Here is a 113380-nt window from a genome sequence, read left to right as displayed (position 1 = left end):
CGATTTCATCCATCTGCATGGTGAATGACGTAGAGAGTGAAATGGGAGCTTCGGGGCTCCTCTTTTTCGGTATTTATTTTACAGAACCCGGTCCGAAAACGGGCGCTAGCTTTGAAGCAGACAGTTGCTCGCTAAGGCCGAAATATTCGCAGAAATTCATAATCATCGGATTCCATTTTGAAGGATCGATATAATTGGAGTTTGCGTCCATTAGAAGATCTTCTTCGATATGAACTTTTTCGATGCGTACTTCAATAGCGACAAGGGAGCTTGGTTCTTCGAACGGATGCAGCTTCACCAACTGGGCTTCCAGATGGACGGGGCATTCTTTGACGCGCGGCGCTTGAACAAGCTGTGCCGGAAGCGGGGTCAGCCCGGCAATACCGAATTTATCCGCTTCATGCTGATAGCCCCTCATGGCTTTGGATTCGGGTACCGGATTTCGACCCGTTAACAAGGTCAGCCGATCAATCGCGGGAATCAAGTCAATGGACGGGAGATTCAGTACACACTCGCGTTCGCGGATCAAATTCTGAACGGTCTGAGACTTGCTGCTTAAACCGAGCATACACGATTGATTGAGCCACCAGGCAGAGGACATAGGAGCCAAATTGGGCGTGCCGTCTTCGTTGATCGTACTTATAAGCACGACAGAGGTGCCAAAGTAAAGAATTTTGGGTTCGATTACCGTATGCATAATGTATCCGCATCTCCTTTTTTGATCAATTTTTTATGAATATATCACAAGTTTTTTGCGGGAGATACGGATATGGAGTAAAACAGCAAGATGTCAAAAGTTCCTCCATATGGTGAGGCTGCGGAAAAGAAGATTAACGTTTCGCAGTTGGATGGCATTGAAAAGATGTTCATCCCGTACGAGGATCAAGCAAGGCTCTTTCTGCAGTTTTTCTCCAAAGCCGTGCTGGATCGCAATTTGCAGGAAGTCGTATCCAAGAGCTATATGGCTGATCTTCATGGCATTGCCAAGATTTTTGATTACGGCAACATGAAGGGGCAAATGTCTGTAGAAGATTCCCGAAGCGCCGCTTATGGGCTGTTAGCGATGGTCGTAGGTCTAAGCTTTTTTAGAGTAGCGAACATTCCGCCAGCCAATGGCGAAGATAACCGGTTCATTTGCGAAGATTACGTGAGAAGGTTTACCGGCGGATGAGGAACGTGAGGAAAACGGGTGTCACACGAACGGCATAGTTATGCGGAGTATCCGATGGTGACAATTCCCGCAGGTGGAGTTGAATAAGGGACGATCGAATAAAAGTGGCCTGGACGGCCCAAGTGGATTCTTTCTTGCTTGCACCGGTTCCTGTAATGTGGCGGAAAAGCAAGAGGCGGCGCGGATCATTGAGATTCACTGATAAGGGCTGCGTTCAGAGTGTTGAAAAAGTGGTTTAAACAAAAAGTAGAGATACATACGGAGGTGGGGGATCTACTGGAGGAGCGATAGCGTTCGCCTTTGTCTGCGGGAAATGTCCGCTGTCAAGCGGCTTCCAATAAAAATTTCCTGCAGACAAGAGCGACCGGAAGTAGATACCCCACCCCTCGTACGCCACTATTATCTTCAGTAACCACTTTCTCAACAAGCTCAACGCAGCCGATATGGGCTGCGTTTTTTGTATGGGCGAAGATCGGATCTGCCAAGTTTCATTGGATCGTTTTGAGCTGGCTTGTTATTGTGCCAAGGTGAATGGCTTCATGAATGAGCGCAAAGTTGAATAATTCGCCGGCAGTATTGAATTGAAACGGCCCCATCACAAACGGTGCTTCAAGCGCATTATCCAGCATTTCGGGCGTCAGCTCTGAGAAGCGGGAAAGCTGCGCTGTTAACCCTTGGATCAGTTCATCCTTAGATGGAGGTGTCATGGTCCAATCCGAAGGCTTGGTTCCCGAGCCAAACAGCGTCTCGTAATGTCCAGGAATAGCGGACGGTGAGCCGAAGCTGAGGGTAGAGTACTTATCCATCCAATAGATCATGTGACCAACATTCCAGCGGATGGTGTTATTGAAGCCTACCGGTTGGACGTCGAATTGCGCCTCCGAAATTCCTTGAACCTGCCCGATGACGACTTGACGCAGAACTTGACTTGTGTGAATAATCGATTGAGTCATGATTTAAGTGCCTCCTCAATGTATGGTTGATGTGGTTCGCTTTCATAATCCAAGTGTAGCTTTTCATCGATGATGCAACAATCACGTAATTCCGATGAAAATGATCACTATAACTAATGACCGGCCTGGACGATGTTTTTGATGCGCAAACGATGATTTTTACGAAGGAGTTGCGGAAGAATGGAATTCAGACAGCTTCAATACTTTGCCGCCATATGTAAGGAGATGCATTTCTCCAAAGCAGCCGAGTCTCTCTGCACCACGCAGTCAAATCTTAGCCAGCAGATCAAGTTTTTGGAGAACGAGCTGGGGCTTCCTCTATTCGACCGCATCGGAAAACGGATCGCGTTAACCGAAGCAGGCCAAATCCTTTTGGAGCAAAGTCAGCTGATCTTTGAACGGATGGATTATATTCAGAGGGCGATCTCGGATCTGAAAAAGATGGAAGGCGGCAGGCTGGATATCGGGATACTTCCCGGCGATGGGGATTTGCTGTTTGATGCGTTACTGGTCGATTTCCATCGCTCCTACCCCAAACTTTCACTTACCGTGACGGAATCGACGGAAGTGTATAAGGAGGTTGTCGCAGGCACGCGGGATCTTGGCGTTACGACGGTACCTGAGAACCCCGACGAGCGTATTGTCATCGAACCGCTTTTTCACGAGGAATTTGCCTTGGCCATCCGATCGGATCACCCTCTGGCGAAGTCGAAGGCGATCCCGTTCGAACAAATTCAGCAATTGAAGCTGGTCATGTTCGGTCCCGAACACCAGATTACAAAATTAATTCAATATCATTGCCAGGAGAAAGGGGTAGTGCTGGACAATCCGATCGTGACCTCGACGTTATCGTCGCTGCTGTTGCTGGTAGAGCAAGGGATTGGGGCCTGTATTTTACCACGAATGCTATTGGATTATTTAAATCGTGAGAACATCACCGCCGTTACCCTGCAGCATCCTACCCCGAGTCAAGACATTTGTATCATTTATCGCAAGGACAAATTTTTGGGACAGGCGGCAAGATTGTTCATGGAAGTCCTGCAATCTTTTATTCAAAGTGTAGAGGATCGTACCAGCCGCTCGTTAGGGTGAAGGAGTTTAGAAGCCAGTTCCGCTGTGTCGGGGCTGGCTTCTGTAAGTTATCCCCCATGAGGCGGTATTTGCTACCAGAAGCTAGTGCAAGTTTCTCCAATGTATTACTAGAAAAAAGTTATAAAAATTCTTAAATTATGTAAGATCATAGCGGAAAGACGTATACTGTTAAAATGAGTTAGTTTCATGGTTAAAGCGTCGATAGACTTTATTTCGGGAGAGTGAATCATGTCCAATTTTGATTTTCATGCATTACTAGAACCACTTGAATTTGAAGGGCTTGTTTGCGATATCGTTCAACTCAGGGAAGGTATTTTTTTAGAAACATACAAAGAAGGTCGCGATTCGGGAATTGACGGCTTATATATTGACAGCAATGGTAGAAAAACCATAGTTCAAGCAAAACGCTACAAAAATTTTAATAAGCTATGTCGTGACTTGGAACGTTTAGAATTGCCCAAGGTTCGGAACTTAAATCCTGACCGATACATCTTAGGGGTTTCATTTGAATTTGGGCTAGGAGAGAAAGAGAAAATTAAGGAGTTGTTCGACGGATATATATCCAGCGAAGGTGATATTTTAGGCAAAAAGGATATGAACCGTTTACTAAGAGACCCTAAATACGAGTGGATAGTGCAAGCTTATCCTAAACTTTGGATGCCAAGCATTACTATATTTAAGAAAATATTAAATGAATCTGTACACCGGGCAGCCTATAAAGAGTCGGCAGAGGAGCTAAAAGAGGCGCTTAACACATCAAAAGTTTTTGTTCCAACCAGAATTTATCGAGAAGCGTTGCATAAGTGGTCACAAAACCATGTAATTATTCTCTCCGGAGAGCCTGGTGTAGGTAAAACATCGATGGCCTATCTTTTGGCTCTAGCCTATTTACAGCCTAATGATTTGGATGGATTTGTATGGGCTAACTCAATTGATGATGTATATAAAATGCTTGAAGATGAAAAGAAACAAGTTTTTATTTTGGATGATTTCTGGGGTAGCATTTTCCATGAAGAACATAGGCGCAGAAACGACGAGAATCGACTGAATAAACTAATTAAACGTATTATTGAGTCAAAAGTGACGAAGCGTTTAATCCTGACGACTAGAGAGTATGTACTGCAACAAGGCTTACAAAAACATCCTGAATTAAGAGATACGCTAGATAAATACTCATTAATTTGTACAATGGAAGAATACGGGTATGGCGAAAAAACCAGTATTTTGTTTCGTCATCTTTACGTATCAAAGCTTGAATATGAATATGTAAATTACTTATTTGGTAAGTATAGTGAAATAATATATCATCCAAATTATAATCCGCGGGTGTTGGCAATCTTTCTGAATAAAGAACTGGACATAGACTGTTCGCCTGAAGAATACTACAACGAATTATGGGACTATTTCGATAATCCAGGTGCATTCTGGGAATCTATCTTTAAAGAACTTTCGCCAGAAGCAAAAATGGTCGCTTTGCTTCTGTTAATTTCGTCTACCCCTATGCGATTGAGTGACATGAATACTTGCTATGTGAAATATATACATCATTTCAGCGATCGTACAAATATATTGAATTTAGGCGAATGCATAGCGGAACTTGAAAAAACAATGATTAAATCATTCTACAGCAAGGAAGAAGAAGAAATTCTATTAAAGTTCAACATGCCGGCAGTACAGGATTTTCTATATTCGTATATTAAAGAAAACAGCGAACACTGTATCCCGCTGATTTTAAGATGCTGCGCTTTCTTCAATCAACTTCAATTTCTACTAGAGCATCAAGCAATACATTGTAGTGATATAGTTTTAAAGTTAATAGAAGAACAATGCATCTTGCACTATCACGACTATACTGATAGCTATATGGAATACGATGGGAGTTGGAACTGGAATATAGATACAGATTTTTTCAAACAAAGAGAAGAACTACATAGGTTCTTTCATTTACTTCGTTGTTGCAAGCCTACAAAGCATCCTAAGCTCTACCACTTTTTAGAAATCGAAATACGAGACTATTGCTTAACAATGGATAGGGGGAATTTAGAAGCACGGTATTCAGACTTGCACAATTTACCGGATATAATAGTACGTTGCATAAAAAAAAGGAATGACTTTTAATGGAAAAAACATACTTGAAAAATATTATGAAGTAGCATTCAGTGTATATCATTATTCAGCAATGAAAGAATTTCAAGAAGTATTTCCAGAAGAATACAGTTTATTCTACAGCACTTACTTTCATAAAATTAAAAAAGGGCTAAAGAATAGTATACTTTCTGAACTAGAAATGCTTGATGAAATGTGCATGGATATTGAATTAGATGTTTTGATCGATAATATTCCAGAACTTCTCGAGGAATTCGGTTTACGCTATACCAAGCAATTTGGACAGAAAATATATTCTTTATGTGGAAGAGAACCAATAACTGCATCTCAAAAAAAGGTGTCATCTAAAAAGCCAACTCGCGATTACATAGATCGGGAAGAGCAAGCTCACCAAGTCGTAAAAGAAGATGCTGAAAATTGGCTTTTGGGACCGCAAGAAGAAGATTTAAGCGAAATGCAGATTAAGGAATTTATTTCAAAAAGCAGCCTTACACCAACTTTGAAAACAAAAATGATACAAGTGCTTAATTCTGGATCACCGCATCATATTTTCATGTTCTTTCAAACTAAAGAATCCATTGAGTTGCTATTTGCCGCGTTATCCGAATCCGATTATGAAATAACTGATCAAGAGAGCATGCTTAGTATAATTATACTGTCTCACATTGGTCAGAATAATCGAGATTTGATGAAAAAGCTTATTGGTTTTTGTGCTGAGAGCTTTAATATTATCATGTATCAGGAAGAACCTGTCTTGCGATTAAATCAATTTTTATCCAGCGAGGTTTACAACTACTATTTAAAAAATGATGATTCATTTCAAGAGATTGTCTTTAATCATTTGATCATACGTGATGAACAATGGGTGCGTTTTCTTCATATACCACTATTCATTTTTTGTTATGCTTCTATATGGTGTATAGATGGTGATGAGTTAGAAGAACACTACCATAACCTTTGGGGGAATAATTTTGATAAAATTAAGCGCATAACGACTTATGATTTCAAACCTGAAGCCAGTATATACTATGCTGAGTATGGTACTTACTACTTCAAATGCTATGAATGGGAGCGCTGTATGTATAAAATGTTTGAAGAACTAAATCCTTTTCATTTTAACAAATCCTACGTGGAACCCATGATTAAAAACTACCTGGCCAAATTAGGGAACGGAGATGATGAGAGCAGAGTCTTAAATCATTTATCTTATTGCAGAATAGAATTTGAATATGATAAATCTGGGGCTCAACGTTATTCTAGTTGTCATCTTAGTGATGAACTCAGTTTGATTGAGCATCTGGAAATTGCATATGTCCTGGATGCAGAACCGAGACTAATGACGAAAAACAAATTAAAAGAACTGCAAAAAAACGAAACAATCTGTGAAAAAGATGATGATATATGGAGAATATTATTTTATAAAATAGAAGACATCAAATTGCTGAAGGAACTTGGCATCTATGATGAATTATTAAGTTTTGTGAAGAAAGTGGAATTTGTACATAAAACATTTACGAATGGTAATTATGCACGAATAAATATTTCTAACACTCCTTTCCCTTCGATCACCTAGCCGTGATTTGACTTCCTTTAAGAAAATGTTTATACTTTGTATAAACTTTTATGGAGGCGATTCCATGTTCCAGGTTCAAAAATGGGGTAACAGCTTGGGCATTCGTATCCCGAAGTCCCTCGCCTTAAAGGTAGGACTGGAGGAAGGTTCCGAGGTCGATCTCGACGTGGAGGATGGTCACCTCGTCATTAAGCCAAAGTCGACAACATTGGAAGAGCTCCTTGTCAAGATTACGCCAGATAATCTTCATAAAGAGGTATCCACTGGCGAGCCGCAAGGACGGGAGTCATGGTAACGAATCCGTATGTGCCGGATCGCGGAGACTTGGTGTGGTTACAATTCAACCCACAAGCAGGTCATGAGCAAGCTGGGAAGCGCCCCGCCTTAGTTATTTCACCTGCAGCGTATAACGGAAAGGTTGGGCTATCCCTACTTTGTCCAGTAACCTCCAAGATCAAGGGCTATCCATTTGAGGTCATCATCCCGCAGGATTTGCCCATTGAAGGAGTAATCCTCTCGGATCAGGTGAAAAGTCTCGACTGGCAGTCACGACAGGCCGCTTTCATCTGTAAAGTACCGGGGGAAATACTGTCAGAGGTAATCTCAAAAATGGAATTATTAATTCGCTAACAGATGTTTTGCCTTCCGAGGGTTCTTCGGAAGGCATTTTGGCTTGATCAGCTTTTAACCATCTCAATGAACTTCCGGTGAGCTTTTGACAACCATTTGTTTTTATGGTAGATGATTTGTGCGTAAAACATTAGATTCTCACATGCGGATTCTATCACTTTCATTTTTTTGTCGCGCAGCAGCGTTTCCACACTGATGGAAGGCATTAAGCTAATCCCTAACCCGCTTACAACACACTCTTTCATCGTTTCCATGCTGTTAAATTCCAAGTAATTACACGTATCTATTCTTTTCTGAATCAAGTATTCCTCAAAAAATCGCCTTAACGCACAATTTTTCTCACTAAAAATGATACACTCGCCACTTGATTCTTCGATAGTCTTTATGGAATGATTACTTTCTCCTACAAAGACTAACGGTTCTTCCGAGTAAATTTCGGTGATGAGCTGCGGATCGCATACCTGCGGTTCTAAGGTGATGGCAACGTCTAGCTCTCCGGAGTGGAGTCTCTGTCGTAAGGCGGAACAATGATCGTTGATAAGAGAGATGGTAACCTCAGGGTAATTCTTTTTATACTTGGATAGCACGGGCCCTAGTTTGTATGCGGTTAAGGTTGCTGATGCGCCAATGCGGAGTTGGCCTTTGACCGTAGAGTCATCGGATGAAATTTGTTTTATTTTGGAATACGCGGTTAGCAATTCTACTACATAATGATATAGTTCCTGCCCAACCATGGTGAGTTTAATTTGTTTTCCTAATCGGTCAAACAAAGGAACCCCGATTTCATGCTCGATTTGCTGAATATGAGAAGTAATCGTGGCCTGTGAGTACTGAAGAGCATGAGCTGCTTTGGTAAAGCTACTCAATTCCGCAACGGCTTTAAAGGATTGAAACTGACGGATGTCGATTTTTATTCCCCCCAAAGATGTGTATGTTATCAGAAATTCTAAATATAAAGATTAGTTATTTCAATTTTACTAATGATTCATTGTATCATATGATTCTTACAAAAGGAGATGAATCATATGAAAAAAGTATGTTTACTTTTACCGAATGGCTTTGAAGCCGTGGAAGCAAGCGTGTTTACAGATGTGATCGGATGGAATAAAGACGAGGGGGATGGTTCAACGCAGCTTGTTACCGTCGGAACTCGAAACGAATTAAAATGTACCTGGAATTTTACCGTCATCCCCGAAAAGGTCATCTCGGAGGTAACCGTCCAGGAATTCGATGCGCTGGCCTTGCCTGGCGGTTTTGAAGAGGCTGGATTTTACGAGGATGCCTTTCGTCCCGATGTCCTTGAATTTATACGTGAATTCGACCGGCAGGGAAAAATCATTGCCTCGATTTGTGTCGGGGCATTACCGCTTGGCAAAAGCGGCATTCTGCAAGGCAGACAGGCGACGACCTACAATCTGAACAACCGCAAGCGGCAGCTGCAGCTGGAAGCCATGGGCGCTCACGTCATTCCGGACCAGCCCGTTGTAAGAGACGGAAATGTCATTACTTCTTTTAATCCATCGACCGCATTCGCTGTAGCCTTCGACCTTCTTGAATCTCTTACTTCGACGGAAAATACCAACAACGTGAAAAGGCTCATGGGATTCCTCGCCTAACTTCAGATCGTATGCCGCAAGAAAAGACCCCGAGCTTAGCTAAAGCTCGGGGTTGTGATATTTTTATTTAATGGACGCTTCGTAAATGGCCTGAACGGATTTGGACAGTACCGCGTTGAATTCCTCGTCGGTTTGTCCGGCGGTGAGGTCCTGAGACAAAGCTCGCGAGAAGCTCGCGATCAATCCGTGATTTTGTGCCAGCTTTTCGTTGGCTTCCGCTTGCGAGTAGCCGCCGGACAACGCCACGATCCGTACGACGTGCGGGTCCTTCATCAGATCGCTGTAGAAGTTGTTTTCCGTCGGTATGGAAAGCTTAAGCATGATCTTCGCGTCTTTGTCGAGGGCAGATAACTGAGCGGAAATTTCGTCTTTCAACAGTTTTTCCGATGCTGCTTTATCCGCGCTGTAAATATCCACTTCCGGCTCGATGATCGGAACCAGTCCCATGTCAACGATTTGCTTCCCGATGGCAAACTGCTGCTCGACGACTTTTTTGATTCCGGCCGGGTTGGCTTCTTTAATCAGCGAGCGCATTTTCGTCCCGAAAATGTTTCGTTCCACCGCCCGTTTCAGCAGGTCGTTTAAATCCGGCATCGGTTTCATGAGCTGAACCCCGTCTTCCAGATCGGCGAGTCCTTTGTCGACTTTCAGAAAAGGCACGATTCCTTTCTTCTCCCACAGATAATCGGCCGTCAATTGGCCGTCAATGGAGCGGTCCATCGTGTTCTCAAATAAGATCGCGCCCAAAATGTAACGGGAATCAAACGCAGGGCTTTTAATAATGCGCGTTCTCATTTCATGAACCAGTGCATACATCTCTTCTTCGTTGGAATAGCTCGATTCTTGAACGCCGTACTGGGCCAGCGCTTTAGGGGTGCTGCCGCCGCTTTGGTCCAAGGCCGCGATAAAGCCTTTTCCGGTATGGATTCTCTCCAATTGTTTTGTATTCATGAATGCTTCTCCTTCCTTATTGTGGAACTGAATAACATCTTGAATTCTTTTATTATAGCACTTTTAGTTGCAAACATACATTGATGAAGATCACCGGGATTGTAAAGGGAGGCAAAAGGGAAATACAGTGAAACTGTCGAACATAATATGAAACGTAAGCGCCGCCATTGACTTCGTAGAAACGGTGATAATGATGTCTATCCCAATTGTGTCCACCAAGCTGTACATCCCTCCTCCCCGGGCAAAAGCTGTCTCCCGTCCCCGCCTGATTGAGCGTCTGGATCAGGGGATGCACCGCAAGTTGACCCTCATCTCCGCTTCGGCTGGGTGTGGTAAAACCACGCTTGTTAGCGAATGGCTCGCCGGTTGCCTGCAGCCGGCCGCGTGGCTGTCACTGGAAGAGGCGGATCGCGATCCGGCGCGTTTTCTGACTTACCTCTTCGCGGCTTTGCAGACGATCGGGATTCGTAGTGGAGAGGGCGTGATGGGTATGCTCCAAGCCCCTGGCCCTCTGCCGATGGAGACGATTTTGACAGCGGTACTCAATAAAATCACCGCCATTCCGGACCGTTTCATTCTCGTCCTTGACGATTACCATGTGATAGATTCCAGACTGATTGACGATGCCATCGGCTTTCTGCTTGAGCGCATGCCGGCACAAATGCATCTGGTCATCATCACCCGTGAGGACCCCGATCTGTCCTTGGCCCGTCTGCGCGTGCGGGACCAATTGACCGAATTGCGTACCGCTGACTTGCGGTTTACATCCTCCGAAGCGGCGGAATTTCTGGGCCAAGTGATGGGTCTCCGCCTTTCACAGGAAGACGTCGCCGTGCTTGAATCCCGTACGGAAGGCTGGATTGCCGGTCTGCAATTAGCCGCGCTTTCCATGCAGGGACACCCTAAAGACGCAGCCAGCATGATCCGATCCTTTACCGGCAGCCATCATTTCGTGCTGGACTATCTGGTGGAAGAAGTGCTGCAGCAGCAATCCGCAAGCATGCAGGCTTTTTTGCTGCGTACGTCCATTCTCGACCGGTTGTGCGGCCCGCTGTGCGATGCCGTTCTCCGCGGGGGAACCGACGAGCTTCTCTCCGGACAAGAAACCTTGCAATATCTCGAACGCGCCAACCTGTTCATCGTTCCCTTGGACAATGAGAGGCGCTGGTACCGTTATCACCATCTGTTTGCGGATTTGCTGCGTCAGCGGTTGTACCAAACTACCGGCGGTTCGTCCAAAGGGGAAGCGAAGCGGGACGTGGAGGAGCTGCATCTGCGTGCCAGCGAGTGGTACGAAGACCATGGCCTGGAGCTTGAAGCTTTTCACCATGCGGCGGCCGCCCATGATGTTGAACGCGCCGTACGTCTGATCGAGGGGGAAGGGATGCCTTTGCTCTTCCGCGGCGCGATAGCTCCTGTCCTGAATTGGCTGGATTCGATGCCGAAGGAGGAGCTGGACGCGAGGCCCGTGTTAAGCGTCATGCATGCCTCTGCCTTGCTCATGGCCGGTCAACCGGCCGACGTTGAACGGAAGCTGCAGGCTGCTGAAAAAGGGCTTCAAGGTGCCGCGCAGGACGACAATAAGACCCGGGATCTAAAAGGGCATATCGCCGCTATACGTGCCACGCTTGCTGTCAACACGCACCAGGCCGACGCTATCATTGCCGAGTCGCGGCGCGCCTTGGAATATTTGCACCCGGACAACCTGCCTGTCCGTACAGCAACGACATGGACGCTGGGATATGCTTACCAGCTCCAGGGGGATCGTGCGGCGGCAAGCCAAGCCTATACCGAAGCTTTGTCGATCAGCCGGACGATCGGTCATTATATGATCACGATGATGGCTACACTCGGCCTGGGGAGCATCCAGGAAATGGACAATCGGCTGTATGTGGCGGCTGAGACGTATCGGCACGCTTTGCACTTGGCCGGCGATCCGCCTCTCCCGGTTGTATGCGAAGCGCATCTGGGCCTGGCCCGTATTTTTTACGAATGGAACGATCTGGAGACCGCGATGCACCACGGGCAGCAAGCTGTCCGACTGACGCAGCAGCTGCAGCAGACGGACAGAGTCGTTGCAGGCGAGGTAGTTCTCGCCCGACTGAAGCTTGCACGGGGAGAGGTGACCGAAGCGGCCGCTTGTTTAGCGAAGGCCGAGCATATCGCCCGCCGGCAAAATTTCGTGAAGCAGACGCCTCATATCGTTGCCGCGCAGGTGCTTGTTTTGCTTCATCAGGGCCTGGTGGCTGCTGCTGCCCATCTGGCGCAGAAGCACGAGCTTCCCCTCAGCCAGGCGCGGGTTCATCTGGCACAGGGAGAGGCGTCCGCGGCACTGGCGCTGCTGCAGCCGCTGCGAGAGCAGGCAGAGGCTAAGGGATGGGAGGATGAGCGGCTCAAAATCACGGTTCTGCAAGCCGTCGTTCTGCATGCGCAAGGCGAAAAGCGCAAAGCCGTGCAAGCGCTTGTTGAAGCCCTGACCATAGCCCAGTCCGGTGGTTGTATTCGGACCTTTGTCGACGAAGGCATTCCGATGAGAAGGCTGCTGAGTGAAGCCGTTACTCTTGAGACGATACCGGATTATGCGGGTAAGCTGCTGGATGAATTTGAAGCGGAGCGATTGAACGGTGAAAGCAAACCCGCTCCGCGCCAGGTCCGGCCAGACAAGTCCCTGATCGAGCCCTTGAGCGTGCGGGAGTTGGAAATTTTGCAGCTCGTCGCCCAAGGACTCTCGAATCATGAGATTAGCGAGCGGCTTTTCCTCGCGTTAAGTACGGTGAAAGGGTATAACCGGAACATCTTCGACAAGCTGCAGGTCAAGCGGCGTACCGAAGCGGTGGCGCGCGCCCGCGAGCTGGGGCTGTTGTAGGTCAGCGTGAAGCAATGCCCGAATCCATACTTTAGTAGCTATATATCCAAACCGTGTTCGAAGACGGATTGCTGGCCTTGAAGCCGGACAATGTGACTTATGAGGAAGCGGCTGCCGTTTCTTTTGGGGGAACTACGGCATTGCATTTTCTGAGAAAAGGAAAGATTCAGAGTGCACGGAAAGTTCTTGTCTATGGAGCTTCGGGGGCGGTAGGCACCGCTGCGGTACAGCTTGCAAACTATTTTGGTGCTGAGGTCACCGGGGTATACAGTACCGCCAATTTGGAACTGGTAAAATCTCTCGGAGCCGACAAGGTCGTCGATTACACGAAAGAGGATTTTGCGAAAAGAGGAGAGCTTTACGACATTATCTTCGATGCAATAGGGAAACATTCGAAATCGAATTGCAAGAATGCGATGGCTCCGAACGGGCAATATGTCTCTGTCGCAGGGCAGGGAGTAGCAAAGGTCCGGACGGAAGATTTATTGCTCCTCAAAGAGCTGATGGAAAAGGGAGTGCTAAAGCCGGTCATAGATCGGCTCTACTCGTTCGAACAAATGGCCGACGCTCACAGGTATGTCGAAACAGGGCATAAAAAGGGGTGCGTAGCCATCATGGTGGGGCATGATCGTGAATTGTGATGAAGCCATATAAAAGGAGAGTGACAAACGATGGCCGAAAACGAACTTCTGACACGGCAGCATGAGCTGCAGATCGAAGCGAGCGCTGTGGCGAAGGAATTGAAAATCGACGAATTGCTATCTTCGGCGGGCCAGCCGGTGCGAGTCGGCAGTGCTGCTCTCGGGCTGATGGTCTGGAGAGATTTGGATATTACCGTGGTGTGCTCCAAGCTTAACATCAATGTAGTAACTCGGATCGCTTCCGAACTGATGGTCAGTAAGGGGGTACGAGAGGTCCGGTTCCTGAATGACTCCGGCGTCTGGAATACGGATCCCGGCTATCCGGACGGGCTATACCTTGGATTAAAGTATAAAGCGCTGAGCGGGATGGATTGGAAGCTCGATATCTGGTTCGTCGACGAACCGGATAACCAACCGGATCTTAGGCATATCCGGACCATGCCCGACCGGCTCACCCCGGAGCTGCGGGAATCGATTCTGACCATCAAAAATAGCTGGGCCACGCGAGCTGAATACGGGAAAGAAGTGAAAAGCTATGACATTTATACGGCCGTATTGGACGATAACGTGCGGACAACGCTTCAATTTCAGGAATGGTTAAACAACAAAAATGAAATACGGTGAACTTTCGTTATAATCGATTTTGCAATTGCTATCAAGGCCGGATTTCTTTTATAATGGCGGATGAATGGAGGCGGTTGAAATGGCAAAGTATTTTGCCGGAACAAGAAGCAGCTCATGCAAAGCCTAACATTAGGGCGATACTTTGCATGGGCCGGACGGTTATTTCGTTAACCTTGTCGCCCGAGAAAGCTTGGATCGTTTCTAATCATGGGCTTTGCACCTATTTTTGTTTTCATCAAAAATAAGGGGCTGAAAGCTAATGGTCAAACCATTCCCATTCATTAGAAACCATCAATATAATTTCATCAAAAAGCAGATCGATCTGCTGGAGCGTGCCTGCCATTCCGTTACCGATCCGAAAGTGGTGGAATCGGTAAGATATAGCGTTCACTTCAATATTATGGAGGCATTCCCGGATGCCACCGAGCTTCAAAGGCAAGTGTTGGAAAACATTTCCTCTTTGCGTGCGGAGGTAGAGTTCCGGGATTACTTGCATTCGTTGGATCCTTATTTGGTGCAGTTTCCGGAAGTGACGGGAAAACAGCTTGCCAAGCTGTTCCCCAAAAACAAAAAGCTGAAGCTTCCCGATTTAACCGCGATCGATTACCGCTATGTCACTTATCTTGGCTGGGTGGACATCGCGACAAATAAATTGTTCATCGTGTACCGTCTGGACGGGCAGCTCGTCGGCATCGAAGGAAGATATATCCCGACGAATAAAAGCGTATGCTTTTTGTGCAACCGGCATGCGGAAGTTGCGTTGTTTACGGCGGTCACCAGATCGAAGCCGGCGAACGCTTCGCCCGATTACTATAAGGCGATCGGCAATTACTTGTGTGTGGACAGCAAGGTTTGCAACAAGAACATTACGGATGTCACCGTGCTTGAAAAGTTCGTTCGAGAGGTGGTGGGAACCCATGAATCGTAATTGGGTTCTCGTATCCATTCTCATCGTCATGTTCTTGAGCGCGATGGAAGCGACGATCGTCACTACGGCGATGAAATCCATCGTCGACGATTTGAAGGGCATGGAACTGATGAACATGACGTACTCCGTTTACCTGCTCATCACGGCCGTCACCACGCCGATTTACGGCAAGCTCGCCGATCTGTACGGCCGCAAGCGTATTCTCATGATCGGCATCGCCGTATTTTTGCTCGGCTCCGTCCTCTGCGGGGTGGCGGCGACGATGCTGCAGCTTGTCATCTTCCGGGCCGTGCAGGCGCTGGGCGCCGGGGCGATCTTTCCGGTCACGATGACCATCATCGGCGACATCTATACGCCGGAGGAACAGACCCGGCTGCAGGGGATTTTTAGCAGCGTCTGGGCGTTGTCCAGCATCGTCGGCCCACTGATCGGAGGGTTGATCGTCCAATTCGCCGATTGGCGATGGATTTTCTTCCTCAACCTGCCGCTCGGTCTGGCGTCGCTGCTGCTGCTGTCGTTTGCGTTCAAGGAAATGTTCCGGCCGGTGGGCAGATCCATCGATTGGACCGGGGCAATCTCGTTCCTGACGAGCATCTCGTCGCTGCTCATCGTGCTGCTGTTCAGGGGAGAGAGCGGCTTCCTTTCGCCGGTCAATCTGCTATTCGCAGCTTCGTTCGTACTGTTTGGCATCATTTTTGTGGCGGTCGAGCGGCGCGTATCCGAGCCGTTCATACCGCTGGAGCTGTTTCGGAACAGGGCTATCCTCATTCCGAACCTGTTCAGCTTTCTTGCGTACGCCTTTCCTATTGCGACAACGGTCTATTTCCCGCTCTGGCTGCAATCGCTCAAGCATCAGTCGCCGATCGTATCGGGCTTCGCGGTTGCCATCGCGACGGTCGGATGGCCGCTCGGCGCCACAGCCGCGGGCAAGCTCATACGACGGTTTCCGCCCAAGCGGGTTGCCGTCCTCGGAGCAGGCCTGCTCGTCTTCAGTGGTCTGATGCTGGCAGCGATCGCGACGGCAACACCGGTGCCGATGTTCTTCGTCATCATGCTTCTGGCGGGTTTCGGCCTCGGTGTTAGCCGAACCGTGCTCATGGTTCTGATGCAGAACGCGGTCGAGAACCGACAGCGCGGCATCGCGATGTCGACGAGCGCACTCATGAATATGCTTGGTCAGACGGTGTTTATCGCGATTTTCGGCGTCGTGTTCAATGCATTCGTGTCCACTGGCGAAACCGCGGATCTGGCGCACGGCATCCACATCGTCTTCGTCTGCGTCTCCGCTGTTATGGTGCTGGCTTTTCTGGTCTCGCTGGGGCTTCCGGGCATTTCCAACCGGGAGCTGTTCGGCAACGGAAAAGGCGCTGCGGTGCAAAAGAAGACGTAAGCAGATAAAAAAAGGCAGTTTCCGGGGCGTTCTCATCCCTGAGCTGCCTTTTTTGCTTTTGATCAAATTAACCATTTTGCGGATTGACATCGGCGGGGTTGGAAAATATAATGGTCATAGCAACTATAATCATGTCGACTATGATGGAGGCTGCCATTGGAATTAGAAAAGTATATCGGCGTTATCGTACATCGCGCGGATTTGAAGCTTAACAATTATTATCAAAAGGTCGTTAACCCTTTCGATATTACTGTGGATCAATGGGAGATATTGGTCATTCTCTGGGAAAAGGAGGGGATCACCCAAAAAGAGCTTGCGGAAAGGCTGTATAAAGATCAGACGAACATTGCCCGGATGCTGTTCAAGCTGGAAAAGAAGGGCTTCGTTCATCGCGTAACCCATGAGACGGACCGCAGATCGCTGCGGGTATATTTAACGCCGAAAGGCAGAGAAATCAAAGAGGAGATACTCGCTCCGTCGATCGAAGCTTATAAGAAAACGGTCGAAGGTTTGTCCGAGGAGGAAGTCGAGACCTTTAGAAGAATACTTGCCGTTATGTATAATAACGTGAAGGATTTATAGAGATTTGCCCGTTTTCCTGTTTTGCGTTTTTTTTAATCATATAGTTGCTATAGCAACTATAGACAAGACTATTTTCGGTTTCTTCAATGCAGCCCAGGCGTTAACAGTTATATTTTTTTTATATCTTATACTTGCTAAAGCAACTAATGTTCTAGCAAGTAAATAGGGGATGAGAGAATGGAAACAGGTGAGAGCAAGGCAACTATTTTTGACTCGCGTTATCGGGCGTTGACCATCGGTATCATTTTGGCTGTGACTACCGTAGCGTTCGAAGGCCTGGCGATTACGACCATTGCGCCGGATTTGGCGCAGCATTTGAACGGCATTTCGTTATACGGCTGGATCTTCAGCGCATTTCTGTTGACGCAAATCTTGGGCACGATGGTCATCGGCCAGCAAATCGGCAAAATCGGCGTGTATCGCTCATTTTCTTTGTCTATCGTTATTTTTGTAGCCGGTATTTTGGTTGCCGCCACCTCCGTGAATATGCCGATGTTAATCGCGGGGAGAGCGTTTCAAGGCTTTGGCGCAGGCGCTATTGTCACATGCGTTTACTACAGCATTACTTTAAGCTATCCCGATGCGCTCCGGACGAAAATTTTGGCCGCATTTTCCAGCGCCTATATTTTACCAGCGTTGATCGGTCCGTATATTGCCGGACTGCTGGCCGAATATGTCTCATGGCGATTCGTGTTCTGGCTAGTATTGCCCTTGATCGCATTGGCCGTATTGCTGACGCTTCCTTCCTTTCGCAAGCTTCAAACGGCTAGCGCTCCGGTTCAGAGAAGCGGCCGCAAGGAAGGATACGCTGTATTGCTGACGGTAGGCACAGGGCTGCTGCTGAGCGGGCTGGGCTTTGTCTCCGATTGGAAGGGTATTGCGCTTGCGCTTATCGGGTTGATCGTCATGGTCCGCCCTCTGCAGAAACTGCTCCCCGCGGGCACGTTCTCCGTCAAAAAAGGGCTGCCTGCCACCATTGTTTCAAGAGGGCTGTATGTTGCGTGCTATGTTGCTACCGAGAGCTATGTCGTCTTGGCGCTGACGGAGGTTAAAGGCTTGCCCGCAGACCTTGCCGGACTAATCGTCGCCGCAGGGGCGTTAAGCTGGTCCACCGCAGCTTGGCTGCAATCCAAACTGGATGAAAAGGATAGCGGACGCGGCAGAAAAAAACGGATTATAACGGGTATTGGCTTAATGATCGTCGGCGTATCGCTGGTCATCACGGCTGTAGGACTGGAGAGCGGGGGAATTGGCTTTGCTGTCATCTCGCAAATTTTTACCGGCTTCGGCATTGGGTTAGCCAATCCGACGACAGGTGCTATTGCGCTGCAGCATGCCCGCTCAGGCGAGGAAGGCGAGATTTCTTCGTATCTTCAATTCGTCGACGCTTTTTGCCCGGGAGTGAGCATCGGAATCGGCGGGGCGTTAATCGCGGTAAGCGAGCATTTTAGCCAAGGCATCTTTATGGGGATCATGCTGGCCTTAGTGACTCAGCTGCTCTTCATCGTCCTGAGCTTTCTCATATCTTTCCGGATTGCCAAGAGAGCCGGTTAACCTTCCACAAACAGCTTCTTGGTCAGCATGGAGGCTAAATGATCGACAGACATCGCTTGAATGCCAATCAGAGGCGCGATCTGGCTCCAAATCGAAGAGCCGTGGTTCGATAAAATAACAAGCCCCATCTCTTTTTCGCGGTTAAAAGTGATAAAGGAACTCGATCCATACGTTCCTCCGTTGTGCCAATGCGTAGTCGTGCCGTCCTTTTCTTTGTACCTCATCCAACCGAAACCGATTCCGATCCCTCGGCCCGGCATTATGGCATAATGCTCCTCCAAGCATTCCGCAATCGCCGGGCCGAGGGGAGCATCGAAATGGCTTAAATGCGCATCCAAATAGTTAAGCATATCGGTTATCGTCGAACGGACCGCTCCGGCGCCCCCCAGCGTATCAAGGAAGTCCCAATGCTGCATGGGCTTGCCTTTGGAATTGAACACGGGAAGAAGCTGTCCGGCCGGCTGCCGGCTCATGCCTGTTCCGGAATCCGTCATGCCAAGAGGATTAAATATATGTCCGGCCAGCGCTTCATTCAAGCTCATGCCCAACCGTCTGGAAAGCAGCCAGCCAAGTAAGCCGAAGCCGTAATTGGAATAGCGGTGCTTGCTGTTCCTCCTGGGACTCTCCGACAAAACAGCCTCGATTAAGCGGGCATCGTCATAATTCGCGTAAGGATTTAACCGATCGGTGATGGCGGCTCTAAAATTCCCGGGTACGTCAGGCAGGCCGGCGGTGTGCGTAACAAGGTCCAACAGCGTGGTTTGATTGGCAAATGAGCTGGAAGACCATTCCGGAACGAAAGCCGAGAGCCGATCGGAACGGCTCCACATCCCCTTCTGTTCTCCTATTGCGAGTAATAGACCGATCAAGGTTTTGGTAATCGAGCCGATCTCATAAATCGACTTTGTGCAGTCAACTTCCTCGGATTGTTGCCCAGCCCATATCGTTCGTGCGGATTTCCGGATGAAACCGACCGCTAAACGATGTGTCGGGAGGTTCGCCCATCGGTGAATGCGTTTCTGAGACATGATATTTGCCATAACGTTATCCAATCCAACTCACCTCGATTTGCGATTTTTATATATGATATTATTATGATATCATTATTAGAAGTAATTTACAATTAACGCATAAAAAATAAACGTCATCCTTTCCGGGCGGCGTTTTTTGAATTTTTTCCATCCTTTCGATATACTGAAATTCTGTAAAGAAGAGGAAACGATTGGAAGGATCGATGTCTGTGAACGACAAGGAGAATTCATATGATAAATAAAGTGATAGCGAGATCCATAGGGAGCGCAATCCTCGCCCTCGTCATGCTTTCGATGATCGGATGCGGCGCTAATATTCCATCTTCGGCGTTAAACGATAACGTTCAGCATGCGCCTTCGGGAAATAAGCCTGAAGAAGTGAAACCGGCCACAGCTTCTTCACCATTGGAATCGTGGGTCGGGGAGTACGAATTTTCGGAATACGCCCCTCCGGATCAAAATAGGTTTTATCAAATTAAGATATTTAAAGAGGATAAAAGCTACTACGCGACAATAGACATCGATGGCTTTCAAACGATGGAACGACTTCAGGCGAAAGTGGAGGGAGACGGCAAAGCGATAAAAATCATTTTTGACAAGTATTTGCCCGATAACTTATGGGAGCCCTATAGTCCCGGAGACGTCTTATTGCGTCTGGAAAAAACGGATTCGGCTTTGAACACATTTTGGGAGAAAATCCAACCCATGCTCAAGGATGACGGCGAATCCGGCAAGACTTACTTTGAGGCGGCGGCTCGCTCAAGCTGAACACGGGGCGGCAATAAAACCATGGCCGGGTGACACTTGTCTATTGCGCCGCATCCTCCCCGGATTGGCGAATAATTCGTACGAGATTTGCAGCAGCGGCGGACAAAGGCTCGTTTTTGCGGGTACAGATGGCAATTGTATTTTGCAGCCGGACACCCTCAACGTAAACCCGGCATAGCTCGCCGCGCTGCACATATTCCCGCACGACCAGCGAAGAAACGAAATTGGCGCCATAGCCGGCAATAACGGCCATGATCGCTTCATGCAATCCGTTGAATTGCAGCGTGATTCGGGGTTTAGATACGCTGTAGGTCCGGCATAAAGCCAGCAGCCTTTCCCGTGTCGAGCTTCCTTCCTCCCGCATAACGAAAGGCTCCTTCATCATTTCGCCCAGCGAAACTTGCCGATTCGCATATTTGTGATTCGGCGCTACCACGAACCACAGCTCGTCGCGAAACAGCTCTTCCGTTTGAATCGCATCGGGGTATTCTTCCGCCAGTCCTCCATAAACCGCAAGATCCACTTCCATCTGTAAAAGCTGCTTGAGCGCATCGCTCGAATTGGTCGTTGTAATCGTCATTTCTACTTGTTCGTACTGCTGTTTAAACTTCGCGATCCAGGCGGGGATCAAAAACTGGGCCGGCAAATAAGTCGCAGCCAATCGAATATGTCCGTTCGTGCCGTTGAGGTATTCGTGACAAAACTGATCGATTTGCTGTTCCACCGCAAACAGCCTTTTTGCGAGCAGCGCCATTTTTTCACCGGCATCCGTCAGGGCAATTCCTCTCCCACTAGGCTTGAATAAAGGAATGGAAAGCTCCTTCTCAAATTTTTTGATCTGAGCCGTAATGGCCGGTTGGCTAATATTCAACAGTTCGGAGGCACGGGTTACATTTCCGGTGGAAGCGATCGTATGAAATAGTCGCAGGGCATGAAGATTCATGGCAAGTCTCCTTAGTTCTATATACAAAATATATGGAATCTTCAAAACAATATATTATATTTATGATTTTGAATCAATTAAAATCAAGGTGGAAGTCAAAATCAAAACAAGGAGCTGGGATAACATGAATGCATTGGACATGTGGAGCCGGGTCGACCAGTATATAACGGAGAAGCTCATACCTCACGACACCGTGCTGGAGCAGGCTTTGTCCGCAAACCGGCAAGCGGGCCTACCGCCGTATGACGTATCTGCAGCCCAAGGAAAGCTGCTGCAATTATTTGTCCGGATGCAAAACGCCAAGCGTATTCTTGAAATCGGGACGTTGGGAGGCTACAGCACCATTTGGATGGCAAGGGCGCTGCCGGCTGACGGACGTCTCGTTACCCTGGAGCTCGATCCGCGGCATGCGGAGGTAGCGCAGGCGAATGTATCCCTTGCTCAGGTGGCGGGCGTTGTGGAAATCCGGGTAGGGGACGCGCTTGAGCAGTTGGCCAAGCTGGAAGAGGAAGGAGCCGCGCCTTTTGATCTCGTATTCATTGATGCGGATAAGCCGAATAACCCCGGATATTTGAAATGGGCGCTTCGCTTTTCCCGCCCCGGGACAATCATTATTGGGGACAATGTCATCCGCGGCGGCGAGATTATGAACGAAGCCAGCACAGATCCCCGTGTCAATGGAGTCAGGGAATTTTATGATCTGCTGGCGCAAGAAGCCCGGATATCCGCTACGGCGATTCAGACCGTAGGCAGTAAGGGATACGATGGGTTCGTCTTAGGCGTCGTGAACGGATAATTCGGCGAAAGCCATGCGCGAGGCAGAACAGCAATCCGCAAGAAACCGCATCCCCTTTTGTATGCTAAGATGGAGCTGTAAGGTCAGGCGAGAGGACATTCATTCCAATCGAGTGCAAAAGGAGCGATTTCGTTGCAAAAAATTACCCCTTTCTTGTGGTTTGACGGCAAAGCCGAAGAAGCGATGAATTTTTATACTTCCATTTTTGCAGATTCGAAAATTGAGAGCGTCACCCGCTACGGAGAAGGCGGACGTGGTCCGAAGGGAACGGTCATGTCAGGAACGTTCCAGCTTAACGGGCAATCGTTTATGGCCTTAAACGGCGGACCGCAGTTTAGCTTTTCCCCGGCCGTCTCGTTCTTCGTGAACTGCGAGACGCAGGAGGAAATCGACGAGCTGTGGGAGAAGCTCTCCGAAGGCGGGGAGCCAGGAAGATGCGGCTGGCTCACGGACAAGTTTGGGCTTTCGTGGCAGATCGTTCCCATGATTTTGGGCGAGCTGCTGCAGGACAAGGATGCCGAGAAATCGGCGAGGGTGATGCAGGCCATGCTTCGGATGGATAAACTGGACATCGAAGCTTTAAAGCGGGCTTATGAAGGAACGCCCGACTAACGCGCCATTCCGGGCCGTACTCTCTTGAGAAGAGGGGTACGGCCTTCTTTTTATTTTTATCGTCAGGCGGGCTTGACCGAAATCTTCCTCCCCCTCGTGAAGTTGACCAAGGCAGCCGCCAGTCCGATCACCAAGATGAAGCTTGCGGCCCAAGGGTTATACTGGAGGGTGGAAGCGGCGTTGATCATAAATCCCCCTGTCCCGGCTCCTGCCGCCAATCCCAAATGCACGATCGATGTATTCAGGCTAAGAACGAGATTCGACGACTCGGGCGCTTGTTGAATGAAATAGCTTTGGATTGCCGGGCCGTTCGCGAACATGGAAAAGATGATGACGGCCAGCAGCGCCAACCCGATCCCGGGCACATCCGAAACGAAAGGCAGCACAGCCAGCGCTGCGATATGAACGGCAATGCTGAACGTAATGACCCGGGCCGCTCCCCATCGATCGACGCCGTAACCGCCCAGACGGGAGCCGATAGCGCCGATGATGCCGAAAGCCAGCATAATGATGCTAATGTTCGAGGCTTGGACATGAAGGATGCCTTGAAGATACGGCGTCAAATAAGTAAACACAATCGAATTTCCCGACTCCCGGAAAAACGTGAGCAGCAGCCCGCTTATGACAACGACGCTTCCCAGCACTTTGAACTGCTGCCGGAATGAAACCGGTTCATCCCCTTCGATATCCGGGAGAAGACGCCAGATGACGATGGTAATTCCTAAGCTGAACAAGCCCAGAATCAGGAAGATGGATTGCCAATTCAGCCAATTCGTTATGGCGATGCCGATTGGGACGCCCAGGATCATGGCGCTGCTAAAGCCTAGAATGATGGTGCCGATGGCGCTGCCCAATTTCTCACGGGGAACCAGTTTGGCGGCCATGCCCAGCGCTACGACAAGATAGACGCCTGCGCTTACTCCTAATATGACGCGGGAGGCCATCAGGATGACGATGTTCGAGCTCCCGAACGATATCAAGCAGCCCACAATAAAAAGCGCCAGCGAGCCTAGCAATACTTTTCTGCGTCCCAAGCGGGCAGTGACGGATACGACAACCGGGGTGCCAATGGCGAAGGCAAGGGAGTAAGCGGTAATCAATTGCCCGGCAAGGGCAAGGGAAATGTTTAAATTATCGGCAATGACATTAAGAATGCCGGATACGACCAGCTCGGAGGTTGCCGTTAAAAAGACGCCAAGCGCAAGGGCGTAAATAGAAATGCGATGCATTTTCGAATCATTCCTTTCCGCTGTCCGGGACAGCAGCCGAAATCGGATCATGGCCGGTCACATGCCGATTCGACAGTTGGATTGCGAGATCTCTTGGTTGTATTATAATAAGGGTACGTATTTTACGTAAGAAGGCAAAGTATTTGGACATTATCCAACTGTTTTGACTAACTAAATAAAAGTAAGTAGGTGGAGAGCATGGAGCCTGCAAAGGAAGAGGAGAAAGGGTTCTCGAATATCTGCTCGGTGCTGCAAATTTTGGGGGCGAAATGGGCTTTTCTGGTCATTGCCGAGCTGTCCAAGGGGCCCAAACGGTTCAAGCAGCTTCACCGGGATGTAGCGGTCGTCAGAACGCAATCTTTAACGGATGTGCTGCGGCATTTGGAGAACAGCGGGATTGTCCGCCGCGAAGTTTTTCCTACGGTGCCCGTAACCGTACAATATTCGTTGACGGAAAAAGGATTGGATTTTCAAGCTGCGCTCAAGGAAATGGAGAAGTGGGCCGCCAAGTGGGGGAATATATGAAAAAATATGTTATTGGTTTTATAGCCGGTATCTTAGTTGCTTCGGTATCGACTTCTTATGCTGCCTTTGAAGAGAAAACGGAAGCCATCATCTCCAAGCTGATGAAGGTCAAAATCAATGGTTACACCGCAGAACTTGAAGAGCCTCCTCTTATTGTGAACGGTAATTCGTATTTGCCTTTGAGGGCGACAGCAGACTTGCTTGGCTATCATGTTAATTATAATGATGAAGAAAAAACCGTGTATCTTGACAATAAGAATCGGGAATATTACGGGGACAAGCAAGTCTATTATTCATTGGATGAAATAAACGATCAGAAAGGAAATCTGGTTGTATTCATTCGCAATCAAGTCTCCGAAATTTTTTATAATGGCGAAAAATATCCGTTCGATCCGATTTTTGATTATTATTTTGACAATATAAGTGAAAAAAATTATTTTTCAGAACAGGCTTTATCCCGCTTAACGCCCAAGATTTATCTTGAAAATTTAAAAAAATATAGAGTTAATCGCGCAGAAAACTTTATTTCCCGCTATTGATTTGAAGGAGTAAAATCTTTCTGTCTTATTTGCCCACATGCTAAGAACCGCGACCCGTTCATCGGGATTCGCGGTTCTTGCACGTTGCGGAAACGCGCAGCTTTTAAGGTTTTGCAAACAAATCCCGTGCGGTTTGGATAAACAGCTTGACAGCGATGGAAGCTTCTTGCAGGGAAGGTACCGCCAGATTAATTTCTCTGTAAGGGTAAGGCGTTAGAGCATGCATTCGAACGTTGGGAGGCAAGGTTGACAGGGCAACCGAGATGTTCGACATGATCGCCACACCGAGCCCTTCTTGGATCATATTCAACGAGGTGTTCACGTTATGGACGATATATTTTACCTGGAGACGGGCCCCGGCTTCCCGGAATCGCTCAAAGATCGGGATTTCATAGCCCCCGTTGCAGATGATCATCGCCTCGGCGCTCAATTCTTGTAAATGAATGGTCGAACGATCTGCCAGAGGATGGTCGTCCCGGATGAACAGAAACATCTCTTCTTTTAGCAAGGGGGTAACTTCAAATTCATCATGCGGCGGAATGAGAAAGGCGACATCGATCATTCTGGAGGCCAGCCGTTCTCTGAGGTCGTCGATGGTGCCTTCGTACAGATCGAATTGAATCCGGGGATATTTCTCCCCGATGACTCTGAAAATTTTGGGAAGAAAATAAGCGGAAGCCGAGGGAAAGGAGCCGATCCGAATGGTCCCGACTTCGAAGCCTTTTTCGGCCATCACTTCCTGCTCCACCTTCTCGAAGCCCTGCAAAATATCCCGGAACACAACCAAGAGGCGTTCGCCGATGTCCGTCAAAATAATCCCGTTTCTGCGGTCGCGGATCAGGAGGGTCACGCCCAATTCGGCTTCCAGCGTGGAGACGGCGCGGCTGACGGCAGGCTGTGTCATATTCAGTTCGTGACCGGCTTTGGTAAAGCTCCCGGTTTCGGCGATTTTGACGAACAGCTGAATTTGGGAATGGGTCATAACACTTATGATATGCTCCTTATAATAAACATTCATTTTATTTATTTCGATAGTTATTGTATCATGAGAAAACATTGACAACAAGGAGTGTTCATCGTGTTGCAGCTCTCACGCTCGCGGGCGGCTTTGTATCTCGTTTTTCTCGTTATCGTCTGGGGAATCAACTGGCCGCTGTCCAAATATACGCTTTCCTTTTCGCCGCCTTTATTATTTGCAGGCTTGAGGACGTGCATCGGGGGATTGATTCTCATCTGCGTCGCCCTGCCTGGCTACAAGAAGCTCAATTGGAAGCAGACGTGGCCCGTTTATGTGATTTCGTCCGTGCTGAATATCATTCTCTTTTACGGCCTTCAGACGATCGGACTGAACTATTTGCCGGCCGGTCTCTTTTCGGCCATCGTTTTCCTGCAGCCCGTGCTGCTGGGGATTTTATCCTGGCTGTGGCTGGGGGAAGAGATGTTCGGCTTGAAATGGATCGGGCTTGTGCTCGGGTTCCTCGGTGTATTCGAGATCAGCGCAAGCAGTCTGGCCGGACATCTGTCCATTACCGGAATCGTGCTCGCTCTCGGCTGCGCGGTGAGCTGGGCCTTGGGCACGCTGTATACGAAGAAAATGTCGGCGCGGGTCGATATGGTCTGGGCCGTGGCGCTTCAACTGATGATCGGCGGCATTTTGCTGTTAGGCTCGGGTTCTGTCCTGGAAAAATGGACGGATATCGTCTGGAACGTTCCGTTCGTATCGAGTCTGCTGTTTATTTCGGTATTCGTTATTGCGCTGGGCTGGCTCGCTTACTTCAAGCTTGTCGGCTCCGGCGAAGCCGGCAAAGTCGGGGCGTTTACGTTTCTGATTCCGCTCATTGCGATTACTTGCAGCGTCCTGTTTCTGGGCGAGCGAATATCGATAAATTTGGTGGCGGGACTCGTGCTCATCGTCGGCAGCATTCTGCTGGTCAATGCAAGGTCGATATTCCTGGTGAAAAAGCCGACAGGATTGCAGAGGTAAAATTCAATCGAAAGATGACCCCCAACGCTTATGTTTGGCCGGAAGGGCTGGCGCGAGCGCGAGGGGTTGTTTTGCGTTCTAAAATGTGCTAAATTAAGCACATTAAAAGCTGTAGCCGGAGGAGGCTGTTCAGGGCAGCATGGCACAAATCAGGCGGTTCGGCTTCGGGCTCCAAGCCTTAATCGTATTGGCTTTAACTTCGGAGCAGCGTTCCAGTGCCGAAATCGCGGAAGAGATCCGCTGCGAGCCGACAGCGCTCCGCAAAATTTTAGCTCAGCTGGCGGAAGCCGGCATCGTGGAAGTGAAGCAGGGCAGAGCCGGGGGCTATCAGTTGACCCGAAAGCCCGGGGAGATTACGCTGTCCGAGATTTACAACGCTTTGCACGAGGAAGAGCCCTTATGGAACCAAATGCTGGATACGACAGGAAATCATCTGTTTGGAAAAAAGGTCAACGAATCGTTTCAGAAAATCATGACCGACATCATTGTGCAGGTTGATCATGTGCTGGGCACCTATACGATTGCCGACCTACTGGAGTGACCTCTTTTTTTACTCTAATCTGTGCATAAAAATGCACATATTATTCAAAATAAAGATAGAAAGATAGGGGAGGTAGAGAGAATGGATAAACGACCGGTCCGCTTCCCCGGGATCGCGTACTCTCTGATTGCGGCTGTCATCGGCGGCATCGCGTTCAAGCTGCTGCATCTGCCGATCCCTTGGCTGCTCGGTCCAATGTTCGCCGTACTGATCGGATCGAATGTGTTCAAGGGACGTTTCGCATGGCCCGGGCAGTTCAGAAACGCGGGCATGATCATTGTCGGATACACGATCGGGCTGGCCATGACGGCGGCGGCGCTGAAAGAGATGTCGTACCAACTGCCGTGGATGCTGCTCATGACGCTGCTTCTGCTGCTTTGGTGCGCGGGCATCGCCTATCCCGTCTCCAGGCTGGCGGAGATCGATTACAAATCCTCGCTGCTGGGAAGCATACCCGGAGGGCTGACACAGGTTCTTGTGTTGGCGGAGGAAACCGACGGGGTCAATCTCACGGTCGTTACCGTCACGCAGGTGATCCGGCTGATCCTGATCATCACGTGCGTGCCCTTGCTGGTAACGAGCCCGCTCTTCGGGCAAGCGCACGAGGGTTTGGAGGCCGTCGCTCCGTTGTCCGCCGTTTTGGCGGGCTGGGACAGCGGGATGATTCCGAACCTGCTCGTTTATGCGCTGGTCAGCGTGGGATGCGCCATTTTGGGGAACAAGAGCAAATTTCCGACCGCTTTTTTGCTGGGTCCGGCTATCGGAACGGCGGTTCTTCAATGGACCGGCTTCCCGGGACCGCCGCTTCCGTCCTTTGTCCTGAACGCGGCGCAGCTCTTGATTGGCGTTCACGTCGGGCTGATGCTGAAGCCGGGCCGGTTGACGCATAAGGTGCGGACGATCTCGCTGGCGGTTGGCAGCGGACTGCTGCTGATGCTGGGGGCCTTGGGCTTGAGCGTGCTGCTGACCAAGCTCCAGCCCGTATCCGCCTCTACCGGGCTGTTAAGCCTCGCTCCCGGGGGGATGGATCAAATGGGCATCATCGCCCATGAGATTCATGCAGATTTGTCGATGGTGGCCGGCTATCAGCTGTTTCGCACCTTTTTTATCTTTTTCGCGGTACCGCCTTTGTTGAAGGCGATGTTCCGATATCACAGCAAATTAACCAAACGGAGGGAAACTCAATGACGCCATTAGACGTAAATTTTCAAAAAACGGCTTTGGTCCTTATCGATCTGCAGAAGGGAATCGTCGCCACCGCGAACGGGCAAGAGATTGTTGAGAAGGCTGTCCGGCTTGTCCGGCTGTTTCGTGAGAAGGGCGGATTTATCGCGTTCGTGAATGTCGATTTCCACGACGGGCAGGACAGATTAAAGCCGGTAACGGATCAGCCGGTTCCGACCGTTCAGCCTCCTGAAGGCTGGGCCGAGTTCGTCCCGGAGTTGGGCGTTCGCCCGGACGATTACGTAGTTACGAAGCGGCAGTGGGGCGCTTTTTTCGGTACGGATCTGGATCTTCAGCTTCGCCGGAGAGGGATCGATACGATCGTCTTGTGCGGAATCGCCACCAATATCGGGGTGGAAAGCACGGCGAGGGAAGCATTTCAGTTCGGCTACCGCCAAATCTTCATCACGGATGCGATGAAGACCTTCAGCAAGGAGGAGCATGAAGCTTCCTGCAACTACATTTTCCCGCGAATCGGCAAGGTCAGAAGCGCCGAGCAATTTCTGGCGGAAGCGGGCGGCGCAGAATAGGTTTGACAAATCGATCGGGTTACCCTATAATAGCCAATAATTCCATATTCAAATGTGAGGATTAGAAATAGTAGAATTGCAATGACCTTTCAGAGAGCCGTTGGTTGGTGCGAAACGGTAACGTCGTTCATTTCGAACTCGTCTATGAACAGCTGCCTGACATGTAGGGTAAGCCGGAGTTCCACCGTTACAGGGATAGATGGTGATGGCCATCGAATTGAGCTCATTTCTCAGGAAATGAATTAGAGTGGTACCGCGGGTTCAACCTCGTCTCTATACGTAGAGACGGGGTTTTTTTGTTGGTTAAATTCCGGGTTTAATCAACACCGCTTCACATATAAATATAAAGAAATGCGATTTTGGGAGGAATAAGGATGAAACGTAAAATTATGGTGTTCGATACTACGCTGCGCGACGGCGAACAAGTTCCGGGCGCAAAATTGAATCTTCATCAAAAAATAGAGATTGCCCAGCAGTTAAAACGGCTTAATGTAGATATTATCGAAGCAGGCTTCCCTGCCTCGTCCGCAGGGGATTTTCAAGCGGTCCAAGAAATTGCCCGCAGCGTAGGCAACAGCGTCTCGATCACGGCCTTGGCCCGGGCGGTCAAAAGCGATATCGACGCGGTCTATGAAAGCATTAAGCTGGCGCAGAATCCGCTTATTCATATTGTGCTCGGCACCTCGAACATCCACGTGGAGAAGAAGTTCAACCGCTCCAAAGATGCCGTCCTGCAAATGGGCGTTGACGCGGTCAAGTATGCCAAGACGCTGCTTCCGCAAGTGCAGTATTCCACGGAAGACGCATCGCGGTCGGATTTCGAATACTTGTGGAAGACGATCGAGGCCGTCGTGAAAGCGGGAGCGACCATGATTAACGTGCCGGATACGGTAGGCTATGCCGTTCCGGAGGAATTCGGCGAGCTGATCCGCAAAATCAACGAACGGCTCAAAAATTTGGACGACCGCGTCATTCTTAGCGTGCACTGTCACAACGACCTTGGTCTGGCAACGGCCAATACGCTGAGCGCGATCAAGAACGGGGCGGAAAAGGTCGAATGCACCATCAACGGCCTAGGCGAGCGGGCAGGCAACGCTTCGCTGGAGGAAGTCGTGATGGGGCTTAAGGTCAGGGAGAACTACTTCAACGGCTACACCGATATCAATACGACGGAGCTGCACCGAACCTCCAGACTGGTCAGCCATTTGACGGGGCTCGATGTACAGGTCAACAAAGCGATTACCGGCGAGAACGCCTTCGCGCATTCCTCGGGTATTCATCAGGACGGGCTGTTGAAAGACAAGCGGGTATATGAGATCATGTCGCCCGAAGAGGTCGGTGCGGACAGCATGGAGCTGATCCTGACCGCCCGTTCCGGACGGCATGCCTTCAAGAATACCGTCGAGAGAATGGGCTTCGATACGAGCGATGCCGAAGATTTCGAGCAGCTGTTCGCGAAGTTCCTGACCTTGGCCGATGCAAAGAAAGAAGTGTACGATCACGACGTATTCTATCTCGTCACGAATCACCGGACCGTCGAGCAAAGCAGCAAGCAATTATACGAGCTGGAGTCATTCCAAGTGGTGAGCAACGATCAGTGCCCGACGGCTGCTGTCAAATTGAACAAGGGCTCGGAGTCGATGAAAGGCAGCGCCGTGGGCGACGGTCCGATCGATGCCTTGTACAGCGCGATTAAAACGTTGGTCGGTCTGGAAATTGAGCTGAAGGATTATAAGATCAACAGCTTGTCCCGAGGCAAGGAGGCTGTCGGCCGGGTCAACATCCGTATTGAGCATCAAGGCAAAATCTACTCCGGACGGGCGATGGACACGGACATTATCAAGGCCAGCGCGAACGCTTTCCTGAACGGGATAAACGGCATCCTGCTGGATCTTGTGAAAGATGAAAAATAGGCCGATCGACAATACCGGACCTATCGGAGGGAAACGTTTTGAGCAGTCAGTTAAAGGAAAGCTCGCAGCGGGTGCAGGATAAATTAACGGAGTGGGGATATCCGAACCGGGTTGTGGAGCTGCCGGACAGCGCGCGAACCGCCCAGGAGGCGGCGGACGCCATAGGCTGTGAGGTGGCGCAAATCGCAAAATCGATCATTTTCCGGCTCAAGCCTTCCAATAAGCCGCTTCTGGTTGTCGCGAGCGGAGTGAACCGGGTGGATGAGAAGCTCATCTCCAGTCGCATTGACGATAAGCTTGTCAAGGCCGATGCGGATTTCGTGCGGGAGCATACGGGCTTTGTCATCGGGGGCGTTGCGCCGATCGGACATCCGGAGCCGATTCTGACGATGATCGACGAAGATCTGTTTCTATACCCGACCTTATGGGCGGCGGCGGGACATCCGAAAGCCGTATTCGAGCTGACGCCCGATGAGCTGGCCGCCATGACGCACGGGCAAGTAACGTCCGTCAAAAAGGAATAAAACGCAAGACGCTTGGGCTTCCAAGCGTTTTTTCTTTTGGGTTGACATTAAAAAGGAGGAATGTTATAAAAAATAAAGAATGGCACTCGAAGATGGAGAGTGCTAACAACGTGGGCGTTTACAACCATTGTCACCCTTTATTGTCCAAAAAGGAGAGAATTCGAATGGAAAAGAAGCAGTTTCAAGCCGAATCCAAGCGATTATTGGAAATGATGATCAATTCGATTTATACGCAAAAAGAAATCTTTCTTCGCGAATTGATATCGAATGCCAGCGATGCCATCGACAAGATTTACTACAAGGCGTTAACTGACGATACGTTGGTTTTCGACAAAGACAGCTACTATATTAAAGTGATTCCGGACAAGGACAGCAGAACGTTGACGATCCTCGATACCGGGATCGGGATGACCAAGGAAGAGTTGGAGACGAACCTCGGCGTGATCGCCAAGAGCGGCTCGCTCGCATTCAAGAAGGAAAACGAACTCAAGGACGGCCACGATATCATCGGCCAATTCGGCGTCGGCTTTTATTCGGCCTTTATGGTTGCTGACGTGGTAACGGTGATCAGCAAAGCCTTGGGCAGCGACAGCGCGTACAAGTGGGAATCGGCGGGTGCAGAAGGCTACACAATCGAGCCATGCGATAAAGAAACGGTCGGCACGGAAATTATTTTGAAGATCAAGGAAAACACCGAGGACGAGAGCTACGAGGAGTTTTTGGAGGTATATCGTCTGAAGGGAATCATTAAGAAATATTCGGATTTCATCCGCTATCCGATTAAGATGGACGTTACCTCCAAGCGCCTGAAGGAAGGCAGCGACAACGAATTTGAGGATTATACGGAAGAGCAGCGCATCAACAGCATGGTCCCGATCTGGAGAAAAAACAAAAGCGAGCTGACGGCTGAGGATTACGAGAAGTTCTACGCGGAGAAGCATTACGGCTTCGACAAGCCGATCAAGCATATTCATATCAGCGCCGACGGGGCTGTGGTTTATCAGGCGATCCTGTTTATCCCGGAAAATATTCCTTTCGACTACTACACGAAGGAATACGAGAAGGGGCTGGAGCTGTATTCCAACGGCGTGCTGATCATGAACAAATGCTCCGATCTGCTGCCGGACTATTTCAGCTTCGTCAAAGGGATGGTCGATTCGGAGAGCCTGTCGCTCAACATTTCCAGAGAAATGCTGCAGCACGACCGCCAATTGAAGCTAATCGCCAAAAATATCGAAAGCAAAATCAAAAGCCAGCTCCTGAGCCTGCTTAAGGATGAAAGAGAGAAGTACGAGCAGTTCTACAAATCGTTCGGCAGACAGCTGAAATTCGGGGTATACAGCGATTACGGCAGCCACAAAGAGGTGCTGCAGGATCTGGTTATGTTCTACTCCTCCAAGGAGAAGAAGCTGGTCACGCTGGAGGAATACGTATCGAGAATGACGGAGGAGCAAAAATATATTTACTATGCTTCCGGGCCGTCGAACGAACGAATCGAGAAGCTCCCGCAGACCGAGCTCGTTGCCGAGAAGGGCTACGAAATCTTGTACTTCACCGACGATATCGACGAGTTCGCCGTCAAGATGCTGATGAAATACAAGGACAAAGAATTCAAGTCCGTCTCCAGCGGCGATCTGGGCTTTGAAGCGGAAGACAACAAGGACAACGACGATGCCGACAAAAACGATCACAAAGAGCTGTTCGACTACATGAAAGGTCTGCTGGAAGGCAAAGTAACCAGCGTCAGAGCCTCGAAGCGGTTGAAGTCTCACCCCGTATGTCTGACTACGGAGGGTGACGTCAGTATCGAGATGGAGAAAATATTGAACGCCATGCCGAATAATCCGAGTGTCAAAGCGGAAAAGGTGCTGGAAATCAACATCCATCACGAGGTATTCCAATCGCTGCAGACGTCGTACGAGCAGGATAAAGAGAAGCTGAACCTGTATACGGCACTCTTGTACAACCAAGCGCTGTTGATCGAAGGGCTGCCGATTGAAGATCCGGTCGAATTTACGAATGATATTTGTAAAATTATGGTGTAATACAGGCTCACGCACATAAAAACCGGCCCTGGAAGGGGGCGGTGAGCTTGGTGAGAAACCCGCTTCGCGTATAAAATTCTCTGCATAAGCAGTGGGGTATATCCCTCCTGCCGCTCTTGAAACCCGTGAACTTGATTAGAATTAGCGGTATTTTCACGGGCTTCAAAGGCGGACGTAAACTCTTACGGGATATACCCCACCTCTATTTCTCTGAGATTTTTCTACTTCTAGGGCTTCTCAACACTCTCGCCGACCCTGGTAAGGGTCGGTTTTTTGTCGTTCGTCCTGATGGATGGGGGAGTAGCTAAAAAACTCTTTTAAATATTCCTTGATTAGAATATTCCTTTTTGGGTATATTTAGATTATGAATTCGACCTTTCGTACTCTTGCCGAGCCGAATCGGCTGCGCATGGTTGAGCTCTTGCGGGAAGGCCCTTTGACCGTGGGGGAAATTGCGAATCGGCTTGGACTCAGTCAGCCGCAAGCTTCCAAGCATCTTCGTGCGCTAAGCGCCGCAGGGCTTGTCGAGGTGCAGGCGATCGCCAACCGGCGAATCTGCAAGCTTAGGCCCCAGCCGCTGCTGGAGCTGGGGGCGTGGCTGGAATCTTTTCGCCACAGCTGGGATGAGAAGCTCGACCGCTTGGGTCATTACATGCAGGAGCTGTAAAGGAAGGGAAGGGAGTGAGCGGTGGCGATCTGCAGTCGTCCTGCCAAGGAACTGTAAACAACAATATGATATGGAGGAATGAAATCATGACACAAAACAATTCAACAAGCAGCACCGTGACGTCCGTCGAAGGCCGGGAGCTTACGGTTAAACGAGTCTTTCGGGCATCCCGCGAGCTGGTGTACAAGACATGGACGGACCCTGTACATTTGCCGCAATGGTGGGGACCGAAAGGGTTTACGATTACGGTTCAAGAAATCGACGTACGACCGGGCGGTGTATGGCGCTATATCATGCACGGTCCCGACGGCACCGATTATGACAACCAGATTCGTTATATCGAAGTGGCAAGCCCGGAACGGCTCGTATACGCCCATGGCGGAGACGGAGAAGACGATTTTCACGTGACCGTTACGTTTGTAGAGCGGGATGGCGTTACCGAATTGACCATGAGAATGCTCTTCAAGTCGGCAGCGGAGCTGGAGCGGGTGGTCAAGGAGTACGGCGCGATCGAAGCCGCAAAATCGACACTCAACCGTCTCGAAGAGCAGTTGGCGAAGCTTAAGTAAATGAGGATGAGAATAACACAAAATGAAGGAAGAGGGATGAGTATGAAGAAGATCGTAACTGTTTACTGGATTTTTACAGGGCTGCTGGCGGCATTGATGGCTTTCGGTTCGATTCCGGATATTTTGTCGGTTCCCGAAGCTGTGGCATTATTCGATCATCTGGGCTATCCCGCTTATCTCCTTCCGTTTATCGGCACGGCGAAATTATTAGGGGTTATCGCGCTCCTGGTTCCGGGTTTTCCCAGATTGAAGGAATGGGCTTATGCAGGTTTTACGATTGATTTGGCAGGGGCGATGTATTCGAGCATTGCCGTAGGCGACCCAGCCAGCGGCTGGCTTGTTTTCTTCATCGGCTTCGGACTCATTGCCGGCTCGTATATTTTTCATCACCGCAAGCTGCAAGGGAAAGCAACGAAAAGTCATTCATTGTTATAGAAAAGGCGAAAAGGGCCGACGGGATTCCGTCGGCCCTTTTTTCGCTTACGATTGCAAGCTTGCCGGGAAGCCTTCGCGCCAAGTCGGATAAAGCGGCTTCCAGCCATAGTCGGTTCGCGCTTTGGCATTAGCTGCCCCGCGCTCGCCGCGGCTGCTGCCTTCCTGGATATCCGGCTCGGGCGCGCCAATTGCTGCGGCGTAGAAGGGCAGCCACTCCGTTCCCGGAGCGGGTTCGTCGTCCACGATGTTCACCGGCCCGTTCGGCCATTCCAGCGCAGCGGCCGCTGCCAATGCCGCATCTTCGACATGTAGAAAGGAAGTTATTCCTTCCGTCGCTTTCAGTTCCTTGCGCCGCACCTTCTCGGTCATCAGCCCGTTGCGGTCGTACCAAGTTCCGGGACCGTAGAGCAGACCGTATCGAAGAATGACGTATTCCGGCATTTCGGCGACCGCCTGCTCCAGAGACAGCACTCCGTCAACGGTCCTTTTTCTCGGCTGCGGCGCTTCCAAATCCAAAGACTCCTCTTCCTTGGCAGGATGATTTCCCGGTTCGTAGGTCCACGATATGCTCTGCGCGATCATGCGTCTCACCCCGACCGCTTGCGAGGCGTCAACCAGATTGCGGGTTCCGATCGTTCGGATTCGGGCATTGTCCTCTAAGTTGTAACTGCTTAAAGAAGTGAGCTGATGGATCACGACTTCCGGACGCACTTCCCGAAGTGCGGCGATCACGGATTCCCGATCTAAAGCATCTGCAACCAAGGGGAATGCCCCCATTTCCATAATGATGCTTTTCGCGGATTCTTTCCGCGTCATGCCAATGACTTCATGGCCTTCCCGTACCAGAATAGGCAGCAGTAAGCGCCCGATGACACCGGTTGCTCCGGCAACTAAAATTTTCATACACATTGCCTCCCGTTGAACGGCAATTCAAATATGCCTTGTATTTTGATTCATTATACAAGACAGAGACGGGCGCAATTTTGTGACGCGGAAAGCATGATCATTCCTTTTTATGCTCCATGATATCGTTCGGCTGGACGCCGAAATGCGTACAAATCTTATCGATGATTTCCAGCGAGACGTACTCGTCTTTCCCTAATTTGGCAAGAGTTGCGGTGGACAAGCCCAAGCTTTCCCGAAATTCGGTTTTTGTCAATTCTTGATCGACAAGCAATTTCCATAATGGCTTATAGGAAAAAGGCATAGTTGTACCCCTTAAATTGGCTGCTGAAGTGAATTTTCTCAATCTTAGCATAAAATGTTTACAAAATCACGAGCGTGCTAAAGAGCAGAAGGGGAGTATAGTTCTGTGTTGCACGAAGCGAAAGGATAACCGCCGACTAGTCTGATTCGCCGGGAGACGCCTCAAGATGGGACAGATCTCCCGGAGCGACGAATGCGGGGATGTGGAGAACCGGGATTGCCCCCTTCCTTGGGAAACGGCGATCCTGGCTGATGGGGAAAGTGCTGCTTATCAAGGGGAAAATGCTCAGCTTTCGGCGCCTTGGTGGTTGAATAACCTCAGTCAAATTTCGGAGGACGGACGCAGCGAAGCTTCAAAATAATCGGCCGTCCCGTTCATGGCAATTTCATGGGGTTCAGTGTTCATATGTTTAAGCTGTTCTTTTTTCCACGCTTCGAATTTTTCCAGCGGGATCTCTAACTGTTCGATGAGAAGTTGACAATCTATCGGTTGCTTCATTTAGGATACCCCCTAGTTAGAAAAAAATGATTAAAAAACAAAAACCACCTTTCCTAGCGATGGCTAAGAAAGATGGTCCGGTTGCACTACTAGCTCCTTCGAATCCAAGTGCCCAAATACAGATTCGAATTCATTGCTTACCTGTACTTCATGATACCAGTAAACAATGGAATATGTCTGTATCGTTTCATACGGAATTTTCTAAAAAAAATTTTAGAAATGCCCGTTTTTTCGAAAATAAATCAAAAATCGATCCCCAGAAAGGGGACCGATCCGATGTCGGTATAAATAGGCTATTAGTTCGCGATAAATTCTTGAACCCATACGCCGTTGTAGTAAGCAACGCCGATTTTCGTAAAGTTCGGGCTCAAAATATTTTCACGGTGGCCTTGGCTGTTCATCCACGCATTCATTACCTCTTGCGGGGAACGCTGGCCTTTTGCGATATTTTCACCCGCATACGAATAACGAATGCCGTAAGATCTCATCATATCGAATGGAGACCCGTACGTCGGGGATGTATGATCGAAGTAACCGTTGTTATACATGTCTTTTGCTTTGTCCAAGGCCATACCTGTCAAGGCGCTGTCGGAAGTAAGCGGCTGAAGCCCGGCTTTCGCGCGCTCTTGGTTCACAAGGTTCACCACTTGGCTGGCAAAAGCAGATTGATTCGTCCCTTGCTGGGAACCCGAATCCGGTTGTTGTGCCGGAGTCGTCGGCTGAGGCTTCGCTGGAGTCGTCGGTTGCGGCTTAGCAGGAACCGGCTGCGGTTTCACCGGAGTCGTCGGCTGATTCCATCCGTTGCCGAATCCCGGAATGTTGATGATCATTCCTTTCCAAATCACATTCGGGTTGGACAGCTGCGGGTTCGAATTCAGCAGCGAGGAAAGATCAATGCCGTATTTTTGGGAAATCGTCGACAACGTATCGTTATCGGTAACGACGCATGGTGCAGCCGAAGCAGATGCCATACCAGCTCCGAACACCGAAGTAAGAGCCAAAACACTCACCAAAGCAGCTTTTTTCATGCGTTTCAAAAAAGATCCTCTCCTTTTACCGGCCTGCGAGGTTAGCTGACGGGTTCGGGTCAAAGAGCAATCACCCGGCCATAGAGCTTATGGCTTCACCCCAAAAGATGGGTTCCCCCGCGCTTCCAAAGAAGCTTCGGCCTTGAATGTAGTTGTCCGCTCGACACAACCGGTTAAGCCGAAAGTCTCTGGCCTGCCCGGTCTCTCAAGGGCCCTTACAGTCTATCACGAGGATCGCTAGATTTCACCCCACAAAGTATTCCAGCCTTAGCATCGCTTACTTCCACTTCATCAGGATAAACCCGCCAATGATAATGAGAAGTCCGACCCACGTTTTCCACGTAGGCATCTCCTGCATAAACATATATCCCATAATCAAACATACCAGAAGCTCGACGATTTTGGCCGACACGAGAGCCGTTGTCAGTTGACCGAAGCTTTGCTGCACCCAGCGGACGCCGTACCCGATCAACAGATTCGCCGGAAGAAACAAGGGAAGCATCTTCAATTGAAAAAGAAACGTTGATCCGAAGGCGGGATCGATGTGCTTGCTTTGATAAGAGTAAACGGCATTGACGATAATCAGACCGACGAAAAGACACGTAAAGCCGAGAAGAGCGGACATATATCGAAGGACCTCCTTCATAGTCGAAAAACAAGTGAAGAGCCATCGGGCTCTCTTGAATGTTTCCCTGAAATAACAAATTTTATTGACTAAAAGAAAATTTCCTTATAGAATAAATTTTGCATTAAGGAAAAATATTTGTACATAGACAAATATTCTTTTGCTGCCCACCGCCGAACATCTCGGTAAGCGGGCGTAATATCGAAATCATAAGGAGGATTCCTGTTGTTTAAGCGTCGGCATCTTTTGTTTTCCTCCCCGTTCTTTGTTTTTGGACTGCTTTTCGCGCTTCTTCTAACCAGTATCGTCATGGCCGCCGGTTTCGGACCCGTGTCCGTTCCGTTTAAACAAACGTTTGCCCTGCTGCTGGAAAAATTGGCTTTTCCGGTGGATGGCACGGTGGGTGAACGCGAGCGGCTGGTGATAGAGCAGGTACGTCTGCCGCGCGTGCTGGTCGGCGCGCTTGTGGGTGCGGCGCTCGGCATCTCGGGCGCTTCGATGCAAGGATTATTTCGCAATCCGCTCGTTGAGCCGGGCTACGTCGGCGTATCCAGCGGAGCCGCTGCCGGGGCCGTGTGCGCTTTGTATTTCGGCTTGACACAGCTGGGAGTATGGCTGCTGCCCGCTGCCGCTTTTACCGGAGCGCTGCTTGCCGTGTGCGTCATTCTTGCGGTCTGGCGGTGGAGCAGCCGTTCTACGGTGACGACGCTTCTGCTGCTTGGGATCGGCCTGAACGCTTTGCTGTCCGCCGTTATCAACATTCTGGTCGCCAGCTCGCGGAACGAGCAGGAGCTGCGGAGCATTATTTTCTGGCTTCAAGGCGGGCTGGAAGCCCGGACTTGGGGACACGTGCAGTTGATTGCCGTGCCGATTCTTGTCTCTTGCGTGCTGCTTTGCGCCTTCGCCCGGGATTTGAACTTGCTGCTGCTTGGCGACGAGCATGCCCAAAGCAGCGGCATGAAGGTACGCGCGGTGCGTTATCTTATTCTGGGCCTCGCTTCGCTCATGACCGGCTCGGCTGTTGCGATAAGCGGGATCATCGGGTTCGTCGGCTTGGTCGTTCCGCATATGATCCGCTTATGGGCCGGACCGGATCACCGGGTGCTGCTGCCGGCCAGCGCGCTTGGAGGAGCTACATTTTTAGTTGTGGCGGACTTGATATCCCGGATGGTTCTCCAGCCGGTGACGCTGCAGGTCGGTGTCGTTTGCGCTTTGATAGGGGCTCCGTTGTTTTTGGGCATGGTATTGAAATCCGGAAAAGGGGCGGTGGCATGAGTACGGTTATTGCGGTACGGCAGCTGTGGCAGCGAGCCGAATCGAAGACGATCCTGCATGACGTCAATTTGGAGATGAGGCCCGGACGCTTCATCGGCTTGATCGGTCCGAACGGCAGTGGCAAATCGACGCTGCTTCGCGCCATGGGCGGATTACGGCGGCCCGCCGCCGGAGAAGTGCTGTTGGACGGGGCCTGCTTGCACCGGATGAAGCCTAAAGCGGTCGCCCGCCATATCGCATATGTGCCGCAGGATTTGAGCGCCGAGCTTGATTTTACGGCGGAAGAGATCGTGATGCTGGGGCGTTATGCCCACCGGGTGCGGTTTGCTTCCGCCTCTGCGGCAGACCGTGAAGCAGTGCGTGAGGCGATGTGCACAACCGGGATTGACTCGCTTGCGGACCGGAGGGTGACGGAGTTATCCGGCGGACAGCGGCAGATGGTGTTCATCGCCAAGGCGCTAGCCCAGCAGCCGCGGATTTTGCTGCTCGACGAACCGATTTCGGCGCTGGATATCCGGCACCAGCTGCGCGTCATGAAGCTGCTGCAGGAAAGAACGAATGCCGGGCTGCTCGTCGTTGCCGCTTTGCACGATTTGAATTTGGCGGCGCGGTTTTGCGACGAGCTGATCCTGCTTCGGCACGGACATGTGCTGGCTTCCGGGGCGCCGGAGTGCGTCATGACATCCGAACGGCTCCGGCAGGCTTACGGGGTGGAAGCCTCAGTCCGCCGTGACGAACGGACCGGCAAACCTGCGGTGACCGCCTTGGACGAAGTCCGGATGCAGGCGGCTTATTAAGGCTTATTAACTACATAGAAAAAAATGGAAAAGGTGAGAGCCATGCTGCATCGGAAGCAAATGAAAAATAAAAGCTCGGGTTTCAAGCCCTGGCGGCTCGGAGGAACGATCGCACTGCTGCTGCTCGCGACGGCATGCGGTTCCCAAGCGGCGCCTGCCGGACCGATTGACGGGCAGGAGGGGAAGGCTCCGGCCGGAGCCTATCCGAGAACGATGGTGACAGGCGGCAAGCACGAAGTGGTCGTTCCGGCCAAGCCCGAGCGCATCGCCGCACTGTCGCTGGATACGGCCGAGATGGCGCTGGAGCTGGCCGATCCTTCCCGCTTCGTCGTTGCGCCCCGCAGCTTGGACAACGAGCAGTTGTCCGTTCATGCCGAACAAGGCAAGCTGATCGGCACCAAAATAACGGGCGCGACGAAGCTCGATCCGGAGCAGGTGCTGTCCTACAAGCCCGATCTGGTGCTGATGACGACGATTCATGATGGGGAAAAGGATGCCGATCCGATTTTGAAGCAGGCGGGCATTCCCGTGATGACCTTTAAGGAATGGAGTACGGTTCGGCAAATCATGGACCAACTGAACCTGATCGGGCGGGCGCTCGGCGAAGAGGAGAAAGCCAAGGCCGTGACGGACCGGATGAAGGGCAAGCTGGAGGCTGTCCGGAACAAAGTTGAGGGACGTAAAGCGGTCTCCAAACCGACGGTGCTCGTGCTTTCGCCGGTAGGTCCGAATACGGGGCCGTATATGATGGGACCGGACAATATATCCAGCGATCTGGTGCGGCTGGCAGGCGGTGTGCCTGCTGCCGAAACGATGGGGCTGCCTCGCACGACGAAAGCGACGATTGAACAGATTATTCAGGCGGACCCGGATTGCATCCTGCTTTCAGATTGGGAAGGGAAGAAGGAGCAGGCGTTTCGGGAGCTGACCGGGAATCCGGGCTGGAGTACTCTGAAGGCGGTGAAAGAAGGCCGGGTTCGGGTCATGGCGGCGAAGCAGCTTGTGAACGCCAATCCGGCCGTCGTTGATTCGATCGAAGAGATTGCGGATGTACTGGAGTCGGCTTCCGGCGTGAAAAAGGAGGCCGGAGCATGATCGGGATACTGCTGCCGGTGTACGGGCTGGTCCGGTCCGTCGACGAGATTGAGCCGTTCTATACGCATATTTTCCACGGGCAGCCTCCAGGCGAAGAGCGGCTGCGGGATGCGATCTGGCGCTACCGGCAGCTCGGCACCTGCGATCCGCTCGCCTCCGTCACGCTAAGACAGGCGGAAGCGCTGGAGCGAAGGATCGGAGCGCTGCTTTTGGACGAAGTTAGAGTCTACGTCGGCTGCAAGCATACGCCGCCTTTCGTCCCCAAGGCGGTGGAGCAAATGATCCGCGACGGCGTGCGTCGCGTGGCGACGCTTCCGGTAACGCCGCTGTATACGCGGTCCGGCACGGGAGCGTACCGTAAGCAGGTCAGGGACACGCTTCAGCGAATCGGCGTGGATCTCCCGGTTGTCGATATCGAGGGCTGGTGGGCCGAGCCGCGGTTCGTCGACCTGTTGGGATGTCGTCTTCGCTCGGCGGTAGACTGGTTGTCCGCGGAAGGGCGGAGCGATTTCGTCGTGCTCTTCACCGCACACAGCCAGCCGGGGCTGCCGCAAGCGAACGAGCGGTTCTGCGCGGAGTTTGAAGCTTTGGCGGCAAGCGTCGCCCGGACGGCGGGTGGCTATCCGTGGAGGCTGGCGTACCGCAGCGGGGGATCGGCGCCGCAGGTTTGGCTGGGCCCGGATGTGCGGGAGGTCATCGAGGCGGAAGCCGCGGCTGGACGCAAAGCCGTCGTCGTATGCGAGCTGATGTCGCTGACCGAGAATGTGGAGGTGCTGTACGACGCGGGCATTGACTGTTGGGAGTCGGCCACGAAGTCCGGGATGGAGTTCGTGCGCACGGAGTTTCTAAACGATGCGTACGAGTTTATGGATATGCTGAGCCGTTACGCGGCCCGCCGCATCAGGTGCAAGGACGATGCGTACGGCACGGCGAGCGTACTTGGAATTTAAGATGAATAAAGCGAGGACCTGCTTCCGGCTATCGTTGATGCCGGGTGCGGGTCTTTTTTGTATAAAAACGATGAACGTCAGTCCCTCCGACAAAGGCAAGGCGGGTACCTACTGCGGACTGAAATTTGTTCGTTGACAAACGATGGGCGTCTCAGTACAATGAGTTTTATTAGTAATAATTACGTTTAAGAAAGGTTTGCTGATGATGGAACACAATACAACGAAAATACCGGTAACGGTGCTGAGCGGTTATTTGGGCGCCGGGAAGACGACCATTTTAAATTATGTGCTGAATCACCGACATGGCTTGAAGGTGGCGGTCATCGTCAACGATCTTAGCGAAGTGAACGTCGATGCGGCGCTGATTCAAGACGGAGGCGGACTGTCCCGCACGGAGGAAAAGCTTGTAGAAATGTCCAACGGCTGCATCTGCTGTACGCTGCGGGAAGACCTGCTGCGCGAGGTGGAGCGGCTGGCGCTCGAAGGCCGGTTCGATTACATCCTGATCGAATCGACCGGGGTGGGCGAGCCGGTGCCGGTGGCGCAGACGTTCACCTATATCGACGAAGAGCACGGCATCGATCTGTCCCGGTGGTGCCGGTTGGACTGTATGGTCACGGTGGTAGACGCCTACCGGTTCTGGCACGACTATTCCTCCGGCGAATCGCTGCTGGAGAGGCAGCAGGCCGTAGGCGCGGACGATACGCGCGATGTGGTCGACCTGCTGATCAGCCAGATCGAGTTCTGCGACGTGCTTATCTTGAATAAATGCGATCTTGTCGAAGAGGAAGAGCTTAACGAACTGGAGGGCGTGCTGAAAAAGCTTCAGCCGCGGGCCAAGCTGCTGCGCACCGAGCGGGGAGAGGTGAACCCGGAGGAGATTCTGAACACCGGCTTGTTCGATTTCGAGGCTGCAAGCACCTCGGCCGGCTGGATGCAGGAGCTGATGAACGACCATCATACGCCGGAGACGGAAGAGTACGGCATCTCCTCGTTCGTGTATGAGCGCCGCCGTCCGTTCCATCCCGAACGGCTTACGGCATGGATGTCGGACTGGCCGGAGGAGATCGTCCGCGCGAAGGGGACGGTGTGGCTGGCGAGCCGCAACGCGCTTGCGCAAAGCTTGAGCCAAGCCGGCCCATCGATACAATTCGGCCCGGCCGGCTACTGGGTGGCCGCGCTCCCGGAAGCGGAGCGTCAGGCCATACTGGCCGAGGAGCCGGAGCTGGCGCAGCATTGGGACCCCGTCTTCGGGGACCGGACGACGAAGCTGGTCCTGATCGGGATCGCCCCGGACAGGCGGCGGATCACGGCCGAGCTGGACGCGTGCCTGCTCACGGATGAGGAAATGGCTGGAGACTGGAGCTTGCTGTCCGACAGGCTGCCGAACGTATCGACGGAGCAGTTGGAAGCGTCGTTGCTGCAATAAATGGTTGAATAGGCTCGAAAGGAGGTGTCCCTTATGCGCGTCATCGTTACATTAGCCTGCACGGAATGCGGCGACCGGAATTATACGACCACCAAGAACAAGAAAACTCACCCGGGACGGCTCGAGCTTCGCAAATACTGCCCCCGGCTCAAGAAGGTTACTCTGCACCGGGAAACGCGGTAGGACGTAGCAGCTGCGCGGCAGGAACATATTGACAATGCCTCCTCCCCTCGGGTATCGTTAGGTTCATAACAACTGAATACCGGGAATTAGGTGCTTCGGACCTCGTCCGAAGCTTAAAAGGGAAGACGGTGCAAATCCGTCGCGGTCCCGCCACTGTGAAGGGCGCTTGATTCAAGCTATCGCTCGGCAGCACGCCACTGAAGACACGTCTTTGGGAAGGCGCCGAGCGAGATGTCCTAAGCCAGGATACCTGCCTGATCCGATAACACGGCTGGCCCCTACGGAGCATAGGGGGTGTTAGGATACGAAGAACGGATATGCCGATGCGCGGAGCTGCTGTCTTACGGACAGAGCATTCGGGGATGCAGATACGGGTCTGAAGGGAGTATTTCTAACCGACAGGGTTGGAATGCTCCTTTTCTTTTTTTTCGAAAAGGAGGAGGCGGGAATCATGACTACATGGAATTTATCCGGTACGCGCCACCACGTGCTGATCTGCAACGGCGGAAGCTGTATGAGGCAGCAAGGCGAGGAAGTAACCAAGGCGATCCGGGAGGAGATTGCCCGGCAGCAGGCGGACGCGGTCGTGCACACGACAAGAACGCGGTGCAACGGACGGTGCGAAGACGGTTGTATCGTCATCGTCTATCCGGAGGGCGTCTGGTACAAAGAAATGACCCCCGAGCTGGGCCGGGAGCTGGTGAAGGAGCATTTGCTCGGCGGACGACCGATGCGGGAGCAGGTCCTCTATACGTATCAGGAAGGCTTCGTCGGGATGACCCGCGGGGCGGAAGGAACGCCGAAACCGCAGCCTTCGGACGGCCGATGAGCAGCGACTTTGCAACCTTCCGCATTCCGTGCTATAATGGTCGAATGTTATTTTTTTGAGCGTGGTGATGGTTATGATTTTGCGTAGGACTGATTTTCGTCATAAAAAAGCTTTTCCAACCCTTGGCCGGGCGGCCGGGGGTTTTTTGTTTCCTATGGGAAAAAGTTCTGGCGGGGGTCATAAATGATGGGTAAAGGGAACAATGCTTCCATTGCAGCGGTGTGGATCAGCCTGATCAGCAATATCGTGCTGACGCTGCTCAAGCTGGCCGTCGGCTTTTTATCCGGCAGCCAGGTGCTGCTTGCGGACGGCGTGCACAATGCCGGCGACGTTATTGCGACGGCCGCGGCACTAAGCTCGATGAGGATTTCCAAACGTCCCGCGGACGAGGACCATCCGTACGGACACGGCAAAGCCGAGGTGCTCGGCTCCGCTTTCGTGGCTATCGTGCTGGCGATCGCCGCCTTGTTCATCGGCTATCATGCCGCAGCCGCGCTGTTCGAGGAGCCGGCGGAAGCCAGCGTACTGGCGCTGTCCGCGGCCCTGGTTTCGTTGGCCTGGAAGCAGGCCTTGTATATGTATACGATCCGCATCGGCAGACAGACGAACAGCAAAGGGCTGATCGCCACGGCTTACGACCATCTGGCCGATGTGTACGCGTCGCTTGCGGCCGTCGTAGGTATCGCGCTTGCGATGCTCGGCGAGGCTTGGAGCATTCCGTACTTGGCCTACGGCGACCCGCTCGCCGGGATTATCGTTTCGATTCTCGTGCTGAAGCTGGCTTACTCGATGGGGCAGGAAGCGTTCGACGTGCTGATGGAAAAAGCGGTGAAGCCGGAGAAGCTGGGCGAATATGCGGCTCTCATCCAAGCAATTCCGCAGGTGAAGCGTATCGACCGGCTTCGGGCAAGAGAGCACGGGCATTATATTTTGGTGGATCTGCGGGTCAGCATTCCGGGAGAGCTTACGGTTCAGGAAGGGCACGATATTTCCCGGCAAATCAAGCGGGCGATTATGGAGCGGCATGCCGATGTCGATGAGGTGCTTATCCATTTGAATCCATGGTACGAATAAGCTTTTTTCAAAAGGGGGCGCTCGCGATTGGCATCGGTATTATCGATGGAAAAGCTTGCGAAATACCGGCAGCAGGGCGGTGAAGGAAGCGCTGCGTTATTCAGCGGCATAACGGCCGAGCTGGAGGAAGGCGGCGTGGTCGCGCTGCTCGGCGCTTCCGGGCAGGGCAAAAGCACGCTGCTGCGCATCCTCGCATGGCTGGACGCCGCAGATGAAGGAGAGCTGCGGCTGGGCGGCAAGCCTACTTCCGCATGGAAGCCGCAGGAGTGGCGAACGAAAGTGGCTTACGTCGCTCAGCAGGCCGTCATGCTGCCGGGAACGGTCGAAGACAATCTCAGCACGGTCAGCCGCTTGCACCGCCGCCCGTTCGATCGTCTGCTCGCCGCCCGCTGCATGGAAGCGCTCGGCCTCGGCGGGATGGCTTGGAGCAAGCCGGCAGGCGAGCTGTCCGGTGGCGAAAAGCAGCGGCTCGCCCTGGTCCGCTCGCTCCTGCTTCGGCCGGACGTTCTGCTGCTTGACGAAGTTACCGCATCCTTGGACCCGCACAGCCGGACGGCAGCCGAGCGGCTGCTGCGGGAATGGAACGAGCGGGAAGGCACCGCGCAGCTGTGGGTGACGCACGATCTGGAACAGGCGCGCAGCGTCAGCCGGCGCGTGTGGTTTATGGCCGAGGGGACGTTGCTGGAGAACCGGGAGACGCAGGACTTCTTTCATGCTCCGGATACGGAGCACGGCCGCCGGTTCGCGGCAGCGTTATCCGCTGCGCCTCCCTCCGGGAAGGAGGAGGCAGAATGTCCAATCTGGCGTTAATCAGCACGCTGGTGTTCGTCGTCGTGACCATGCTCGTCTCCGTCTGGCAGAAGCTCGGCTTGGAGAAAGACATAGCGATCGGCACCATCCGATCTGCGGTACAGCTGCTGCTCGTTGGGTATGTACTCCAGTTCGTCTTCCATACGGACAATCCCGTGTTCATAGTGCTGATCGTCGGTGTGATGATCGCGGTCGCTTCATGGAACGCCGGGCAGCGTGCCAAAGGCATCGCCGGCATCCGGCTGCGCATCGCCGTCGCGATTACGGCCACGGAAGCGATCACGATGACGCTGCTGCTCGGTCTCGGTATTATTCAGCCGACGCCGCAGTACATTATTCCGATCAGCGGCATTACGATCGGCAGCGCGATGATCGTCTCGGCCTTGCTGCTGAACCAGATGAAGCGGGAGCTGGAATCTTCCCGCGGCGAGATTGAAGCCTTGCTGGCGCTCGGCGCGACGCTGCGCCAGGCGATTCAGCAGTCGCTCAAGCGCTCGATCAAGTCCAGCATGATCCCGACGATCGACGGAATGAAGACGGTCGGTCTCGTTCAGCTTCCGGGCATGATGACCGGGATGATCGTGGCGGGAGCCAATCCGGTCGAAGCGGTGCGGTATCAGATTTTGATCATGTTCGTGCTTTCCTCCTCGGCAGCGATTACGGGAATGCTGCTCGGGCTGATCAGCTACAAGCTGTGGTTTACCCGCGACGGCCGCTTGCGGCCGGGCGGTTAGGATGCGCCAAAATACCCTTCAAATCCGCTCGTAACGCGGAGATGAAGGGTATTTGGACTTGTCACGATTCTTGTTTTTGAATTTTGGACGGATTGTTGATTTTGTACGGTACGGGATGCCGCGTAAGCTTCTTGGCGATGATCTTTGCCTCAAAGGTAATCGTGTCGCCGATTTCAAGTTCCAGCTTCTTCATCGTGGCGCTGTTGCTGGACCAGGCTTCACCGATTTCGGTCGCCGGCTCGGCGATGGAAACCGCCTCGTAAATAATTACTTCATCGTCACTGTCGGAGAAATTGTTCGGTACGGTTGTAAATTGTTTTACCGTGGCGGTCATTTTAACTTTTTCTTCCGGAAGCTGCAGCTTCGGCGTTTTCGCTTTCTTGGCCTTCCCCTTTGTCGGCTGTTCAGCGCTCTCTGGCTCTTCGGCCTGAGGCTTCTTGGCCTCGGGGGCTTCAAGCTCCGGGGTTTCCTTCGCAGGAGGCTCTAATGATGTTTCGGTTGCCGCAGCCGCTGGAACGGTGCTCTCCGGTTCCGCCGCATCCTCTGCACCGACGGCAGACTTTTGCCCGTAAGTTGAAGCCTGCATCTCCTTCAGGTAGGACGGGTGGATGCAGTGCAGCCGCTTGTCTTCCAATTCGATGACAGCCGTCATTTTATCAACATAGCCGATCAACCGGCAGGCCAGTATTTGCCCGTTTCTCTTGTAAAAAAAGGTTTTGGCTTTGGACGCCTTCTCCGAAAGCAAATTCCATTCTTTGCATTGCTCAATGAGTGCCGCCTCGTCGCTAAAAGCGGTATAAGCCGCAGGCTCGATAAGGAATAGTTGCACCTGATCTTCTCTCCATTTCGTTTATACTGCCGCGTTTGTCGTTCCAACTTGAGTATACAGCATCTGCAAGGGAACAGGAAAGCCGGTCAACCCCTTGTTCATTATTACGCGGATTTTTGTCGGATCTTGATCTATACATTTAAAAAACGTTGCGTTAGAATGGGAATCAATTTAGCGGATGTTTCGCGAATAATCTCAGAAGCGGAGGTTCGTCAGCCTATGAAAGCGCTGTTGGCGGGTTTGGGAGTCGCCGGGTTCGGCATGTACAAAAAGCTAAGGCAGCACGAGGGGATGGAAGTGGCGGTCGTCGAGCCCAATCCTGCGATGAAGGAGAAGCTAGGTGCGGACGATACGCCTTTTTATACTTCGCTGGAGGAAGCGCTTGCAGCGGAGAAGCCGGATATTTTCGTCAATGTAACGCCGCCCCATGTGCATACCGCCATCAACAACCGGGTGTTCGATCTCGGGCTGCCGGTACTGTGCGAGAAGCCCATCGCTTTTGATTACAGCGAATCGCTTCAGATCGTGGAACGGTCCGTGAGAGAGCGGATTCCGTTCATGATCGCGGAAAACTACCGCCGCTTCCCGTACATGCGGAAGCTGAAAGCGTTGCTCGACGCCGGAACGATCGGCGCGGTGTCGACCATCGACGTTCAGTTTTACCGCTACCACCATACGCAGCGAAATTATACCGTCAGTCTACTGGACGATATCGCGGTACACCATTTTGATCTGATGCGCTATTTGACCGGGAAGGAGGGCGTCCGGATTTTTGCTCGTAATTTCAATCCGGTCGGCAGCTGGAGCGAGGAGCCGGCGAACATCAACCTGTATGCGTTTCTGGAGATGGAGGAAGGGATCGCGGTAAGCTATACCGGCTCGATTACGTCCCGGGGCGAACCAACCGAATGGGGCGGGAATTGGCGAATCGAAGGGACGACGGGCGTCATCGAGGTGAAAAATAAGGAGCTGCTTGTGTTCAAGGACGGCGTCGTCACTCGCTTCGACGATTACAGCGACATTGTGGCAACGGATACGCTCACCGAGTTCCTGGATGCGCTGCGCGAAGGCCGGGAAAGCGAATCAAGCGGGCGCGATTACCTTCGGACACAAGGGCTGGTGTATTATGCGGCCGAATCGAGCCGCGAAGGCCGGGCTCTGGATATTCAGCTGCACGACATATAAAATAGGAACGAAAATGAGCATTTTCTCTTCAGAAGATGACGGCATGCATAAGGGGGAACTAAGGTGAGAATCGATGCGCATCAGCATTACTGGAAGCTGGAACGAGGAGATTATGGCTGGATTACGCCGGAGATGGGCGTGTTATACCGGGATTACGAGCCGCGTGATTTGGAGGCTCATCTGGCAGCGAACCGGATCGACCGGACAATTGTCGTTCAAGCGGCGCCTACGCTGTCGGACACGGACTATATGCTGGAGCTGGCTGGGCGATCCGAACGCATTGCAGGGGTTGTCGGATGGATCGATCTGGAGCGCCCGGATTACCGGGAGCAGTACCGGAATTTGAAGCGGAATCCGGCGTTCGTCGGCTTTCGGACCATGATTCAAGAGATGGAGCGGGCGGAAGACATGCTCCGGCCGCACATCGTCGAGGCAATGCAGTTTTTTGCCGAGGAAGACTTTCCGGTGGAACTGCTGCTGAAATCGCACCAACTGCCGGCGGTGCTCAAGCTGCTGGAACAGACGCCGAACCTGCGGGCGGTGATCGACCATATCGCGAAGCCGCAAATCGCCGCAGGCGAATGGGAGCCTTGGAGCGCTCAATTGGCGGAGGCTGCAGCGTCCAACCCGCGGCTGTACTGCAAACTGTCGGGAATGGTCACGGAGGCCGACCACCGGAATTGGAAGCCGGAGCAGATTGTCCGGTATGTGCAGCATGTGGTGTCCGTTTTTGGCACGGACCGGGTCATGTTCGGCAGCGATTGGCCCGTCTGCCTGCTGGCGGCAGGCTACGATCAGGTTGTGGAGCTGCTGGACAGCGCACTTCCCGACGGGTTCGGGGAATGGGAGCGGGAAGCCGTCTTTGGCGGGAATGCCCTTCGATTCTATAAGCTGGAGCATTTGTTATTAAGCGAATCGTAAAAACGCAGGTATAGTATAGAAGAGACACGCGTCCTATGGCGCGGTCTCTTTTTTTGCAAACGGTTGGCTATTTCCCCGGCAGCGGGGGATAGCGTTCTTGACGAAAGCTTCGGAGTGGGCTATGCTTCCTTGAAGATATTTTGATGCGGGAGGGACTGCTTGGATGGCACAGTCTTACGAGAACAAGCTGTATATCGGCACGGTTTTGCTGGAACGGAACCGATGGGCGGCGGAGCGCATGCCGTCCTATGCGGTTAGCGATTGGCAGGAACGGTTTCGCGGGGACGGCTTCGACGGCATGGAGCTGTGGGAAAATCATGCGCTTCTAGCAGACGAACGGGAGCAGGCGGCGCTGGAGGCTTCAGGTCACGTAGCGATCGTCAATTCGTATATCGGATTCGAAGATGGCGATGAGGCGGAGAGGAAGCGTGAGGCGGCTGCGGCTCTGGTGAAACGGCTGCGCGCGCCCGCGGTGAAATTCAATCTCGGTGCCGATCCGGCCCAGCTTCCGGTTTACATCGCCAACGTCAAGCGCTGGGCGGAGCTGCTGCCGTCAGACTGCCGAATATTGTGCGAGTGTCACCCGGGGACGGTCGCAGAGCATCCCGATGCCGCCGCGGAAATGCTGCGCCGGTTAGGGGACGGGCCGTTCGAGGCAATCGTGCATCCGTTCTACTGCTTGGGAGAACTCGAAGATTGGTTCAAAAAGCTGGGGTCCGCGATTACTCATGCACATGTGCAGCTTCGTGACGGGGACAACCGGTTCATCCGGTTAAGCCGACGGCGGGAGCTTGTTAAAGACAGGCTGGCCTTGATGAGAAGCATGGGTTTCTGCGGCTCGTTTACGCTGGAATTCACCGAGGGAGTCCGCGTGAATGAAGACCGGGAAGCATTATATGAAGCGGCGCTCGAAGATTTGCAAATTCTGCGTAACATTTGGAGCGGAAATCCGTCTTAAAGAATGGAGAGAGGTTGGAATGGTGCCAGCGGGCCCTCGCAAATCCCGACCTCCGTCGGAAGGAGAGGAGTGATCTGCAGCTATTTTGCACACGAAGATCAAAGACATAAAGGATAGCGGGGAGGAGAGTACATGGAATTTGCCATTTCCATAGCGCTTTCCACATTAGAGACGGTTGCTATATTTGTATTGATATTCGTCCTGTTCCGATATAGGGAATCGTATCATCTTTGGGCTGTTGCCGGTTTAGGCATTGGTCTTGCCGCCTGGTCTTTATTGACACGGAAGGTTTTATTGCTTGCAACGGTGGATGTATTGTTTCAATTGATAGCCATGTACATATTTTTGAAATTTGTTTACCGAATTCGTTGGTTTTACGCGTCGATTATGCTATTTTTCGCTTACGGGCTGTATCTGCTACTCCAAGGCCTGCTTGCGATAGTTATTACCTATGGATTTGGTTACGTAATGAATGATTACAGCGATATGACTACGATCCAAACGTTCATGCTCCAACTAGTTACGTTCCTAACCGCACTTGGTATTGCACGGATGGTGAAGAAGAAAAATTGGGGCTTTACCTTCATCTCTTACCATAAGCTGCGGGAGGAACAATGGACTGAGGTCAATCGAAGCATTCTCGGCAGTTTAATCGGGATCGGCGTGCTTTTACCCAGCGGTGTACTTACCGCAGTGTACGGGTATAGCAACGTATACTCTCTAATCATGTTTTGCATTTTCTTTTTCTGGGTTTATTTGCTTTTGCTGTTTTTTCAAAAAGATTACTCCGAATAAATCGGTCAGAGTGTTGAGAAAGTGGTCAAACGAGATTATAGAGGTAACGAAGGGGTGGGGTGTCCACTTCCGACCACTCTTGTCTTCGGGAAATTTGATTGGAAGCCGCTTACTAGCGGACATTTCCCGAAGACAAAGGCGACCGCTATCGCTTCACCAGTGGATGCCCCACCTCCGTATGTTTCTCTATTTTTGCTTAGACTACTTTCTCAACAAGCTCCGCTTGCCGATCTCCTCTACATTTGCAGCTGCTCCGAAAGAAACTTGACCAATCCGCGCTCCGCATCCTGGGAATATTCCCATACCATCGCTCCGGCCAAATCCTTTTGCTGAATGTAAGCAATCTTGGCCTTCAAAGCTTCCTTGTCCTCGTACGAAATGAACGTCTTGCCGTCGTACAGGTAAGCGGCCTTGGCGTGATCGTCGTAGTAACGCTTGAAGCCGTTTTTGCCGATGTACTTTGCTTCAATCGTTTTATAGCTCAGGTCCACCTTGTCGATGTCGATCGGCTTGCCCTCCGCAAATAATCCGTCGCCTTCGCTCTTGACCTCTTCCCAGCCGTAGGAATAAGCCGGAATGCCCATCAGCAGCTTCTGCGGGTCGATCCCATGCTCCAGATACATCGAGATGACGGCATCGACGCTATGCACCGTTTTGCTCCCCGCATCGGCGTACAGATTGGAGTTATAGCCCGTTGTTTGCGACCAGCGTCCAGTTAGGTCATAGCTCATCACATTGATGAAATCGACATATTTCTCGACCTTCTTGACTTCGACGTTCCGGAAATACCAGTCCTGGGTCCCCGAAGCGAAGGTCAGCAAATATTTTTTTTGTTTCTTATGCGGCAGCCGGTTCAGCTTCTCCCGAAGCTCCTTCATGAGAGAAGTGAAGTTTTGCGTATCCTCGGGCCGGGATTTTTGGGTATTCCATGCATTGGAAGCCGGGTACTCCCAGTCGATGTCGATGCCGTCCAAGTCCAGTTCTTTCACCATAGCGACAATATTGTCCGTAAATTGCCCGCGGTTCTCCGCCAGACTTGCGTCCGAGAAGCCGTCGGCCCCATAGCCGCCTACGCCCAGCACAAGATTCGTTTGGCGGTTATTCGCCCGGAGCGTCTTGATGTTGTCTTTGATTTCGGCATCGGCGGCAGGGTCCGTATGGAAATAAAGCCGGTTTTTATCGATTTTCGCAAAAGCGATAAAGGCGATATCGACACGCGGATTCGACAGGTTGATCCGATCGATGCCGCTGCCGCTCGGAACGATATAGACCGAAGTGATTTTACGATCGCTTGTTTGCTGCTGGACGTAGAAATATACCCCCATTCCTGCGATCAGCAGGACGATAAAGAGCTTGGTGTAGATGCTGATTTTCATGTGCATTAGCCTCTTCCGCCGAATAGTACGCGCGTCACGAATTTATTGAGATTCAGTAGTTTTACAACGATGTAGCTGATGACGAACACCATGCCAAGATTAAGCAGCAGCGTGAATACGGTTTCCGGGGCGGAACCTTCGCTTTCCACTCTGCGGGAAATCGTCAGCTCAACCAAAAGATGGATCAAGTAAATACTGAAGCTCGCCTTGGCTATCGAGCCGATCAGTTTCTGAAGCTTGTAATTCAGCTTTTCGTTCAACATCGCGTTCTTCTCTTGAAAGTACAGAAACAGCCCGACCGCCATGAAAAAAGTCGTAATCGAGTAATTGCCGTAGAACATTTCGTCCAGGACCCCGCTATAGAAGGAGGCAAAATAAGTCGCAACCGGCGTCACGAAAAAAGAGACGACTCCGATGTTAAACAGCAGCGACTTCACCTTCGCAGGCAGCTCGTAATGGAAGAGATAGTATCCGAGAATGAAATAACCGAGATATCCCATAAACAAAGGGATGTTCAGGATCGGGACATAGATGCTTTCGGAGGCGACCCGGAACACCATATCCGATATGAAACGGTAGACGATACTTATCGCGAACCACAGGGTCAAATAATACCGCAGTTCCTTTTCCGAACAAGCTTTGACGAGCCGGCCGATCAAGGGGACCGTGACATAGACGGCGATGATCGCGTACAGGAACCAAAGGTGTATGTAATTGCGGTCGACGATCAGCCGATAGACGAAATCGGTAAAAAACTGAAAGATCGTCAAGTTGCTCTTGAGAATAAAATATTGGTTATAGGCATCGTAGATGAGAGACCAGCTTACGAGCGGGATGGCCAACGGCACGATGCGCTTCTTATAAAATTCTTTGTAGGAGGTGACTTCGGTCCGCAAAATCATGGCCCCGCTCATCATGAAAAAGACGGGAACCGCGAATCGGGCGATCGAATTCAGCACATTGCTGATCCACCAGGAGATCGTATTGAAATCATTCGTCCGGGTCAGCAAATCCGCAGTGATATGCAGGATGATTACGGCGAGAATGGAGATGATCCGCAGTATGTCGATGTAGATGATGCGGTTGTTTTTCATTAGGTTGTCCATAACATCCTCCTACCGAGTCTATCGTCAATAATTGCAGGGGTTCAGCTAATGGAAGCGACGCCTTTCCGCTCTACGTATCCCCAGCCTTCGTCGTTGTCGAAATATTTGAGCGTTCCGACAATATTGATATACAGTACGACGTTCCGGTACGTGAGCAGCTCCGCCTGGCTGAACAGGAACATGCGGATGTAATCTTTCATCGTGTAGGTGCTTCCGAATTTTTTGCATAGGTAAAAGGCGATGATCATCTGCAGCGCATTGACTGCTACCGTAATGGCGAAAAGGATCAGCGCATGCCCCAAGTTTTGACGGCTTATCAGCAATTGAACGATATAAATCAAACTGGCGAAGGCCGTAATCGTGCCGAGAACAAATCCGTCGATGGCAAAAAACAGACTGACACCCCTGCTAAAGCGATGCGAGAGCTTGGACCAATAAAGGAGGATGCAGTCGATGAACGCTTTTTGCCAACGAATCCGCTGCTTGTAGAAATTGGCCATATTTTCCGGGCATTCGGTATAGCAGACCGCTTCCGGCGCGTAGACGAGCTTTTTGGCCAACCGGTTGGCTTTCATATATTCGTGAATCTTCAATGTAATGTCGATATCTTCCCCGACCGTGCTGCGAAAGCCATTCACCTTGACTAGAATATCCTTGTAAAACGCGCCGAACGCGCCGGAGATGACGACGATGGAATTAAAGACGGATTGCGTCAGCTTCCGGACGTAGAAGCCATGGATATAGTTGATGGTTTGGCTCTTGATGATTCCTTTTCCCGTAAATTTCTCAACGATGACACCGTTCTTTTTCTCCGCGCCTTGTACGATCTTCACCGTACCGCCCAAGGCGATGACGTCCGGGTCATGGAAATATTGACTCACAAACTGAAGGGAACGGGCTTCAAGCATACTGTCGGCATCGAGCGTAATCACGATGTCGGACACGGCATAATCAATGCCCGCGTTCAGCGAGTCGGCTTTGCCGCCGTTATGCTTGTCGATAACGAAAATATGAGGGTACCTCGCCGATTGATAGAAGCCTTTGACCGGCTTGTAGACAAACTGCCCGCCGGGCTCCCGGTGCCGGGACTCCAGAACTAACAGCTCATCCAGCTTCGACAGCGTGTCATCCTTGGAACCGTCGTTGACGATAATCACCTCGTGATTACGGTAGTTCAGGCCGTTCATCGCATCGATGCAATTTTTGATCGTCAGCTCTTCGTTGTAGGCGGGAACCAACACCGAAATGGACTTCTCGGGCAGGCTTTCGTCCAGTTTCTTCACCCTGCCGAACAGCAAGGGAATAACCGTGTACAACAGTTGAAACACAAGGAACACGATCGTTGTGACATATAAAACGTACGACATCTCCTACTCCCTCTACTTTCTTTTTTATCTCTGTTTTGCGGTGAAACGGCTGCCTGCTTGCTTAGGAATAGATTTATCTTGTAAAACTTGGTCCTTTTTAACTATCATAGTGGACGATCCATTTCGTGTAAAACTTCTATAAAATTCAATAAAACGAATACATTGCTATTTTTCTGCGTCAATCTCCTAATACATCCATTTTCTTCATGGTTCATTACTCACAAGATTTGTAGGTTTAGTTTGTTTTTTTCTGAAGTTATTAAGGGGACATGGCTGGTGGAGAAGGTAGCTCCTATGCTTTAACGGCTGGGTAATTAGTCTCATGACCTTATTGGGGAAGGAACGACCGGCTGCGGCAAAAGGGAGAGAGCGGATGCGGCTGGCCAGCGCCGAAGAGCCGAGTCGCACCATGCGGACGGCGTTGTTCATGCGTCTTTGTTTGAGCCATCATGCATAGCCGCCATCCTTCGGACGGATACTTTACCTATCGCTGCCTGAACGAAGGAGGTGTGGCATGAAAAAGTTGTTGCTGTCGTTATGGATCGTTCTTCTATGCGCGTTGTCCACCCCGGCGAGCGCGCAGGATGGGCATCTGCCGATTCCTTATAGTCAGGAAGATATCGATATGCTTGGCAGTCCCCAGGGCAGTTACCAGACGGAAGCTTACCGCTCGGGACGCGGGGGCTACTCCAGCGGCCGAAGGGGATACACGCCATCGCCGGGCACAAGGACGCCCGTAGGCAACGTCCGCACTACCCCCGCGACTCCGGCACCGGGAACGGCCCCGCCTCCTGTCCGTGGCGGATTGGGCGGCATCCTTGGGGGCTTTGCGGCCGGCGCGCTTTTCAGCAGCATCCTGAACCCGTTCGGCTTGTTCGGAGGAGGGGTCGCGCCGGTACATGGGGGGTTCTCGATTCTCGGCATCCTTTTTTGGGGCGTGGTCTTGTTCTTTTTGTACCGTTTGTGGAAAGGGTTCCGGAAATCCTCATAGATCAAGCGCAAAAGCAAGCTGCACCGGCTTATCGTCTTCGGGGCTTTCCGCTTGAGTGGACTTGGTTCCGATCTCGGGCAGGTACGCAGGAATGCCAGCCCGTTCAAGAAGGCGGGCAAGCTGCGAGCGGATTTGCTCCCGGTATGCCTTGGGGGCGATCGCGGAATGTCCGTACCAATCGGCATAAGAGCCGACCAAGCGGGGATACGCTTCCCGGAGCGTTCCGAAAAACCACGATTTCACTTCGGCGGTGTTCAAGCGGAGCACTGATCCCATGACAAAGCATGCTTTGGCTTCGGCGGCTTGCTCTACGACCTGTTCCATGTCTTCCGCGTGGTCGGTCAGGAAGGGCAGAATCGGAGCCATAAAAATTCCGGCTTCGATGCCTTCCTTCCTTAACCCTAGAAGCGCCTTGATCCGCTGGGCCGGAGCGGGAGACATCGGCTCGAAGCTGCGCCAAATGCGCTTATCGAGCGTATTCAGGCTGATGTTGACCGAGCTTCCGGGCAGCTTGCGGAGCAGATCAATATCGCGCAAAATCAAGGGAGAGCGCGTCGTTATGCTGACCGGCAGCCGGTAGGCGGCCAGTACTTCGAGACATTGGCGCGTGAGCTTCAAGCGGCCCTCGAGCGGCTGGTAAGGGTCCGTAGCGGTGCCGATCGCAATTCGGCCCAGCTTGCTTCGTCCGCCCTTAGCGCGCAGCATCCGTACGACTTGCGCTTGCAGCGCTTCCGGCGCATTGTCTTTGTACAGAATGTGATGCTGAAACGTATCGTCGGCTTCCATTCCAAGGAAGGCATGGGTCGAACGGGCATAGCAGAAGCTGCAGCCGTGCTGGCAGCCGCGGTACGGATTGATCGACCAATCGAACGGCATGGACGGGGCTTTAACGGGATTCAGCAGCTGCTTGGCGCGGACAGGCTCGTATCGGGTTTGCAGCGGCAAGGCGAAACACCTCCATATTTAATAATTATACGAATATATGTTCGGTTTATTAGGTTAAAGTATACACAGGAACAAACGTTCCTGCAACTGGGAAACAAAGGAGGAATTGTGATGGTAAGAAGACGCAGCCGTAATCCGGTTGTACCCGGAGCGAATCAGGCGCTGGACCGGTTAAAGTCGGAGGTTATGCGCCGGGAAGGCTATGCCGTCGATCCGAACCGTCCGGATCTGGTAAAATATGAGGTGGCCAAGACGCTCGGTATTCCGCTTAGCCCCGGGAATAACGGACGGCTCTCGACCGAACAAGCGGGCAAGATCGGTGGGCCGATCGGCGGAAGCATGGTGCGCGAGATGATTCGGCTCGCCCAAGAACAATTGGCTAAACGTTAACCTGCAGAACAACGGCATGAAATTAAGTTCCACCCGAAAGGGCCGGTTTATAGAGACCGGGCCTTTTTTTTGCTGTGATGAAAATTAAGCTGACTTCGAAGAAGATGTCCGGGGCGATAACGTTTTTCACTTTTCACAAGATTGTCGAATGATATCGAAATAGATTGAAACGATTAAAAAGGAATTTGCAAAAACAAGCTGATTTCGCCGTGTTTATCGGGTTTCAGTGGCAAAATGGAGCCGAGTTTTTGTCGGATTTTGTTGTCGGAATATGTCCCTTTTGTGACTAGTGATTTTTTTCACAGTGTATTTCTTCCATCGCGGTTACAATGAAAGCAATCCCAATACGAGGAGGATTGTTTCAATGAGTACGATAACGGAGGCCAGCGTTCAAAGCGCGCGTCCGACCCGGTTTATGGACGCGGTGGACCGTCTCAAGGAAGAGCATGACGCCTTAAAAGTCCGACTGTCCGCGGTTCAGGCCAAGGCTCAATCGGTCGGAAAGATGAAAACTGTTCCGGAAGCGATGGCGCTTCTCCAGCAGCTGCGGGAGGAAATTACGGATTTCCGCACCGAATTGGACCGGCATGCGACCTGGGAGGAGCGGGAGCTGTTCCCTTTACTCTGCAGTTATTTCAATAAATATTCCGGTCCGTCCATGATGCCGTCCTTTTGGGTAATGGAAAAAGATCACGAGCTTGCGGAAACGTTCATCGATTCGTTCATCGAATCGGTAGACCGGCTGTCCCTGCCAAGCCGGGAAGCCATCCGCGAAACGAGCTCGCATCTGATTCAGGCTTGCCTCATTCTGAACGAGCACCTGAATCTGGAGGAGGACGTCGTCTACCCGATGGCGGAACAGATTCTTGACGATATCGATAGTTTATTTTCTTAACATACAGCATAGATTCAGGACAGAGGAGGGGGGATGCCGATGAATCTCATCACCTGTGAGCAATGCGGCAAGACGAAGGGCGATAGCCCGGCGGGTACTTCATGGATTTGCAGCGACTGCCGCGTTGTTCCGCCGTCCAATCCGGACAAACCGGAGCGGAACCAACCACAATAACGCAAGCGACACGAATGGAGGAAGAGTCAATGGCCGTTAAAGAAGTAAAAGCCGACGCAAAAGCAGCCGCGCTCGAGGAAGTGAACAAGCTCGTAGCCCGGGCAAAAAAAGCGCAAGAAGCATATCTGAAGCTGGACCAATCCCAAGTGGACGACATTGTGCAGCATATGGCGCTTGCCGGGCTTGACCGGCATATGGTATTGGCGAAGATGGCGGTGGAAGAAACCGGCCGCGGGGTGTACGAAGACAAAATCACCAAAAACATCTTCGCGACCGAGTACATCTACCACAGCATCAAGCATAACAAGACGGTCGGCGTGATCGATAACAATCCGTACGAGCACTACAAGACGGTGGCTGAGCCGGTCGGGATCATCGCCGGGGTTACGCCGGTCACGAACCCGACGTCGACGACGATGTTCAAGTCGCTGATCGCCGCCAAAACGCGCAACCCGATCATCTTCGCGTTCCATCCGTCGGCGCAGCGCTCCAGCGTCGCGGCAGCCTCTACACTACTGGAAGCGGCCGTGAAGCACGGAGCTCCGGAGCACGCCATTCAGTGGGTAGAGAATCCGTCCGTAGAGGCTACCCAGCTTCTGATGAATCATCCGGATGTAGCGCTGGTGCTCGCAACAGGCGGTTCCTCCATGGTCAAAGCGGCGTACAGCACCGGCAAGCCGGCGCTTGGCGTAGGGCCGGGTAACGTTCCTTGCTTCATCGAGAAGACGGCTGATCTGCCGCAGGCGGTAACGGACCTGATTCTTTCCAAAACATTCGACAACGGGATGATTTGCGCCTCCGAGCAAGCGGTCATTCTGGAAGAGCCGATTTACGAGCAAGCCAAAAAGCTGATGAAGGAGCTGGGCTGCTACTTCCTGAACGCCGAAGAAACCGAAGCGGTATCGAAGCTGGTCATCAACCCCGAGAAATGCGCGGTTAACGCGGTCATCGTCGGCCAACCGGCCGTCAAGATCGCAGCCATGGCCGGCCTTACGGTACCAAGCGATACGAAGGTACTCGTAGCCGAGCTGAAGGGTGTAGGCGACGCCTACCCGCTGTCTGCGGAGAAGCTGAGCCCGGTGCTCGCTTGCTATAAAGTGAAAAATGCGGCGCAAGGCATTGAACGCGCGGCAGAAATCGTCGCCTTCGGCGGCATGGGACATTCCTCGGTCATCCATTCCAAGAACGAGGAAATCATTCAGGCGTTCGCGGCTCGACTGCAAACCGGACGTGTCATCGTCAATGCGCCGTCGACTCACGGGGCGATCGGAGACATCTACAACACGAACCTGCCTTCGCTGACGCTCGGCTGCGGCTCCTACGGGCATAACTCGACGACCGCCAACGTGTCCGCCGTCAACCTGCTCAACCTGAAGCGTGTCGCCGAAAGGACGGTCAATATGCAGTGGTTCAAGGTGCCGCCGAAAGTATATTTTGAAAAAGGCTCGACGCAATATCTGGAGAAAATGCCCGATATTACCCGAGTGATGATCGTCACTGACGCGATGATGGTGAAGCTCGGCTACGTGGAGCGCTTAGAGTACTATCTGCGCAAGCGGAAGCAGCCCGTTGCTATCGAAGTATTTTCCGAGGTTGAGCCCGATCCTTCCGTCGATACGGTAGACCGCGGTACGGCCCGTATGGCGGCATTCAAGCCGGACTGCATTATCGCACTGGGCGGCGGATCGCCGATGGACGCGGCCAAAGCGATGTGGCTGTTCTACGAATATCCGGACACGAGCTTCGATTCGCTCAAGCAGAAGTTTCTCGACATCCGCAAGCGGGTGTACAAATATCCGCGCCTCGGTCAGAAAGCGAAGTTCGTCGCGATTCCGACAACATCGGGTACCGGATCGGAAGTGACTTCCTTTGCAGTTATTACCGATAATCATAAAGGCAATACCAAGTACCCGCTTGCCGATTACGAGCTGACGCCGGACGTGGCGATTATCGATCCGGAATTCGTCTACAGCTTGCCGAAAACGGCTGTCGCGGATACGGGGATGGACGTGCTTACGCATGCGATCGAAGCGTATGTCTCGGTGATGGCGAACGATTATACGGACGGACTCGCGATGAAAGCCATTCAGCTCGTATTCGAGCATCTGGAAAATTCGTTCCACACCGGCGACCCGCTGGCACGGGAAAAAATGCATAACGCTTCGACGATTGCCGGTATGGCCTTCGCCAATGCCTTCTTGGGCATCAACCACAGCTTGGCGCACAAATGGGGCGGCGAATACCATACGGCGCACGGCCGCACGAACGCGATTCTGATGCCGCATGTTATCCGGTACAACGCGCAGAAGCCGACCAAGTTCGCATCGTTCCCGAAATACAATCATTTCATCGCGGACAAACGGTACGCCGAAATTGCCCGGGTGCTGGGCCTGCCAGCGAAGACGACGGAAGAAGGCGTGAACAGCCTGATCGCCGCGGTGCGCAAGCTGAATCAATCGTTGGGCATTCCGGAAAGATTCCAGGATCTCGGCTTCGATCCGGCAGACTTCGAAGCGAAGGTCGATGGGCTCGCGGACCGCGCGTTCGAGGACCAATGTACGACAGCGAATCCGCGGTTGCCGCTCGTGACGGAGCTGGCGGACGTTTACCGCAATGCGTTCTACGGGAAATTCGAATAAACAGAGACGACTTCTTGGAGAGGAGACCCAACTATGAGCTTGAAAGAAACGGAATTAAACCGGAATCCCGAACCATCGGAGGCTTGGCGTCAGTTCGTGTCGGGCAAGTGGCAGCATCGGATCGACGTGAAGGATTTCATCGACCGCAATATTACTCCTTATACGGGAGGCTCGGAGTTCCTGGCCGGACCGACGGAAGCGACGACGGATCTGTGGCAGCAGCTTAGCGTACTGATGCGCAAGGAACGGGAAAACGGAGGGGTGCTGGACATTGACGTCCACACCGTCTCCACCATTACTTCGCATGCGCCGGGCTACATTGACAAAGGAAAAGAACGGATCGTCGGTCTCCAGACCGACGCCCCGCTCAAGCGTTCCGTCCAGCCGTTCGGCGGCATCCGCATGGTGGTCGACGCCTGCAAGGCTTACGGCTTCGAGCTGCCGCAAGAACTGGTGCAGCTGTTCACCGACATCCGGAAAACGCACAACCAGGGCGTATTCGATGCATACACGACCGAGATGAAGACCGCGCGGAAGGCCGGGATCATCACCGGGCTGCCGGACGCTTACGGCCGCGGCCGCATCATCGGCGACTACCGTCGCGTAGCGCTTTACGGTACGGACCGGCTGATCGCGGACAAGAAGAACGACCTGCTTCAGCTCGAAACCGATGCGATCACGGAAGATATCATCCGCGCCCGGGAAGAGCTGTCCGAGCAAATCCGCAGCTTGGACGAACTGAAGCGGATGGCGCAATCGTACGGCTACGACATCTCGGTCCCGGCCACGAATGCGCAGGAAGCGGTACAGTGGCTGTACTTTGCTTACCTCGGCGCGATCAAGGAGCAGAATGGCGCGGCAATGAGCTTGGGCCGCGTCTCCAGCTTCCTTGACATCTACATCGAACGGGATTTGCAGAACGGCACGTTGACGGAGGAAGAAGCACAGGAACTGATTGACCAGTTCGTCATGAAGCTGCGGATCGTGAAATTTTTGCGTACGCCGGACTACAACGAACTGTTCAGCGGCGACCCGACCTGGGTAACGGAGTCGGTCGGCGGCATGGGAATGAACGGCGTGACGCGGGTAACGAAGAACTCCTTCCGCTTCCTGCACACGCTCTACAACCTGGGCCCGGCGCCGGAGCCGAACTTGACCGTGCTGTGGTCGGCCGATCTGCCGGATGCCTTTAAGCAATATTGCGCTAAAGTGTCGATTGAGACAAGCTCGATTCAATACGAGAATGACGACTTGATGCGCCTGCAGTTCGGCGACGACTACGGGATCGCCTGCTGCGTATCCGCGATGCGGATCGGCAAGCAGATGCAGTTCTTCGGGGCGCGCGCGAACCTTGCGAAAGCGCTACTGTATGCGATCAACGGGGGCGTCGACGAGAAGCTTGGCATCCAGGTCGGACCGGAGTCGGTGCCGATTACGTCGGATGAGCTCTCGTACGATGAAGTCATGAGCAAATACGACAAAATGTTGGATTGGCTCGCGAAGCTTTACATGAACACACTCAACGTCATTCATTATATGCATGACAAGTACAGCTACGAGCGGCTAGAAATGGCGCTGCACGACCGGGAGATTTTGCGGACGATGGCTTGCGGCATCGCGGGCTTGTCCGTCGTGGCGGACAGCTTGAGCGCCATCCGTTATGCCAAGGTGAAGCCGATCCGCAACGAGAAAGGCATCGCCGTCGATTTCGAGATTACCGGCGAGTACCCGCAGTACGGCAACAACGACGAACGAGTCGACCGGATGGCCGTGGAGCTGGCCGAGTCCTTTATGAACAAGCTGCGCAAGCATAAGACATACCGCAACGCGCTGCCTACGATGTCCGTGCTGACGATCACATCGAACGTCGTCTACGGCAAGAAGACCGGCAGCACGCCGGACGGCCGCAAAGCCGGCGAGCCGTTCGCACCGGGTGCGAACCCGATGCACGGCCGCGACCGCAAAGGCGCGCTCGCTTCGCTGGCATCGGTAGCCAAGCTGCCTTACGAGCATTGCCTCGACGGCATCTCGAACACGTTCTCCATCGTGCCGAAGGCGCTCGGCCGGGAGACCGACGTGAGATCGCAAAATCTCGTCGCGATGCTGGACGGCTACGCGACAAGCGGCGGCCACCACTTGAACGTGAACGTGTTCAACCGCGAGCAGCTGCTCGATGCCATGGAGCATCCGGAGGAATATCCGCAGCTGACGATCCGCGTATCGGGATATGCCGTCAACTTCATCAAGCTGACCCGGGAGCAGCAGCTTGACGTCATCAACCGGACGTTCCACGGATCCATCGGATGAGAGGACGCATCCATTCGCTCGATACGTTCGGCACGGTAGACGGGCCGGGCATCCGCTTCGTGCTCTTCATGCAGGGCTGCGCCCTGCAGTGCGGGTTCTGCCATAATCCCGACACGTGGGAGACGGCCACAGGCCGTGTGGTAGAGGTCGCATCCGTGCTGGACGAGATCGAGCCGTTTCTTCCGTATTACCGCAGCTCGAACGGCGGATTGACCGTGACCGGCGGCGAACCTACGCTTCAGGCTCCCTTTGTGGCCGCGCTGTTTCGGGAAGCGAAGAAACGATGGAATTTGCATACCGCGCTGGACTCGTCAGGCTTCTGCGAGCCGGAGCATGCAGGGGAACTGATGGACGTGACGGATCTCGTCCTGCTGGACCTCAAGCATATCCGCAGCGACAAGCATCAGGCGCTGACAAGTCAGCCGAACGAACGAATTCTCCGGTTTGCCCGATGGTTATCGGACCGCGGACAGCCGGTCTGGATCCGCCATGTGCTCATCCCCGGCGTCACGGACGACGCGGCGGACTTGCTGGAGCTCGGCCGCTTCATCGGGTCGCTGGGCAACGTGCATAAATTAGATGTACTGCCTTACCACCGGATGGGTGTCTACAAGTGGGAGCAGCTCGGAAAAGCCTATCCGCTGGAGCATGTGCCGACGCCAAGCGACCGGGAGCTGGAGCGGGCGAAACGTTTGATTGATCAGGGAAGAGAGAAAGCTTAAAGGGGAACCCCGCGGACATGCCGTCCGCGGGGTCTTTCGCGTTTTTAGCGGCCTGACTGCTGCGCGTCGTACTCGTCCGAATACGCAGCCAAGGACTTGATTTTACCGTGCGGCTGCTGGGTTTGCTTGCGGATTTTCCATTGGTTTTCCTTGCGGCGTTTCGAATGGCTCATCGCAATTCAGCTCCTTTAGGGCATGGTAAAAATCGGCCTTGCCTCCTTAGGATGCCGGGCGGGCGGTTGTTTCATGTATTGGAACAATATGCTAATATATTTATAGTCTTGCTTTTGCATAAAGGAGGGTAGCTCGATCAACGTTTCATAAGCTGTCTGCGGCAAATCAAGCCGAGTAAACGCTAAGGAGGAATTTTAGGATGAAGAAGAGTCGAATTTTTTTGTTAGCCGCTATGATGCTTGCAGGTGGGACCACGTCGGTCTTTGCCGATGCTATCGAGCAAGCCGCCGCCTTTCCCATCGAGAGAACGCAAGGCGGTACGGTGACGTCCAACGGCCAAAGCCCGGCCGATCAGGAGAAAGAGGAAGCGTTCGATAATCTGTTAAAGACCAAGTGGCTGACCTTCCAAAGCTCAGGGTGGCTGCAGTATGCTTTTCCGAACCAAAGCTCTTATGTGATCACTTCTTACTCAATTACCTCTGCAAACGATTTCCCGGAGCGGGACCCGAAGGATTGGACCTTGAAAGGCTCCAACAACGGAACGGACTGGACCGTGCTGGATACCCGCCAAAATGAAAGCTTCGATAGTCGATTCCAGACGAAGACGTACAATTTCTCGAATCAAACGGCGTATTCGTATTATCGGCTCGAATTAAGCAACCATAGCGGAGGGATTCTTCAGCTTGCGGAGGTGAAGCTATTCGATGCCCAACAGTGGCCCGAACCGGCCAAGGTGGTAGAGATTACGGCTAGCGGCGAAAAACTGCCGAACGAAGGTAAGGACAAGCTGAACGACGGGTCGAGCCTGACCAAATGGTTCACCTCCCAGAAGTCCGGCTGGGTCACTTATCGTTTCGACCGGCCGATGGCCATCGGCGGTTATGTTTTGACTTCGGCGAACGACGTTCCGGAACGCGATCCGGCCGAATGGACGCTTCAGGCGTCGAACGACGGGAAGCAGTGGGTCACGCTGGATACCCGCAAGGGAGAGCAATTCCGGTACCGCTATCAGCGGACGAGCTACAGCGTTCGTTCCGACGCAAAATACAGCTATTATAAACTAAATATGAAAGCCAGTGAAGGCAACAAGCTGCAGCTTGCGGAAATTGAGTTCATCCCGAAGGACAGCCCGCTCCAAAGCATTCTGCCCAGCATTGAAATCCGCAATCTGGATGCCAAAGGAAACGGCAAGCTGTTCGATCAAGCTCTTCCGGATGCCCAAGAGCAAATCAAGCTGATTATTTTGAAACTAAATGAAATCTTGTACGGACACCCGAATCGGATGGATGTGGGCCCCAAGAAGGTCGTTATTTTCATCAAAGACGAGGGTGGGGTCGCTTGGGCCGGCGGGACCCCTGTGGAGGGGCAGGTCACCATCAGCTCGCGGCATCTGAAAAACGTCAGCAATTCCAGCACGCCGCTGCGGCATGAGATTTTGGGCATGTTGTATCATGAGCTGACGCATCTTTATCAATTGGACGACAACCGCTACGGCCAGATTGGGTATATGATCGAAGGCATGGCTGATGCGATTCGCTTCAAAGTCGGCTATCACGACCGTCTTGCAGTGAGAAAAGGGGGCACCTGGAAGGACGGCTACGGGGTGACGGGCAATTTCTTCGTTTGGATCGACGAGCATAAGCGGCCCGGATTTTTGCGGGAGCTGAATCAGAGCTTATCGCCGTTTGACGGTGTGGAATGGAACGAGAGCGTAATCCAGAAGCTGACGGGTTCCGATGTCCTCTCCCTTTGGAACGAATACCAGCGTTCCTTGCCGAATCCGTAAGCGGTTGATCCGGTCTCCGTCGTATTCTTCCGTCCCGCATCTGAGACTTTCGTCGCGTAACTGTCGTTGACAAGGCCCATCCCGGGGTGTACGCTTAGGGTAATGTAGGTCGAATTACCCGGTTCTGCCAATCCATACTACGGGAGGGGAACGATAGTGAAGATGGAATGGATCAGATCCGAATCCGGGACGGATGCCATGGAGTTCGAGGAACTGTGGCATACGGGGATTCGGATCGGCGGCAATACGTATTTTTGTCCGGTATCGCTGGGAAGGAAAATTAGCTACGGGCTGTGGCTGGTTATGTTCGTCAGCCTGCTCGCCGCGGTCTGGATCAATACGAATGTCCAGTCGCCTGCGCTGCTCGGGTTATATGCGGTTCCCGTACTCATATTTGCTTTATTCGTGTTTAACGTTTATTTGGTCGGCGCATTTTCGGCGGGGGTAACGGCGCTGTGGGTGTATTTTACGGGGACAGGATGGCCCGGTCTTGCCGGAGCGGGGGGATTGCTGCTGCTCGCTTTGCTCGTGCAGCGGGTCGTCGTTGTGTCCCGGCGCAACTTCCGGCAGCGCGAAGAGTACGAGGAGCTGTTCATGAACACGATTTTCTCGTTCTCCAAAAGCATCGACGCGCGCGATCCGTACACGGCGTTCCATTCGAAGAACGTGGCCGACTATGCCCGGGAGATCGCCATGGAGCTCGGTTTGTCCAAGCAGGAGACGGAGGCCGTTCACCTGGCCGGACTTATTCACGACATCGGTAAAATCGGCACGCCGGAGTCGATACTCAAAAAGGAAAGCCGGCTCACCGAGGAGGAATACGACATCATGAAGCGGCATGCGGAGGACGGCTACCAAATCGTCAAAGGCATCAAACGGCTGCAGGAGCTCGGAGTAACCGAGATGGTCCGGCATCATCATGAACGGATGGACGGCAAAGGTTATCCGATGGGCTTAAAAGGCGAAGACATCCCGCTCGGTGCGCGCATACTTGCGGCCAGTGACTCCTATGACGCGATGACGACGAACCGGTCCTACCGGGCGAAGCTGTCGACGGAGACGGCGGCCGAAGAGCTGCGGCGGCACAGCGGAACGCAGTTCGACCCGGAGGTCGCCCATGCGCTGCTAAGAGTGCTCGTCCGTCAAGGCAAGCTGCCGGCGGCGGAGCTGCAAACCGCAGGGCAAGTGCAGCCGGCATGACCGAGATGAAAATACGGCGTTATCGCCCGATACCGATCGTTTCAGGTCGTATCGGGCTTTTTTGCGCTCGCACACCGGAGATAACGTGAAAAACGCGAGAAGCCCTTCCCGGACTTCCCGCGTTTTGATGTACCTGCTCAGTGATTCCCCTTGGCAGCGACCGTTTCTTTGTCGGCTTCCGCCGTCACGTACCCGTATTTCCCGGCCTTCAAACCGGCTAACAGCAGCCCGCCTGCGGCGATGAGAAGCAGGATCAGGGGAAGGGTCCAGCCGCCTGTCGCGTCGTGAATGAAGCCGAAGAGCGTCGGGCCGACCGCAGCCAGCAAATACCCGAACGATTGAGCCATGCCGGACATCTCCGCCGATTGACGAACCGACTTCGTGCGCAGGGCGAAGAACATGACGGCCAGGCCGAAGCCGGACCCTGCGCCGATGCCGACGAGCACGACCCAGAGCGGAACGAGCCAGGCCGTATCGGTAACCAGCAGCCCGAGATATCCGGCTAAAAATAGGGAAGCGACGCCGACGGCCAAGCCCCGCTGATCGGCACGCCGCCCGGCAAGGATCGGCATAAAGAACGTCGCCGGCAGGCTGGCGAACTGCATGATCGAAATCATCCAACCGGCGGACACCGCGCTCATGCCGCGATCCTGCAATATGGCAGGGAACCAGGAAATATTGACATAGAAGAACAGCGACTGCAGTCCCATGAACAGCGTAATTTGCCAAGCGAGCGGAGAGCGCCAGAGTGAATCGCTTTTTTTGGCGTCCCCACTTGCCTGCACCGCTTGCGGACGCTGACGCGAACGAAGCATCGGCAGCCAAGCGGCGAGGGAGACGATGGCCAGAAGCGCCCAGCTGCCTAGCGCCCCCCGCCATCCCAAGCCCATCCCCTGCGAAAGCGGGATGCTGACCCCTGAAGCGATGGCGGCACACAGATTCATGGAGACGGAATAAATGCCGGTCATCGTTCCAACGTTGTTCGGGAACTCCCGTTTGATCAAGGCCGGCACCAGCACGTTGCTGACGGCAATGGCAACACCGATGAGCGCCGTGCCTGCGAACAGCGCCGCGACCGAAGACAGCGAGCGCAGCAAAATGCCTGCCAGCAGGACGATCAGACCGGCGAACAGCGTATGCTCCATGCCCAGCCGCCGGGCGATCCGCGGGGAGAGCGGCGAGAGGAGCGCAAAAGCAAGCAGCGGGAGCGTGGTCATCATGCCCGCCAACGTATTGGAAATGCCCGTTTCCCCGCGAATTTCTCCGATAATCGGCCCGACGGCCGTTAACGGAGCCCGCAGGTTGGCGGCGATCAGGACAATGCCGAGAATAAGCAGGCTTAGACCGGCACGGGTCTGTACTCTGGAGCTGACGGCATCTTGAGCCGGAATCATAAGGAACCCTCCTTGCGCACATCTTCTTGCAGAAGATTCAGCGATTCCCGGATATAGCGGCGTACGGCTTCGGCGGCCGCAACCGGGTCTTGGGCGGCGATGGCATCGACCATTTGGCAGTGCGAGCGAGAGGCTCCGTCAACGATGACCGACAGGTCCAGGGTCTGGTCGATGGACGACTCCAAGGCATCGGTCATATGCTCGTACAAGTCGATTAATACGCTGTTGCGGGTCGCCTGGACGATGGCAAGGTGCAGCTTCAGGTCGGCTTCGATGTAGCCTTCGATGTCCTGCGCCGCCGCGGCGGCATCGCATGCCGACAGCAGGGAGCGGAACGTCTCGATCTCTTCCGGCGTACGCCGCAGGGCAGCCAGCCTTGCCGCCTCCTGTTCGAGTGCGCAGCGCACCTCCAGCGTCTCTGTGGCGTTCGAGCGCCGCAGCCGGCGCACGAGAGCGGGACCGAGGCTGCTCGAAGAGCGCACATAAGTGCCGTCGCCTTGGCGTGCCGTCAGAAGTCCGGCGTGAATGAGAGCCCTGACTCCTTCGCGAACGGTGTTCCGGCTAACGCCCAACTGCTTGACCAGCTCGGGCTCGACCGGGATGCGCGATCCGACCGGCCATTGGCCGGATTCGATCAGCGATTCCATCTGGGAAACGACCTGTTCCACCAGCGTAGAGCGCGTGGTTTGTTTCAGTTCCATCTTGTAAACCTCCAAACATCGGATGATTGGGATATTGGATAATATAGCACGTATTCGTTCCCCGGGCAAGCGAGGTGCGAACTCGGGACATCGTGCGGCTTTTTCCGCCGCGAAAGAAGCGCGTTATAAAGACAAAGCTCCCGAGCGATATTGCCGCCCGGGAGCCTCCTATACTTTTTGCGAAAGTCCGATGCCTGTCATTTTTCTTCTTTTCGTCCGTCCAGGTGCAAATCCTCCAGCGTATACTTATGATTCCACAAAAATTCCATATCGTAATCCGTCGTATCGCGCAGAACAAACTCCATTAACACAGCCATAAAAGCGACAATGATCATGCCAAGCAGCATCAGGCACATGAGAAACGAGATCGTATGGACCAAGGTGATCGCATCCTTTCCTGCCGTATGCTACCAGTTTATGAACGTTTCGCGAAAAAATGATAGAAAAGCAAAACGAAGGCTTCCCGACCGGGTTGCCTTCGCCGCTTACACGTTCACTTCTTGCGTTTCAGTCAATATCGCTTTGCAAATGCGGGTCAAATGTTTAATGTCCTCATCGGGCAGCTTTCCGAAATATTCCTCGACCACTCGCTGGCGGTGCAGGTGAAGCTCCTCGATAATTTCTCTTCCCTTGTCGGTAATCTCCATATAGACCACTCTCCGGTCTTCCTCAGAGCGGGTTCTTTCGGCAAATCCGCCGGAAATCAGCTTATCGGAAAGCGATGTCACCGCGCCCGACGTGATCCAGAGCGCGTCGGCGATTTGTGAGACCTTCAGCGGACCTTCGTTTTGCAATTTTTCCAGAATAACCGCTTGCGAGGCGGAGACGCCGTGCGCTTCAAAGCGGGTCCAACTGGCTTTCACTTTGCGAAACATTAAGCGGAACGCTTCCTCCAGCTCATATAAATCTTGTCGGTGTACCATAATAGCCCCCTTAAATTGTTACCGGTAAAGATAGAGTTCGACAAAATATTAAGTAATACGTAAGTTGCCCCCTTTGGTTTCAAAAAGTTTTTCGCGCCTTGGTTTGCCATGAAAAATTTTGATTGACGTTAAAAATTTTCCGTGATAATTTATTTAATGTTAAATCATTGCACTATAAAATTATTTTAAACTAAAAATATAAGAGGAGGGAAGTCTTGCGTAATTTGGAGCAAAAGCTGACGGAGCTGGAAGGACTGATTGCCGTCGCCGTACGTCACGCCCGCCGCTGGTCGCCGCCCGATGCAGACTTGTCGAAGCAGCAAATCCAGCTTCTGCATGCCTTGTGCGGCAAGCGGCGGGTGACCGTAACCGAGCTGGCCGAGGAACTGCAGCTATCGGCAAGCGCGACGACGATTGCGTTGAACCGGCTGGAACAAACCGGCTTTGTGAAGCGGACCCGGGACGAAGCGGACCGCCGCGTCGTTTGGCTTGAGCCGTCCGATGAGGCGGTTAATCACATGAAGGAATTTCGGCTATTCAAACAAAAGCTGCTGATGCAAATGTTCGGCGGCTTGACGGAGGAAGAGACGGAGCAGTTTATCGCATTGGTCCGCAAAATGATCTCCACGCTGGCTTGAGCATGCAGACACCGATACGGGACCTTAGGAAAGGAGCTTCATCCGAATGAAGAAAAAGATCATTATACTGACCGTACTGGCTTTGGTGCTGGTGGGGGGAGGGACCGCCGGTGCGTACTACTACAATATCGCGAGCAAGTACATAACGACGGAGGATGCGAAAGTACAGGGCGATCTGCGCGCTATCGGCTCGCTGGCTGCCGGGAAACTGATCGAGTGGCGCTATAAGGAAGGCGACTCGTTCGGCAAAGGCGACGTGCTCGGCATCGTAGAAACGTCGCCGGCCAAAGGAACGACCCCTGCTACGACGACAGAAATCATTGCGCCGGATGCCGGAACGATTATTCAATCGAACGCGGTGAAGGATCAGACGGTGGCGCCGGGCGGCACGCTTGCTTTGAGCGCCGATCTGAATCAGCTGTACGTTACGGCCAATTTACAGGAAACGGAAATCACGAGCGTCCAAGTGGGCAACAAGGTGACGATCCGGATCGACGCGTTCAAGGACACGGAGTTTACAGGACGGGTGGAGCGGATCGGGCTCGGGACCAATTCTTCTTTTTCCCTGCTTCCTTCCTCTAACGCCAGCGGCAATTATACGAAGGTGATTCAACGGATTCCGGTCAAAATCGCACTGGACGATACCCACGGGAAACGGCTCATTCCGGGCTTGAATGCAACCGTCAAAATCGAGAAATAGGGGCATCCGGGAACGGAAGGAGGAACACTCGGAATGAACGACCAAGCCACAGATCAGGCTAAAGCCTCTTCCAAAGGGTCCGGACTCGCCATGCTGGCCATTATTCTCGGCGTCTTCATGGCTATTCTCGATACGAGCATCGTCAACGTGGCGATCCCGAAAATGATGAACGTCTTCGGCGTCAGCCAATCGCAGATCGAATGGGTCGTTACGGCTTATTCGCTCGTCAGCGGGGCGCTCGTGCCGGCGACCGGCTATCTGGGCGATCGCTTCGGCTATAAGCGGATGTATGTCATTTCGCTTGTTATTTTTACGATCGGCTCCGGTTTATGCGGCATCGCTTGGAGCAACGAAAGCATGATTGTGTTCCGGATCATTCAGGCGATCGGCGGCGGCGCGATGATGCCGATCAGCATGTCGATGATTTTCCGTATGTTCCCCGTCGAGAAGCGGGGCATGGCGATGGGCTTGTTCGGGATCGCGATCATGTTCGCCCCGGCTACCGGCCCGACGCTGAGCGGCTACATCGTCGAATATTTGGACTGGCGGCTTATTTTTACGATTAATGTGCCGATCGGGATTGTAGACATTTTCCTGTCGATGGCTGTGCTTAAGGAATTCAAGATGGAGGCCAAGAAGCGGTTCGACGTCTGGGGATTTATAACGTCCAGCACCGGGCTCGCCACGCTGCTTTATGGCATTGGCAAAGTGTCGGAGAAGGGCTGGGGCGACAGCGAGGTCGTCGTATTTCTTACCTTAGGGATCGTGTTCCTGGTGACCTTCGTTATTCTGGAGCTGACCGTGAAGGAGCCGATGCTCGATTTAAGTCTGTTGAAAAATGGCATGTACACGTTGTCGCTGCTCGTTTCAAGCCTCGTGACCGTCATCATGATGGGGATGCTGTTTTTGCTCCCGATTTTCCTGCAGAACATTTCGGGCTTGTCCGCGGTCGAGACCGGCTTGATATTGCTGCCGCAAGCGATCGCCTCCGGCATTATGATGCCGATCGCCGGCGGGCTGTTCGATAAATTCGGGGCGCGTCCATTGGCGGTTATCGGACTGCTGATTACGGCGGCGGCGCTGTTTCTGACCTCGAATCTGAGCATGGAGACTTCGCGCGCGACGATCATTTTCTGGCTGACGCTTCGTGCGGTCGGTATGGGGCTCATGATGATGCCGGTACAGACCGTAGGCATGAATACCGTGCCGATGGAGAAGGTCGGCCAAGGGACCGCGCTTTCCAATACGATCCGGCAGGTGAGCGGCGCGTTCGGCATCGCCTGGCTGTCGCTATTATTCGGGGACCGGAAAGATTTTCATACGGCTTATTTGTCCGATCAGCTGAATATGGTATCGACAACGGTGATCGACCAGGTGACGAAAATTCAAAATCAGTTTATCGCGATGGGACAGTCGGCCGCGCAGGCCAAAATAAGCGCCCTGAACTATATCGGAGGACAGGTGCAGATTCAGTCGACGATCATTGCGCTGGACGACGTCTTTTATTTGACCGCCGGACTTTCGCTGCTTGCCGTCGTTTTCAGCCTGTTTCTCAAAGGCGCAAAAGCCAAAGGCGGAGCCGGCGGCGTGCATATGATGGGCGAATAAACATAACAGGACGAACAGACGGCCGAACGTTCGGCAAAGCAAAGGAGCGGGGAATTCCATGACCTACAATAATAAAGAAACCGCCGGCTGGAAGCGGAGCGCGCTGGCCGGGCTGGCTATTTTGCTGACCGCTGCCACAGCGGCGGGCTGCTCGACGGCGAACGCGGGCGAGAGCGGGCCCAAGCCCGTGAAGGTGGCCGCCGTCTCGAAAATGCAGTTGGACGGTTCGTCGGAGCAGGACGCCGATGCGGTTCCGTCCTCGCAGGCCAATGTTGTCGTCAAAGCGAACGGCGACGTGGCGGAGCTGCTCAAAAAACGCGGGGACGCGGTCGCGGCGGGCGAAGTGCTGTTCCGGCTCGATTCCACGGATGCCGTTCGCAACAAGGATAAAAACCGGTTATCCCGGCAAAATCTCGAATCGCAATTGGACAAAACTAGCAAGGATATTGCCACCAATAAAGCCGTCCTGAACAATACGATCGAGAAGCTGGAGCTGCAAATCGCGGATCTCGAAAAAGCGTACAATAACGCACGCAACGACTACGATGCGGGCACGGCTCCCAAATCGCAGGTGGACAAAGCCGAGAGCCAGTTGAAAACGGCCCGTCTCGACCTGGACACGTCGAAGAAGCAGCTTGCGAATCTGGAATCGACCGATCCGCTTGCTCCGCTGCAAATCCAGATCGAGAGCACGGATCTGGCGATGCAGGATATCGAGAAGAATTTGTCCGACTTCGACGTGAAGGCGCCGATTGGCGGGCTGTTGACGGACCTGTATCCTGAACAAGGCGTGACGGTTGCCCCCGGGTATGTCGCGGGCGTCATTCAGCAGATCGATCCGATCAAGCTGCATGCGGACGTGACCGAGACGACGGCGAAGCTGGTCCGCGGTAAAAAGGATATTCCGTTCGTCATCCAGGACACAGGCGAGAAAATGACGGGGACCGTCGCCTATATGGCCGATGTGATGAGCCCGCAAAGCAAAACCTATGTGCTGGAGCTGACCGCGCCTAACCCGGACCGGAAGCTGAAGCCGGGCATGCGGGTGAAGCTGCAGCTTGGCAGCGATGCGAAGCAGGAGGCGCTGACCGTGCCGACTTCGGGCATTATGAAGGAAGGGAACAACAGCTTCGTATTCGTTCTGGCCGGCGATCACGCGGAGAAGCGTCAAGTAACGCTCGGGCGTGAAAGCGGACCGAACCGGGAGGTGCTCGGCGGGGTAAAGGAAGGCGAGCAGGTGATCGTATCCGGGCAGCGGGAGCTGAAGGATCAAGACAAGGCGGTTGTCCGCAACTGAGGCTTCGCCGCCGACAGACGAACGATTTACGAATAATGGAGGACATCCTATGAATACATGGAAAAGAGTAGTTTCTACGGCGCTGATTGTGTCCTTGGCCTTGTCTTTTCAAGGGGCGGTACGGGCGGAAAATCCGCAGCCGGCCATCGATGTGCGGTATCCGGCCGTGCTGTCCGGTCCGGTGCAGGTGAAGGTGAAGAGCCTGCTCAGCGAACGGGCGAACGGCGGCGCGCGCATCGCAGTCGTTGTGAAAATGTATAACGTCTGGGCGAGTGCAGCCCGCGTGCCGGATTACGAGCTGCGCGTCGTCACGTCCGCGGGTACCAGCTATGTGCTTAAGCCAAGTGCAGACAATCCCGGCTCCGTACCCGCGTCCTCTTCGGTCGAGCTTAGCTATATGGCGCAAATCGACCGTACCGATGCGGTGCAACCGACCGATCTCGTATGGGTGGACGTGAACAAAGACGTCTATCCGAAGGTGGAGACCTCCATGCTGAAGCTGCCGGTAAGCGGCTTGGTCTGGTATGGGGACGCGGCGGATAACGGTTCAATTCCCGTCAAAGCATGGGGGACGCCGTTTGTCATCCCGGGAATCGAATCTTCCTTGGAGTATACGCCGGTCGGCATGACCAAACAATTCAAGGACGGGGCGCCCGTCGAGCTGCTTCAGCTGCTGGTAACCAATAACGGTACCCAGACCGAGACGGTTCCGGCGTTTACGGTGGACGGCAAGGCCGCAGGTCAAATATACAAAGGGGCCCGCCAGGAGCAAGCGGCCGTCAGCGTCGATCCGAAAGAGAAAAAGTACTTATACATCTCGATTCCTTACGAAGCCGACAAGCCGCTCGAAAGCTTGACCGTCCAGACGCCGGAAAGCTACAAAATTCCGAACCGGACGGATGCAGCGGCAGCCGTCAGCTATTCCGTCGGCCGGCTGCGCATAGCGCTTCCCGAGACACAGCCCGGCAGCCCAAGCGCGCTTCCTAAGGTGGAAGGCTTCGGCACGCGGCTCGCGTTCGATCCGCTGAACAGTGCGGTACATCCCGATCTCGCCGTATCGGTAGTCGACTTCCGGCTGTACGAAAACAAAGGGCAGAGCTATCAGACCGGCGTCGTGAAGCTGAAGCTGGATAACCGCAGCGACAAGCCGCTGCCGGTGCCTCAACTGGCGGCGGAGCTGATCGGCGCGAGCGGCTCCTCGTACACGGGCAGCCAGCAAAAGACGGCAGCTCAGGAGGTGCTGCCCGGAACGGCGTACGTGATGAACTACACCTTCATGCTGCCGCTTGCCGGTGACGGGGATCATTTTACATTGAAATTCAGCGATAGCAAAACCGCCGCACCGTACAAAACGGCAATCGGACAGGTTGGTTTGAACGTGAATCAGACGAAGAACGACGATGTGGCTTTTTCTTTCTATCCATATGACCTTAACGTGAAAGACTGGTCGCTGACTTATACGACTGGTACGAACCCGACCACGAGGTCTTACACCTATACGTACAAGCTGAAGTGGAACGTCGATCTGAAGACGACCGAGCCGGTCATCGTGGACGCGGGGTATTCCAAGCTGCAACTGGTGATCGAGGGCAGCGATACCCGCGAAGTCGCCAGACAGACGCTCAGCTTGACGGGCGAGGGACGCGTGGAGAACGGCGAGCAGTCGATTTACTTTACCGACACGCCATCGGATCAATTCGATCATCCGTTGACGCTGCGGGTATATGAAACGGTCGACACGCCGTACGGTCCGGCCCGCCGGCTCATCGGTACGATGCAGCAGCCGTAACGGGACATGGCTCCAGCCCTGACTTAAAGTTCCGCTTGCAAGGTCTTGAGAAGACTTTGCGGGCGGGACTTTTTCGTTGAAGGATGAAGCGGAGAACAGGGGCGGTTTCAATTTACGCCTCGTAGAAAAAGCGGTATGATGGAGATAATTGGGTCAAGCTTCGTCCTGTCGGTTGACCAGGCGGAACAGGACTCTAGGGCTAACATGGAGGGCTGGAATGGAGCAGATTGTCGTACTTGACGGCTATACGCTGAATCCCGGCGATCTGAGCTGGGAATCGCTGGAACGATTGGGATCGGTTGCTCTGTATGACCGGACGCCGGTCGAGGAGATTGTAGATCGGGCAAGATCCGCCGGCATCGTGCTGACGAACAAAACGCCGCTGTCTGCGGATACGATTGCGCGGCTGCCGAACCTTCGTTACATCGGAGTGCTGGCGACGGGATACAACATTATCGATACCGAAGCGGCTGCGGCGCGCGGCATTGTCGTCACCAACGTGCCGGCTTACGGCACGCATGGGGTGGCGCAGTTTGTGTTCGCCCTGCTGCTGGAGCTGTGCCAGCACGTCGGGCGGCACGCCGAAGCGGTGAAGTCCGGGGAATGGAGCGCTTCCCCGGACTTCACCTTCACGAAGACGCCGCTCGTGGAGCTGGCGGGGAAAACGATGGGCCTGATCGGGCTCGGCCGCATCGGGCGGCAAACCGCGCGCATCGCCGAAGCCTTCGGCATGCGCGTCATCGCCGTCGGCAGCGGACGCACCCAGCCCACCCCCGTAGAGGGGGTGGAATGGGTGACGCTGCCGGAGCTGCTGCAGCAGGCTGACGTCATCAGCCTGCACTGCCCGCTCACGCCCGCGACGCACGGGCTGATCAACCAAGACCGCATCGCCCTCATGAAGCCTTCGGCGATGCTGATCAACACCGCCCGCGGCCCGCTCGTCGTCGAACGCGACCTGGCCGCGGCGCTGCGCGAAGGCCGCCTCGCGGGCGCGGGTCTGGACGTGCTGTCGGCGGAGCCGCCGCACCCGGACAACCCGCTGCTCGTGGCCCCGAACTGCATCGTCACCCCGCATATCGCTTGGGCGACGAAGGAAGCGCGGGCCCGCCTGATGGACACGGCGTGCGCGAACGTCCGGGCTTTCCTCGAAGGAAAGCCCGTTAATACGGTGCCGGAATAATCGGCCCGTCATTCTAATTCAGAAGCGAGGATGATCTGCAAATGAAGCATTTCGTTGTGTTTTTGCCAATGCTGGATGAAGCGAAGAGCGCGACCTATCGGCCCGAGCATTTGGCTTATTTGGAGGCGCAGCGCGGGCAAGGGCGCATTTTCGCCAGCGGACGGTTTACGGACGGCGCCGGCGGCATGGTCGTATACAAGGCCGAGTCGCTGGAAGAAGCGACGGCTTGGGCGGAGAACGATCCGTACGTGGTCCACGGCGCCCGCCGTTATGAGATTCACGAGTGGGACATGGTGCAATAAGTTGTCTCAACGCGCTCGCAGCTCCCTGGAATAGCTCAGCAAAGTTCGTTCACAAGAGGATAACCCTCTTCTTCCCGTTTGATTGAAATTGATTGATATCGTCAAAAAAATGATTTATTATTTCATTAGATTGTCAAACGGATGGGAACGACAGGAGGGGACGCCATGAGCGGAAAGATGCTCAGCAAGGGCGACCGGCGGCGCGAGCAGATTATGAACTTGCTGAAACGCCAAGGAAAAATTACGATTCAAGAGATCATTGACAAGTTCGCCTGCTCGGAAGCGACCGCCCGGCGCGACTTGGACCTGCTGGAGAAGCAAGGCGGGCTAATCCGCAGCCTGGGCGGCGCGCAGCTGGATACGCCGTCTCCGTCTGCCGGCAGGGAAGTCCCCTTCAACGAGAAGAAGGAGCTGCTGTGGCTGGAAAAGGAAGCCATTGCGGCCAAGGCCGCCTCGCTGGTGGAGGAAGGCGACGTCATCGGGCTGAGCGGGGGCACGACGACGTTTCTCATCGCCCGGGAGCTCAAGCTGCGCAGGGGCATCACCGTCGTGACCAATGCGGTGAACATCGCCATGGAGCTGTCCGAGAGCGACGGCATTCAGGTGGTATTGACCGGCGGAGTGATGCGGAGCAACAGCTTTGAGCTGTGCGGCCCGCTTGCGGAAAAAATTGTGGACAGCGTCAACATCGGCATGATGTTTCTGGGCGTGGACGGCGTTACCGAGGAGCAGGGCTTGACCACCTTCTCCGAGCAGGAAGCCGACATCGCGCGGCTGATGCTGAAGCGGTCGCGCCGGACGGTGGCCGTCTTCGACCATACGAAGGTCGGCCGGACTTCGCTGTTCAGCATCGCGCCGCTGACGGCCGTGCAAGGCTGCATTACGAACCAGCCGGCCGACGAGAAGCTGAAGCGGCATTTGGAAGAGCAGGGGATCGCGCTGTACTTGGCGGAGCCGGCGGCTCCCGTCCTCTGATGGGGAAATGACTAGAGCGAAACGCATAGAAAAGAGGAGATCCGGTGAAACATTACGTAGGAATCGATATCGGCGGTACCAATATGGTTTGCGGTTTGACGGACGAGACGGGGCGGACGCTGCGCATGACGAAGGTCGCGACCGAGGCGGAGCGGGGAAGCGTGGACGTGATCGAGCGGCTGGGGAAAGCCGTGAACGGCTTGATCGCGGAAGCCGGCGTATCGCCGGAGGCGGTCGGCATCGGGATTCCCGGGTTCGTCGACCATGTGAACGGCGTATCGGTGCTTGCCGTCAACCTTGGCTGGAAAAACGTCCCGATAACGTCGGAGCTGAGCAAGCATCTCGGCGGACTGCCCGTTTACCTCAACCACGACGTGCGGATGTATGTGTACGGCGAGGCGGTCGCCGGGGCCGGGCAAGGCTATAAGCACGTATTCGGCCTGACGGTCGGGACGGGTCTTGCGGCGGCAATGGTGAACGAAGGCAGGCTGTATTACGGCAGCGGCGGACGTGCCGGCGAATTCGGACACATCCCGGTTCCGGGCCTTGAATACCATTGCAATTGCGGAATGATCGGATGCCTGGAGACGGCCGTGTCGGCAACGGGCATTGCGCGCCAAGCGAGGGAAGCGGTACAGCGGGGCGAATCGACGATATTGGCCGAGCGTTTCGCCGGAGACAACCTCCAGCAGTTGACGGCTGCGGACGTATCCCGCGCATACGATGAAGGAGACCCTGCGGCGATTGCCGTGATGGAGCGTACGGGGACGCTGCTTGGCCGGGGCTTGGCGGCGGCGATTCCGCTGTTCAGCCCGGAGGCGATCGTGATCGGCGGCGGCGGTTCGCTGGCGGGCGAGAGATTGTTCGCGCCGATGCGCAAAGAAATCGAGCGGTCCACGCTTTCGTTCTACTTGGACAATCTCGTCATCAAGCCTGCGGAACGGATTGAGGATGCGGGCATTGTCGGCAGCGCACTGTATGCGAAGCAGCGTCTGAACGGAACCGATATGGTATAACAATAAAAAATGGAACCTTCACTGTCCGGGGGCAGCGTGCGGTTCCATTTCTTTTTGTGCTTATCCATTAAACGTCTTTGTTTCTCGTGCAGCGTCGGGGTCGCGCGTTCGACGGGAACGACACCGTGCCAGCTTCCGCGGTTCAGCTCGGGATTGCGAGAGCCTTCCCGCTCCAGCTTCCGCCTTTTTTTCCATGCTTGACTTTTGGCCATGTCGGCACCTCCTGATTGGTGATCCATTCTATTATACGCTTCTTGAAGGACGATGACCAGACGGCGGGAGTTTGACAGTTTTGCGGCGAAACGTACAACCGGTTGTACGGCTCCTTCTTTCATGATAACCTTGGAAGGGATAAACATGTGATTGAACGGGAGTGGGATTTGCCTTGACATACGATGCGATTTATTGGCTCATGCTGGGAGCCGGATTTGTAGTAACGGGACTGGTTGGGATTCTGATGATGTGGAAGACGGAAAAGCTGCTGCTTTCGTTTCTGGCGGGGACGGCGGTCAACATTGTGCTGACGGCGGGTGCAGTCTGGTGGTGGTCGTCGGCCTTTGCGGGCTCCGAACAGCAGTTTTCCCGGATGTTCGGTCTGTTCGGACTGGGTGTTTCGTTTGCGAATAATGAGGTGCTGCTGTTTTTTGCGCAGCTGATCATGAAGAAAAAAATCGGCGGCGACCCGGCCCCAGACGCCGACGCCTAGTTACAGCAATCATTCAAATGTAACAAAACTGTAATCTGAATTTCATCCTGCGTTAACGTTCCTTGCCTATAATAAGTATCGACCCCCTTTTTAATATATAAATTCCTTGACAGCCTGCAATCTTCCCGATTGCAGGCTCTTTGTTTTTGGCGCTTACATCCCTTGATACATGCTTTCGTCATAGCTTCTTCCGGCCGTCAGCGGGTTCGAGGTCAGTTCGGGATTGTGGAAGCTACTCGACGGGTATCTCCGGCGCACCTCGTTTGCGGAAATGGCGATCATTTTCGGCGTCAGCAGCGCGGTCTTCGTATCCAGTCGCCGTTTGCCCTGCGGGTGGATGACGTACAGCAGCCACCGTAAATAAAGCTTGGAGCAAAATAAAAAGATGCCCTTGGGCAGATCGGAGACGGTAAATCCGAGCTGGGAAGCGCCGCGATGAATGATCGAGACGCCGTATAAGCCTTTCACGTCCCGGAGCGCCGGATCGCTTGCCAGCCGTTCGGATACGAGCGGCAAGCAGCGCTCCATCGCGCGTATCAATTGCACGGCCAACTGCATCGTTGATCTGGTCTTCATCCCAAGGTCGAGCAGCGTCGCGTTGTCGAGGTGAAGCTCCATGACGCGGTCGCCCGGTTCGATGAATTGTCCGTCATTCAGCGGAATCCGTTTACCATGGTACCGGCATAGCCGAAACTGGAGCAGCGCGTTACACGGATCGATCGGCCGCACCTGAAGCAGCCATTGAAAGAAACGTTCCCATTGCAGCCAGACCGCGGCAATCCATCGTTTTCGCTTCGGCCGATCCGCAGGCATGCGATCCTCCGGCTCGTTCAGCGGAAACCGTTCATCAATGCGGACGAACGTAAAGCCGCGGCGCGCCGTTTCCGTCAAAAATTCATCGAGCGCGGCGATCATGAGCTCCGGCGCATCCGGGTCCGCCCCGAGCGTATCGCCGCTGTCATGAAGCACGATCACCGAACCGCTCTGAAGCTGGGCGAACAACCGCTGCTTGATTTTGTCCTTGCCCGTCCGGTTGAGCCAATCCCCGACGATCAGCGACCAGAGCACGATGCGAAAACGCCGGGACAGGAAAAAGTCAAAGATATTCACAACCCCCCAAGGCGGACGATAAAATTGAGGGGACTTGCCGGTAATTTTTTCGATCACCTCGGCGGTCCGGTTAATTTGCTTTCTGACCTTCCAAGGCATCATCAAGGCATTGGTGCGGTGGACATAGTTGTGAACCCCGATCAGGTGGCCCTCATTATGCATGCGCAGAATCAATTCAGGGTAACGCTCCGCCTTGGAGCCGAGCACGAAAAAGGTCGCTTTGACGCCGTGCCGCGCCAGCAGGTCGAGCAGAATCGGCGTATATTTCGGGTCCGGACCGTCATCGAAGGTGAGCGCAATGCCGTGCTCGGTGTTTTCTTTCGGGTACGCGCCCAGCGAGAAGACGCGCATGAGAAATGTAGGGATCAGCGTATATAAAGTAAGGACGATAACGAGAATCGTGATTGATTCAGCCATGTTCCATCACTCTTTCTACAGGAACGAAACAATAAAACAAAGCAATCCCCCCTAGCAGAGCTGCGCTGGTCAATACGGCGGCCGGTTCATGAAACGCGGCGGCCAGCCATCCGCCGATCACCGGACCGATGGCGACACCGATCCCTTCCACGCTCGAAAACAATCCCCAACCGAGGCCCTGCTGGTTTTTCGGCACATAGTCCGCCAGAAGGGCGTTCCACGCGGGAAGGACGGTGGAGTAGGCAAAGCCGAGGACCGCAGCGATCAAGACGGCGGCAGGCAGCGTCGTAACCCGGGTCAGGAGGAAGAGAGCGGCCGCCATCGCCCCGAAGCCGAAGATGAGAAACCATTTGCGCCCCCGGCGGTCGGACCATTTTCCCATCGGGATCAGGAACAGGACTGTTAAAGCGCCACCGGCCATCAGGATGAGCGAGTAGCCGCTGTGACTGACGCCCAGCGTGTTGGCGGCAAAGCTCGGCAGGATCGGCACGAGCATACCGGCAGCCGCCGTTTGCAGTATCATGCCCGGAAGTAGCGGCTTCATCGTTTTCATTCGTTCCCACAGTAGCTCGACCTGACGTCTTAGCGGGATGTAGGTCTGCTTGGAGGAAACCTCGTTTTTCATCCGCAGTGCAAGCACCCATCCGAGCGCCCACAAGCCGACCATCAGCCAGAAGGAGAGCCGGTATCCTTTATCGATCAAAAAGTTGATAACGACCGGCCCGGACCCTAAGCCGACCAGCCATATCGTATAAAGGATGCCCATTTGGGATGCCCGATTCTCCTCCTTAATTTTACTGAGGCAGACAAGCCATACCGGAGAGACGCCGATGCCGAATACGGCGGCCGCTGCAATAAGCACCCATGCCTGAGGGAAGTAATACATGGCGAGCAGGCCGAGCAGCGAAACGAATAGCCCGGAATGAAGAATAAGCCGGAGCGAAAAGCGGTCGAGCAAATAACCGGCCAAGCATTTGATCGCCGTATCCGAGACGTAATGGACGGACACGGCGGCGCCGACAACGGCCACGGAAAGACCGAGGATACCCGTCGCATAAGTCGGCAAAAAGGAGACCAGATAGGCGCCCCGAACGAATTCGACCGAAAACAAAATGAGCGCAAGCGGTAGTACGTCTTTGTCCATTGCGATTTTTCGCAGCACCTGACCAATACACCTCCTGGATGACAAGCAAAAGCCGAGCTCCCGCTCTACCCGAAAAGTCCGGAATTGGTTCGGGAGAGACCTTCGAGCATATCCGAGACGACGGAGTCCGCCGCATTTCCGCTGTACAATTTCTCCATGACGGCCTTCATTCGTTCCGCTTGGCCGGGGAGCGAGACGATCCGCTTCACGAGCGAAGTTAACTCATCGGGGCGCTGCGCAATTTCGACTGCTCCTTGCTGCGCCAGGAAGCGGGCATTTTCTTTCTCCTGGCCCGGGAGGGGACGGAAAACGATAACCGGCAGGCGCATGGCCAGAGCTTCCGAGAGCGTAATGCCTCCGGCTTTCGTAATTAAGCACGACGAGATCGCCATAAGCTCGTGAATGTGCTCCACATAACCGAGAATGCGGACGCGGGGATGGCGTGCAAACGACGCTTCGATCTGCTCCTTAAGCGGTTTGTTTCTGCCGCACACAAAGACAAGCTCGATGTCATCCAACCCGAGCAGCGCATGCCCCATCCGGCTGATGTGCTTCAAGACGCCGTAGGCTCCGGCCATCAGGCAAACGACCGGCTTGGAAGGCTCAATGCCGTATTTCCGGCAAACATCTTGCCGCCGGATCGGCTCACTGAACGCGCTGCGGAGCGGGATTCCGCTCACCTCGATGCGGTGCTCCGGCACACCGGAAGCGGCGATTTGCCGCTTTAGCTGCTCCGTGGCTACGTAATATTTATCGATATCCGGATGAATCCAGCGCTGGTGAAGGACAAAGTCGGTTAAGATGGTATACGTCCGAACGGCCGTGCCATGGCGAGACGTCAGCCCCGAAACGACCGGCAGCGGAAACGTATAAATAACCGCATCGGGCCGCTCGGCCTGCAGCATTTGCTTGAATTTGCGCGTGCCGAACCGGTTCAGCCATTTGGTAAACGCCGTATCATGCCTTAAATGCTGGGTCAAATAAAAGCTCCAGCCGTATAAATCCGGCCCCAGGGTAGAGCTCTTCAGATAAACGTAACGGGTAACGGCGTTCATGAAGGGATGGGCTTCCGCAAGCAGGTCCACAAGCTTGACCCGTTCGATGCCCAAGCGGGCAAAACGCTGCTGCAGCGCCTTGGCGACCTGGAGATGTCCGTCGCCATAGCTGGCATATAAAATCAAAATGTTGGGGTTGGCTTCAGTCATAGTTTTTCACGCACCTTAGTTCTCATTCAGATTCGCGAAACAATGGTGAAGTGTGGAAGGAGGGCAAGATGGCCCCATCATTATCATATACGAGTTTGCGAAAAGGTACAAAAAATTGAGTAAATTTTCTGATTTGTCCTATAGGACATCCTATTCGCCCGGAGCGCAACTTAGGCTCAAGGCCAAAAAAATCGGCCCCTTGGGAGGGGCCGACGGTGTAAGGCAGCTGTGAAATTAGAACGTGGATGCGGCTTGTGCAGCTTGACGAAGACCGGCCTGCACGATTTCTGCATTGCGATCCGGGAATTGGTTGTGGCCTTCGACAACGACCGTAGTCAGATCCGTTACGCCGATGAAGCCCATGATCGTTTTAACATAATTCAGCGACATTTCAATGGACGCCATCGGTCCTTCGGAATAAACGCTGCCGCGCGCGTTCAACAGAGCAACCTTTTTATCGGTAACGAGACCTTGCGGCCCTTGCTCCGTATATTTAAACGTTTTGCCGGCTTGGCAGAGGTAGTACAGGTACGTCGTCAGTTGCGCCGGAATCGTGAAGTTCCAGAGCGGGAACGCGAAGACGACTTTGTCCGCGGCCAGGAATTGATCCAGATAAGCGTTGGCAACATCGGCTGCCGCTTTTTCTTCCGCTGTCAGCTCCATGCCTTTGCCTTGCTTGAACAGGCCGGTCATCATGACGGAATTGTAATAAGGCGGGTTGGCTGCAAACAGGTCGAGCTCGGTGATTTGGTCTTGCGGGTTAGCTTCACGGTACGATTTCAGGAATTCGTCATACAGCTTTACGCTGACGGCTTGATCGGCCGGGCGGTCGTTCGCTTTAATAAACAGTACGTTGGACATAAAAATAAAGCCTCCTTTAATTTGGCGAAAAGGGTATAGGGTCAATCAAAATTAATAACTTACTTTATGTAAGTATAATAAAACATGTAACTTACTAAAGTCAAGTATTATTTTAATTTTAAAATAAAAAGGTATAGCCGGTTTCCGGAAGTGGGAAGCTAACCGCAGCGAAGCGACGAAAGGAAGAATGGCTATGAATCCGATTGAACATGCGGTATGCCGCCGGGTGTTGGAGCGCGGCGACCAGCTTTGCGCGGATGTCGAAGTGCGTGTTAAAGGATGGGACAAGCATCTGGTGGTGCTTTTTTCAGAGTCGCAGGACAACGATTACGACATGGTGATGGTGCTGGAAAAAGACGCGGACCGCGATATCGATTGGTACGACAATGATTTGCACGCCGCTTATGTTGATGTCACGGAGAAGCTGTTCGCGGATGAAGCGGGAGAGACGCATTGGAATCCGAGGGACGCGTTCAAGGAGCAGGTTTTGAGCTTCGGGGACGTCCGGGAGCAGATCCGGCAGCAGCTGAAGGAAGCGCGGTTGCAAAAGGTGTAGGCCTGCAGCGGGAAACAAAAAACAGACGTCTGCGCCTTGAGGCGTGACCGTCTGTTTCTTTTTTTGCGCAGCTCAGCGTTTCTTGCTCGTCGGGCGCGGCGCATATTTGCGCTCGTTGCCGTCCCAACGGAAGTTCGCGATAAAGAATCCGATAATCCCGAATACGATGATGCGGATCGTAAACCAGGACGGCGTAAGCGTTTGCTGTGTCAGCCATTCGATTGCCGTAAACAGCACCGCCAGCGAGATCCCCCACATGGCAACGCCGTAGTACATGACATATCTCGCTTTGCCCAACTGCCGCGTTTTTTGCCACTTGGCGGCTTTGTCTTCATTTGCTGTACTCATGGACTGGTTGTTCCCCCCGATTGCTTCATGGACAAACCATTCGCGAAGCAGCCGGCAAATTCCTGCCTGTTCGGGAAACGTTCACAACTGATTTTTTGCCTGACCGTTTATGTCAATTTGTGGTACAATCGGTTGGGAGAATAAGCGAAAGGCAGGTCGCCAGGCGTGAGTAAAGTCTTTATCTTTTCTTTATTATGGTGGGTCACTGGAAATCCGTTTGTGGCCTTTCTCGTGCTGCTGATCATCCTGTATATGGTAGACCGCCGATTTGTCGGCTTGACCCCGAGCATTTTTCAGCCGCTGAAGCGGGCACGGCGTTTGTCCCGGCTGAAGGATGAGCTGCGGCTCAATCCGCACCATACGTCGACCAAGCTGGAAATCGCCCGAATTTATATGGAGCAAAAAAAATACGGCGCGGCGCTCGAACTGTTGGTTGAGGTGGCGAAAGTGATGGACGATTCCGCGGACGTGCTCAGCGAGCAGGGCATTTGCGAGTTGAAGCTGGGACGGACGGAGGAAGGCGAACGCCTCTTGCTGCGTGCGGTAGAGCTGAACCCGCGGGTCAAATACGGCGAGCCTTATTTGCGGCTGGGCGAAGCTTTTGCTGGTAACGACCCGGAGAAGGCGATCCGGTATCTGGAGCGGTTCGGGGAAGTTAACTCTTCATCCTGCGAAGCGTATTATCGGCTCGGTCTGCTGTACCGGGGGCTCGGGCGAAACGAAGAAGCCCGCCGGGCGTTCCGCGAAGCGGTGGAACTATACCGGGGGCTTCCCAAATACAAGCGGCGCCACGAACGGCGCTGGGCGCTTCTCGCCCGCATGAAATCATAAGACGGCGGCTGTATCTGCGGCAGCCCGGGCGGGCGTGAACGGCGCCAAGTCCGCCGAAGTCGGCCGGCCCTGCGCCAGCTCGGCGACAATCCGCGCGGTGGCCGGTGCGAGCAGAATGCCGTTGCGGTAATGGCCCGTAGCGAAGATCAAGCCGGGCGCAGCGTCCCACGTGCCGAGGAACGGCAGAGCGTCCTGCGTGCCGGGCCGCAGTCCCGCCCAAGTGGAGACGAATTCGGCCTCGGCCAGCCGCGGCAGCAGCGCTGTCGCTTTGGCGTGCAGCTCGCCGATGACTTTGGCGGTTGGCCGCTTGTCGAAGCCGGCTTCCGCTTGGGTCGCACCGACAATACAGCTGCCGTCCCGTTTCGGCACGACGTAGCAGCCTTTGGTGAAGACGGTGGAGCGGATGAGCGGCGCTTCGGTTTTGAGCGAAATGCACTGGCCTTTGACCGGGAACATGGGCAGGCTCAGCCCGAGCGGCTCGGTCAACGCCGGACTCCAAGCGCCGGCAGCGAGCACGACGAGGTCCGCGTACAGCGGGCCTTCCGACGTTTGTACGCCGCGGATTCGGCCGCTTCCGGGCTCCGTCAGCAGACGGATGACCGGCGTCCACTCGCGGATCGTGCAGCCCTGCTTCGCTATCGCGGCTTGCAGCGTTTTGGCGAGCCAGACCGGGTGCACGTGATGATCGGCAGGCAAATACAGCCCGCCGCGCACGGTAGCGGTCAGCTCGGGCTCCAGCTCCAGCATTTCCGCAGGCTGTACCCACTCGGCGTCCCGAATCCACGACAAGCGGCCGCGCAGCTCGGCTTCATCTTCTTCCGTAAGGGCCGCGCGGACGATTCCCTCGGCGACATACTGCGCCGTAAGGCCGCTGACCTGCTCCAGCTCGTCCGTCCAGGCGCGGTACAGCTGCTGGCTTAGACGGCACAGCTCGTAGTAAGGGCCAGGCCGGTGCGTTTCGGATTGTGCCCCCAGCATCCCTGCGGCGGCGGTGGACGCCTCCTGATTCAGCGCCCCTTTCTCGATCAGCGTGCAGGCAAAGCCCGCCTTGCCGAGCTCGTAGGCCGCGCTGCAGCCGATAATGCCGCCGCCGACGATGATAACGGTCGGCTTGGCGCCCGTATGACTTGAATCCGTACTCATGACAATCCTCTCCTTGGGGTATGCTTCGTCCGATCGAGGGCTTCCCGGAATGCGGCAATTTGTCCCGCCGGGTCCGCATGCAGCAGCACCGAAGACAGCACGGCAATGCCGGCCGCGCCGGTGGACAAGACATCGTCCGCGAGATGCGGCTCGATGCCCCCGATGGCCAGTACCGGCACGTCCGCCGCTTCCACTGCTTCCGTTAATCCGGCCAGGCCGCGTGGCTTTAGGCCAGGCTTTGAGCCGGTGGCGTACACATGGCCGAAGAGCGCGTAATCGGCTCCCTGCCGGCCCGCCTCGGCCGCTTCCGCGGCCGAATGGACGGAGCAGCCGAGCGTCATGCCGCGCGGAGCGATGGCCCGCGCCTCGGTCGGCGTCAAGCTGCCGCCGGTAAGCTGTACGCCGTCCGCCCGGGCGGCCAGCGCGGCATCCAGGCGGTCGTTCAGCAGCACCGCCGTGTGCGGCAGCAGCGGCTTCAGCCGCGCATGCCAGCGCACCAGCTCGCTGGCGCTGCGGTGCTTCTCGCGGATGTGCAGCGCGTCCACCAGCTCGAACGGACAGCGGGCCACAATCGCGGCTACCTCTTCCAGCTCCTGCCGGCCGGTCGTAATGACGTGCAGCGCATGGGTTCTCCGGGACATATGGGATCGGACCTTCCTTTTCTCCATTGAAATGTAGTTTCATCATAACGCTTTCGCTTCCGCGGCGTCAAAGCGTTTGTCCCACTTGTCATAAAATGATCACGAACCGGGGGCCGCGACTCCACCGGGCTTCTTGACGGTCGGGAAGGAGAAGACTAAACTTATGGAAGGTATAGCGATTCGGGAGGCAGGTGCAGCATGACGATATTCAAAGCATTGACGATCGCAGGCTCGGACAGCGGAGGCGGAGCAGGGATTCAAGCGGATTTGAAAACGTTCCAAATGCTTGAGGTGTACGGGATGTCCGCGATTACGGCGATCACTGCGCAGAACACGCTGGGCGTTCACGGCATTTACGATATTCCGCTGGAGGGGATCGAGAAGCAGATTGACGCCGTACTGTCCGATCTCGGAGCGGACGCGGCCAAAACCGGCATGCTGTCGCAGCCGGAAATTATCGAGCTGGTTGCGGGATGCGTCCGCAAGCACGGATTGAAGCGGCTTGTCGTGGACCCGGTGATGGTCGCCAAGGGCGGAGCGAGCCTGCTGGCCGGCAATGCGCAGAACGCGCTGCGCGAGAGGCTGCTGCCGTTGGCCGCGCTTGTAACGCCCAATATCCCGGAAGCGGAAGTGATCACGGGCCTTTCGATCACCACGATAGAGGACATGAAGGAGGCCGCGCGGCGCATCGTCAAAGAATTTGGCGCGGGCGCGGCGATCGTCAAAGGCGGCCACCGCAGCGGCGAGCCGACAGACGTGCTATATGACGGCGAGGCGTTCCACCTGCTGACGGCCGAGCGGTACGAAACCCGGCATACGCATGGGACAGGCTGTACCTTCTCCGCGGCTATTTGCGCGGAGCTTGCCAAAGGGAAGACGCTGCTGGAGGCCGCCCATACGGCCAAGCAATTTATTACGCTTGCCATCCGGCATACGCTCGGCATCGGCGCCGGTCACGGTCCGACGAACCATTGGGCGTACGTGCGCGAGCGCATCGCGGCCGAATAGCAGACGAAGGAGCATCCGATACATGAGCTATGAATACTTGATGCAGGCGGTTTTGCTCATCGTCCTGCTCATCGCCTTTTTTCCCGCCATCGCGCTGTGGTCCAAGTGGAAAAAGAAGAAACGGAGATAAGCGATATGTACTATGTCAATCAGGAACAAATCGATGCCCGGCTGGCGTTCGTGCCGGATTTACTGAAAGCTTGCGCTGCCTTGGAGTCCGCTTGGGAAGCCCGGGGAAAGACCGGCGCAGAGGAAGCGGATTCGGAGCTGCTGCTGCATCTGGCGCAGGAGCGGACGCTGCATCTGGCGATTGAGACGGTGACCGACGTCGGCAGCTTGCTGATCGACGCATTCATGATGCGGGACGCCAGCAGCTATGAGGACATCGTCGAGATCCTCGCCGGCGAAGGCGTGTTCGGGGCTGACGTTGCGGCCGTTTTGACGGAGCTTGTGAAGCTGCGCCGTTCGCTGACGCAGGAATACAACACGCTGCCGCGCAGCGGGCTGCATCCGATGATCGCGAAGCTGCCTCGGGCGTTGAGCGTTTTTGCCGAAGCCGTACCGGCATTTATCCGCAAAGAAATGCTGTAGCGCCGTGCTGCAGACCAGGGACCGTCCGGATCAGGACAGGTCCCTTTGTTCTACCGGGAAGCGCAGAATCGTTTTCCAGCCGGAAGGCGGGGTTTTTCGGGGATCGGTCAAATAAATTTCATGATGCAATCCGTTTTGAACCAGTCCGCGCGCCTCCATGTAAGCGTGCATGCGCTCCACCGTTTCCGGCTCCGTCTCGTAAGGACCGATGTGAAGCATTTGCACGGACAGCCCTTCGGCCATCGTCTCGTACACCACTTGAGCGATGTCGTCGGCCAGCTCTTTTTTCTTCAGGGACGTCTTCTCTTTGGCCTCGGCTGCCACGGTCCCGGTAACGAAGTCGGGCATGCGGATCAGCAGCTTCCAGCGCCATTCCTGCCGCGGGGCCTCCAGTGCGGGCTTGTTGGATTCCACCCACCACAGCCCTTCCAGCTTCGGCACCGTAAAATCGGTTCCTTGCGCTTTGCCAAGCGCCTTGACGCCGTAAGCAGCTGCGTACAGCGCTGCAGTAGCTTGGGCGAACCGCTCGCCGTTCGGGTCGCCCTGACCGACAAACGTCAAGTACGGCGCTTCGCCGAAGCCTACAAGCTCCGGCTCCGATCCGGATTTGTAATAAGTTTTATATGTTTTGGCAAGATCGAGCTTGTCCATTCGCGCACGTCCTCTCTTCGTTTCGGATAGGATATAGCTCCAGCATAACGGGTTATCCCTGACAACCTATTGTCAGCGTAACGGAGCAGCTTCGAATTTTTTTCGTTTTATTCCCCGCCAGCCTCCTCGGTTAGTATTTTACATACATAGTAGTATATTAATTTACTTATCGTCTCATTTCGTATACAATATTTTTATTCATAAGGTACAGCATAGCTTCCGCCATAATGAAACAGGCGGCCTGCATACAAGAAGGACGGTGAGACCGCATGAACCAGGAAACGGACGTATCGACGCGACGCGTCATCCTCACGATGCTCAAGACCAAAGGGGCGCTAAGCGTGGGGGATATGTCGAAGCAGCTAGGCATCACGGAAATGGCGGTGCGGCGGCACTTGAACACGCTGGAGCGGGATAATTTGATCGAATCGAAGCTGGTGCGGCAGGCGATGGGACGACCTTCGCATCTGTATTCGCTGACACCCGTTGCCGACGACTTATTTCCTAAAAAGTATCAGCATCTCGCGCTGGATCTGTTGGAAGAGTTGGAAGCTTCCCTGGGGGAAAGCAACGTGAACCTGCTGTTCGAGCGGCGCAAGGAGAGGCTGATCGGCCGCTACGGGGAGCGCATGAAAGATAAGCCGTTCGACGGACGCGTTCAAGAGCTGGCCGAGATTCAGAATGCGAATGGCTATATGGTCGAATTGGAGCCGACGGAGGACGGCGGGTATTTGCTGAAGGAGTACAATTGCCCGATCTCTCAGGTAGCCAATCAATATAACCACGCTTGCCAATGCGAGCTCGCGATGTTTCAGCGTCTGCTCGGTCCGGAAGCCGAAGTGGAACGGACGGAATGTCTCGCCAAAGGCGGCGGCAAATGTACGTATGCCATTCGGCCAAACCAATAAAAAACCATCTCTTCTGCCGGATCTCCGCAATGACTGCTGGATCTCCGCAAGAGATGGTTTTTTGCCGTTTCAGGAAGGGGGAGCCGCGTCGTTTTCCGGCTTGGGTCGTTGGCTATGTGTCGTTCGCAGGTTCGTCATATAAGTTATGCCCACAGACAGCAGCCCGAACAGGATGAACGCAATAATTTTGTCCAACGCCGGACTCCCGGACAGATCGAACAGGATCGTCTTGACAGCGAGGCAGATCAGCGTCAAGGAGCCCAAGGCTTGAAGCGGCTTCCGCTTCCGGTATACGCCCCACAGCAGCAGCAATAGCGCGTACAAGCCCCAGACGGCCGACAAAGTAAGCTGCAGGTTAAGCTGTGAGGCTAGCCCGTAATAGGCGAAGAAGCTGTGCGTTCCGCAGGCAAGTCCTCCGCCGACGGCCAGATGGCTGAGAAAAGCGAATCCGTTGGAGAGCATCCGATTGTCGTCTTCCCGCAATCGTTCGAAGCGGCCTTTGGCCGACAAATAAAATCCTACGGCGGCCATCAGCGCCCAAGCCGGCATATTCCCGTGGGCGAACGGGGAGGGATTGCCGAACGGGTCCGCCTCTGCCGCATTCCATGCGCCAAAAATCCAGTAGCCGAAGACGCCTAGCCAGACGACGGCCGCTACCCCACGGAGCGCATCCCATCGTTTTACGGTGCCAAGTCCCAGAATGGCGATAGCGGCGGGAAGCCATAGAAATACATGGGTGACCGGTTCCAAGGTCCGTTCCTTGAGAAAGTGGAGCGCGGCGAGGAGGATGAGCATCATTCCGCCGAACAGCTTCATCGGGACGATCGTAGATAATTCGGGTAACCAGCGTCGGTTCAGGCAGGCCAAGATGACGTACAGCATCCCCATGAACAGCATCGGGTAGGCGATCGGCACGACCCGTTCCCACAAGACGAACGCCCAGAAGCCGAACACGGCTGCATTCGCGATACCCAGGAACAGGTCGGCGCCTTCGTCTGCCCGTTTCTTCCATATCGAGACGGATAAGGCACCAATGTAAAAAATATAAATCAGAAGCGCATACCGGTAAGCAAGGCTCCAACCTTCGGCGGCGTCCGGCTGGAGCTTCAGGAAAAATACGAAATACAACAGCCATGTGCCTGCAAATGCGGTGAATTTCAGCTCGTTCCAATCGAGCCGGAGACTAAGGGTAAAATAGACGACATTCAATGCCAATAAGCCGGCCCAGAGCATCCAGCCTTCATCCGGGCCCGGGCTTACAATCAGGAGCGCCGGCCATCCTCCGAGCAGCGATATGTTCAAGAGGAGTCTCGACCGCCATTTGAAGGCGATCCAGCTTGCCCCTGCCGCAGTGGCCAGCATGCCCGTACCCGACGGAGGCCCTTGCCCTAGCGTAAGACAGAGCCCGTATAGAAAGACCCCCAGAATCACCACGGCTCCGGGCCAACATGACGGCAACCTGCGCAGCCGTTCTTTCATGCCCAACGTTCCTCCCTCGATATCGTGTTCCGTACTTAGTTACAATAATTGTAAGGGAACGGGGGAGGAGGGGATAAGTACTAATTTCATCTAGTACTGGAACACACGTTCGATTTCAGCTGTTACTTGTTCAACGGGATGCTTTCCGAACCGAGCTGCAGAAGGTTCAAAATAAAAAAAGAACAGGTCTGCCGCGGTTAGCGGGACCTGCCGTTCTTGTTCATCGTATCGGTTTCCTTTTCCTTTTCTTTACTTTTCACAGGTGCCGGATCGATTCCGAAGCGCTTGCTGTACAAGCTATAGGTCGAACCGGTCACGGTAGTCCCCGGGACTTCGGCCGGAAGGCCCCGCTGCGTCCGCAAAGAGGCGATCGCTGCGGTAAGCTCGTCTTCTTTGACGACAATGAAAGGGCTATCCCATCGTCCGTCCAGGTGGATGAACTCGATATGGTCGGGCTTCAGCTTCTGGAAGGAAAGCAGGAACCGGCGAAGCTCATCGGCGGGGATATCCGTTTTCACGCTTTCTCCGGCGATTTTCAGCAATCCGCTCCATTGGGTAATCCCGCTGAACGACGTCATCTTTTGCAGCAGCTTATCAAGCACTTCCTGCTGGCGCTGGTTGCGGGCGAGGTCCGAGGACTCTTCGGTGCCCCGGTTGGATTTGCGGTAACGTAAAAAATCGAGCGTTTGCTTGCCGTTTAACGTCTGAAATCCTTTTTTCAGATTGATATTCGTGCCGTCTTCTTCATCGACGTAGCGCATATCCATATCGACGTTTATTTCGATTCCGCCGAGCTCGTCGACGACATTGCGGAAGCCGTCGAAATCGATCGCCGCCATATAATCGATCGGCACGTTGAACATGCTGCCGTACAGCTCTTTCGTCTTCTGAATCGCGGTGTCCTTGTCCTGTATGTAATAGTGCGCGTAATAGTAGTTCGCTTTTTGGCTGGAAAGGCCGAACTCCTTCGGCTTCATCTCCAGATCGCGGGGGATGGAAACGATTGTGGCGGAGCGGGTCTCCGGATTCAACGTGACAAGCATCAGCACATCGGTGTTCAGCGTGCCGCCGCTGCCGTCACGGCTGTCGATCCCTGTCAGCAAAAAGGTCATCGGCTTGAAGTTCTCCGCAGGAGCGACCAGACCGTTCAATCCTTGCTGGGTCGTTTTTACTGGCGGGGCCACAGACATATTTTCCAGCGCCTTGTCGGCTTGATGCAGCAAATATCCGGCGTAAGCGACGGCGCCTCCGCCAAGCAGGGCAAGACCTATAATAACATTCCGCAAGGTTTTGCGGGGTTTGATCGCTAGATTTTGTCGGGAAGGAACCATCATTCAACCTCCTGTCAAGGCTCTTTCGAAACACTGTCTACCATATTAACGCAAAACATGGAGCAAAAGGTTACAAAAATATTAAAAATTCGCCAAATCTTTTGTCATCGTTTTGTTACCTTCTTCTTTCGACAAACGATTACAATGGGAAGAGGTACTCTTTTTTACCCTAAAATGAGCTGAGTCACACGTATTCCGGCCCGTTGATTGATTTTTGCAAGAGGAAAGGCTATCATGTGAAAAAAAACGAAACCCGGACGTTCGGACCACCGCTTGGGGAGTGACATATGACGATGAAGAGAAAAGCGGCGGCGGTTTGGCTGGCGCTGGTTTTAGGCTGTACGGGCTGCGGCTTCATGGAGCAGCCGGGGGCATATATGCGGCTGCCGAAGCTTCCGGCCGAGCAGGAGGCGCTGAAGCTGACGATCGAACGGTCGCTGCCGGAAGGCGCGGCGTTGATCCGCCCCCGCAAGGCGGAGCAGAAGGGAGCGTACTCGCTGATCGATTTGGACGGTGACGGCAGCGAGGAAGCGGTGTTCTTTTATAAGATCAAAAACAAGGAACAGCTGAATGGCGAAATATGGAGAATGAAGGACGGCTCGTGGCAGCGTCTTGACCGGTTCGAGGGCGCCGGCTTTGAGCTGGATTCGCTGACGTTTGACGATGTGGTGCAGAAGGAGCGGAAGGACGTTATCGCGGGGTATTCGACGGGAGCGGAATCGGCCAAAGGCTTGGCGGTCTATTCTTGGGAGGCCGGACGGATGGTGAAGAAGGTGGAGCTGCCGTATACGGACTACGTCATTGACGATCTGAACGGAGACGGAAAGAAAGATGTAACGGTCATTGTACACGACAGGGGAGTATCGTCCAACGCAACCCTCTATCAATATGATAGCGCGCTTCGCAAGCTGGGAAGCGTCCGTTTGGATTCGACCGTGAACGATTATTATAACGTGCTCGGAGGACGCGTGTCGGCAGACAAGCGGGGCGTCGTGCTCGATGCTTCGGTAGGCGCTCATTCCTCGAATACCGAGCTGCTTGTGTACGATGCAGGGAAGCTCAAACGGGCGCTTAATCCTCAAACGACCTACAAAGCTTACTCGGGCAAAAGCGAAGACGCCGACGGCGACGGCATCATCGAAATATCCGGCATGTACGATCCGCCGGGCTACGAGAACGAGGCGATGGTCAACATCCCTTGGATCGAGACCTTTGCCAAATGGGACGGCGGACGGGGACTTACGACGGTGCTGGAACGTTACTATAGCGGCGAATACGGGTATACCTTTGACATTCCGCCGGAGTGGAAGGGCCGGTTTACGGTGAAGAAGTCGGATACTTCCGTCCGTTTCGTGGATACCGCGGACGGGAAGCAGCTGGCCGAGATCCGGGTATTTCCGCAGGCGGAATGGACGGATGACAACCAGACATGGACCGTGTTGAGCCGGACGATGGATCAAGTGTATGCCATCGATGCGAACGGGGCGGCTTATCGAAGCTTTTTCCGCTTGCTATCAGAAGCGAGAGCCGAAGGGGGGAGCCAGACGCATGAGTAAAATACTTATTCTGGAAGACGAAGATTCGATCCGCAGCTTTGTCGTCGTCAATCTGAAGCGGCAAGGGTACGACATTACGGAGGCGGTTACCGGAGACGAGGCGCTGGCGCTGCTGAAGCAGGACGACAGCTTCGATATTGCGCTGCTCGACGTCATGGTACCGGGGATCGACGGCTTCGAGGTGTGCCGGCGGGTACGCGAATTTAACGAGCGGATCGGCATCATCTTTCTGACCGCCAAAGTGCAGGAGCAGGACAAAGTGATGGGGCTGTCGCTCGGAGCGGACGATCATATCGGCAAGCCGTTTAGTCCGGGAGAGCTGATGGCACGCGTTGGATCGCTGCTGCGCCGTGTCCGCAGGCAGCCGGCCGGCGGGGAGGACAGCGGCACGCTGCGCTCCGGCCCGTTCGAAATTCATCCGGAGAATGTCGAGCTCCGCAAAAACGGAGAACGGATCGATCTGACTCCGACCGAGTTTGCTTTGATCCAGCGCCTGATCGAAAAAGAAGGCTCGCCGCTGAGCCGAAACGATCTGCTTGATGAGATCTGGGGCGTCCAATACATCGGAGATCCGAAAATCGTCGATGTCAATATCCGCAGGCTCCGTCAAAAAGTAGAGGAGGACCCGTCCGCTCCGAAATTTATCGAGACGGTATGGGGCTTCGGCTACCGCTGGCAAGGGCGGGACGCCTCGACATGAAGCTGCGGAGAAGTCTGAGGCGGCAGGTCGTCATGCGCTTTTTGGGGATCGTTCTGCTGACGCTCCTTCTGATGGAAGGCGTCTTCTTCTTTGCCGTCCGCCAGTTTTATTATAACGGCATCGCCAATGTGCTGACCAACCATGCCGTCGTCTCGGCGAACTTTTACGCCAATTTTGCGGGGGACTTGTTTTACAATAACTTGAGCCAGCATTTGAACCGGATGGTGCAGTATTTCGCTTACGAAACGGCGGAGCTGGAAATTGTGGACCGTAACGGTACGGTGCTGGCGGCATCGAGCGGCTTTGCCGTCCAGGAGAGTATTCGGACAAGCGATGTGAAGGAGGCTTGGGCTGGCCGGACGGGGGTATGGACCGGGAATCAAGTGGTGACCAACGAGCGCGTGATGGCCGTCTCCAATCCGCTTGTCTATCAAGGGCAGACGCTGGCGGTGATCCGGTATGTCACTTCCTTGACGGAGGTAGACCGGGTGCTGCGCACGATTTATGCCGTATCGGCCGGCGTCGGCGGCGTCGTGCTGCTGCTGGTGCTGCTCGTCAGCCTTCCCTTCGCCAATTCGATCGTCCGGCCGATCAAACGGATGACGGCCGCATCCGCCGAGATGGCCAAAGGCCGGTTCGATGTGCGGGTCAACGAATCGTATGACAACGAGATCGGCGAGCTGGCGGGGACGCTGAATTATATGGCCCGCGAGATCGTGCGCAGCGAAGCGCTCAAGAACGATTTCATTTCTTCCATTTCTCACGAGATTCGGACGCCGCTAAGCAGCATTAAAGGGTGGAGCGAGACGATTCTGACCGGCGGCCTGGAGGATAAGGAAGAGACGAGGCTCGGGCTCGGCATTATCGCGAAGGAAACCGATCGCTTGATCGGCCTCGTCGAGGAGCTGCTTGACTTCTCCAGGCTGCACCAGAAAAGCATAACGCTCGATCTCGCCCGCGTGCAGATGAACGAGCTGCTGGGGGAGGCGGTGCTGCAAATGCGTTCCAAAGCGGAGCAAAAGCGGATCGACCTTCGTTTGAGCGTCCCATCCGAACCGGTGACGGTCATCGGGGATACGAATCGGCTGAAGCAGGTTTGTTTGAATTTGATCGATAACGCGATCAAATTTACCGGGCCGGACGGACGCATCGCTATTTCTCTGGAGCGGGAGGACCGGGACGCCGTCGTGCGAATCTCGGATAACGGCATCGGGATATCGCGCGAGCATTTAGGAAACGTCCAAACGAAGTTTTATCAGGCCGACCCGAAAGCGGAAGGAACCGGCATCGGACTCGCCATTTGCCGGGAAATTATCGATCTGCATCAAGGCGCGATTCGGCTCGATTCGACAGAAGGCGAGGGGACGACGGTCACGGTCCGGCTGCCGTTGGAGGAGACTGAAGCTCAAGGCACGGACGCCCCCGGCACGCCATTTGACAAGCCCGAAGCGGATGGGGGATAATGGAAAAGATCGGGGCGAATCCGCATCCATTCGCACGTTCGACTTTTTCACTTTCTGGAAAGGGAGGATGAATGATGTCTTACGATGTAGCGATTATCGGAGCAGGACCTGCAGGAGCAAGCGCGGCCCTCTTCACGGCGAAGGCCGGCAAGAAGACGCTGGTGATTGACAGCGATCAGAGCATTACGAAACGCGCTTGGGTGGAGAACCATTACGGCGTAGCCGAGATTACCGGGCCGGACCTGGTGGAGATCGGGAAGAAGCAGGCGGCCAAGTTCGGAGCCGAGCTGGTACAAGGCAAAGTCGTCGCCGTTGCGAAGGAAGGCGAAGGATTCCGCCTGGAGACGGAGAACGGAAGCTACGAAGCGAAGCATGTCGTGCTCGCCACGGGGCTGAACGCCGAGCTGGCGCAGCAGATCGGCGTGAATACGAAGCCGGGAACCGAGCCGCGGATCAAAACCGTAGTCGACGCTACCCCGGAGGGCAAGACGAACGTGCCGGGCATTTGGGCTGCCGGGACCGCAGCGGGCGTGAGCGTGCATACGATCATTACCGCAGGCGACGGGGCCAAGGTGGCGATCAATTTGATCAGCGAGCTGAACGGCGAACGGTATGTCGACCATGACGTGTTGAAAGCATAAATGTGCAAAAAGGCGGCCTCCAGCTACGGAGGGCCGCCGTTTTTTGTTTTGCAGCTCATTTCGGCTTCCTGCGGGCCATCGGATTGAATTTCTTCTCACGATAGGCTACCTTTATCTGTCCTCACAATGCGAAATCTGAGAGGACAGCAAGGGGGGCTGTCGGTAAGTTGAAAAATAGAGGAACCAGGATGAGTTATTTGAATGCTTTGGACCGTTGACGAGTACGTAGCGGAACTCAAAGTGCATTAACCTTGTCGAAAAATGTGCAAGCCGCCGAGAACGAAGGCGTTAAGGCACTTCCGGTTCCGCTATTGAGGATATGCCGGCGAAATCCAATCGAATAACGCACGGGCAGTTCCGCTATTTTGTCTGGGCCAGGTTACAAGAGCCCCAAGAGTATGCGGTCGCGCTCGTCATCCCGTCTCTCCGCCGATACCTCTCTCAGTTCGTAACTCGCCATTCGCCACTCGCGACATGTAAAGCCTAAGACTGCTTAAAACTCTCCAACCTGGCACTTGTAACTTTCATCGCTAAGGAACCCTTTACATTTGCGCCGGAGTGCCGATGAGGTTAATTCGCATGTTACTTTAAGGCAGCGGACTCCTTCTCCGATGCGATTCAGCCTCTGGACCGCTCTACGAGCCGGGCCGCTTTATCCCGCACCCAACCAAAGTTGCCGGCAGCGATTTCCTTCAGGTTGACGAGCGAGCCGCCGATGCCGACCCCGTAGCAGCCGATCTTCATAAATTCGGCGATATTATCCTCGTTCACGCCGCCGACCGCCATCATCGGGATGTGATTCAGCGGGCCCATCAATTCCTTGATATAGCCGAATCCAAGGCTGGCGCCCGGAAATATTTTCACCGCCGTTGCCCCGGCTTTCCATGCTTTTACAACTTCCGTCGGCGTCATCGCTCCCGGAAAAATCGGAGCTCCGCGCTCCACGGCGTAACGGATCACCTGCTCGTCCGTGTTCGGAGTAACCAAATACGACGCCCCGGCATCCAGCGCTTTCCTTGCGTCGTCCACGTCCACGACGGTCCCTGCGCCGATGTACATCCGTTCTCCGAAGCGGGCTTGAAGCCGTTCGATCATGCCAAGCGCTCCCGGCGTATTCAGCGTTACTTCCATGACCGGCACCCCGCCGCTAACTAGCGCATCCGCTAACCCCTCGATATGCCGTTCCTCCACGCCGCGCACAATGGCGACGATCTTTACATTCTCGATCAACTGAAGTCCTTGTTCCCGATTCATCCGCTATATCCTCCCGTTATGGCCTGCTTTTACCCTGTTGTCGCAGAGATAGGCCGCCATTTCATTGTCTTCATTATACCTGCTTTTTTTTAAATGCCAACTGTGCTAACCTGTACTTTATGGAAACCATGTTTAGGAGCTGATCCGAAAGATGAGCGTTAACGAACCGATCAAATTAACCTCTTACTCTACGAAAGGCGGATGCGGCTGCAAAATAGGTCCCGCGGATCTGCAGCAGGTGATCCGGACCCTTCCGCCGGCAACGCCCGACCCGAACCTGCTCGTCGGTCTCGATACGAGCGACGATGCCGGAGTGTACAAGCTGACGGACGAGCTGGCGCTGGTCCAAACCGTCGATTTCTTTACGCCTATCGTCGACGATCCTTACGCTTTCGGTCAGGTCGCGGCAGCCAATGCGCTCAGCGACATTTATGCGATGGGCGGGAAGCCGCTAACGGTGCTGAACATCGTAGCCTTTCCGATCAAAAAGCTGGATAAGCAAGTACTGGCCGACATTTTGCGCGGCGCGGGCGACAAGGTCAAAGAAGCGGGAGCGACACTCGTCGGAGGCCACTCCATTGACGATAACGAGCCGAAGTTCGGTCTCGCTGTCACCGGACTGGTGCACCCGTCCAAAGCAAAGACGAATGCGGGGGCCAAGCCAGGGGACAAGCTGATCCTGACCAAGCCGATCGGCGTCGGCATCCTGACGACCTCGATCAAGAAAGACGCTTTAAGCCCGGAGGAAATCGAACGGGTTACCAAGGTAATGACCACATTGAACAAGACGGCTGCGGAAACGATGGAGCCGTACGACGTACATGGCTGCACCGACGTGACCGGCTTCGGACTTCTCGGCCACGCGGCCGAGATGGCCAAAGGCAGCGGCGTAGGCGTGCGCATCGGGAAGGCCCAGGTGCCTGTACTGCCGCGCGTCCGCGAATTGGCCGAGGCGGGCTTTGTCCCGGGCGGAACTAAGAACAATTATGCGCACCTCGAAGGCACCGTCGCCTTCACAGAGTCTATCGATCAGCTCGATCAATGGATTCTCTGCGACGCTGTGACCTCCGGCGGGCTGCTGATCGCTGTAGCCGCGGACAAAGCTGACGCCCTGCTGAGCGACTTGCGCCGCGCTGGCGTCGAGGCAGCGATTATCGGCGAGACGACCGCCGACCATCCGGGCGAAATCCGCGTCCTGGAATCGCTGTAAGCAGCCGCCTAGGACGTGCAGCTATGCCGCAGCACGCCCCATATGAAGCAAAGGAGCGAGGACGCGTTGCAACAAGACATAACCGTGCAGGAGCTGCTGCGCCTGTATCGAGAACGGGAGCTGACGCTCGTCGACGTCCGCTCTCCGGGAGAATTCAAGGAATTTACGATCCCCGGCAGCTTGAACATACCGCTTTTCGACGACCGGGAGCGGGCGGAGATCGGCACAACCTATAAGCAGGTCAGCATCGAAGCGGCCAAGCAGCGCGGGCTTGAGATCGTGTCTGCCAAGCTTCCGGCTTTCATCCGGGAATTTCAGGCGCTTGGCCCGAACAAGGCCGTCTTCTGCTGGCGGGGCGGCATGCGAAGCCGGACGTCGGCCACGCTGCTGTCGCTCATGGGTATCCGCGCCTACCGGCTAGCCGGAGGCATCCGGGCCTACCGTCAGTGGGTCGTACAGACACTTGAGTCGTTCGAGCTCAAGCCCAAGGTCGTCGTCATCGCCGGCCATACCGGCACCGGCAAGTCGCTGATCCTCCGGAAGCTGGCCGAACGGGGCTACCCTGTGCTCGATCTTGAACAGATGGCCGGACACCGCGGCTCCATCTTCGGGCAGATCGGACTTGTGCCGAACAACCAAAAGACGTTCGAATCGCTGCTTGTCCACGAGCTACTGCGCTATCAGGACCGGCCTTTCGTGCTGATGGAGGCGGAAAGCCGCCGAATCGGCCGGGCGGTGATGCCCGGCTTTTTGGCGGAAGCCAAAACAAGCGGCATCCCGATCCGGATCGAGGTACCGTTGGAAGAACGGATACGGCACATCGTGCAGGAATATCGGCCGGAGGAGCACGCGGACGCCTGCCTCGACGCTTTTCGGCAAATTCACCGCCGGCTTCATACGCCGGTGGCCGCGCAAATCGAGCGGCATCTGCTGGACCATGAATTCGAAGAAGCCGCGGGGCTGCTGCTCGAATACTACTACGATCCGCGCTACGAGCACGCGGAAGAAAGTTATACCACGGAGTCGATTCGACTCCGCGTCCGTCATGTGGATGAAGCCGTGCAGCGAATCGAGCAAGAGCTGAAGCGGCTGTTCTAAGCCGAACTTTAAAGCCTGGGCAACCAGGCTTTTTTTGCTGTCTTTTTTGCCAGGCTCCTCGTCCTTTTTTTCCGGAAGTTGTGTCAAAATGGGCGCCTCCGTCTTATACTGTACTATCTCATAGGCATTCGTCTAGAAGCGGATGGGATGACGGAGGTGAAGGCCATGTGGTGGCAATGGGGAGCGGCGACCTGCATTTTTGCCTTTCTGGTGCTCATCGGGTTGGCTATACGCTTTGCGTATTTGGCGATTCGTGCCCTGAGGCACGCCGAGACTGCGCTTGATACGATGCAGCAGCAAGTTCGGCAAACGACGGAGAGCACCGAAAGCTTACTTCTTGTGTCAACCGAGGTCATGCGGGATCTGCAGGGCAAAATGCAAGCGGTCGATGCTTGGTTTACGGCGGCGGAGGAGACGGGAGAAGCGGTGCAGCGGGTATCCCGAATCGTGAAGTCCGCGTCACTCGCCATTGAGAGCACGGCACTTGAGGCGCGCAAAGCGTTACATAGCCATCGGGATACTGCAAACGACCTGATGGAGCTGACAGCCGCCGGCCTGCAGCTCTGGCATCGCCTGCAAGCTTCCAGACCCATGAAATCAAAGGAGTGAAGAACGATGGAAGCGGAAAAAAGAAATAAGGATTTGCTTGTCGGAGCCGTAATCGGCGGTGTGCTTGGCGCGGTGACAGCACTGCTGTTTGCGCCTAAATCCGGACGCGAGCTGCGCGCCGATTTGAAAGAGGGCTATCATCAGGTGAGCGAAAAGACGCAGCAATTCGCAGGCGACGTTGCGGAAAAATCGAAGCGGCTCGTCTCCGCCGTATCGGATAAAGCGCAGACTGCGGCGGAAAGCATCGGACGCACCACGGCGGAGATGGCTGGAAAAGCGAAGCAGGCTGCTGTTCAAGTGAGCCAGGAAGTGAAATCGTGGCGCAACGGCAAATCAGAAAACGGTACAGACGATGTAGCCACAGCCGAAGCGTCTATTGCAGCCACGACAGTGGAACGCGAAGAACACTAACGCTTGACTTGCCACAAAAAAACGGGATCTTCGGCGTTATGCCTGAGATCCCGTTTGGTTTTGGCGGATGATTACCATTTGGACGGATCGATCTTGCTTGGATCGAGTCCTTCCCAAATGTTTTTAATATTCGCTTTGGCCGGGTCTTCGAACACCAGCCAGGCGGTAGGCAAATACCGTTCGCCGTATTCGCTGGATGGCTTGTTCAAGATCTGGTTGTCCTTGACCAGTACGGTTGAGGAGCCACCGTCCAGATTGGCCGCTGTCACCGCGCCATGCTCCAGAAAAATGTTCTGGATATCGTACAAAGTCGCCCCGATGCTGTATCCCGGCTGGCGTCCGTCGATGATGGCGAACATGATGGTGCCGTCGGCTTTTTGCGCCATCGAGGTGCGGGGAGCGATTCCCCAGCCGTCGGCCTGATTTTTGATCATGCCCACGCCGTTGACGATAAACTTCGGAGCGAAGGTGACCGCTTCCTGAACGCCCATCTTGATCAGCTCGTTCGGCGTATATTTGCCCGCGATCAGCTTGCCTTCTTTATCGATGGCAACGATGTGATTGCGTGTGTTCATGCCGCCGTCGTTGTAGAAGATCTTCCCTCCGGACATGACGAGGCCGGTCGGCTGAAAGCCATTGCCTTTCCATTCCGGATCGACGAACCCGCCCGCATTGACGCCGGCAATGGCCCCCAATCGTTTAACCATCGAGGAAACCTTTTCTCCCTTGCCGCGTGTGCCCGGAACGGCGATGCGCAGCGTTTTTGGATCGTTCACGATCAGCAGCTTGCCTTTAAAATTTTTTCCTTCAATGTCTTGTATCTCAACAGGCGGCTTTTTTTCGACCACCGTTGTCGCCGGTTTATGGTCTACGCGCACAAGGTCCTTATCCTTGATTTCGGAATACGTGTCGAACTGCGCCCAGTACCGGTCAACCCGTTTTTTGAGCTCTTCCTCGCCGATGAGGTATTTCGCCCAATCGCGGTGCTGTGTCGAAATGATCGTATCGGCCATCATCAAGCGCAGATTCGTGCCGGATTCCGTTAGAAAAAACCACAAGCTGAACACACTTCCAAACAAAAACATAAAAAAGAACGTATAGAGTGTAATTGAGGCCAAGGTGGATGAACGCCGTTTCTTCTTTTTAACCGGCTTCTTTTTTTTCTTTGCGGCTGCGGCAGCGGTCGTCTGAGTACGAGGACTGCCGGGCATCGGTACGGACATAATTCAAATCCTTTCCATGGTATGGTTAGACTCCATCCTCCTTTATAAACGAAATACAGCGAAAAAAGTTGCATGAAGAGGACTTAAAATGTACCTTCGAATCTTGTGGCTGCCTTGGGAGAACGAAATTTAAGCTGCTTATAGCGGAGAAACTGAGAACCGTCCGTTTCTTTGACGACGCTCAAATAAATTCTTCGGAAAATTTAAGGCTGCTATCGGAGGAGGGGTGGTTGGGGTTCGAAGGGGAAAAATACACAGGCTTTTGCGAATAACGACGGGCATGGATAAGGCTGGCAGACCTGCGGACTACCAGCCCAGAAAGCTAAGGCGTTATTTCTTAAGAAGTTCTTTCGGCGTTTCTGGGCGGTTCATAGTTAATGAATTTGTTACTACAAAAAAAGCGGCCAGAGCCAGTAGCAATGAGTTTGCAATAATAGCTAATTTTTTTTTCAACGCGGTTGCCTCCTCTCAAAATAATTAATAATTTTGTAGGAATATCGTGTTGTTAAAACGGCTTGTATGATGAAAGCGGCAGTAAAAACTGTAGATTTGATAAAAAAGTTGCTGAATATGATTAGTAATGTAATTACTTTTAATAAAGGGTAAAATTTTTGAGGAATTCGGCTGATATCTTTAATATTATTAGGAGCTGTAAACAGCAAGATCATAAAGGAAATGGCATTAAGATAAATGGATATTTCTGTATACTCAGATGGTACATTGGCGATGGTTGTAAAAATAAAAATTGAAGTAATACAGCAAGCCAGCGAAGAAGACAAATGAACTCCTCCGCTAACATAACGAATCAACAAAAATACACATATACCAATAAGCGTTTCGTCGAATCGGTTTGTAAAAACGGATATCAACAAGGAAAAGATTATAGCAAGACTCGTATTGATTATTAAACTCAACGCGTATTTTAAAGCTATTTCTGATCCGGCATGTTCATTATGCTTACGTATGCATTTTGCCAAGTACGTTGCCATTGAATCGATAGGATTCATCTCTTGGACAGCCTTTCTCTTCTTGCTTTCCATAGTTTTTGATTATGTTTATACGAAAGCACGATACCAATAAGAAAAATGATTGCCAATACGATTGGAATTGCAATATGGTATTTTAAATCTCCCAATATTAAAGTTTGCACCTGAAGCGCGAATACGCTTAAGATAAGAATACCTGATAACCAAAAATTGTATTTTTTCATTGAATCATTTATTGTGAAGTGAAAACCTATTTTATAGCGTTGTAAAAAAAGGATTAGCAGCACTTGAAAGGCTGTTACAACTAATTGCCAAGTAACAAAGTGAACTAGATTGGTCTGTATTAATTGCACTGACGTTAAATTCATCTGCATACCTATAACAGTGGCAAGACCTTCGAAAATGGCTGTTGCAATATTGGCAATGATGCACATGAAAAATGAAAAAAGAATAGGAAGTCTAAAAAATAAGGTTAGCAGCACGATTTCGATTATAAATATAGACAAAAAAGCATAGTTAAATTGTCCCAGAAAATCACGTACATAAAACGAAACTAAAGATAGAATTAAAGCGATAAAAAATACTTTATGTAGTGCATATCGAAAATATATACGGAAAGCGGATAAAACCAGTAACACCATTGCGAAAAATTCAATAGTCGTAGACACCATTTTTACAAGAAAAGTAACCATGAGGAATCCCCTTTGAAAAACTATTAATTAGATAGCTATTACAATTCATATGGTAAAAAAGTCCTATCATAAATTGCTTTGGAAAACTTTAGAATCGTTTACTTCAAGATAAGTTTAATATACACATAATAAGTACACAAGAAAATTTTTGTCGAAAATTGGCGGTTTTTAACTGTTTTGCTTTCGTAAGATATAGCGTAATACTGGGCATTGAAATATAAAAAACTATTAAGTAATAAAAAGAGAAGGCCGCACCCTCCTACGTATCCGCTACTTCCTTTACATATAAATAGTGAATGAGGGCAATCAAAAGAACGGTTCCCAGACTGTAGGCCAGCACGCTTTTGGTTCCTACAAGAAACAAAGACGAAATAATAGCCATCAACAAAATAAGCCCACCACTCATGATAAAAAATAACCTCTTGGTATAGGTCGGATTCGTAGAAGCCATTTTGGGGTTAAATTGAACGAAGGTGAATCCCACACGCATCTTTGAAAGTATCAATGCTGTTATCGAATTTAACGAACTTAAGAAAATCGCAGGTAAAAGTGTCGCTTCCATAGCCAAGGCAACAAACGCTTCCAATTGAAAACGGGTAATGAGTAAGTACATCAGCATTTCCGAAATCAAGTTATACAACAGTACGATAACACTGACCAACACTGCGCTCGTCAGACGAAGCCTGAAAAAAAGACTGAAACAGAGAATTGTGAAAAACGGCTGCAAAACGGCTAATCCCAAAAGCAGCAGCTTTGTTTGTGTGATAAGTGAAATTTGAGTCATGATGAGGGCGCTGATGATAATGCTCTTAAGATGAGGTTTTATATTTTGTCGGAACAACGTCAAAGTCAGGACAAATACTGTGGACCAAAATATGACGCATAAAACCGCAAACAAACCAAGCTCTTCCATAGCACACTTCCTTCCTCGAATTAATTTTTTATGACGCATACAAACTCTCTGATCTATCACAACGTGATTCAAGCAATCATGGCAAAGAAGCCTGGACTTTGGTAGTGTTAGAAGTAGAGGACTGCACTTTACCAAAGCAGGCTTTTTTTGCTCCAAAGCTACAGTGTACAAGAGTCCGTGCTGAACTTCAAGCGACTTTATGCCATGTTTTGGCATAGAAACGGCTCGATCTGAAGCGGATAGAGCGATGGTCTGCAGACAAAGAGAGGATACGCCTGATGACGGTTGACGTATATAGCGGAGCATGGTGGGACGAATTTAGCGTCTTCTTTTCGAATGAAGACTTGTGGGATAACGGCAGCCGAAGCTTGCTGCTAAAGTATTTTGCGAAGTTTGCGGTCCGGGATGGAGGGCGGCGTGTGCTTGACGTGGGGTGCGGGCCGGGGATCGGTACAAAGCGCTTGAACGAGATGGGCTTTCGCGCGACGGGCGTCGATATTTCTCCGGCCATGGTCGAGCGTGCCAAGGCAAGGCAGGTCGAGGCGTATTTGTCGGATTGCGACCCGATTCCCGAGGAAGACGGGACTTTCGACTATGTCTTCTGCTGCACGGTGGTAGAGTGGGTGCGGAATCCGTACGGAATGATTCGCGAAATGGCCCGGGTGATCAAGCCGGGAGGCGGAATGGTCATCGCTTGTCTGGGCCCAGGCAATTTGCCTCACGAAGATGCGCTGAAGCGTCTGCGGGGCGAGCCGACCAATTACAATATGCTGATGCCGGTCGAGCTGCATCGGCTGCTCTTGGACTGCGGGCTGAAGATCCGATCCATGACCGGCGCGCGAAGCCGTCATATCTCTCAAGAGACGTATGCCAAGCTCGACTGGATCACCAAATCGTACTGCAGCAATCTATGGATTATCGGAGCGGATAAGGAGGGAAGCTTGCTATGAACCTGGATCATTTCGGACAGCTCGTTCGCTCCAGGCGCGAAGCCGTCCCGATGCTGCAAAAGGAGCTTTCCGAGGGCATTTGTACCCGTAGTATGATTTCACGGATTGAAAATGAGGACTACTTTCCGCACATCACGATCGTTGAAAAGCTGCTGGACCGGCTTGGGGTGCCGATTCTCGATTGGCTGGAACGGATGTGTTTGAAGGACCCCGATCAGAAAGCGCTGGGGCTGATTCTCGAATACCTTCAGGAGAGATACGAGAAGGAGCGGGATTACGAGACAATCCGGAAGTGGATGGAACAATTGAAGGAGATACGGTTTGAGGTAAAGCCGGTGCACCGTGCCGACCTGCATGCATTACGGGCATTTGTCGAAGACGTTCGGCAAAATTTCAAGGAAGCCGAGAGCGAATACAAGCAATGGATCCACCTGGCCCGGGAGTTGCAGGACATTCCCATGCTCGCCGCCGGCTTAAACCGGCTTTCGTTCATGTATGTGAATATCGATCCGGGCCATGCCTCCGAATGGATTGAAGAAGCTTTCGCCCTCGTGCAGCGGCACAGTGTCCCGCAGGAGCTTGCGGTTTCGGTTCAGCTTACGATGTCCGCCTATCGCTACGGAATCGGAGAATACCATACCGCCATTTCGCTTCTTCAGGCTGTCAAAAGCAGGAAGAGACTTTCCCCGATCTCCCGGTTCCGCTCGCATAATTTGCTGGGCAAATGCTACCAGGCTGTCGGGAAGTATGCGGATGCGGAGGAAGAATACAAGCAAACCGCCGCTTATTTTGCGTATCATCCGTCGTTTGAGCTGATCTTTAACAATAATATCGGGGATTTGTATGCCGATATGGGAGAGTACAAGCTGGCCTTTGAGCATCAGCGACGTTCCCTGGAAATCGGAGAGGCGACCAAGCAGCCTTATTTTGTCGAGATCGCGCGGCTGCGGCTGGCCAAACTGCATAACCGATGCGGCGAATACGAGGAAGCGGAGTCGATCTGCCGACAGATCATTGAGCAAAGCTGGAATAGCCGCAACATCCATATGGCCAAGCTGATTTTATCGGAAACACGCTTCGCTCTGGGGGACGAGAGTTGTACCGGAATGCTGCTGGAGGTCGTTCGTTTTTTTCAAGAGCAGCCGGGAACGGATTCCGTCGAATACCTGAAGGAAGCGTATAAGCTGCTGGCCAAAGTCAACATGGCGCCTGAGGACACGGAGAAGCTGTTTCGTACCCAGGTGCGAATTTATTAAGGGAGGTTACACTTTTGAGGGGGTGACAAATTTCGTAACGTGGATTAATTTGGAGTATGGCGGCACTTAAAAAAGGACAAGCTTCAGGGTGAGCGGCTAAAAAACTATGAATACTCTCAGCGAATGCATTCTAAACAGGAGCCGGAAGCATAGAATAATACTAACAGGCATTCACTCCGCTCCTACTGGCAGATCGGATACAAAAATAGCCCGCGGCAGTGAATCGCGCTCGCGGGCGGTGATAGACACAATGGTGCAGGACGAAACTAGACGTTCTTCTCCGCTGTGGAGAAAGCCGCCGATTTGCCGCTTTTAGTGAAGGAAAATTCCAGGCTTTTTTTGGTGTTGATCGCCACTTTGCGCAGAAGTTGTTCGTGGTATTTCCGTTGGCGGATTGCTGAGATGGTGACGTGCGGGCCTTCGCCGTCTTCGTTAAAATAAAGCCGGCCGCGCCGCTCGTCGTATTTGCGGATGTGATTGAAATTGACGTAAAGATCGGTGTCCATCTTCTTGAAATCGTTCTCTTCCAACCGGTCCAAAAAGCTGCTGAAATCAAGCAGCGACTCAATACTCCTCGTAATTGTCGCTCCTTTCTGGTAATACGTAATTTCTTTCATACCGATCTCGATGAAGTAGACGTTTGACAGGTCCATATCCTCGTTTTGTTTGGGGGCCAGAGACGATGCAATATGACTGCTCATCAGATGCCCTGCCTTAATCATCAAGTCGGTATAGGGGTAGCCGTATGCAGCCGACAGCTTCTGAAGCGTATCCGGCGACGGGGTTATTTTGTCATTGGTCGAGCGGTTTCGCTCAAGCTCAAGATCCCGGATGTAGGCATGGGAAAGACCGCTTTTGCGAGCAGCTTCCCGCAAAGACATCGAGCCTCGAAGACCCTCAAGAAATTTTCCGAAATCGGGAATTGGTTGTCCCAAACCTGGTCACTCCTCTCTGAAACTATTGTAATGGACAAACGTATGAAAAGAAATAGCAATTTCTAAAAAAGCGTTTATCTGGTGATCTGCCTCTTGACTCTATGTAATACGAATACTACATTAGAAGTAGCACACTTTTTTAGCTTTACAAAAGGGGGTGGGATTGTAATGAGAGACAAAGTTATGAACCGTTGGAGCACCTACGAACCCTACTATATTGAATTTAATGGTTACAAAGTAGCAGATATCGTCATTACCAGCCATGCGCTCAGCCGATGGTCGGAGCGTGTGGAGTACGAGCAGGGCGGAATTGAGCATATTTGCTCCTTTTTATGGGAAAGACTGAAGAACTGTAAAGTCCAACCTTATTATGCAAATGAAAAAGACGTTTACCTGATTGACGATGACCTTGTGATGGTCGCCGAGTTTGTCGAGTTAAAGGATGAAACCGATATCGCAGGCAATCCTCTGCATAAAATGATTGTCGTTACGTTCTTGGGCCGCGTGTCTCAGGATATTCAACTTCGCGATTTGAAAGCCTATTACTCCTGGCTGCGCCACACCCGTCGCATGACCTTGGTGAAACACGGAAGAAAACGCAAATAAGCGGCACTTGCCCATAACCATATTCATACCGAAGGCTGGCCTCTACAGGTCGGCCTTTTCTTGCATTTACTTTAAGTATACCATAATATACCAAAGGATGCGACGGGTTTTTATGTCGAATGCATAAATTCCTTCCACTCATGGGGAAAATTAGGGTGAGCAGGAAGGGGATGATAGCGTTATGGCCCGTGATTTGCCTATTGGCAACGGCAATGTGCTTATTAATTTTGACGTCCATTACAATGTTCGGGATGTTTATTTCCCTTATGTCGGTCAGGAGAATCAAGCGCTGGATCATTTATCGCATTTTGGCGTGTGGACGGCGGAAGATTTTTTCTGGATCGATCACCCGGAGCTGAAGAAGCAGTCCGGCTATTTGAACGATACCCTGATTACGAACGTCGTCTGCACGCACGAGCGGCTCGGCCTCAAGCTGCAGCTTCGCGACGGCGTGGACGTACAGGAGAATGTCTTCATCCGCAAGGTGGTCGTGGAAAACGACTGGGACCGGGAACGCGAGGTGAAGCTGTACTTCCATCTGGATCTGCATTTGTACGGCAACGGCGTGGGCGATACGG

Annotated in this window: 118 protein-coding genes, 2 pseudogenes, 3 riboswitches and 1 other annotated feature (1 of these 124 running past the window's edge); of the genes and pseudogenes, 79 read left to right on the top strand and 41 right to left on the bottom strand. The window is 53.3% G+C overall.

Annotated elements, in window-relative coordinates:
- Positions 1-73: 73 nt before the first annotated feature.
- Positions 74-697 (bottom strand): flavin reductase family protein, encoded by a 624-nt coding sequence (locus KQX66_RS21070; protein ID WP_216794769.1) that lies wholly within the window; start codon positions 695-697, stop codon positions 74-76.
- 99 nt (positions 698-796) lie between these two features.
- On the opposite strand from KQX66_RS21070, the pseudogene KQX66_RS21065 reads away from it, so the two are divergent.
- A pseudogene (locus KQX66_RS21065) lies at positions 797-1171 on the top strand (TetR family transcriptional regulator C-terminal domain-containing protein); the annotation flags it as partial.
- Between the two features lie 488 nt (positions 1172-1659).
- Here KQX66_RS21065 and KQX66_RS21060 read toward each other — a convergent pair.
- A complete protein-coding gene (locus KQX66_RS21060) occupies positions 1660-2124 on the bottom strand; it encodes a DinB family protein (protein WP_216794768.1) in 465 nt (154 codons plus the stop codon).
- Positions 2125-2304: 180 nt separating this feature from the next.
- Here KQX66_RS21060 and KQX66_RS21055 point away from each other — a divergent pair, with 180 nt between their 5' ends.
- From KQX66_RS21055 to mazF, 5 genes are all read left to right on the top strand, one after another.
- On the top strand, positions 2305-3216 hold the full coding sequence (locus KQX66_RS21055; protein WP_216794767.1) for a LysR family transcriptional regulator: 912 nt from the start codon (positions 2305-2307) through the stop codon (positions 3214-3216).
- A gap of 228 nt (positions 3217-3444) precedes the next feature.
- Positions 3445-5334, top strand: coding sequence for an nSTAND3 domain-containing NTPase (locus KQX66_RS37460; RefSeq protein WP_253957311.1), 1890 nt, complete (start codon positions 3445-3447; stop codon positions 5332-5334).
- Positions 5324-6895 (top strand): hypothetical protein, encoded by a 1572-nt coding sequence (locus KQX66_RS37455; protein ID WP_253957310.1) that lies wholly within the window; start codon positions 5324-5326, stop codon positions 6893-6895. The genes KQX66_RS37460 and KQX66_RS37455 overlap by 11 nt, the downstream gene beginning before the upstream one ends.
- 64 nt (positions 6896-6959) lie before the next feature.
- Complete coding sequence (locus KQX66_RS21045) at positions 6960-7190, top strand: AbrB/MazE/SpoVT family DNA-binding domain-containing protein (protein WP_216794766.1); 231 nt, start codon at positions 6960-6962, stop codon at positions 7188-7190.
- Positions 7184-7525 carry an endoribonuclease MazF gene (gene mazF, locus KQX66_RS21040; RefSeq protein ID WP_216794765.1) on the top strand — a complete coding sequence of 114 codons (342 nt, stop codon included), beginning with the start codon at positions 7184-7186 and terminating at the stop codon, positions 7523-7525. The genes KQX66_RS21045 and mazF overlap by 7 nt, the downstream gene beginning before the upstream one ends.
- Positions 7526-7572: 47 nt before the next feature.
- Here the strand turns inward: mazF and KQX66_RS21035 are convergent, their stop codons facing one another.
- The gene (locus KQX66_RS21035) at positions 7573-8448 is read right to left on the bottom strand and encodes a LysR family transcriptional regulator (RefSeq protein ID WP_253957309.1); all 876 of its coding nucleotides are present in this window, start codon (positions 8446-8448) and stop codon (positions 7573-7575) included.
- Between the two features lie 102 nt (positions 8449-8550).
- Here KQX66_RS21035 and KQX66_RS21030 point away from each other — a divergent pair, with 102 nt between their 5' ends.
- Positions 8551-9141 carry a DJ-1/PfpI family protein gene (locus KQX66_RS21030; RefSeq protein WP_216794764.1) on the top strand — a complete coding sequence of 197 codons (591 nt, stop codon included), beginning with the start codon at positions 8551-8553 and terminating at the stop codon, positions 9139-9141.
- A gap of 63 nt (positions 9142-9204) precedes the next feature.
- Here KQX66_RS21030 and KQX66_RS21025 read toward each other — a convergent pair whose 3' ends face one another.
- Entirely contained in the window at positions 9205-10092 is an 888-nt protein-coding gene (locus KQX66_RS21025; RefSeq protein WP_216794763.1) for a fructose bisphosphate aldolase, read from the bottom strand.
- A 193-nt stretch (positions 10093-10285) separates the two neighbouring features.
- On the opposite strand from KQX66_RS21025, the gene KQX66_RS21020 reads away from it, so the two are divergent.
- From KQX66_RS21020 to KQX66_RS20990, 7 genes and pseudogenes are all read left to right on the top strand, one after another.
- On the top strand, positions 10286-12958 hold the full coding sequence (locus KQX66_RS21020) for a winged helix-turn-helix domain-containing protein (protein ID WP_216794762.1): 2673 nt from the start codon (positions 10286-10288) through the stop codon (positions 12956-12958).
- Between the two features lie 53 nt (positions 12959-13011).
- Positions 13012-13599: pseudogene (locus tag KQX66_RS21015) on the top strand (NAD(P)-dependent alcohol dehydrogenase); the annotation flags it as partial.
- Between the two features lie 30 nt (positions 13600-13629).
- Positions 13630-14223, top strand: coding sequence for a hypothetical protein (locus KQX66_RS21010; RefSeq protein ID WP_216794761.1), 594 nt, complete (start codon positions 13630-13632; stop codon positions 14221-14223).
- 259 nt (positions 14224-14482) lie between these two features.
- Entirely contained in the window at positions 14483-15151 is a 669-nt protein-coding gene (locus KQX66_RS21005; protein WP_216794760.1) for a FusB/FusC family EF-G-binding protein, read from the top strand.
- Positions 15141-16541: an MDR family MFS transporter gene (locus KQX66_RS21000; RefSeq protein ID WP_216794759.1), complete on the top strand. Its 1401-nt coding sequence runs from the start codon at positions 15141-15143 to the stop codon at positions 16539-16541. Before KQX66_RS21005 ends, KQX66_RS21000 begins: the two co-directional genes overlap by 11 nt.
- A 156-nt stretch (positions 16542-16697) precedes the next feature.
- A complete protein-coding gene (locus tag KQX66_RS20995; RefSeq protein WP_216794758.1) occupies positions 16698-17123 on the top strand; it encodes a MarR family winged helix-turn-helix transcriptional regulator in 426 nt (141 codons plus the stop codon).
- A 177-nt stretch (positions 17124-17300) separates the two neighbouring features.
- On the top strand, positions 17301-18677 hold the full coding sequence (locus KQX66_RS20990) for an MFS transporter (protein ID WP_216794757.1): 1377 nt from the start codon (positions 17301-17303) through the stop codon (positions 18675-18677).
- Here the strand turns inward: KQX66_RS20990 and KQX66_RS20985 are convergent.
- A complete protein-coding gene (locus KQX66_RS20985; RefSeq protein ID WP_253957325.1) occupies positions 18674-19705 on the bottom strand; it encodes a serine hydrolase domain-containing protein in 1032 nt (343 codons plus the stop codon). The genes KQX66_RS20990 and KQX66_RS20985 overlap by 4 nt on opposite strands.
- Before the next feature lie 234 nt (positions 19706-19939).
- On the opposite strand from KQX66_RS20985, the gene KQX66_RS20980 reads away from it, so the two are divergent.
- Positions 19940-20476, top strand: coding sequence for a DUF5991 domain-containing protein (locus tag KQX66_RS20980; protein ID WP_216794755.1), 537 nt, complete (start codon positions 19940-19942; stop codon positions 20474-20476).
- A 40-nt stretch (positions 20477-20516) separates the two neighbouring features.
- Here KQX66_RS20980 and KQX66_RS20975 read toward each other — a convergent pair whose 3' ends face one another.
- Positions 20517-21419 (bottom strand): LysR family transcriptional regulator, encoded by a 903-nt coding sequence (locus tag KQX66_RS20975; RefSeq protein WP_216794754.1) that lies wholly within the window; start codon positions 21417-21419, stop codon positions 20517-20519.
- 124 nt (positions 21420-21543) lie between these two features.
- Between KQX66_RS20975 and KQX66_RS20970 the strand changes: the two genes are divergently transcribed.
- Both KQX66_RS20970 and KQX66_RS20965 read left to right on the top strand, forming a co-directional pair.
- Complete coding sequence (locus KQX66_RS20970; RefSeq protein WP_216794753.1) at positions 21544-22215, top strand: O-methyltransferase; 672 nt, start codon at positions 21544-21546, stop codon at positions 22213-22215.
- A gap of 132 nt (positions 22216-22347) precedes the next feature.
- Positions 22348-22827 (top strand): VOC family protein, encoded by a 480-nt coding sequence (locus tag KQX66_RS20965; RefSeq protein ID WP_216794752.1) that lies wholly within the window; start codon positions 22348-22350, stop codon positions 22825-22827.
- A 62-nt stretch (positions 22828-22889) separates the two neighbouring features.
- On the opposite strand, the gene KQX66_RS20960 is transcribed toward KQX66_RS20965, so the two are convergent.
- On the bottom strand, positions 22890-24056 hold the full coding sequence (locus tag KQX66_RS20960; protein WP_216794751.1) for an MFS transporter: 1167 nt from the start codon (positions 24054-24056) through the stop codon (positions 22890-22892).
- Positions 24057-24254: 198 nt separating this feature from the next.
- Between KQX66_RS20960 and KQX66_RS20955 the strand changes: the two genes are divergently transcribed.
- Positions 24255-24581 carry a winged helix-turn-helix transcriptional regulator gene (locus KQX66_RS20955; protein ID WP_216794750.1) on the top strand — a complete coding sequence of 109 codons (327 nt, stop codon included), beginning with the start codon at positions 24255-24257 and terminating at the stop codon, positions 24579-24581.
- Positions 24554-25120, top strand: a complete 567-nt coding sequence (locus tag KQX66_RS20950; RefSeq protein WP_216794749.1) for a stalk domain-containing protein — start codon at positions 24554-24556, stop codon at positions 25118-25120. The genes KQX66_RS20955 and KQX66_RS20950 overlap by 28 nt, the downstream gene beginning before the upstream one ends.
- 103 nt (positions 25121-25223) lie before the next feature.
- Here KQX66_RS20950 and KQX66_RS20945 read toward each other — a convergent pair whose 3' ends face one another.
- Positions 25224-26102 (bottom strand): LysR family transcriptional regulator, encoded by an 879-nt coding sequence (locus KQX66_RS20945; protein WP_216794748.1) that lies wholly within the window; start codon positions 26100-26102, stop codon positions 25224-25226.
- A 96-nt stretch (positions 26103-26198) separates the two neighbouring features.
- Here KQX66_RS20945 and KQX66_RS20940 point away from each other — a divergent pair, with 96 nt between their 5' ends.
- From KQX66_RS20940 to KQX66_RS20895, 10 genes are all read left to right on the top strand, one after another.
- A complete protein-coding gene (locus KQX66_RS20940; protein ID WP_216794747.1) occupies positions 26199-27104 on the top strand; it encodes a DMT family transporter in 906 nt (301 codons plus the stop codon).
- A gap of 139 nt (positions 27105-27243) precedes the next feature.
- Complete coding sequence (locus KQX66_RS20935) at positions 27244-27645, top strand: Rrf2 family transcriptional regulator (protein ID WP_216794746.1); 402 nt, start codon at positions 27244-27246, stop codon at positions 27643-27645.
- Between the two features lie 81 nt (positions 27646-27726).
- Positions 27727-28833 carry an AbrB family transcriptional regulator gene (locus KQX66_RS20930; RefSeq protein WP_216794745.1) on the top strand — a complete coding sequence of 369 codons (1107 nt, stop codon included), beginning with the start codon at positions 27727-27729 and terminating at the stop codon, positions 28831-28833.
- Positions 28830-29399: an isochorismatase family protein gene (locus KQX66_RS20925; protein WP_216794744.1), complete on the top strand. Its 570-nt coding sequence runs from the start codon at positions 28830-28832 to the stop codon at positions 29397-29399. The genes KQX66_RS20930 and KQX66_RS20925 overlap by 4 nt, the downstream gene beginning before the upstream one ends.
- Positions 29400-29447: 48 nt before the next feature.
- Positions 29448-29677 (top strand) — a binding site (T-box leader).
- Positions 29678-29773: 96 nt separating this feature from the next.
- Positions 29774-31312: a 2-isopropylmalate synthase gene (locus tag KQX66_RS20920; protein ID WP_216794743.1), complete on the top strand. Its 1539-nt coding sequence runs from the start codon at positions 29774-29776 to the stop codon at positions 31310-31312.
- 38 nt (positions 31313-31350) lie between these two features.
- The gene (locus KQX66_RS20915; protein WP_216794742.1) at positions 31351-31836 is read left to right on the top strand and encodes a YbaK/EbsC family protein; all 486 of its coding nucleotides are present in this window, start codon (positions 31351-31353) and stop codon (positions 31834-31836) included.
- 164 nt (positions 31837-32000) lie between these two features.
- Complete coding sequence (gene htpG, locus KQX66_RS20910) at positions 32001-33881, top strand: molecular chaperone HtpG (protein WP_216794741.1); 1881 nt, start codon at positions 32001-32003, stop codon at positions 33879-33881.
- Between the two features lie 364 nt (positions 33882-34245).
- Positions 34246-34548 (top strand): ArsR/SmtB family transcription factor, encoded by a 303-nt coding sequence (locus tag KQX66_RS20905; RefSeq protein WP_216794740.1) that lies wholly within the window; start codon positions 34246-34248, stop codon positions 34546-34548.
- Positions 34549-34634: 86 nt separating this feature from the next.
- Positions 34635-35117: an SRPBCC family protein gene (locus KQX66_RS20900; RefSeq protein WP_216794739.1), complete on the top strand. Its 483-nt coding sequence runs from the start codon at positions 34635-34637 to the stop codon at positions 35115-35117.
- Between the two features lie 42 nt (positions 35118-35159).
- On the top strand, positions 35160-35552 hold the full coding sequence (locus KQX66_RS20895) for a DoxX family protein (protein WP_216794738.1): 393 nt from the start codon (positions 35160-35162) through the stop codon (positions 35550-35552).
- Between the two features lie 45 nt (positions 35553-35597).
- Here the strand turns inward: KQX66_RS20895 and KQX66_RS20890 are convergent, their stop codons facing one another.
- From KQX66_RS20890 to KQX66_RS20870, 5 genes are all read right to left on the bottom strand, one after another.
- Complete coding sequence (locus tag KQX66_RS20890) at positions 35598-36455, bottom strand: NAD-dependent epimerase/dehydratase family protein (protein WP_216794737.1); 858 nt, start codon at positions 36453-36455, stop codon at positions 35598-35600.
- 100 nt (positions 36456-36555) lie between these two features.
- Positions 36556-36759 (bottom strand): helix-turn-helix domain-containing protein, encoded by a 204-nt coding sequence (locus KQX66_RS20885; protein ID WP_216794736.1) that lies wholly within the window; start codon positions 36757-36759, stop codon positions 36556-36558.
- A gap of 321 nt (positions 36760-37080) precedes the next feature.
- Entirely contained in the window at positions 37081-37257 is a 177-nt protein-coding gene (locus KQX66_RS20880) for a hypothetical protein (protein ID WP_216794735.1), read from the bottom strand.
- A 67-nt stretch (positions 37258-37324) separates the two neighbouring features.
- A riboswitch (cyclic di-GMP riboswitch) is annotated at positions 37325-37407 on the bottom strand.
- Between the two features lie 146 nt (positions 37408-37553).
- Entirely contained in the window at positions 37554-38294 is a 741-nt protein-coding gene (locus KQX66_RS20875) for a CAP domain-containing protein (RefSeq protein WP_216794734.1), read from the bottom strand.
- Positions 38295-38300: 6 nt separating this feature from the next.
- A riboswitch (cyclic di-AMP (ydaO/yuaA leader) is annotated at positions 38301-38437 on the bottom strand.
- A gap of 125 nt (positions 38438-38562) precedes the next feature.
- Positions 38563-38910 carry a hypothetical protein gene (locus tag KQX66_RS20870; RefSeq protein ID WP_216794733.1) on the bottom strand — a complete coding sequence of 116 codons (348 nt, stop codon included), beginning with the start codon at positions 38908-38910 and terminating at the stop codon, positions 38563-38565.
- A gap of 225 nt (positions 38911-39135) precedes the next feature.
- Here KQX66_RS20870 and KQX66_RS20865 point away from each other — a divergent pair, with 225 nt between their 5' ends.
- The 10 genes from KQX66_RS20865 to KQX66_RS20820 all read left to right on the top strand — a co-directional run bounded on the left by KQX66_RS20865 (position 39136) and on the right by KQX66_RS20820 (position 48086).
- Positions 39136-40185, top strand: a complete 1050-nt coding sequence (locus KQX66_RS20865; protein WP_216794732.1) for a FecCD family ABC transporter permease — start codon at positions 39136-39138, stop codon at positions 40183-40185.
- Positions 40182-40982, top strand: a complete 801-nt coding sequence (locus KQX66_RS20860) for an ABC transporter ATP-binding protein (RefSeq protein ID WP_216794731.1) — start codon at positions 40182-40184, stop codon at positions 40980-40982. Before KQX66_RS20865 ends, KQX66_RS20860 begins: the two co-directional genes overlap by 4 nt.
- 42 nt (positions 40983-41024) lie before the next feature.
- A complete protein-coding gene (locus KQX66_RS20855; RefSeq protein WP_216794730.1) occupies positions 41025-42077 on the top strand; it encodes an ABC transporter substrate-binding protein in 1053 nt (350 codons plus the stop codon).
- Positions 42074-43027 (top strand): ferrochelatase, encoded by a 954-nt coding sequence (locus KQX66_RS20850; RefSeq protein WP_216794729.1) that lies wholly within the window; start codon positions 42074-42076, stop codon positions 43025-43027. Before KQX66_RS20855 ends, KQX66_RS20850 begins: the two co-directional genes overlap by 4 nt.
- A 205-nt stretch (positions 43028-43232) precedes the next feature.
- On the top strand, positions 43233-44456 hold the full coding sequence (locus KQX66_RS20845; protein ID WP_216794777.1) for a GTP-binding protein: 1224 nt from the start codon (positions 43233-43235) through the stop codon (positions 44454-44456).
- A gap of 33 nt (positions 44457-44489) precedes the next feature.
- Positions 44490-44639, top strand: a complete 150-nt coding sequence (rpmG, locus tag KQX66_RS20840; protein ID WP_010491717.1) for a 50S ribosomal protein L33 — start codon at positions 44490-44492, stop codon at positions 44637-44639.
- Positions 44640-44710: 71 nt separating this feature from the next.
- A riboswitch (cobalamin riboswitch) is annotated at positions 44711-44911 on the top strand.
- A gap of 179 nt (positions 44912-45090) precedes the next feature.
- Positions 45091-45468 (top strand): (2Fe-2S) ferredoxin domain-containing protein, encoded by a 378-nt coding sequence (locus tag KQX66_RS20835; RefSeq protein ID WP_216794728.1) that lies wholly within the window; start codon positions 45091-45093, stop codon positions 45466-45468.
- 186 nt (positions 45469-45654) lie between these two features.
- Positions 45655-46542, top strand: a complete 888-nt coding sequence (locus KQX66_RS20830; RefSeq protein ID WP_216794776.1) for a cation diffusion facilitator family transporter — start codon at positions 45655-45657, stop codon at positions 46540-46542.
- A 27-nt stretch (positions 46543-46569) separates the two neighbouring features.
- Entirely contained in the window at positions 46570-47352 is a 783-nt protein-coding gene (locus KQX66_RS20825) for an ABC transporter ATP-binding protein (protein ID WP_216794727.1), read from the top strand.
- Positions 47334-48086, top strand: a complete 753-nt coding sequence (locus tag KQX66_RS20820) for an ABC transporter permease (RefSeq protein WP_216794726.1) — start codon at positions 47334-47336, stop codon at positions 48084-48086. The genes KQX66_RS20825 and KQX66_RS20820 overlap by 19 nt, the downstream gene beginning before the upstream one ends.
- Positions 48087-48147: 61 nt before the next feature.
- Here KQX66_RS20820 and KQX66_RS20815 read toward each other — a convergent pair whose 3' ends face one another.
- Positions 48148-48915, bottom strand: coding sequence for a hypothetical protein (locus KQX66_RS20815; protein ID WP_216794725.1), 768 nt, complete (start codon positions 48913-48915; stop codon positions 48148-48150).
- Positions 48916-49134: 219 nt separating this feature from the next.
- Between KQX66_RS20815 and KQX66_RS20810 the strand changes: the two genes are divergently transcribed.
- The 4 genes from KQX66_RS20810 to KQX66_RS20795 all read left to right on the top strand — a co-directional run bounded on the left by KQX66_RS20810 (position 49135) and on the right by KQX66_RS20795 (position 52774).
- Positions 49135-50100 carry a Gfo/Idh/MocA family protein gene (locus KQX66_RS20810; RefSeq protein WP_216794724.1) on the top strand — a complete coding sequence of 322 codons (966 nt, stop codon included), beginning with the start codon at positions 49135-49137 and terminating at the stop codon, positions 50098-50100.
- A gap of 63 nt (positions 50101-50163) precedes the next feature.
- On the top strand, positions 50164-51021 hold the full coding sequence (locus tag KQX66_RS20805) for an amidohydrolase family protein (protein WP_216794723.1): 858 nt from the start codon (positions 50164-50166) through the stop codon (positions 51019-51021).
- Between the two features lie 163 nt (positions 51022-51184).
- Complete coding sequence (locus KQX66_RS20800; protein WP_216794722.1) at positions 51185-51979, top strand: hypothetical protein; 795 nt, start codon at positions 51185-51187, stop codon at positions 51977-51979.
- A gap of 132 nt (positions 51980-52111) precedes the next feature.
- Entirely contained in the window at positions 52112-52774 is a 663-nt protein-coding gene (locus KQX66_RS20795; protein WP_216794721.1) for a hypothetical protein, read from the top strand.
- Between the two features lie 236 nt (positions 52775-53010).
- Here KQX66_RS20795 and KQX66_RS20790 read toward each other — a convergent pair whose 3' ends face one another.
- The 3 genes from KQX66_RS20790 to KQX66_RS20780 are packed head-to-tail and all read right to left on the bottom strand — an operon-like array spanning position 53011 to position 56623.
- The gene (locus tag KQX66_RS20790; RefSeq protein WP_216794720.1) at positions 53011-54150 is read right to left on the bottom strand and encodes a glycoside hydrolase family 18 protein; all 1140 of its coding nucleotides are present in this window, start codon (positions 54148-54150) and stop codon (positions 53011-53013) included.
- A 5-nt stretch (positions 54151-54155) separates the two neighbouring features.
- A complete protein-coding gene (locus tag KQX66_RS20785) occupies positions 54156-55256 on the bottom strand; it encodes an acyltransferase (RefSeq protein WP_216794719.1) in 1101 nt (366 codons plus the stop codon).
- 41 nt (positions 55257-55297) lie between these two features.
- Complete coding sequence (locus tag KQX66_RS20780; protein WP_216794718.1) at positions 55298-56623, bottom strand: glycosyltransferase family 2 protein; 1326 nt, start codon at positions 56621-56623, stop codon at positions 55298-55300.
- Between the two features lie 514 nt (positions 56624-57137).
- Between KQX66_RS20780 and KQX66_RS20775 the strand changes: the two genes are divergently transcribed.
- The gene (locus KQX66_RS20775) at positions 57138-57614 is read left to right on the top strand and encodes a hypothetical protein (RefSeq protein ID WP_216794717.1); all 477 of its coding nucleotides are present in this window, start codon (positions 57138-57140) and stop codon (positions 57612-57614) included.
- On the opposite strand, the gene KQX66_RS20770 is transcribed toward KQX66_RS20775, so the two are convergent.
- Positions 57609-58559 carry an SPL family radical SAM protein gene (locus tag KQX66_RS20770; protein ID WP_216794716.1) on the bottom strand — a complete coding sequence of 317 codons (951 nt, stop codon included), beginning with the start codon at positions 58557-58559 and terminating at the stop codon, positions 57609-57611. The genes KQX66_RS20775 and KQX66_RS20770 overlap by 6 nt on opposite strands.
- Positions 58560-58670: 111 nt before the next feature.
- On the opposite strand from KQX66_RS20770, the gene KQX66_RS20765 reads away from it, so the two are divergent.
- The 6 genes from KQX66_RS20765 to pflA all read left to right on the top strand — a co-directional run bounded on the left by KQX66_RS20765 (position 58671) and on the right by pflA (position 65686).
- A complete protein-coding gene (locus KQX66_RS20765; protein WP_216794715.1) occupies positions 58671-58949 on the top strand; it encodes an alpha/beta-type small acid-soluble spore protein in 279 nt (92 codons plus the stop codon).
- A gap of 364 nt (positions 58950-59313) precedes the next feature.
- Entirely contained in the window at positions 59314-59844 is a 531-nt protein-coding gene (locus tag KQX66_RS20760; RefSeq protein ID WP_051775334.1) for a hemerythrin domain-containing protein, read from the top strand.
- Between the two features lie 39 nt (positions 59845-59883).
- Positions 59884-60018, top strand: coding sequence for a hypothetical protein (locus KQX66_RS37830; RefSeq protein ID WP_284439828.1), 135 nt, complete (start codon positions 59884-59886; stop codon positions 60016-60018).
- 14 nt (positions 60019-60032) lie between these two features.
- Positions 60033-62657 carry a bifunctional acetaldehyde-CoA/alcohol dehydrogenase gene (adhE, locus tag KQX66_RS20755; RefSeq protein WP_216794775.1) on the top strand — a complete coding sequence of 875 codons (2625 nt, stop codon included), beginning with the start codon at positions 60033-60035 and terminating at the stop codon, positions 62655-62657.
- A 33-nt stretch (positions 62658-62690) separates the two neighbouring features.
- Positions 62691-64964 carry a formate C-acetyltransferase gene (pflB, locus tag KQX66_RS20750; protein WP_216794714.1) on the top strand — a complete coding sequence of 758 codons (2274 nt, stop codon included), beginning with the start codon at positions 62691-62693 and terminating at the stop codon, positions 64962-64964.
- On the top strand, positions 64961-65686 hold the full coding sequence (gene pflA, locus KQX66_RS20745; RefSeq protein WP_216794713.1) for a pyruvate formate-lyase-activating protein: 726 nt from the start codon (positions 64961-64963) through the stop codon (positions 65684-65686). Before pflB ends, pflA begins: the two co-directional genes overlap by 4 nt.
- Positions 65687-65730: 44 nt before the next feature.
- On the opposite strand, the gene KQX66_RS37450 is transcribed toward pflA, so the two are convergent.
- The gene (locus KQX66_RS37450; protein WP_220389012.1) at positions 65731-65859 is read right to left on the bottom strand and encodes a DUF6254 family protein; all 129 of its coding nucleotides are present in this window, start codon (positions 65857-65859) and stop codon (positions 65731-65733) included.
- Positions 65860-66059: 200 nt separating this feature from the next.
- On the opposite strand from KQX66_RS37450, the gene KQX66_RS20740 reads away from it, so the two are divergent.
- Together KQX66_RS20740 and KQX66_RS20735 are read left to right on the top strand one after the other, a co-directional pair.
- On the top strand, positions 66060-67646 hold the full coding sequence (locus KQX66_RS20740; RefSeq protein ID WP_216794712.1) for a basic secretory protein-like protein: 1587 nt from the start codon (positions 66060-66062) through the stop codon (positions 67644-67646).
- Between the two features lie 162 nt (positions 67647-67808).
- Complete coding sequence (locus tag KQX66_RS20735) at positions 67809-68846, top strand: HD-GYP domain-containing protein (protein WP_216794711.1); 1038 nt, start codon at positions 67809-67811, stop codon at positions 68844-68846.
- Positions 68847-68983: 137 nt separating this feature from the next.
- Here the strand turns inward: KQX66_RS20735 and KQX66_RS20730 are convergent, their stop codons facing one another.
- The 4 genes from KQX66_RS20730 to KQX66_RS20715 all read right to left on the bottom strand — a co-directional run bounded on the left by KQX66_RS20730 (position 68984) and on the right by KQX66_RS20715 (position 71864).
- The gene (locus KQX66_RS20730; protein ID WP_216794710.1) at positions 68984-70240 is read right to left on the bottom strand and encodes a CynX/NimT family MFS transporter; all 1257 of its coding nucleotides are present in this window, start codon (positions 70238-70240) and stop codon (positions 68984-68986) included.
- Positions 70237-70941 carry a FadR/GntR family transcriptional regulator gene (locus KQX66_RS20725; protein WP_216794709.1) on the bottom strand — a complete coding sequence of 235 codons (705 nt, stop codon included), beginning with the start codon at positions 70939-70941 and terminating at the stop codon, positions 70237-70239. Before KQX66_RS20725 ends, KQX66_RS20730 begins: the two co-directional genes overlap by 4 nt.
- 197 nt (positions 70942-71138) lie before the next feature.
- Entirely contained in the window at positions 71139-71321 is a 183-nt protein-coding gene (locus KQX66_RS20720; RefSeq protein WP_216794708.1) for a hypothetical protein, read from the bottom strand.
- Positions 71322-71426: 105 nt separating this feature from the next.
- Positions 71427-71864 carry a MarR family winged helix-turn-helix transcriptional regulator gene (locus tag KQX66_RS20715; protein ID WP_216794707.1) on the bottom strand — a complete coding sequence of 146 codons (438 nt, stop codon included), beginning with the start codon at positions 71862-71864 and terminating at the stop codon, positions 71427-71429.
- Positions 71865-72079: 215 nt separating this feature from the next.
- Between KQX66_RS20715 and KQX66_RS20710 the strand changes: the two genes are divergently transcribed.
- The 9 genes from KQX66_RS20710 to KQX66_RS20670 all read left to right on the top strand — a co-directional run bounded on the left by KQX66_RS20710 (position 72080) and on the right by KQX66_RS20670 (position 81369).
- On the top strand, positions 72080-72502 hold the full coding sequence (locus KQX66_RS20710; protein WP_216794706.1) for a MarR family winged helix-turn-helix transcriptional regulator: 423 nt from the start codon (positions 72080-72082) through the stop codon (positions 72500-72502).
- 46 nt (positions 72503-72548) lie between these two features.
- Positions 72549-73202, top strand: a complete 654-nt coding sequence (locus KQX66_RS20705) for an efflux RND transporter periplasmic adaptor subunit (RefSeq protein WP_216794705.1) — start codon at positions 72549-72551, stop codon at positions 73200-73202.
- 33 nt (positions 73203-73235) lie between these two features.
- Positions 73236-74810 (top strand): DHA2 family efflux MFS transporter permease subunit, encoded by a 1575-nt coding sequence (locus KQX66_RS20700; RefSeq protein ID WP_216794704.1) that lies wholly within the window; start codon positions 73236-73238, stop codon positions 74808-74810.
- A gap of 58 nt (positions 74811-74868) precedes the next feature.
- Complete coding sequence (locus KQX66_RS20695; RefSeq protein WP_216794703.1) at positions 74869-76107, top strand: efflux RND transporter periplasmic adaptor subunit; 1239 nt, start codon at positions 74869-74871, stop codon at positions 76105-76107.
- A 49-nt stretch (positions 76108-76156) separates the two neighbouring features.
- Positions 76157-77896 carry a hypothetical protein gene (locus KQX66_RS20690; protein ID WP_216794702.1) on the top strand — a complete coding sequence of 580 codons (1740 nt, stop codon included), beginning with the start codon at positions 76157-76159 and terminating at the stop codon, positions 77894-77896.
- A 217-nt stretch (positions 77897-78113) separates the two neighbouring features.
- On the top strand, positions 78114-79076 hold the full coding sequence (locus KQX66_RS20685; RefSeq protein ID WP_216794701.1) for a D-2-hydroxyacid dehydrogenase: 963 nt from the start codon (positions 78114-78116) through the stop codon (positions 79074-79076).
- A 41-nt stretch (positions 79077-79117) separates the two neighbouring features.
- Positions 79118-79378, top strand: a complete 261-nt coding sequence (locus KQX66_RS20680; protein WP_216794700.1) for a YciI family protein — start codon at positions 79118-79120, stop codon at positions 79376-79378.
- A 165-nt stretch (positions 79379-79543) separates the two neighbouring features.
- A complete protein-coding gene (locus KQX66_RS20675; RefSeq protein ID WP_216794699.1) occupies positions 79544-80353 on the top strand; it encodes a DeoR/GlpR family DNA-binding transcription regulator in 810 nt (269 codons plus the stop codon).
- A 44-nt stretch (positions 80354-80397) separates the two neighbouring features.
- Positions 80398-81369 carry an ROK family protein gene (locus KQX66_RS20670; RefSeq protein ID WP_216794698.1) on the top strand — a complete coding sequence of 324 codons (972 nt, stop codon included), beginning with the start codon at positions 80398-80400 and terminating at the stop codon, positions 81367-81369.
- Here the strand turns inward: KQX66_RS20670 and brfA are convergent.
- Entirely contained in the window at positions 81261-81581 is a 321-nt protein-coding gene (gene brfA / locus KQX66_RS38805) for a ribosome rescue factor BrfA (RefSeq protein WP_498047070.1), read from the bottom strand. The two genes, KQX66_RS20670 and brfA, sit on opposite strands and share 109 nt — an antisense overlap.
- A 173-nt stretch (positions 81582-81754) precedes the next feature.
- On the opposite strand from brfA, the gene KQX66_RS20665 reads away from it, so the two are divergent.
- A complete protein-coding gene (locus KQX66_RS20665; protein ID WP_216794697.1) occupies positions 81755-82075 on the top strand; it encodes a hypothetical protein in 321 nt (106 codons plus the stop codon).
- 153 nt (positions 82076-82228) lie between these two features.
- Here the strand turns inward: KQX66_RS20665 and KQX66_RS20660 are convergent, their stop codons facing one another.
- The 4 genes from KQX66_RS20660 to KQX66_RS20645 form a co-directional block, all read right to left on the bottom strand.
- Positions 82229-83602, bottom strand: coding sequence for a polysaccharide deacetylase family protein (locus KQX66_RS20660; protein ID WP_216794696.1), 1374 nt, complete (start codon positions 83600-83602; stop codon positions 82229-82231).
- Entirely contained in the window at positions 83595-84764 is a 1170-nt protein-coding gene (locus tag KQX66_RS20655; protein WP_368858148.1) for an MFS transporter, read from the bottom strand. The genes KQX66_RS20660 and KQX66_RS20655 overlap by 8 nt, the downstream gene beginning before the upstream one ends.
- A 47-nt stretch (positions 84765-84811) precedes the next feature.
- Positions 84812-85951, bottom strand: coding sequence for an MGDG synthase family glycosyltransferase (locus KQX66_RS20650; RefSeq protein ID WP_216794695.1), 1140 nt, complete (start codon positions 85949-85951; stop codon positions 84812-84814).
- A gap of 234 nt (positions 85952-86185) precedes the next feature.
- Positions 86186-86812 (bottom strand): FMN-dependent NADH-azoreductase, encoded by a 627-nt coding sequence (locus KQX66_RS20645; protein WP_216794694.1) that lies wholly within the window; start codon positions 86810-86812, stop codon positions 86186-86188.
- Positions 86813-87005: 193 nt separating this feature from the next.
- On the opposite strand from KQX66_RS20645, the gene KQX66_RS20640 reads away from it, so the two are divergent.
- Positions 87006-87368 carry a hypothetical protein gene (locus KQX66_RS20640; RefSeq protein ID WP_216794693.1) on the top strand — a complete coding sequence of 121 codons (363 nt, stop codon included), beginning with the start codon at positions 87006-87008 and terminating at the stop codon, positions 87366-87368.
- A gap of 72 nt (positions 87369-87440) precedes the next feature.
- Here the strand turns inward: KQX66_RS20640 and KQX66_RS20635 are convergent, their stop codons facing one another.
- Positions 87441-87716 carry a hypothetical protein gene (locus KQX66_RS20635; protein WP_216794692.1) on the bottom strand — a complete coding sequence of 92 codons (276 nt, stop codon included), beginning with the start codon at positions 87714-87716 and terminating at the stop codon, positions 87441-87443.
- Between the two features lie 165 nt (positions 87717-87881).
- Between KQX66_RS20635 and KQX66_RS20630 the strand changes: the two genes are divergently transcribed.
- The gene (locus KQX66_RS20630; RefSeq protein ID WP_216794691.1) at positions 87882-88547 is read left to right on the top strand and encodes a tetratricopeptide repeat protein; all 666 of its coding nucleotides are present in this window, start codon (positions 87882-87884) and stop codon (positions 88545-88547) included.
- On the opposite strand, the gene thiO is transcribed toward KQX66_RS20630, so the two are convergent.
- Both thiO and KQX66_RS20620 read right to left on the bottom strand, forming a co-directional pair.
- Positions 88542-89690 (bottom strand): glycine oxidase ThiO, encoded by a 1149-nt coding sequence (gene thiO, locus KQX66_RS20625; RefSeq protein ID WP_216794690.1) that lies wholly within the window; start codon positions 89688-89690, stop codon positions 88542-88544. The two genes, KQX66_RS20630 and thiO, sit on opposite strands and share 6 nt — an antisense overlap.
- A complete protein-coding gene (locus KQX66_RS20620; protein WP_216794689.1) occupies positions 89687-90331 on the bottom strand; it encodes a thiamine phosphate synthase in 645 nt (214 codons plus the stop codon). The genes thiO and KQX66_RS20620 overlap by 4 nt, the downstream gene beginning before the upstream one ends.
- Positions 90332-90529: 198 nt before the next feature.
- On the opposite strand from KQX66_RS20620, the gene thiD reads away from it, so the two are divergent.
- Complete coding sequence (gene thiD / locus KQX66_RS20615) at positions 90530-91339, top strand: bifunctional hydroxymethylpyrimidine kinase/phosphomethylpyrimidine kinase (protein ID WP_216794688.1); 810 nt, start codon at positions 90530-90532, stop codon at positions 91337-91339.
- Between the two features lie 135 nt (positions 91340-91474).
- Complete coding sequence (locus KQX66_RS20610; RefSeq protein WP_216794687.1) at positions 91475-91930, top strand: DUF86 domain-containing protein; 456 nt, start codon at positions 91475-91477, stop codon at positions 91928-91930.
- A gap of 30 nt (positions 91931-91960) precedes the next feature.
- Here KQX66_RS20610 and KQX66_RS20605 read toward each other — a convergent pair whose 3' ends face one another.
- A complete protein-coding gene (locus KQX66_RS20605) occupies positions 91961-92581 on the bottom strand; it encodes a GyrI-like domain-containing protein (RefSeq protein ID WP_216794686.1) in 621 nt (206 codons plus the stop codon).
- A gap of 269 nt (positions 92582-92850) precedes the next feature.
- Here KQX66_RS20605 and KQX66_RS20600 point away from each other — a divergent pair, with 269 nt between their 5' ends.
- A complete protein-coding gene (locus KQX66_RS20600) occupies positions 92851-93489 on the top strand; it encodes a helix-turn-helix transcriptional regulator (RefSeq protein WP_216794685.1) in 639 nt (212 codons plus the stop codon).
- Between the two features lie 69 nt (positions 93490-93558).
- Here the strand turns inward: KQX66_RS20600 and KQX66_RS20595 are convergent, their stop codons facing one another.
- On the bottom strand, positions 93559-94968 hold the full coding sequence (locus KQX66_RS20595) for a DUF2339 domain-containing protein (protein ID WP_216794684.1): 1410 nt from the start codon (positions 94966-94968) through the stop codon (positions 93559-93561).
- Between the two features lie 197 nt (positions 94969-95165).
- Positions 95166-96299, bottom strand: coding sequence for an LCP family protein (locus KQX66_RS20590; RefSeq protein WP_216794683.1), 1134 nt, complete (start codon positions 96297-96299; stop codon positions 95166-95168).
- 293 nt (positions 96300-96592) lie between these two features.
- Here KQX66_RS20590 and KQX66_RS20585 point away from each other — a divergent pair, with 293 nt between their 5' ends.
- The 4 genes from KQX66_RS20585 (at position 96593) to KQX66_RS20570 (ending at position 100659) form a co-directional block, all read left to right on the top strand.
- Positions 96593-97855 (top strand): hypothetical protein, encoded by a 1263-nt coding sequence (locus KQX66_RS20585; RefSeq protein ID WP_216794682.1) that lies wholly within the window; start codon positions 96593-96595, stop codon positions 97853-97855.
- A complete protein-coding gene (locus KQX66_RS20580) occupies positions 97848-98555 on the top strand; it encodes a response regulator transcription factor (RefSeq protein ID WP_216794681.1) in 708 nt (235 codons plus the stop codon). Before KQX66_RS20585 ends, KQX66_RS20580 begins: the two co-directional genes overlap by 8 nt.
- Positions 98552-100018 (top strand): sensor histidine kinase, encoded by a 1467-nt coding sequence (locus KQX66_RS20575; protein ID WP_216794680.1) that lies wholly within the window; start codon positions 98552-98554, stop codon positions 100016-100018. Before KQX66_RS20580 ends, KQX66_RS20575 begins: the two co-directional genes overlap by 4 nt.
- 74 nt (positions 100019-100092) lie before the next feature.
- Positions 100093-100659 (top strand): NAD(P)/FAD-dependent oxidoreductase, encoded by a 567-nt coding sequence (locus tag KQX66_RS20570; RefSeq protein ID WP_063179815.1) that lies wholly within the window; start codon positions 100093-100095, stop codon positions 100657-100659.
- A 618-nt stretch (positions 100660-101277) separates the two neighbouring features.
- Here the strand turns inward: KQX66_RS20570 and KQX66_RS20565 are convergent.
- Positions 101278-101913, bottom strand: a complete 636-nt coding sequence (locus KQX66_RS20565) for a bifunctional 4-hydroxy-2-oxoglutarate aldolase/2-dehydro-3-deoxy-phosphogluconate aldolase (protein WP_216794679.1) — start codon at positions 101911-101913, stop codon at positions 101278-101280.
- Positions 101914-102064: 151 nt separating this feature from the next.
- Here KQX66_RS20565 and selD point away from each other — a divergent pair, with 151 nt between their 5' ends.
- The 4 genes from selD (at position 102065) to KQX66_RS20545 (ending at position 105241) form a co-directional block, all read left to right on the top strand.
- Complete coding sequence (gene selD / locus KQX66_RS20560; RefSeq protein ID WP_216794678.1) at positions 102065-103123, top strand: selenide, water dikinase SelD; 1059 nt, start codon at positions 102065-102067, stop codon at positions 103121-103123.
- A 66-nt stretch (positions 103124-103189) separates the two neighbouring features.
- Positions 103190-104221: a tRNA 2-selenouridine(34) synthase MnmH gene (mnmH, locus tag KQX66_RS20555; protein WP_216794677.1), complete on the top strand. Its 1032-nt coding sequence runs from the start codon at positions 103190-103192 to the stop codon at positions 104219-104221.
- A 165-nt stretch (positions 104222-104386) separates the two neighbouring features.
- The gene (locus KQX66_RS20550) at positions 104387-104830 is read left to right on the top strand and encodes a DUF948 domain-containing protein (protein ID WP_216794676.1); all 444 of its coding nucleotides are present in this window, start codon (positions 104387-104389) and stop codon (positions 104828-104830) included.
- Between the two features lie 6 nt (positions 104831-104836).
- Entirely contained in the window at positions 104837-105241 is a 405-nt protein-coding gene (locus KQX66_RS20545; protein ID WP_216794675.1) for a YtxH domain-containing protein, read from the top strand.
- A gap of 71 nt (positions 105242-105312) precedes the next feature.
- Here the strand turns inward: KQX66_RS20545 and KQX66_RS20540 are convergent, their stop codons facing one another.
- The 5 genes from KQX66_RS20540 to KQX66_RS20520 all read right to left on the bottom strand — a co-directional run bounded on the left by KQX66_RS20540 (position 105313) and on the right by KQX66_RS20520 (position 109055).
- Entirely contained in the window at positions 105313-106464 is a 1152-nt protein-coding gene (locus KQX66_RS20540; RefSeq protein WP_216794674.1) for a phosphodiester glycosidase family protein, read from the bottom strand.
- Positions 106465-106794: 330 nt separating this feature from the next.
- Positions 106795-106917, bottom strand: a complete 123-nt coding sequence (locus KQX66_RS20535; RefSeq protein WP_216794673.1) for a cyclic lactone autoinducer peptide — start codon at positions 106915-106917, stop codon at positions 106795-106797.
- Positions 106914-107471, bottom strand: a complete 558-nt coding sequence (locus KQX66_RS20530) for an accessory gene regulator B family protein (RefSeq protein ID WP_216794672.1) — start codon at positions 107469-107471, stop codon at positions 106914-106916. Before KQX66_RS20530 ends, KQX66_RS20535 begins: the two co-directional genes overlap by 4 nt.
- The gene (locus tag KQX66_RS20525) at positions 107468-108142 is read right to left on the bottom strand and encodes a hypothetical protein (RefSeq protein WP_216794671.1); all 675 of its coding nucleotides are present in this window, start codon (positions 108140-108142) and stop codon (positions 107468-107470) included. The genes KQX66_RS20530 and KQX66_RS20525 overlap by 4 nt, the downstream gene beginning before the upstream one ends.
- Positions 108143-108401: 259 nt before the next feature.
- Positions 108402-109055 carry a hypothetical protein gene (locus KQX66_RS20520; RefSeq protein ID WP_216794670.1) on the bottom strand — a complete coding sequence of 218 codons (654 nt, stop codon included), beginning with the start codon at positions 109053-109055 and terminating at the stop codon, positions 108402-108404.
- 278 nt (positions 109056-109333) lie between these two features.
- On the opposite strand from KQX66_RS20520, the gene KQX66_RS20515 reads away from it, so the two are divergent.
- Positions 109334-110005: a class I SAM-dependent methyltransferase gene (locus tag KQX66_RS20515; protein ID WP_216794669.1), complete on the top strand. Its 672-nt coding sequence runs from the start codon at positions 109334-109336 to the stop codon at positions 110003-110005.
- Positions 110002-111261, top strand: coding sequence for a helix-turn-helix domain-containing protein (locus tag KQX66_RS20510; RefSeq protein ID WP_216794668.1), 1260 nt, complete (start codon positions 110002-110004; stop codon positions 111259-111261). Before KQX66_RS20515 ends, KQX66_RS20510 begins: the two co-directional genes overlap by 4 nt.
- Positions 111262-111527: 266 nt before the next feature.
- Here the strand turns inward: KQX66_RS20510 and KQX66_RS20505 are convergent, their stop codons facing one another.
- Complete coding sequence (locus KQX66_RS20505; RefSeq protein ID WP_216794667.1) at positions 111528-112196, bottom strand: helix-turn-helix domain-containing protein; 669 nt, start codon at positions 112194-112196, stop codon at positions 111528-111530.
- Between the two features lie 168 nt (positions 112197-112364).
- Between KQX66_RS20505 and KQX66_RS20500 the strand changes: the two genes are divergently transcribed.
- A complete protein-coding gene (locus tag KQX66_RS20500; RefSeq protein ID WP_216794666.1) occupies positions 112365-112802 on the top strand; it encodes a hypothetical protein in 438 nt (145 codons plus the stop codon).
- A 181-nt stretch (positions 112803-112983) separates the two neighbouring features.
- On the top strand, positions 112984-113380 hold the beginning of the coding sequence (locus KQX66_RS20495; protein WP_216794665.1) for a glycoside hydrolase family 15 protein. 1643 nt of this gene lie beyond the right edge of the window; 397 of the gene's 2040 nt are visible here — the first part of the coding sequence; its start codon is at positions 112984-112986; the stop codon falls past the right edge of the window.

Origin of the sequence: Paenibacillus oleatilyticus, assembly GCF_018998565.1 — a bacterium.
Taxonomy (GTDB): Bacteria; Bacillota; Bacilli; order Paenibacillales; family NBRC-103111; genus Paenibacillus_G; species Paenibacillus_G oleatilyticus.
This window is presented reverse-complemented; position numbering and strand designations above follow the sequence as displayed.

Bases quoted from the DNA above. Each gene is read 5' to 3' on its own strand.
- KQX66_RS20715 (WP_216794707.1), bottom strand. From the start codon at position 71,864: ATGGTACACCGACAAGATTTATATGAGCTGGAGGAAGCGTTCCGCTTA.
- KQX66_RS20880 (WP_216794735.1), bottom strand. From the start codon at position 37,257: ATGAAGCAACCGATAGATTGTCAACTTCTCATCGAACAGTTAGAGATC.
- KQX66_RS20945 (WP_216794748.1), bottom strand. From the start codon at position 26,102: ATGACCCATTCCCAAATTCAGCTGTTCGTCAAAATCGCCGAAACCGGG.
- KQX66_RS20790 (WP_216794720.1), bottom strand. From the start codon at position 54,150: ATGAAAATCAGCATCTACACCAAGCTCTTTATCGTCCTGCTGATCGCA.
- KQX66_RS20930 (WP_216794745.1), top strand. From the start codon at position 27,727: ATGGATAAACGACCGGTCCGCTTCCCCGGGATCGCGTACTCTCTGATT.
- KQX66_RS20905 (WP_216794740.1), top strand. From the start codon at position 34,246: ATGAATTCGACCTTTCGTACTCTTGCCGAGCCGAATCGGCTGCGCATG.
- KQX66_RS20985 (WP_253957325.1), bottom strand. From the start codon at position 19,705: ATGTCTCAGAAACGCATTCACCGATGGGCGAACCTCCCGACACATCGT.
- KQX66_RS20890 (WP_216794737.1), bottom strand. From the start codon at position 36,455: ATGAAAATTTTAGTTGCCGGAGCAACCGGTGTCATCGGGCGCTTACTG.
- KQX66_RS20680 (WP_216794700.1), top strand. From the start codon at position 79,118: ATGAAGCATTTCGTTGTGTTTTTGCCAATGCTGGATGAAGCGAAGAGC.
- KQX66_RS21030 (WP_216794764.1), top strand. From the start codon at position 8,551: ATGAAAAAAGTATGTTTACTTTTACCGAATGGCTTTGAAGCCGTGGAA.
- KQX66_RS20845 (WP_216794777.1), top strand. From the start codon at position 43,233: ATGGAACACAATACAACGAAAATACCGGTAACGGTGCTGAGCGGTTAT.
- KQX66_RS20565 (WP_216794679.1), bottom strand. From the start codon at position 101,913: ATGAATCGGGAACAAGGACTTCAGTTGATCGAGAATGTAAAGATCGTC.
- KQX66_RS20730 (WP_216794710.1), bottom strand. From the start codon at position 70,240: ATGATTCCGGCTCAAGATGCCGTCAGCTCCAGAGTACAGACCCGTGCC.
- KQX66_RS20550 (WP_216794676.1), top strand. From the start codon at position 104,387: ATGTGGTGGCAATGGGGAGCGGCGACCTGCATTTTTGCCTTTCTGGTG.
- KQX66_RS20785 (WP_216794719.1), bottom strand. From the start codon at position 55,256: ATGGACAACCTAATGAAAAACAACCGCATCATCTACATCGACATACTG.
- KQX66_RS20510 (WP_216794668.1), top strand. From the start codon at position 110,002: ATGAACCTGGATCATTTCGGACAGCTCGTTCGCTCCAGGCGCGAAGCC.
- KQX66_RS20760 (WP_051775334.1), top strand. From the start codon at position 59,314: ATGAGTACGATAACGGAGGCCAGCGTTCAAAGCGCGCGTCCGACCCGG.
- thiD (WP_216794688.1), top strand. From the start codon at position 90,530: ATGACGATATTCAAAGCATTGACGATCGCAGGCTCGGACAGCGGAGGC.
- htpG (WP_216794741.1), top strand. From the start codon at position 32,001: ATGGAAAAGAAGCAGTTTCAAGCCGAATCCAAGCGATTATTGGAAATG.
- KQX66_RS20935 (WP_216794746.1), top strand. From the start codon at position 27,244: ATGGCACAAATCAGGCGGTTCGGCTTCGGGCTCCAAGCCTTAATCGTA.
- KQX66_RS20515 (WP_216794669.1), top strand. From the start codon at position 109,334: ATGACGGTTGACGTATATAGCGGAGCATGGTGGGACGAATTTAGCGTC.
- KQX66_RS20690 (WP_216794702.1), top strand. From the start codon at position 76,157: ATGAATACATGGAAAAGAGTAGTTTCTACGGCGCTGATTGTGTCCTTG.
- KQX66_RS20990 (WP_216794757.1), top strand. From the start codon at position 17,301: ATGGAAACAGGTGAGAGCAAGGCAACTATTTTTGACTCGCGTTATCGG.
- brfA (WP_498047070.1), bottom strand. From the start codon at position 81,581: ATGGCCAAAAGTCAAGCATGGAAAAAAAGGCGGAAGCTGGAGCGGGAA.
- KQX66_RS37460 (WP_253957311.1), top strand. From the start codon at position 3,445: ATGTCCAATTTTGATTTTCATGCATTACTAGAACCACTTGAATTTGAA.
- KQX66_RS20765 (WP_216794715.1), top strand. From the start codon at position 58,671: ATGGTAAGAAGACGCAGCCGTAATCCGGTTGTACCCGGAGCGAATCAG.
- KQX66_RS20650 (WP_216794695.1), bottom strand. From the start codon at position 85,951: ATGACTGAAGCCAACCCCAACATTTTGATTTTATATGCCAGCTATGGC.
- KQX66_RS20775 (WP_216794717.1), top strand. From the start codon at position 57,138: ATGAAAAAGTTGTTGCTGTCGTTATGGATCGTTCTTCTATGCGCGTTG.
- KQX66_RS20920 (WP_216794743.1), top strand. From the start codon at position 29,774: ATGAAACGTAAAATTATGGTGTTCGATACTACGCTGCGCGACGGCGAA.
- KQX66_RS20605 (WP_216794686.1), bottom strand. From the start codon at position 92,581: ATGGACAAGCTCGATCTTGCCAAAACATATAAAACTTATTACAAATCC.
- KQX66_RS37450 (WP_220389012.1), bottom strand. From the start codon at position 65,859: ATGAGCCATTCGAAACGCCGCAAGGAAAACCAATGGAAAATCCGCAAG.
- KQX66_RS20960 (WP_216794751.1), bottom strand. From the start codon at position 24,056: ATGCATCGCATTTCTATTTACGCCCTTGCGCTTGGCGTCTTTTTAACG.
- KQX66_RS20705 (WP_216794705.1), top strand. From the start codon at position 72,549: ATGAAGAAAAAGATCATTATACTGACCGTACTGGCTTTGGTGCTGGTG.
- KQX66_RS20795 (WP_216794721.1), top strand. From the start codon at position 52,112: ATGGAATTTGCCATTTCCATAGCGCTTTCCACATTAGAGACGGTTGCT.
- KQX66_RS21055 (WP_216794767.1), top strand. From the start codon at position 2,305: ATGGAATTCAGACAGCTTCAATACTTTGCCGCCATATGTAAGGAGATG.
- KQX66_RS20600 (WP_216794685.1), top strand. From the start codon at position 92,851: ATGAACCAGGAAACGGACGTATCGACGCGACGCGTCATCCTCACGATG.
- KQX66_RS20545 (WP_216794675.1), top strand. From the start codon at position 104,837: ATGGAAGCGGAAAAAAGAAATAAGGATTTGCTTGTCGGAGCCGTAATC.
- KQX66_RS20610 (WP_216794687.1), top strand. From the start codon at position 91,475: ATGTACTATGTCAATCAGGAACAAATCGATGCCCGGCTGGCGTTCGTG.
- KQX66_RS20850 (WP_216794729.1), top strand. From the start codon at position 42,074: ATGATCGGGATACTGCTGCCGGTGTACGGGCTGGTCCGGTCCGTCGAC.
- KQX66_RS21000 (WP_216794759.1), top strand. From the start codon at position 15,141: ATGAATCGTAATTGGGTTCTCGTATCCATTCTCATCGTCATGTTCTTG.
- KQX66_RS20520 (WP_216794670.1), bottom strand. From the start codon at position 109,055: ATGGAAGAGCTTGGTTTGTTTGCGGTTTTATGCGTCATATTTTGGTCC.
- KQX66_RS20900 (WP_216794739.1), top strand. From the start codon at position 34,635: ATGACACAAAACAATTCAACAAGCAGCACCGTGACGTCCGTCGAAGGC.
- selD (WP_216794678.1), top strand. From the start codon at position 102,065: ATGAGCGTTAACGAACCGATCAAATTAACCTCTTACTCTACGAAAGGC.
- KQX66_RS21070 (WP_216794769.1), bottom strand. From the start codon at position 697: ATGCATACGGTAATCGAACCCAAAATTCTTTACTTTGGCACCTCTGTC.
- KQX66_RS20800 (WP_216794722.1), top strand. From the start codon at position 51,185: ATGGCACAGTCTTACGAGAACAAGCTGTATATCGGCACGGTTTTGCTG.
- KQX66_RS20870 (WP_216794733.1), bottom strand. From the start codon at position 38,910: ATGTCCGCTCTTCTCGGCTTTACGTGTCTTTTCGTCGGTCTGATTATC.
- KQX66_RS21060 (WP_216794768.1), bottom strand. From the start codon at position 2,124: ATGACTCAATCGATTATTCACACAAGTCAAGTTCTGCGTCAAGTCGTC.
- KQX66_RS20700 (WP_216794704.1), top strand. From the start codon at position 73,236: ATGAACGACCAAGCCACAGATCAGGCTAAAGCCTCTTCCAAAGGGTCC.
- mazF (WP_216794765.1), top strand. From the start codon at position 7,184: ATGGTAACGAATCCGTATGTGCCGGATCGCGGAGACTTGGTGTGGTTA.
- KQX66_RS21025 (WP_216794763.1), bottom strand. From the start codon at position 10,092: ATGAATACAAAACAATTGGAGAGAATCCATACCGGAAAAGGCTTTATC.
- KQX66_RS20780 (WP_216794718.1), bottom strand. From the start codon at position 56,623: ATGTCGTACGTTTTATATGTCACAACGATCGTGTTCCTTGTGTTTCAA.
- KQX66_RS20975 (WP_216794754.1), bottom strand. From the start codon at position 21,419: ATGAATCTTCATGCCCTGCGACTATTTCATACGATCGCTTCCACCGGA.
- KQX66_RS20530 (WP_216794672.1), bottom strand. From the start codon at position 107,471: ATGAATCCTATCGATTCAATGGCAACGTACTTGGCAAAATGCATACGT.
- KQX66_RS20735 (WP_216794711.1), top strand. From the start codon at position 67,809: ATGGAATGGATCAGATCCGAATCCGGGACGGATGCCATGGAGTTCGAG.
- KQX66_RS37830 (WP_284439828.1), top strand. From the start codon at position 59,884: ATGAATCTCATCACCTGTGAGCAATGCGGCAAGACGAAGGGCGATAGC.
- KQX66_RS20590 (WP_216794683.1), bottom strand. From the start codon at position 96,299: ATGGTTCCTTCCCGACAAAATCTAGCGATCAAACCCCGCAAAACCTTG.
- KQX66_RS20980 (WP_216794755.1), top strand. From the start codon at position 19,940: ATGATAAATAAAGTGATAGCGAGATCCATAGGGAGCGCAATCCTCGCC.
- KQX66_RS20585 (WP_216794682.1), top strand. From the start codon at position 96,593: ATGAAGAGAAAAGCGGCGGCGGTTTGGCTGGCGCTGGTTTTAGGCTGT.
- KQX66_RS20645 (WP_216794694.1), bottom strand. From the start codon at position 86,812: ATGTCCAACGTACTGTTTATTAAAGCGAACGACCGCCCGGCCGATCAA.
- KQX66_RS21005 (WP_216794760.1), top strand. From the start codon at position 14,483: ATGGTCAAACCATTCCCATTCATTAGAAACCATCAATATAATTTCATC.
- KQX66_RS20725 (WP_216794709.1), bottom strand. From the start codon at position 70,941: ATGGAACTGAAACAAACCACGCGCTCTACGCTGGTGGAACAGGTCGTT.
- KQX66_RS21010 (WP_216794761.1), top strand. From the start codon at position 13,630: ATGGCCGAAAACGAACTTCTGACACGGCAGCATGAGCTGCAGATCGAA.
- KQX66_RS20575 (WP_216794680.1), top strand. From the start codon at position 98,552: ATGAAGCTGCGGAGAAGTCTGAGGCGGCAGGTCGTCATGCGCTTTTTG.
- KQX66_RS20925 (WP_216794744.1), top strand. From the start codon at position 28,830: ATGACGCCATTAGACGTAAATTTTCAAAAAACGGCTTTGGTCCTTATC.
- KQX66_RS20885 (WP_216794736.1), bottom strand. From the start codon at position 36,759: ATGCCTTTTTCCTATAAGCCATTATGGAAATTGCTTGTCGATCAAGAA.
- KQX66_RS20500 (WP_216794666.1), top strand. From the start codon at position 112,365: ATGAGAGACAAAGTTATGAACCGTTGGAGCACCTACGAACCCTACTAT.
- KQX66_RS20540 (WP_216794674.1), bottom strand. From the start codon at position 106,464: ATGTCCGTACCGATGCCCGGCAGTCCTCGTACTCAGACGACCGCTGCC.
- KQX66_RS20570 (WP_063179815.1), top strand. From the start codon at position 100,093: ATGTCTTACGATGTAGCGATTATCGGAGCAGGACCTGCAGGAGCAAGC.
- KQX66_RS20580 (WP_216794681.1), top strand. From the start codon at position 97,848: ATGAGTAAAATACTTATTCTGGAAGACGAAGATTCGATCCGCAGCTTT.
- KQX66_RS20685 (WP_216794701.1), top strand. From the start codon at position 78,114: ATGGAGCAGATTGTCGTACTTGACGGCTATACGCTGAATCCCGGCGAT.
- KQX66_RS21020 (WP_216794762.1), top strand. From the start codon at position 10,286: ATGTCTATCCCAATTGTGTCCACCAAGCTGTACATCCCTCCTCCCCGG.
- KQX66_RS21045 (WP_216794766.1), top strand. From the start codon at position 6,960: ATGTTCCAGGTTCAAAAATGGGGTAACAGCTTGGGCATTCGTATCCCG.
- KQX66_RS20855 (WP_216794730.1), top strand. From the start codon at position 41,025: ATGCTGCATCGGAAGCAAATGAAAAATAAAAGCTCGGGTTTCAAGCCC.
- pflA (WP_216794713.1), top strand. From the start codon at position 64,961: ATGAGAGGACGCATCCATTCGCTCGATACGTTCGGCACGGTAGACGGG.
- KQX66_RS20640 (WP_216794693.1), top strand. From the start codon at position 87,006: ATGAATCCGATTGAACATGCGGTATGCCGCCGGGTGTTGGAGCGCGGC.
- KQX66_RS20820 (WP_216794726.1), top strand. From the start codon at position 47,334: ATGTCCAATCTGGCGTTAATCAGCACGCTGGTGTTCGTCGTCGTGACC.
- KQX66_RS20525 (WP_216794671.1), bottom strand. From the start codon at position 108,142: ATGGTTACTTTTCTTGTAAAAATGGTGTCTACGACTATTGAATTTTTC.
- KQX66_RS20955 (WP_216794750.1), top strand. From the start codon at position 24,255: ATGGAGCCTGCAAAGGAAGAGGAGAAAGGGTTCTCGAATATCTGCTCG.
- KQX66_RS20675 (WP_216794699.1), top strand. From the start codon at position 79,544: ATGAGCGGAAAGATGCTCAGCAAGGGCGACCGGCGGCGCGAGCAGATT.
- KQX66_RS20970 (WP_216794753.1), top strand. From the start codon at position 21,544: ATGAATGCATTGGACATGTGGAGCCGGGTCGACCAGTATATAACGGAG.
- KQX66_RS37455 (WP_253957310.1), top strand. From the start codon at position 5,324: ATGACTTTTAATGGAAAAAACATACTTGAAAAATATTATGAAGTAGCA.
- pflB (WP_216794714.1), top strand. From the start codon at position 62,691: ATGAGCTTGAAAGAAACGGAATTAAACCGGAATCCCGAACCATCGGAG.
- KQX66_RS20740 (WP_216794712.1), top strand. From the start codon at position 66,060: ATGAAGAAGAGTCGAATTTTTTTGTTAGCCGCTATGATGCTTGCAGGT.
- KQX66_RS20835 (WP_216794728.1), top strand. From the start codon at position 45,091: ATGACTACATGGAATTTATCCGGTACGCGCCACCACGTGCTGATCTGC.
- KQX66_RS20895 (WP_216794738.1), top strand. From the start codon at position 35,160: ATGAAGAAGATCGTAACTGTTTACTGGATTTTTACAGGGCTGCTGGCG.
- rpmG (WP_010491717.1), top strand. From the start codon at position 44,490: ATGCGCGTCATCGTTACATTAGCCTGCACGGAATGCGGCGACCGGAAT.
- KQX66_RS20830 (WP_216794776.1), top strand. From the start codon at position 45,655: ATGGGTAAAGGGAACAATGCTTCCATTGCAGCGGTGTGGATCAGCCTG.
- KQX66_RS20860 (WP_216794731.1), top strand. From the start codon at position 40,182: ATGAGTACGGTTATTGCGGTACGGCAGCTGTGGCAGCGAGCCGAATCG.
- thiO (WP_216794690.1), bottom strand. From the start codon at position 89,690: ATGAGTACGGATTCAAGTCATACGGGCGCCAAGCCGACCGTTATCATC.
- KQX66_RS20635 (WP_216794692.1), bottom strand. From the start codon at position 87,716: ATGAGTACAGCAAATGAAGACAAAGCCGCCAAGTGGCAAAAAACGCGG.
- KQX66_RS20620 (WP_216794689.1), bottom strand. From the start codon at position 90,331: ATGTCCCGGAGAACCCATGCGCTGCACGTCATTACGACCGGCCGGCAG.
- adhE (WP_216794775.1), top strand. From the start codon at position 60,033: ATGGAGGAAGAGTCAATGGCCGTTAAAGAAGTAAAAGCCGACGCAAAA.
- KQX66_RS20810 (WP_216794724.1), top strand. From the start codon at position 49,135: ATGAAAGCGCTGTTGGCGGGTTTGGGAGTCGCCGGGTTCGGCATGTAC.
- KQX66_RS20660 (WP_216794696.1), bottom strand. From the start codon at position 83,602: ATGGCTGAATCAATCACGATTCTCGTTATCGTCCTTACTTTATATACG.
- KQX66_RS20595 (WP_216794684.1), bottom strand. From the start codon at position 94,968: ATGAAAGAACGGCTGCGCAGGTTGCCGTCATGTTGGCCCGGAGCCGTG.
- KQX66_RS20695 (WP_216794703.1), top strand. From the start codon at position 74,869: ATGACCTACAATAATAAAGAAACCGCCGGCTGGAAGCGGAGCGCGCTG.